The sequence below is a fragment of the Pseudomonas sp. GW823-FHT01D03 genome, assembly GCF_058798255.1.
Window position 1 is genome coordinate 4,571,551 of the sequence record NZ_JBXAKK010000001.1, and the last position, 113,895, is coordinate 4,685,445.

General features: G+C 59.8%; 102 protein-coding genes and 6 pseudogenes (2 of these 108 cut by a window edge). 52 read left to right on the forward strand and 56 right to left on the reverse strand.

From position 1 onward, the window contains the following. Positions 1-468, reverse strand: partial view of an aspartate aminotransferase family protein gene (locus tag AC1RBR_RS20165; protein ID WP_115984195.1) — the start only. 753 nt of this gene lie to the left of the window's left edge; the window shows 468 of its 1,221 coding nt (coding positions 1-468); its start codon is at positions 466-468; its stop codon lies off the left edge, out of view. Positions 469-776: 308 nt separating this feature from the next. Here AC1RBR_RS20165 and AC1RBR_RS20170 point away from each other — a divergent pair, with 308 nt between their 5' ends. Continuing rightward, on the forward strand, positions 777-5,822 hold the full coding sequence (locus AC1RBR_RS20170; protein WP_492566275.1) for a dermonecrotic toxin domain-containing protein: 5,046 nt from the start codon (positions 777-779) through the stop codon (positions 5,820-5,822). Positions 5,823-5,848: 26 nt separating this feature from the next. On the opposite strand, the gene argR is transcribed toward AC1RBR_RS20170, so the two are convergent. The 7 genes from argR to acs form a co-directional block, all read right to left on the reverse strand. After that, positions 5,849-6,841, reverse strand: a complete 993-nt coding sequence (argR, locus tag AC1RBR_RS20175) for a transcriptional regulator ArgR (protein ID WP_178083268.1) — start codon at positions 6,839-6,841, stop codon at positions 5,849-5,851. Between the two features lie 232 nt (positions 6,842-7,073). Further along, positions 7,074-7,838, reverse strand: a complete 765-nt coding sequence (locus AC1RBR_RS20180; protein WP_003227281.1) for an ABC transporter ATP-binding protein — start codon at positions 7,836-7,838, stop codon at positions 7,074-7,076. 27 nt (positions 7,839-7,865) lie between these two features. Then, positions 7,866-8,978: a M14 family metallopeptidase gene (locus AC1RBR_RS20185; protein ID WP_492566277.1), complete on the reverse strand. Its 1,113-nt coding sequence runs from the start codon at positions 8,976-8,978 to the stop codon at positions 7,866-7,868. A 1-nt stretch (position 8,979) separates the two neighbouring features. Then, a complete protein-coding gene (locus AC1RBR_RS20190) occupies positions 8,980-9,678 on the reverse strand; it encodes an ABC transporter permease (RefSeq protein ID WP_492566279.1) in 699 nt (232 codons plus the stop codon). Continuing rightward, complete coding sequence (locus AC1RBR_RS20195) at positions 9,675-10,364, reverse strand: ABC transporter permease (protein ID WP_003227287.1); 690 nt, start codon at positions 10,362-10,364, stop codon at positions 9,675-9,677. The genes AC1RBR_RS20190 and AC1RBR_RS20195 overlap by 4 nt, the downstream gene beginning before the upstream one ends. A 91-nt stretch (positions 10,365-10,455) precedes the next feature. Continuing rightward, positions 10,456-11,229, reverse strand: a complete 774-nt coding sequence (locus AC1RBR_RS20200) for an ABC transporter substrate-binding protein (protein WP_003227288.1) — start codon at positions 11,227-11,229, stop codon at positions 10,456-10,458. A gap of 1,262 nt (positions 11,230-12,491) precedes the next feature. Further along, entirely contained in the window at positions 12,492-14,447 is a 1,956-nt protein-coding gene (gene acs, locus AC1RBR_RS20205; protein ID WP_007963105.1) for an acetate--CoA ligase, read from the reverse strand. 475 nt (positions 14,448-14,922) lie between these two features. On the opposite strand from acs, the gene AC1RBR_RS20210 reads away from it, so the two are divergent. Both AC1RBR_RS20210 and AC1RBR_RS20215 read left to right on the forward strand, forming a co-directional pair. Continuing rightward, positions 14,923-15,183, forward strand: coding sequence for a DUF2790 domain-containing protein (locus AC1RBR_RS20210; protein ID WP_027612631.1), 261 nt, complete (start codon positions 14,923-14,925; stop codon positions 15,181-15,183). Positions 15,184-15,736: 553 nt separating this feature from the next. Further along, on the forward strand, positions 15,737-16,987 hold the full coding sequence (locus AC1RBR_RS20215; RefSeq protein WP_003227292.1) for a ribonucleotide-diphosphate reductase subunit beta: 1,251 nt from the start codon (positions 15,737-15,739) through the stop codon (positions 16,985-16,987). Between the two features lie 116 nt (positions 16,988-17,103). Here AC1RBR_RS20215 and AC1RBR_RS20220 read toward each other — a convergent pair whose 3' ends face one another. Further along, positions 17,104-17,550: a hypothetical protein gene (locus tag AC1RBR_RS20220; protein ID WP_492566281.1), complete on the reverse strand. Its 447-nt coding sequence runs from the start codon at positions 17,548-17,550 to the stop codon at positions 17,104-17,106. A 7-nt stretch (positions 17,551-17,557) separates the two neighbouring features. Continuing rightward, positions 17,558-18,499 (reverse strand): ParA family protein, encoded by a 942-nt coding sequence (locus tag AC1RBR_RS20225; RefSeq protein ID WP_492566283.1) that lies wholly within the window; start codon positions 18,497-18,499, stop codon positions 17,558-17,560. 444 nt (positions 18,500-18,943) lie between these two features. On the opposite strand from AC1RBR_RS20225, the pseudogene AC1RBR_RS20230 reads away from it, so the two are divergent. The 5 genes and pseudogenes from AC1RBR_RS20230 to AC1RBR_RS20250 all read left to right on the forward strand — a co-directional run bounded on the left by AC1RBR_RS20230 (position 18,944) and on the right by AC1RBR_RS20250 (position 22,923). Then, a pseudogene (locus AC1RBR_RS20230) lies at positions 18,944-19,368 on the forward strand (BRO-N domain-containing protein). A 116-nt stretch (positions 19,369-19,484) separates the two neighbouring features. Further along, complete coding sequence (locus tag AC1RBR_RS20235; protein ID WP_492566285.1) at positions 19,485-20,198, forward strand: HNH endonuclease; 714 nt, start codon at positions 19,485-19,487, stop codon at positions 20,196-20,198. Positions 20,199-20,377: 179 nt separating this feature from the next. Next, entirely contained in the window at positions 20,378-21,574 is a 1,197-nt protein-coding gene (locus AC1RBR_RS20240; protein WP_492566287.1) for a colicin E3/pyocin S6 family cytotoxin, read from the forward strand. After that, entirely contained in the window at positions 21,571-21,801 is a 231-nt protein-coding gene (locus AC1RBR_RS20245) for a DUF7683 domain-containing protein (RefSeq protein WP_492566289.1), read from the forward strand. The genes AC1RBR_RS20240 and AC1RBR_RS20245 overlap by 4 nt, the downstream gene beginning before the upstream one ends. 138 nt (positions 21,802-21,939) lie before the next feature. Further along, positions 21,940-22,923 carry a hypothetical protein gene (locus AC1RBR_RS20250; RefSeq protein WP_492566291.1) on the forward strand — a complete coding sequence of 328 codons (984 nt, stop codon included), beginning with the start codon at positions 21,940-21,942 and terminating at the stop codon, positions 22,921-22,923. Positions 22,924-22,929: 6 nt separating this feature from the next. Here the strand turns inward: AC1RBR_RS20250 and AC1RBR_RS20255 are convergent, their stop codons facing one another. Then, complete coding sequence (locus tag AC1RBR_RS20255; protein ID WP_492566293.1) at positions 22,930-23,745, reverse strand: sulfite exporter TauE/SafE family protein; 816 nt, start codon at positions 23,743-23,745, stop codon at positions 22,930-22,932. A gap of 112 nt (positions 23,746-23,857) precedes the next feature. On the opposite strand from AC1RBR_RS20255, the gene AC1RBR_RS20260 reads away from it, so the two are divergent. Next, complete coding sequence (locus tag AC1RBR_RS20260; RefSeq protein WP_492566295.1) at positions 23,858-24,625, forward strand: AraC family transcriptional regulator; 768 nt, start codon at positions 23,858-23,860, stop codon at positions 24,623-24,625. A gap of 93 nt (positions 24,626-24,718) precedes the next feature. Next, positions 24,719-25,027, forward strand: a complete 309-nt coding sequence (locus AC1RBR_RS20265) for a helix-turn-helix domain-containing protein (RefSeq protein ID WP_027612618.1) — start codon at positions 24,719-24,721, stop codon at positions 25,025-25,027. A 9-nt stretch (positions 25,028-25,036) separates the two neighbouring features. Here AC1RBR_RS20265 and AC1RBR_RS20270 read toward each other — a convergent pair whose 3' ends face one another. Next, positions 25,037-26,554, reverse strand: coding sequence for an amidase family protein (locus tag AC1RBR_RS20270; protein ID WP_492566297.1), 1,518 nt, complete (start codon positions 26,552-26,554; stop codon positions 25,037-25,039). A gap of 289 nt (positions 26,555-26,843) precedes the next feature. Beyond that, positions 26,844-27,899 carry an MBL fold metallo-hydrolase gene (locus AC1RBR_RS20275; RefSeq protein ID WP_492566299.1) on the reverse strand — a complete coding sequence of 352 codons (1,056 nt, stop codon included), beginning with the start codon at positions 27,897-27,899 and terminating at the stop codon, positions 26,844-26,846. Positions 27,900-28,115: 216 nt separating this feature from the next. Between AC1RBR_RS20275 and AC1RBR_RS20280 the strand changes: the two genes are divergently transcribed. The 5 genes and pseudogenes from AC1RBR_RS20280 to AC1RBR_RS20300 all read left to right on the forward strand — a co-directional run bounded on the left by AC1RBR_RS20280 (position 28,116) and on the right by AC1RBR_RS20300 (position 32,167). Then, a complete protein-coding gene (locus AC1RBR_RS20280; protein WP_492566301.1) occupies positions 28,116-28,724 on the forward strand; it encodes a TetR/AcrR family transcriptional regulator in 609 nt (202 codons plus the stop codon). Positions 28,725-28,880: 156 nt separating this feature from the next. Further along, a complete protein-coding gene (locus tag AC1RBR_RS20285) occupies positions 28,881-29,930 on the forward strand; it encodes a diguanylate cyclase (RefSeq protein ID WP_492566303.1) in 1,050 nt (349 codons plus the stop codon). 287 nt (positions 29,931-30,217) lie between these two features. Continuing rightward, positions 30,218-30,901: pseudogene (locus tag AC1RBR_RS20290) on the forward strand (PAS domain-containing protein); the annotation flags it as partial. Between the two features lie 108 nt (positions 30,902-31,009). Further along, positions 31,010-31,447 (forward strand): annotated as a pseudogene (locus tag AC1RBR_RS20295) (methyl-accepting chemotaxis protein); the annotation flags it as partial. 186 nt (positions 31,448-31,633) lie between these two features. After that, positions 31,634-32,167, forward strand: a complete 534-nt coding sequence (locus tag AC1RBR_RS20300) for a DUF1003 domain-containing protein (protein WP_480403783.1) — start codon at positions 31,634-31,636, stop codon at positions 32,165-32,167. Here the strand turns inward: AC1RBR_RS20300 and AC1RBR_RS20305 are convergent, their stop codons facing one another. Continuing rightward, positions 32,168-33,109, reverse strand: coding sequence for a LysR family transcriptional regulator (locus tag AC1RBR_RS20305; RefSeq protein WP_492567262.1), 942 nt, complete (start codon positions 33,107-33,109; stop codon positions 32,168-32,170). It lies immediately after the preceding gene. 52 nt (positions 33,110-33,161) lie between these two features. On the opposite strand from AC1RBR_RS20305, the gene AC1RBR_RS20310 reads away from it, so the two are divergent. Both AC1RBR_RS20310 and AC1RBR_RS20315 read left to right on the forward strand, forming a co-directional pair. Continuing rightward, a complete protein-coding gene (locus AC1RBR_RS20310; RefSeq protein ID WP_492566305.1) occupies positions 33,162-33,863 on the forward strand; it encodes a CTP synthase C-terminal region-related (seleno)protein in 702 nt (233 codons plus the stop codon). Continuing rightward, positions 33,860-34,174 carry an antibiotic biosynthesis monooxygenase family protein gene (locus tag AC1RBR_RS20315; RefSeq protein ID WP_492566307.1) on the forward strand — a complete coding sequence of 105 codons (315 nt, stop codon included), beginning with the start codon at positions 33,860-33,862 and terminating at the stop codon, positions 34,172-34,174. The genes AC1RBR_RS20310 and AC1RBR_RS20315 overlap by 4 nt, the downstream gene beginning before the upstream one ends. 196 nt (positions 34,175-34,370) lie before the next feature. Here AC1RBR_RS20315 and AC1RBR_RS20320 read toward each other — a convergent pair whose 3' ends face one another. Beyond that, a complete protein-coding gene (locus AC1RBR_RS20320) occupies positions 34,371-34,697 on the reverse strand; it encodes a DUF2025 family protein (RefSeq protein WP_095137098.1) in 327 nt (108 codons plus the stop codon). A gap of 222 nt (positions 34,698-34,919) precedes the next feature. Between AC1RBR_RS20320 and AC1RBR_RS20325 the strand changes: the two genes are divergently transcribed. The 3 genes from AC1RBR_RS20325 to AC1RBR_RS20335 all read left to right on the forward strand — a co-directional run bounded on the left by AC1RBR_RS20325 (position 34,920) and on the right by AC1RBR_RS20335 (position 37,824). After that, on the forward strand, positions 34,920-36,044 hold the full coding sequence (locus AC1RBR_RS20325; protein ID WP_492566309.1) for a glycerophosphodiester phosphodiesterase: 1,125 nt from the start codon (positions 34,920-34,922) through the stop codon (positions 36,042-36,044). A gap of 138 nt (positions 36,045-36,182) precedes the next feature. Further along, positions 36,183-36,488, forward strand: coding sequence for a PepSY domain-containing protein (locus AC1RBR_RS20330; RefSeq protein ID WP_007917758.1), 306 nt, complete (start codon positions 36,183-36,185; stop codon positions 36,486-36,488). Between the two features lie 160 nt (positions 36,489-36,648). Then, entirely contained in the window at positions 36,649-37,824 is a 1,176-nt protein-coding gene (locus AC1RBR_RS20335) for a GAF domain-containing sensor histidine kinase (protein ID WP_492566311.1), read from the forward strand. Between the two features lie 123 nt (positions 37,825-37,947). Here the strand turns inward: AC1RBR_RS20335 and AC1RBR_RS20340 are convergent, their stop codons facing one another. Further along, on the reverse strand, positions 37,948-38,394 hold the full coding sequence (locus tag AC1RBR_RS20340; protein WP_492566313.1) for a hypothetical protein: 447 nt from the start codon (positions 38,392-38,394) through the stop codon (positions 37,948-37,950). Positions 38,395-38,919: 525 nt separating this feature from the next. On the opposite strand from AC1RBR_RS20340, the gene AC1RBR_RS20345 reads away from it, so the two are divergent. From AC1RBR_RS20345 to AC1RBR_RS20360, 4 genes are all read left to right on the forward strand, one after another. Further along, positions 38,920-39,942 carry a transporter gene (locus AC1RBR_RS20345; RefSeq protein WP_492566315.1) on the forward strand — a complete coding sequence of 341 codons (1,023 nt, stop codon included), beginning with the start codon at positions 38,920-38,922 and terminating at the stop codon, positions 39,940-39,942. Positions 39,943-40,459: 517 nt separating this feature from the next. Next, a complete protein-coding gene (locus tag AC1RBR_RS20350; RefSeq protein ID WP_492566317.1) occupies positions 40,460-42,076 on the forward strand; it encodes an inorganic phosphate transporter in 1,617 nt (538 codons plus the stop codon). Positions 42,077-42,615: 539 nt separating this feature from the next. Beyond that, positions 42,616-42,918, forward strand: coding sequence for a transposase (locus tag AC1RBR_RS20355; protein ID WP_225595758.1), 303 nt, complete (start codon positions 42,616-42,618; stop codon positions 42,916-42,918). Continuing rightward, the gene (locus AC1RBR_RS20360; RefSeq protein WP_492566319.1) at positions 42,915-43,751 is read left to right on the forward strand and encodes an IS3 family transposase; all 837 of its coding nucleotides are present in this window, start codon (positions 42,915-42,917) and stop codon (positions 43,749-43,751) included. The genes AC1RBR_RS20355 and AC1RBR_RS20360 overlap by 4 nt, the downstream gene beginning before the upstream one ends. A 402-nt stretch (positions 43,752-44,153) precedes the next feature. Here the strand turns inward: AC1RBR_RS20360 and AC1RBR_RS20365 are convergent, their stop codons facing one another. Next, positions 44,154-45,050, reverse strand: coding sequence for a LysR family transcriptional regulator (locus AC1RBR_RS20365; protein WP_492566320.1), 897 nt, complete (start codon positions 45,048-45,050; stop codon positions 44,154-44,156). A gap of 120 nt (positions 45,051-45,170) precedes the next feature. Here AC1RBR_RS20365 and AC1RBR_RS20370 point away from each other — a divergent pair, with 120 nt between their 5' ends. Continuing rightward, on the forward strand, positions 45,171-45,926 hold the full coding sequence (locus tag AC1RBR_RS20370) for an SDR family NAD(P)-dependent oxidoreductase (protein ID WP_123588718.1): 756 nt from the start codon (positions 45,171-45,173) through the stop codon (positions 45,924-45,926). 159 nt (positions 45,927-46,085) lie between these two features. On the opposite strand, the gene AC1RBR_RS20375 is transcribed toward AC1RBR_RS20370, so the two are convergent. Further along, positions 46,086-46,517: a multidrug/biocide efflux PACE transporter gene (locus AC1RBR_RS20375; protein WP_492566322.1), complete on the reverse strand. Its 432-nt coding sequence runs from the start codon at positions 46,515-46,517 to the stop codon at positions 46,086-46,088. 89 nt (positions 46,518-46,606) lie between these two features. On the opposite strand from AC1RBR_RS20375, the gene AC1RBR_RS20380 reads away from it, so the two are divergent. Next, the gene (locus AC1RBR_RS20380; RefSeq protein WP_492566324.1) at positions 46,607-47,461 is read left to right on the forward strand and encodes a LysR family transcriptional regulator; all 855 of its coding nucleotides are present in this window, start codon (positions 46,607-46,609) and stop codon (positions 47,459-47,461) included. Between the two features lie 148 nt (positions 47,462-47,609). Here the strand turns inward: AC1RBR_RS20380 and AC1RBR_RS20385 are convergent, their stop codons facing one another. From AC1RBR_RS20385 to AC1RBR_RS20395, 3 genes are read right to left on the reverse strand one after another with little or no spacing between them, the layout of a single operon-like run. Continuing rightward, positions 47,610-48,839, reverse strand: coding sequence for an RNA polymerase sigma factor (locus tag AC1RBR_RS20385; RefSeq protein WP_492566326.1), 1,230 nt, complete (start codon positions 48,837-48,839; stop codon positions 47,610-47,612). Beyond that, positions 48,832-49,176 carry a YciI family protein gene (locus AC1RBR_RS20390; protein WP_204895682.1) on the reverse strand — a complete coding sequence of 115 codons (345 nt, stop codon included), beginning with the start codon at positions 49,174-49,176 and terminating at the stop codon, positions 48,832-48,834. Before AC1RBR_RS20390 ends, AC1RBR_RS20385 begins: the two co-directional genes overlap by 8 nt. A gap of 40 nt (positions 49,177-49,216) precedes the next feature. Continuing rightward, entirely contained in the window at positions 49,217-49,642 is a 426-nt protein-coding gene (locus tag AC1RBR_RS20395) for a YybH family protein (protein WP_492566328.1), read from the reverse strand. Positions 49,643-49,782: 140 nt separating this feature from the next. Between AC1RBR_RS20395 and AC1RBR_RS20400 the strand changes: the two genes are divergently transcribed. Together AC1RBR_RS20400 and AC1RBR_RS20405 are read left to right on the forward strand one after the other, a co-directional pair. Further along, entirely contained in the window at positions 49,783-50,268 is a 486-nt protein-coding gene (locus AC1RBR_RS20400; RefSeq protein WP_115989063.1) for a GNAT family N-acetyltransferase, read from the forward strand. An 18-nt stretch (positions 50,269-50,286) separates the two neighbouring features. Continuing rightward, positions 50,287-50,892, forward strand: coding sequence for a pyridoxamine 5'-phosphate oxidase family protein (locus AC1RBR_RS20405; protein WP_095137084.1), 606 nt, complete (start codon positions 50,287-50,289; stop codon positions 50,890-50,892). Between the two features lie 137 nt (positions 50,893-51,029). Here AC1RBR_RS20405 and AC1RBR_RS20410 read toward each other — a convergent pair whose 3' ends face one another. The 3 genes from AC1RBR_RS20410 to AC1RBR_RS20420 form a co-directional block, all read right to left on the reverse strand. Next, complete coding sequence (locus tag AC1RBR_RS20410) at positions 51,030-51,518, reverse strand: GNAT family N-acetyltransferase (protein WP_492566330.1); 489 nt, start codon at positions 51,516-51,518, stop codon at positions 51,030-51,032. 324 nt (positions 51,519-51,842) lie between these two features. Beyond that, positions 51,843-52,337: a GyrI-like domain-containing protein gene (locus AC1RBR_RS20415; RefSeq protein WP_027612592.1), complete on the reverse strand. Its 495-nt coding sequence runs from the start codon at positions 52,335-52,337 to the stop codon at positions 51,843-51,845. 68 nt (positions 52,338-52,405) lie between these two features. Then, positions 52,406-53,068, reverse strand: a complete 663-nt coding sequence (locus tag AC1RBR_RS20420) for a LysE family translocator (protein ID WP_095137081.1) — start codon at positions 53,066-53,068, stop codon at positions 52,406-52,408. Positions 53,069-53,207: 139 nt separating this feature from the next. Between AC1RBR_RS20420 and alaC the strand changes: the two genes are divergently transcribed. Continuing rightward, positions 53,208-54,425, forward strand: a complete 1,218-nt coding sequence (gene alaC / locus AC1RBR_RS20425; RefSeq protein WP_095137080.1) for an alanine transaminase — start codon at positions 53,208-53,210, stop codon at positions 54,423-54,425. Between the two features lie 182 nt (positions 54,426-54,607). On the opposite strand, the gene AC1RBR_RS20430 is transcribed toward alaC, so the two are convergent. After that, positions 54,608-55,963 carry a GntP family permease gene (locus tag AC1RBR_RS20430; protein WP_095137079.1) on the reverse strand — a complete coding sequence of 452 codons (1,356 nt, stop codon included), beginning with the start codon at positions 55,961-55,963 and terminating at the stop codon, positions 54,608-54,610. A gap of 82 nt (positions 55,964-56,045) precedes the next feature. Continuing rightward, entirely contained in the window at positions 56,046-56,579 is a 534-nt protein-coding gene (locus AC1RBR_RS20435) for a gluconokinase (protein WP_027612589.1), read from the reverse strand. A gap of 216 nt (positions 56,580-56,795) precedes the next feature. On the opposite strand from AC1RBR_RS20435, the gene gntR reads away from it, so the two are divergent. After that, entirely contained in the window at positions 56,796-57,827 is a 1,032-nt protein-coding gene (gene gntR, locus AC1RBR_RS20440) for an HTH-type transcriptional regulator GntR (protein WP_007917805.1), read from the forward strand. Positions 57,828-57,970: 143 nt separating this feature from the next. Here the strand turns inward: gntR and AC1RBR_RS20445 are convergent, their stop codons facing one another. Further along, on the reverse strand, positions 57,971-58,843 hold the full coding sequence (locus tag AC1RBR_RS20445; RefSeq protein WP_166496491.1) for a LysR family transcriptional regulator: 873 nt from the start codon (positions 58,841-58,843) through the stop codon (positions 57,971-57,973). Between the two features lie 121 nt (positions 58,844-58,964). Between AC1RBR_RS20445 and AC1RBR_RS20450 the strand changes: the two genes are divergently transcribed. The 3 genes from AC1RBR_RS20450 (at position 58,965) to AC1RBR_RS20460 (ending at position 61,669) form a co-directional block, all read left to right on the forward strand. Continuing rightward, positions 58,965-59,405 (forward strand): PACE efflux transporter, encoded by a 441-nt coding sequence (locus AC1RBR_RS20450; protein WP_492566332.1) that lies wholly within the window; start codon positions 58,965-58,967, stop codon positions 59,403-59,405. Between the two features lie 125 nt (positions 59,406-59,530). Continuing rightward, positions 59,531-60,955 (forward strand): MFS transporter, encoded by a 1,425-nt coding sequence (locus AC1RBR_RS20455; protein ID WP_492566334.1) that lies wholly within the window; start codon positions 59,531-59,533, stop codon positions 60,953-60,955. A gap of 156 nt (positions 60,956-61,111) precedes the next feature. Further along, positions 61,112-61,669 (forward strand): hypothetical protein, encoded by a 558-nt coding sequence (locus AC1RBR_RS20460; RefSeq protein WP_492567263.1) that lies wholly within the window; start codon positions 61,112-61,114, stop codon positions 61,667-61,669. A 126-nt stretch (positions 61,670-61,795) separates the two neighbouring features. Here the strand turns inward: AC1RBR_RS20460 and AC1RBR_RS20465 are convergent, their stop codons facing one another. From AC1RBR_RS20465 to AC1RBR_RS20475, 3 genes and pseudogenes are all read right to left on the reverse strand, one after another. Then, on the reverse strand, positions 61,796-62,335 hold the full coding sequence (locus tag AC1RBR_RS20465) for a methyl-accepting chemotaxis protein (RefSeq protein ID WP_256214240.1): 540 nt from the start codon (positions 62,333-62,335) through the stop codon (positions 61,796-61,798). Between the two features lie 3 nt (positions 62,336-62,338). Continuing rightward, positions 62,339-63,115 (reverse strand): annotated as a pseudogene (locus AC1RBR_RS20470) (PAS domain-containing protein); the annotation flags it as partial. 409 nt (positions 63,116-63,524) lie between these two features. Beyond that, positions 63,525-64,415 carry a LysR family transcriptional regulator gene (locus AC1RBR_RS20475; RefSeq protein WP_253151382.1) on the reverse strand — a complete coding sequence of 297 codons (891 nt, stop codon included), beginning with the start codon at positions 64,413-64,415 and terminating at the stop codon, positions 63,525-63,527. A gap of 99 nt (positions 64,416-64,514) precedes the next feature. On the opposite strand from AC1RBR_RS20475, the gene gstA reads away from it, so the two are divergent. Further along, the gene (gene gstA, locus AC1RBR_RS20480; RefSeq protein ID WP_492566336.1) at positions 64,515-65,108 is read left to right on the forward strand and encodes a glutathione transferase GstA; all 594 of its coding nucleotides are present in this window, start codon (positions 64,515-64,517) and stop codon (positions 65,106-65,108) included. 125 nt (positions 65,109-65,233) lie between these two features. On the opposite strand, the gene AC1RBR_RS20485 is transcribed toward gstA, so the two are convergent. The 4 genes from AC1RBR_RS20485 to AC1RBR_RS20500 all read right to left on the reverse strand — a co-directional run bounded on the left by AC1RBR_RS20485 (position 65,234) and on the right by AC1RBR_RS20500 (position 68,843). Further along, positions 65,234-66,247 (reverse strand): ABC transporter substrate-binding protein, encoded by a 1,014-nt coding sequence (locus AC1RBR_RS20485; protein ID WP_182402137.1) that lies wholly within the window; start codon positions 66,245-66,247, stop codon positions 65,234-65,236. After that, a complete protein-coding gene (locus AC1RBR_RS20490; RefSeq protein WP_492566338.1) occupies positions 66,244-66,771 on the reverse strand; it encodes a sigma-70 family RNA polymerase sigma factor in 528 nt (175 codons plus the stop codon). The genes AC1RBR_RS20485 and AC1RBR_RS20490 overlap by 4 nt, the downstream gene beginning before the upstream one ends. 195 nt (positions 66,772-66,966) lie before the next feature. Next, positions 66,967-67,758, reverse strand: a complete 792-nt coding sequence (locus AC1RBR_RS20495) for a phosphate/phosphite/phosphonate ABC transporter substrate-binding protein (protein WP_492566340.1) — start codon at positions 67,756-67,758, stop codon at positions 66,967-66,969. A gap of 143 nt (positions 67,759-67,901) precedes the next feature. Next, on the reverse strand, positions 67,902-68,843 hold the full coding sequence (locus tag AC1RBR_RS20500; protein WP_492566342.1) for a fatty acid desaturase: 942 nt from the start codon (positions 68,841-68,843) through the stop codon (positions 67,902-67,904). Positions 68,844-69,167: 324 nt separating this feature from the next. Between AC1RBR_RS20500 and AC1RBR_RS20505 the strand changes: the two genes are divergently transcribed. Further along, positions 69,168-69,587, forward strand: a complete 420-nt coding sequence (locus AC1RBR_RS20505) for a GNAT family N-acetyltransferase (RefSeq protein ID WP_492566344.1) — start codon at positions 69,168-69,170, stop codon at positions 69,585-69,587. A 128-nt stretch (positions 69,588-69,715) separates the two neighbouring features. Here AC1RBR_RS20505 and def read toward each other — a convergent pair whose 3' ends face one another. From def to AC1RBR_RS20520, 3 genes are all read right to left on the reverse strand, one after another. Then, positions 69,716-70,255: a peptide deformylase gene (gene def, locus AC1RBR_RS20510; RefSeq protein WP_003227403.1), complete on the reverse strand. Its 540-nt coding sequence runs from the start codon at positions 70,253-70,255 to the stop codon at positions 69,716-69,718. Beyond that, positions 70,252-71,208 carry a YihY/virulence factor BrkB family protein gene (locus AC1RBR_RS20515; RefSeq protein ID WP_095137067.1) on the reverse strand — a complete coding sequence of 319 codons (957 nt, stop codon included), beginning with the start codon at positions 71,206-71,208 and terminating at the stop codon, positions 70,252-70,254. Before AC1RBR_RS20515 ends, def begins: the two co-directional genes overlap by 4 nt. A gap of 163 nt (positions 71,209-71,371) precedes the next feature. Next, positions 71,372-71,563, reverse strand: coding sequence for a CsbD family protein (locus AC1RBR_RS20520; RefSeq protein WP_414868301.1), 192 nt, complete (start codon positions 71,561-71,563; stop codon positions 71,372-71,374). Positions 71,564-71,759: 196 nt separating this feature from the next. Between AC1RBR_RS20520 and AC1RBR_RS20525 the strand changes: the two genes are divergently transcribed. Continuing rightward, on the forward strand, positions 71,760-72,137 hold the full coding sequence (locus AC1RBR_RS20525) for a hypothetical protein (RefSeq protein WP_007969330.1): 378 nt from the start codon (positions 71,760-71,762) through the stop codon (positions 72,135-72,137). A gap of 164 nt (positions 72,138-72,301) precedes the next feature. Here the strand turns inward: AC1RBR_RS20525 and fadD1 are convergent, their stop codons facing one another. Both fadD1 and fadD2 read right to left on the reverse strand, forming a co-directional pair. After that, complete coding sequence (gene fadD1 / locus AC1RBR_RS20530) at positions 72,302-73,999, reverse strand: long-chain-fatty-acid--CoA ligase FadD1 (protein ID WP_166496482.1); 1,698 nt, start codon at positions 73,997-73,999, stop codon at positions 72,302-72,304. 362 nt (positions 74,000-74,361) lie between these two features. Next, complete coding sequence (gene fadD2, locus AC1RBR_RS20535) at positions 74,362-76,050, reverse strand: long-chain-fatty-acid--CoA ligase FadD2 (protein WP_492566346.1); 1,689 nt, start codon at positions 76,048-76,050, stop codon at positions 74,362-74,364. Between the two features lie 241 nt (positions 76,051-76,291). On the opposite strand from fadD2, the gene AC1RBR_RS20540 reads away from it, so the two are divergent. Both AC1RBR_RS20540 and AC1RBR_RS20545 read left to right on the forward strand, forming a co-directional pair. Beyond that, entirely contained in the window at positions 76,292-77,236 is a 945-nt protein-coding gene (locus tag AC1RBR_RS20540) for an alpha/beta hydrolase (RefSeq protein WP_492566348.1), read from the forward strand. Positions 77,237-77,279: 43 nt separating this feature from the next. After that, entirely contained in the window at positions 77,280-77,750 is a 471-nt protein-coding gene (locus AC1RBR_RS20545) for a MaoC family dehydratase (protein WP_003227420.1), read from the forward strand. A 126-nt stretch (positions 77,751-77,876) separates the two neighbouring features. Here AC1RBR_RS20545 and AC1RBR_RS20550 read toward each other — a convergent pair whose 3' ends face one another. After that, positions 77,877-78,344 (reverse strand): ferritin-like domain-containing protein, encoded by a 468-nt coding sequence (locus tag AC1RBR_RS20550; RefSeq protein WP_003227422.1) that lies wholly within the window; start codon positions 78,342-78,344, stop codon positions 77,877-77,879. Positions 78,345-78,549: 205 nt separating this feature from the next. On the opposite strand from AC1RBR_RS20550, the gene AC1RBR_RS20555 reads away from it, so the two are divergent. Continuing rightward, the gene (locus AC1RBR_RS20555) at positions 78,550-78,786 is read left to right on the forward strand and encodes a DUF3820 family protein (RefSeq protein WP_003227425.1); all 237 of its coding nucleotides are present in this window, start codon (positions 78,550-78,552) and stop codon (positions 78,784-78,786) included. Positions 78,787-78,815: 29 nt separating this feature from the next. Then, positions 78,816-79,997, forward strand: coding sequence for an aminotransferase class V-fold PLP-dependent enzyme (locus AC1RBR_RS20560; RefSeq protein WP_115984248.1), 1,182 nt, complete (start codon positions 78,816-78,818; stop codon positions 79,995-79,997). A gap of 5 nt (positions 79,998-80,002) precedes the next feature. Here AC1RBR_RS20560 and AC1RBR_RS20565 read toward each other — a convergent pair whose 3' ends face one another. The 4 genes from AC1RBR_RS20565 to zwf form a co-directional block, all read right to left on the reverse strand. Then, the gene (locus AC1RBR_RS20565) at positions 80,003-80,728 is read right to left on the reverse strand and encodes an intradiol ring-cleavage dioxygenase (protein ID WP_095137061.1); all 726 of its coding nucleotides are present in this window, start codon (positions 80,726-80,728) and stop codon (positions 80,003-80,005) included. Positions 80,729-80,902: 174 nt separating this feature from the next. Then, positions 80,903-81,568, reverse strand: coding sequence for a bifunctional 4-hydroxy-2-oxoglutarate aldolase/2-dehydro-3-deoxy-phosphogluconate aldolase (locus tag AC1RBR_RS20570; protein ID WP_007969324.1), 666 nt, complete (start codon positions 81,566-81,568; stop codon positions 80,903-80,905). 17 nt (positions 81,569-81,585) lie between these two features. Next, positions 81,586-82,299, reverse strand: coding sequence for a 6-phosphogluconolactonase (gene pgl / locus AC1RBR_RS20575; protein ID WP_492566351.1), 714 nt, complete (start codon positions 82,297-82,299; stop codon positions 81,586-81,588). Next, positions 82,286-83,752: a glucose-6-phosphate dehydrogenase gene (gene zwf, locus AC1RBR_RS20580; RefSeq protein WP_027612566.1), complete on the reverse strand. Its 1,467-nt coding sequence runs from the start codon at positions 83,750-83,752 to the stop codon at positions 82,286-82,288. Before zwf ends, pgl begins: the two co-directional genes overlap by 14 nt. 226 nt (positions 83,753-83,978) lie before the next feature. Between zwf and AC1RBR_RS20585 the strand changes: the two genes are divergently transcribed. Then, a complete protein-coding gene (locus tag AC1RBR_RS20585) occupies positions 83,979-84,839 on the forward strand; it encodes a MurR/RpiR family transcriptional regulator (protein ID WP_169842436.1) in 861 nt (286 codons plus the stop codon). A 151-nt stretch (positions 84,840-84,990) separates the two neighbouring features. On the opposite strand, the gene AC1RBR_RS20590 is transcribed toward AC1RBR_RS20585, so the two are convergent. From AC1RBR_RS20590 to edd, 11 genes are all read right to left on the reverse strand, one after another. Beyond that, positions 84,991-85,845 (reverse strand): D-hexose-6-phosphate mutarotase, encoded by an 855-nt coding sequence (locus AC1RBR_RS20590; RefSeq protein ID WP_007969321.1) that lies wholly within the window; start codon positions 85,843-85,845, stop codon positions 84,991-84,993. Positions 85,846-86,129: 284 nt separating this feature from the next. Continuing rightward, on the reverse strand, positions 86,130-87,479 hold the full coding sequence (locus AC1RBR_RS20595) for a carbohydrate porin (protein WP_095137059.1): 1,350 nt from the start codon (positions 87,477-87,479) through the stop codon (positions 86,130-86,132). Positions 87,480-87,671: 192 nt separating this feature from the next. Then, on the reverse strand, positions 87,672-88,832 hold the full coding sequence (locus AC1RBR_RS20600; protein ID WP_492566352.1) for an ABC transporter ATP-binding protein: 1,161 nt from the start codon (positions 88,830-88,832) through the stop codon (positions 87,672-87,674). Positions 88,833-88,834: 2 nt separating this feature from the next. After that, complete coding sequence (locus AC1RBR_RS20605; protein ID WP_007969317.1) at positions 88,835-89,680, reverse strand: carbohydrate ABC transporter permease; 846 nt, start codon at positions 89,678-89,680, stop codon at positions 88,835-88,837. Then, positions 89,673-90,581, reverse strand: coding sequence for a carbohydrate ABC transporter permease (locus AC1RBR_RS20610; protein ID WP_007917874.1), 909 nt, complete (start codon positions 90,579-90,581; stop codon positions 89,673-89,675). Before AC1RBR_RS20610 ends, AC1RBR_RS20605 begins: the two co-directional genes overlap by 8 nt. Positions 90,582-90,731: 150 nt before the next feature. Beyond that, positions 90,732-92,033 (reverse strand): ABC transporter substrate-binding protein, encoded by a 1,302-nt coding sequence (locus tag AC1RBR_RS20615; RefSeq protein ID WP_492566353.1) that lies wholly within the window; start codon positions 92,031-92,033, stop codon positions 90,732-90,734. 119 nt (positions 92,034-92,152) lie between these two features. Then, positions 92,153-93,412, reverse strand: coding sequence for a D-mannose isomerase (locus AC1RBR_RS20620; RefSeq protein ID WP_492566354.1), 1,260 nt, complete (start codon positions 93,410-93,412; stop codon positions 92,153-92,155). 214 nt (positions 93,413-93,626) lie between these two features. Further along, entirely contained in the window at positions 93,627-95,096 is a 1,470-nt protein-coding gene (locus AC1RBR_RS20625) for an ATP-binding protein (protein WP_492566356.1), read from the reverse strand. Further along, entirely contained in the window at positions 95,086-95,817 is a 732-nt protein-coding gene (locus AC1RBR_RS20630; RefSeq protein WP_007917879.1) for a response regulator, read from the reverse strand. The genes AC1RBR_RS20625 and AC1RBR_RS20630 overlap by 11 nt, the downstream gene beginning before the upstream one ends. A gap of 178 nt (positions 95,818-95,995) precedes the next feature. Next, positions 95,996-96,955, reverse strand: coding sequence for a glucokinase (locus AC1RBR_RS20635; protein ID WP_492566358.1), 960 nt, complete (start codon positions 96,953-96,955; stop codon positions 95,996-95,998). After that, positions 96,952-98,778 carry a phosphogluconate dehydratase gene (gene edd / locus AC1RBR_RS20640; RefSeq protein ID WP_047599558.1) on the reverse strand — a complete coding sequence of 609 codons (1,827 nt, stop codon included), beginning with the start codon at positions 98,776-98,778 and terminating at the stop codon, positions 96,952-96,954. Before edd ends, AC1RBR_RS20635 begins: the two co-directional genes overlap by 4 nt. Before the next feature lie 220 nt (positions 98,779-98,998). Between edd and gap the strand changes: the two genes are divergently transcribed. The 9 genes and pseudogenes from gap (at position 98,999) to AC1RBR_RS20685 (ending at position 109,811) form a co-directional block, all read left to right on the forward strand. Continuing rightward, positions 98,999-100,000 carry a type I glyceraldehyde-3-phosphate dehydrogenase gene (gene gap, locus AC1RBR_RS20645; RefSeq protein ID WP_166496471.1) on the forward strand — a complete coding sequence of 334 codons (1,002 nt, stop codon included), beginning with the start codon at positions 98,999-99,001 and terminating at the stop codon, positions 99,998-100,000. 191 nt (positions 100,001-100,191) lie between these two features. After that, positions 100,192-100,710, forward strand: coding sequence for an RNA polymerase sigma factor (locus AC1RBR_RS20650; RefSeq protein ID WP_047599555.1), 519 nt, complete (start codon positions 100,192-100,194; stop codon positions 100,708-100,710). A gap of 124 nt (positions 100,711-100,834) precedes the next feature. Continuing rightward, positions 100,835-101,800 (forward strand): FecR family protein, encoded by a 966-nt coding sequence (locus AC1RBR_RS20655; RefSeq protein WP_492566360.1) that lies wholly within the window; start codon positions 100,835-100,837, stop codon positions 101,798-101,800. A 122-nt stretch (positions 101,801-101,922) separates the two neighbouring features. Further along, positions 101,923-104,508, forward strand: a complete 2,586-nt coding sequence (locus AC1RBR_RS20660) for a TonB-dependent receptor (RefSeq protein WP_492566362.1) — start codon at positions 101,923-101,925, stop codon at positions 104,506-104,508. A 111-nt stretch (positions 104,509-104,619) separates the two neighbouring features. Beyond that, positions 104,620-105,216, forward strand: a complete 597-nt coding sequence (locus tag AC1RBR_RS20665) for a biliverdin-producing heme oxygenase (RefSeq protein ID WP_103367431.1) — start codon at positions 104,620-104,622, stop codon at positions 105,214-105,216. Positions 105,217-105,382: 166 nt separating this feature from the next. Further along, positions 105,383-105,775, forward strand: coding sequence for a YbaN family protein (locus AC1RBR_RS20670; RefSeq protein WP_492566364.1), 393 nt, complete (start codon positions 105,383-105,385; stop codon positions 105,773-105,775). Positions 105,776-106,398: 623 nt separating this feature from the next. Continuing rightward, positions 106,399-107,415, forward strand: a pseudogene (locus tag AC1RBR_RS20675) (methyl-accepting chemotaxis protein); the annotation flags it as partial. 333 nt (positions 107,416-107,748) lie between these two features. Continuing rightward, positions 107,749-108,273 (forward strand): annotated as a pseudogene (locus AC1RBR_RS20680) (methyl-accepting chemotaxis protein); the annotation flags it as partial. Between the two features lie 191 nt (positions 108,274-108,464). Beyond that, complete coding sequence (locus AC1RBR_RS20685; protein ID WP_492566366.1) at positions 108,465-109,811, forward strand: CoA transferase; 1,347 nt, start codon at positions 108,465-108,467, stop codon at positions 109,809-109,811. A gap of 120 nt (positions 109,812-109,931) precedes the next feature. Here the strand turns inward: AC1RBR_RS20685 and arcD (AC1RBR_RS20690) are convergent, their stop codons facing one another. Then, a complete protein-coding gene (arcD, locus tag AC1RBR_RS20690) occupies positions 109,932-111,359 on the reverse strand; it encodes an arginine-ornithine antiporter (protein WP_492566368.1) in 1,428 nt (475 codons plus the stop codon). A 590-nt stretch (positions 111,360-111,949) separates the two neighbouring features. On the opposite strand from arcD (AC1RBR_RS20690), the gene arcD (AC1RBR_RS20695) reads away from it, so the two are divergent. After that, complete coding sequence (arcD, locus tag AC1RBR_RS20695) at positions 111,950-113,377, forward strand: arginine-ornithine antiporter (protein WP_492566370.1); 1,428 nt, start codon at positions 111,950-111,952, stop codon at positions 113,375-113,377. Positions 113,378-113,408: 31 nt separating this feature from the next. Further along, positions 113,409-113,895, forward strand: the start of a protein-coding gene (arcA, locus tag AC1RBR_RS20700; RefSeq protein WP_095137045.1) for an arginine deiminase. 770 nt of this gene lie beyond the right edge of the window; 487 of the gene's 1,257 nt are visible here — the first part of the coding sequence; the start codon lies at positions 113,409-113,411; its stop codon lies beyond the right edge, outside the window.

Consider the following 113,895-nt stretch of genomic DNA (forward strand, 5'->3'; position numbering starts at 1 on the left):
CTTCGACTGGCCACCGACGTTGACGGTGAACAGGGTACGACCGTGGAAGCTGTTGAGCGCAGCGATGATCTCGTATTTTTCGCTGCCGAAACGGTCGAACGCCACGCGACGGGCCAGCTTGAACGCGGCCTCGTTGGCTTCGGCGCCTGAGTTGCAGAAGAACACGCGCTCGGCGAACGTGGCGTCGATCAGCTTGTGCGCCAGGCGCAGGGCCGGCTCGTTGGTGAACACGTTGGACACGTGCCACAGCTTGTTCGCTTGCTCGGTCAGTGCACCGACCAGCGCCGGATGCGCGTGGCCCAATACGTTTACGGCAATCCCGCCGGCGAAGTCGATCAGCTCGCGACCGCTCTGGTCCCAGACGCGGGAACCGGCGCCACGCACCGGAATAAAAGCGGCAGGCGCGTAGTTGGGAACCATTACCTGGTCGAAATCGGCGCGTTCTACCGCAGCGTGCTCAACGGACATCGGAGTCTCCTGATGAGGGCCACCCGCCTGAAACTGGCGAGCGATGGGGGGATTGTAAGGACAGTTTTCAGCCCGGCCTTGCCGCCAAGCGACAACTTCTTATAGCGCAAACCCCGGATTTTCCCGGGTTTACGGCAATGCGACATATAGCGTCGCAAAGGCGCAGTTTAAACTGCACGCCGCCATTTGCGCAGACGTACCGGGGATCTTAATCAAGAGAGTTTTGTGGCGTGCGGTATATATGTACCGCACATCGAATCAATGGCCGGTGTTTGCTACGGACCTTTCTCAGGCAAACGGCCGTCTCCATGATTGAGCAAAACACAACCTCACCCGCGACTCTGCCCGACGCATTGTTGCTCCCCCGACAGGACGCACACTATCAACCGCTGCTCCAGGCCATCCCGACATGGCTGAGCCAGGCTTCGGCCCACAAGCGCGCGGGTTTGAAACAGGCCAGTCCGCTACTGCCCGCCAACCTCAACCAAGCATCACGCAATGAGCATGCAAAGCTGCGCGCACTGAATGCCGCGCACTGGACCGCACACAACCGCGTCGAACGAAGCCTTGCCCGGTTGCAGGATGCCAAAGCGTTCGCCGAACCGCTGCTGCGCGCCGAACTGGAAAAGCGCTTTGGCTTGAATCTCGATGTCCGGCAAACCTTCCTGCGCCTGTACCTGCCCGACCATGTTCCGTGGCTACGCCTCAAATCCGGTGCCGCACGTACCTGGACCGTCTCGCTGCTGGACGCCGCGCTGCACAATTTTGAAAGCAGCGAGACCAGCGCTGACGCCTTTGAGTCCGCCTCGGGTTATGTCAGCCAGCCCTCCCCCGAAGGCCAGTTCAGCGTGCTGCCGAACATCCTCAAGGCGATGCCGATCCCTGCCTTCACCCGCCTGTGTCGCGAGCTGGATATCGGCCGCCGCTACAACACTTATCTGCAAGACAACCTGGGCGTCAGCAATCCGCTGGTCGCAGCCGTGCTGCAACCGCAGGTTTGCACGAGTGACAAAGCCGCACTGGTCGCCGCCCTGCAAATGGCCTACATGCAAAAGCTGCTGGGGGCCGATGTCCATCGCCTGATCCTCGGGCTGCTCGATGGCTTGCAGCATTTGCGCCTCAATCGTCAGGCGTGGCATTGCCATGCGCTGACGATGATGAAAGTCAGCCTCACCGGCATCGTACTGTTCGCGCCGAATCTTGAAGCTGCAAACGCAGCAGCGCGAGTCGTGGTTTACATTCCCGATGACCCACAACACCCAGTCAAGGAATACGCCAGTTCCGCCGCCTTCGCTGAGGAGCTGGCGCAACGCCTGCGCGATCCGGACTATCAGGTCTTCTTCAGCCGTTTTATCGACCACGCCGAGCGCGGCGCTTTCTTCGGTCAGTTGCGGGCCTTGCTCAGCCCCGTCACCTGGCAACCCGTACAGGCCGGCGATCCACGCCCCACCTGGCGCGAGCATCCAACCGTGCGGCCTGCTCTGCAGATCGTCGCGACCCCGATCCGGGGTGAGCTGTGGGTTTACCTCTACCAGCGCAAGCTCGACAAGATGCTCAACGATGCCCGCGTCATCGCCGTCTCGACGGCCATGGTCGATCGCAAGGCGCGCTGGGCACTCTGGGATTCCTTCACGGACATCGCACAGTCGTTGCTCAACCTCGTCGCGTTCGTCGCCTTGCCATTCGTGCCATTTCTCGGCGAGCTGATGCTTGCCTACACGGCCTACCAACTGCTCGACGAGACGTTCGAAAGCATCGTCGACTGGGCCGAAGGACAACCCCGCGAAGCGTTCGCGCATTTGATGGGCGTCGTGGAGTCCATGGTGCAGGTCGGCACTTTCGCCGCCGGCGGCGCTATCGCCGTCAGCGAGTTTCGCGCGCTGTTGCCTGCCGATGTCGTCCAGTTCATCGACCGCTTCATTCCGGTGAAAACGGCCAATGGCAAGACCCGCTACTGGAAACCCGACCTGCGCCCTTACGAGTGGTCCGGCACGCTGCCCAAAGACATCCGAACCGATGCACTGGGCTTGCAAACCCACCTGGGCAAGAGCCTGCTGGCCCTCGAAGACAAGTTGTATGCCGTCAGCCTTGATGCCGAAACGGGCGCCTATCGCATCGACCATCCGACGCGTCCCGAGGCTTACAAACCCGCACTCAGGCACAACGCGGCAGGCGCCTGGCAAACCGAAATTGACCAGCCACTGGGTTGGGATCGCGCCACCGTGCTGAGCCGCAGCAGTGCGCAGATGCAGCGCCTTCCCGCCGCTCTGCGGGAGCGCCTGCTGAACATCAGTGGCTGCGAGGAAAACACCCTGCGCCAGATGCACGTCGAGCGCGATCAATTGCCACCCTTACTCAGTGACACGCTGCAGCGCTGGCAGATCGATCAGGACATTCAATTGTTCATCGAGCAGATTGGCAGCCCGCATGCCGAGGATTACCTCAAGGCCGACCCGGCCACCCAACTGCAACTGCTTTTCGACAACGGCGACTGGCCTGTTGACCGAGGCCTGCAACTGGTCGATCGCCAGGGCAGAACCCTGTGGCGCAGCCCCGTTGCCGATGTGCCCTTCATACAAATCGAGGGCTCACGACTGGACGATGGCGACCTGCTCAAGACCTGCCTGCAACGTCTGACAGAATCGCAAAGAAGGCGGCTATTGAGCGAAGCATCACATACGCCCGCCCCCTCGGCCGAAGCCCGCGCGACCCGCCTGCGGCGCACCGTCGCCGAGCTGGCACAGCGCAAACGCCAAAGCCTGTTCGAGGATCGATATCGTCACTTCCAGCGCGGCGCCAGCCCGCTGGTACAGGTACTGATGGATGCCGAACCCGGCCTGCCGAAGGCGTTGGCGCAATCGATACTGGAAACGGCAAGTGATGCCGAATGCCTGCAATTACAGCGCGGAACACTCTCCGAAAGACTGACCGCTCTGACCCAGGAGACGAGCCTGCAAGTGCGCGCAACTCGAGCCCTCGAAGGACTGGAGTTGCAAGCGACAGTCAATAATCTGGATACCGATCGGCTGGCCCTACATTCCTTGCCTCGGCTGCCAGGCTGGTCGCCGTCGATACGACTGGAGCTCAGGCACTACAGCCATAGCGGGCAACTGATCGACAGCCTCGGCGCACAGGACGCGCTCATTCGCAAAGTGCTGGTACTGACCGAACAGGGCGACTATCAGCCGTTCGACGTTACCGGTGAGTCGCTCAGCGCGCCGGGCTCACTGTATTCAAGCCTGCTGTATGCCCTGCCCGACGCAGAACGTTCGGCGCTGAACATCCACATCACACAAGACCTGCAGCTCAAGCAGTTGATTCGTGACCACGCGCTCGACCGTCAAGCGTTGCTGGAGCTGTTGTCGCAAAACCCGCTTCGCAAACCCGCTTACGACCCCACCGTGATGCGCCTGCGTGGCGGTACCAGTGGCTATCGGCGCATGCCGACCAATACGCCGACGCTGCACGCCCATGCCCACTGGTTGCTGCCGCATTTGCTGCCTGAAGAGCTCAACGCATTTGTCGGGCGCCTGCAACGTCATCCGGACGGCCCGCGAGCGGAGCTGAGCCGCTTGATCACTGAACGCAACCGCCTCGACGCGGTGCTGAATCCGTGGACTGAGGGGATTCCCCTCGTTCATCCGGAGACCGGCGCCCGCCTCACCACCGAACAATACGCGATCCAGCGTCATCGCCGACGGCAGATGCGGGTCGACATTCTGGACTGCTGGAAGCAGCAGGTTTCCTTGCCGGAGAACACCGAGCAGACCATCGATCTGCGTCTGTCACAGTCGATCATGGGAGAGCTGCCACAGCTGGAGGTGAACTTCAGTCACGTGGACTACCTGACCATCGAGGGGGTCGGCAGCACTCAGGGTATACACGGGTTTCTGAACTGCTTCTCCGGCTTGCGTCGTCTGGCGCTGCGCAATTTTCAGCTGGGCAGCCTGCCGGAGTCGATCAGCCAGTCGCCACAACTGCGCGAGCTGATTCTCAGCGACTGCAGCATCACCCTGACAGCCGAGAGCTACACAACATTGGCGGCCTTGACTCACCTGAGAACCCTGGACCTGTTCAGGAACCCGCTCGGACTCACCCCCAACGTCGAAAAAATGCAACGACTCAATTACATCGATGTGTCAGAGACCGGCATTTCCGAACTGCCACCCGGCCTGCTCACGCGTCCGTTATTGCGCACCGCTCTGCTCAACGACAACCAGATCCGATCGCTGCCTTCCGCCCTTTTCGAGCTGCCCAACAATGTTCCGGAAGGCTTCGACCTGAGCGGCAATCCAATTGCCAGCGCAGACCGGGAGCGCATCAAACGCCACTTCAACGACACCCGCCAGGACTTCGGCGTAATGGCCGAACAGGCTGATCTGCTGCGCGTACAGGCGCTGTACACGCACATGGATCTGGAACAGGCCAGTGAATTTTTCTATCTGCTACCCGGCACCCTGGCCGAGGGTCGAATCGAACTTGCACGGCTTGAGCGTGAATACAGCGACTTGAGTAGCAACCTCGCCAGCTGGGCGAACGACCACCCGGCCCTGCACCCGATCAGTGGCGAGCCCTTCACGATTGAGCAAGTGCTGAACGAGCACGCCGCACGTCACGAATTCAAATCGCTCATTGAGCAGTGCTGGCGCCGGGAAACCGAGCAGGACGAACCGGATGAGAACCTCCAGCCACTGCATGACTTGAACCTGGCGACGATCATCCGCGGCGACTTGCCCGTACTCAATGCCGATTTCAGCCATGTCACCCATCTGTACCTCAGAAGCCTGCCGGGTCAGACGTTTGGAATCGACAGGTTTGTCGAGACGTTTGCCAGCCTCAGAGGACTGACGATTTATCAATATCGGCTTGAACACATTCCGCCGGCGGTGTTTCGCATGGCTGAGCTGACCTATTTGTCGCTTTCACACTGCGATTTGACGCTCACGCCTCAAGCCGCCCTTGAGCTTGCGCAAATGGAGCGCCTGGATCACCTGGATCTGAGTGACAACCCGCTGGGCGAGACGCCTGATGTCAGCCAGATGACCAATCTGCAAACGCTGATGCTGGACAACACCGGCATCACCAGCCTGCCGCCGGGCTTGCTGCAACTCGAACACCTGGAAATCGCCGACCTGAGCGACAACGCGATCACCCAGGTTCCCAGCGATATTCTGGAGTTGCCAGAAGAGCGTGCGGACAAATTCAGCCTGCGAAGCAATCCGCTCTCCGAGTTCAGCCTGCAACGACTGATCGCCTACTTCAGAAAGCACCGCATCGATTTTGGCGTGGAAGCCGTCATTGAGCGGGCAGAAATGGAGGTGTCCACGTCCGAAGATTCCGGGGTCGATGAGTGACGCTCAGCGGGTTCTGCCGGGGTGCGTCAACCGCGCTCCGGCGGCACTGACGACAGTTCGAACGGACTGCTGCTGCGCCGCTGGTTGCGATCTTCGCGCGGCGTGGCGCCGAAGAAGTTGCGGTAGGCGCTGGAGAAATGCGGCCCCGAGGAGAAACCGCAGGACAGGCCGATCTGGATGATCGACTTGCTGGTTTGCATCAACATCTGCCGGGCCTTGTTCAGGCGCAGTTCCAGGTAGTACTGGCTCGGCACGCGGTTGAGGTATTGCTTGAAGATTCGCTCCAGTTGCCGACGGGACACGCACACGTGCTGGGCGATTTCGTCGGTGGTCAGCGGCTCTTCGATGTTGGCTTCCATCAGCAACACCGCCTGGGTGAGCTTCGGATGGCTGGAACCGAGGCGGTTCTGCAGCGGAATGCGCTGGCGTTCACCGCCCTCGCGGATGCGCTCGACCACCAGTTCTTCGGACACCGCACCGGCCAGCTCGGCCCCATGATCACGGGCCAGCACCGCCAGCAGCAAGTCGAGCACCGACATGCCGCCACACGCGGTCAGGCGATCGCGATCCCAGTCGAACAGGTGACTGGTGGCGATGACTTTCGGGAAACGTTCAGCGAAATCGTCCTGCCAGCGCCAGTGCACGGCCGCGCGATAACCGTCGAGCAGACCGAGCTGCGCCAACGGATAGACACCGGCCGACAGACCACCGATCACGCAACCGGCACGCACCAGTTGCTTGAGCGCGCTGCTGAGGGCCGGGGCCAGGGTGGTCGGTGGCTCGTCGGCGAGCAGGAACAGTTTCTGGAAGTTTTCCAGCTTGCCGGTCCACGCCTCGCCCGGCAGTTGCCACGTCCCCTCGGCCGCAACGTCTGTCACGGTTTCGGCCTGAAGGAACGACAATTCGTAAACCACCTCCGGATGCACCCGCTGAGCAACACGCAAGGCCTCCTCCGCCAGCGCCAGCGTCAGAGCTTTAGTGCTGGGCCAAATCAGGAAACCAATTCGATGGGCAGTCATGGGCGGGCAATCCGAAACGAAGAACGGTGATGAAGGCATGGGCCAATGCTAGCCCGTAATCGAAGCTGTCGCAGGTCCATTGTGGGAGCGGGCTTGCTCGCGAAGGCGGTGGTTCAGGCAGCAATGATGTTGACTGATCGACCGCTTTCGCGAGCAAGCCCGCTCCCACAGGGGGACCGAGCCAGCCTTCAGGTCGCGAAGCATGACCTAATCTGGTGCATAACGGCAGCGATTACTTGAGGCTACCTGAGAGGAACTGTTGCAAACGCTCGGATTGCGGATTGACCAGCACTTCGCGCGGGTTGCCACTCTCTTCCACGACACCTTTGTGCAGGAACACCAACTGGTTCGACACTTCACGGGCGAAGCCCATTTCGTGCGTGACCACGACCATGGTGCGGCCTTCCTGGGCCAAAGCCTGCATCACCTTCAGCACATCGCCGACCAGTTCCGGGTCGAGAGCCGAAGTCGGTTCGTCGAACAGCATCACTTCCGGCTCCATCGCCAGCGCACGGGCAATCGCCACACGCTGCTGCTCGCCACCGGACATGTGGCCCGGGAACGCGTCTTTACGATGGGCCACGCCAACCTTGTTCAGGTAGTGCTCGGCTTTCTCGCGGGCTTCGGCCTTGGACACGCCCAGCACGTGGACCGGCGCTTCCATGATGTTTTCCAGCGCGGTCATGTGCGACCACAGGTTGAAATGCTGGAACACCATCGACAGGCGCGAGCGCATGCGTTGCAGCTGTTTCGGATCAGCGGCTTTCAGCGCGCCGTCCTTGTTGGCTACCAGTTTCAGCTCTTCGTTGTTGAGCAGGATCTTGCCCGCGTGCGGCTGCTCGAGCAGGTTGATGCAACGCAGGAAAGTACTTTTGCCGGAGCCACTGGAGCCGATGATGCTGATCACATCGCCGGCTGCCGCTTTCAGGGACACGCCCTTGAGCACTTCGTGACTGCCATAGCGTTTATGCAGGTCTTGGACTTCAAGTTTGTACATGCGGTCGGTTCTCACAAAAACAGTCAGTCAGTCGTTGAGCAAGCGCCCGTGACGCAGCGCTTCGCGCCCCGCCACCTTGGCCAGCCAGAAACCGGGTTGGGCATAGCGCAGCCGTTCAATGGCAAACAGCACCCCGGACGTACCAGCACACACCGTGCTGACCCGATCGGACACAGGGTCGATCACTTCGAAAATCTCATCCCCGGCTTCAACCCACTCGCCGGGTTTACGCAGAAAACTCACCACACCGGGGTGCGGCGCCAACAGTAATTCAGTGCCTTCGAACGGCATGCCTTCGCACGGTTCGTTGACTGGCTTCGGCCACTCGCCAGTGATCAGGCCTTGCTCGGCGAGGAACGCCAGAATGCCTTCGGCCCACGCCACCGCATCCGCGCGGTCGGTATTGGCCTGACCGCCCAGCTCGACGGTAGTCGCCAGGCAGGCCAGCGGAATTTGCGCCTCCGGGAACTGCCGCGACAGACGCAACCACGGCAACGAGCACGCTTCATCGAAGGAGCTGCCGCCGGAATCTTCCGCGAGCAAACCGACCTTCACATTCAGATGCGCGGCCAGCGAACGCCACTGCGGCCAGTGCTGTGGCAGCGCATACATGTGCAGCGCGGCTTCAGCGTCGCAATGCAGATCAAGCACCACATCGGCGGTGCAGGCGTGGCTGAGCAAAACGCGCTGCATGCCTTGCAACTGGCTGCTCGCCTCGGGCAATGCCGCCAGATGATCAGCCATGGCCTGACGGATCAGACGAATATTGGCGTGCGGATCATCACCTAGGCTGTCGGCCAAAGCCGCCGCAACCGGCGCGCTCAGCTCAACGAAATCGCGGTTGAAATTCTTGCCGCTGCCCGCCTCGAAACGCCCCTGATGATTGCCTTGCAGCAATTGGCCGAGGCCCAGCGGGTTGGCGACCGGCACCAGCTCGATCACACCGTTGAGCAGGCCTTGGGCTTCGAGTTCGCCGAGGCGCTTTTTCAGCTCCCAGGCGGTGCGCATGCCCGGCAGTTCGTCAGCGTGCAGGCTGGCCTGGATGTAGGCCTTGCGCTCGCCGCTGCCGAAGCGGAAGACCGAAATCTTGCGCTCGCTGCCCAGATGGCTCCACGGCAATACGTGGTCGATGCGTTCCATATCAGTGCTTCCGTGGGGCCAGATAGCTCAGCCAGCGACGCTCGGCCAGCTTGAACAGGCGCACCAGAATGAAGGTCAGGCACAGGTAGAACACGCCGGCGGTGATGTACGCCTCGAACGGCAGGTAGTACTGCGCGTTAACGGTACGGGCCGCGCCGGTGATGTCGATCAGGGTCACGATGGACGCCAGACTGGTGGTCTGCAGCATCATGATCACTTCGTTGCTGTACTGCGGCAGTGCCCGGCGCAAAGCCGATGGCAACAGAATGCGCTTGTACAGTTTGAAGCGCGACATGCCCATGGCCTTGGCGGCTTCGATCTCGCCGTTTGGCGTGGCCTTGAGGCTGCCGGCGATGATTTCTGCGGTGTAGGCGCTGGTATTGATCGCGAAGGCGAGGCACGCACAGAACGTCGCGCTGGACAGCCACGGCCACAAGAAGCTTTCACGTACCGCTTCGAACTGCGCCAGACCGTAGTAGATCAAAAACAGCTGCACCAGCATCGGCGTGCCGCGGATCACGTAGGTGTAGAGCCACGCGGCGCCGTTGATGATCGGGTTCTTGGAGACGCGCATCAGGCCCAGCGGCAGTGCCGCCAACAGACCGAACAACAGCGACAGCGCGAGCAGTTTGAGGGTGGTCAGCAGGCCGCCGAGGTACAGCGGCATGGCCTCCCAAATGACGTTGTAGTCGAAGATCATAGATCAGCCGCCCTTACGCCTACCGAGTAGCGCTTCTCAAGGTGACGCAGCGCCAGCAACGAGACACTGGTGATGACCAGGTACATCGCGGCCACTGCGAGGAAGAAGGTGAAAGGCTCGCGGGTGGCATCCGCCGCCTGCTTGGCCTTGAACATCATGTCTTGCAGACCGACCACCGAAATCAGCGCGGTTGCCTTGGTCAGAACCAGCCAGTTGTTGGTGAAGCCAGGAATCGCCAGGCGAATCATCTGCGGCACCATCACCCGGAAGAACACCTGAAAACTGCTCATGCCGTACGCCATGCCCGCTTCGGCCTGGCCCTTGGGGATCGCCATGAACGCGCCACGGAACGTCTCGGACAGGTACGCACCGAAGATGAAACCGAGGGTGCCGATACCGGCGGCCAGCGGGTTCAGGTCGATGTAGTCGTCATAGCCGAGCATCGGCGCGACGCGGTTGAGCAGGTCCTGACCGCCGTAGAAAATCAGCAGGATCAGCACCAGGTCGGGAATCCCGCGGATCACCGTGGAATACAGATCGCCCAGCCACGCCAGCCAGCGAATCGGCGACAGGCGCAACGCGACCCCGATCAGCCCGAGAACGATGGCCAGGGCCATGGACGACAAGGCGAGCTGAAGCGTCAGCCATGCGCCATCGAGGATGACAGCCCCGTAGCCTTTCAACATGATTCAGGTCCTCGAAAGTTGGGATGAAAAAATGGCGCAAACCGCAGAGATCCTGTTGCTTGCGCCATTTCTGACTTGTCGCAGAGACGTGTTACTTGCCGTAGATATCGAAGGCGAAGTACTTGTCCTGGATAGCTTTGTATTTACCGTTTTCACGGATGGCCGCGATCGCAGCGTTGATCTTGTCTTTCAGCGCGTCGCCCTTGCGCACCGCGATGCCTACACCGTCGCCGAAGTATTTGACGTCGGTGAACTGCGGGCCGACGAAGGCGAAGCCTTTGCCGGAATCAGTGTTCAGGAAGCCGTCCTGCAGCAGGGTGGCGTCAGCCACGGTACCGTCGAGGCGACCGGCGGCCACGTCGAGGTAGATTTCGTTCTGCGAGCCGTATGGCTTGATCTCGGCACCCAGCGGGGCCAGGACTTCGCGGGCGAAACGCTCGTGGATCGAACCACGTTGCACGCCGATGTTCTTGCCCTTGAGCTCAGACAGGTTGTCGCTGACAACGGTGCCCTGCTTCATGACCAGACGGGCCGGGGTGTTGTAGTACTTGTTGGTGAAGTCCACGGATTTCTTGCGGTCTTCGGTGATCGACATCGACGACAGGATCGCGTCGATCTTGCGCACTTTGAGTGCCGGGATCAGACCGTCGAACTCTTGCTCGACCCACACGCACTTGACCTGCATCTGCTCGCACAGGGCGTTGCCGATGTCGTAGTCGAAACCGACGATGCTGCCATCCGGCGCTTTCGAAGCGAACGGAGGGTAAGCCGCTTCGATACCGATCTTCAGAGGTTTTTCATCAGCGAAGGAATTCAGCGACAGCACGGACAGTGCCAGGGCGCCAAGCAGCACAAGTTTCTTCATCTTGGGACTCCATCGGTAAAGGGCAAAAACGGCAGAGTGAGCGACAGCCCAATATGCGAATGGGTGAATCGGGAAAGCGGTGCAGCATCGGTGGGAAATTTCCCGATGAAACCACCAAGGGTTTCAACGTCAGCCACGATGAGCGAGTGATCGGCATTCTAACGACAGGCCCGAAGCCGATATTTCTTCAATGCGACAACTAATTACAGATGCACAGAGAAAGCCGCTTGAGCGCATTGACAGCCTTGCAAATTCATGCAAGAGCGAAAGACAGTGAACCGATCTATGCTGCAAATTGCGGGCCTATTATTCGCAAACCCTTCTAATCCGGCAAGCGCAGCGTTGTGTCTTATTTTTCACCAAGGGGTTTGAGGCTCTAAAACGGGGCATTGCGTTTCCCTTCGCCCCGCAGCGGGGCGGGCGGTTACACATTTGGTTACTCGGGTAGGCATGGGTAACAGCGGGAAATGGCTTGCACAGGAAATCGATAATTATTGGTTGGGTGGGTTTGGGTTTCTGACAGGGGACTACTGCGGCGTCTGACAGATTGCCTTCGCGAGCAAGCCCGCTCCCACAGGTTGATCGCATTCTGTCTGAAAGAATGCAGGCCCACTGTGGGAGCGAGCCTGCTCGCGAAGAGGCCAGCAAAACCACCACAAACCCACCAGACAAAATAGCCCCGGCTGGACTGCATTCTTCCAGACAGACCACACATCAACCTGTGGGAGCGGGCTTGCTCGCGAAGAGGCCAGCAAAACCACTACAAACCCACCAGACAAAATAGCCCCGGCTGGACTGCGTTCTTCCAGACAGAACACACCTCAACCTGTGGGAGCGGGCTTGCTCGCGAAGAGGCCAGCAAAACCACCACAACCCCACCAGACAAAATAGCCCCGGCTGGACTGCGTTCTTCCAGACAGAACACACCTCAACCTGTGGGAGCGAGCCTGCTCGCGAAGAGGCCAGCAAAACCACCACAAACCCACCAGACAAAATAGCCCGGGCTGGACTGCATTCTTCCAGACAGACCACACATCAACCTGTGGGAGCGGGCTTGCTCGCGAAGGGGCCAGCAAAACCACCACAAACCCACCAGACAAAATAGCCCCGGCTGGACTGCGTTCTTCCAGACAGAACACACCTCAACCTGTGGGAGCGGGCTTGCTCGCGAAGGGGCCAGCCCTGCCACCCCAAAACCTCCAGACACAAAAAAGCCCCACCCGGCAAACACCGGACAGGGCTTTTCAATGCATCAGACAGGCTTAAGCCACATTCATCGTCTTGTGCGTATCAATCAAATGCTGCACCACACCCGGATCCGCCAGGGTCGAGATATCGCCCAACCCATCGTACTCAGCCGTAGCAATCTTGCGCAGAATCCGCCGCATGATCTTGCCCGAACGGGTCTTCGGCAACCCCGGCGCCCACTGGATCACATCCGGCGAAGCAATCGGGCCGATCTCTTTGCGCACCCAGTTCTTTAGCTCCAGGCGCAGTTGCTCGCTCGGCTCTTCACCATTCTTCAAGGTGACATAGACATAAATGCCCTGCCCCTTGATGTCGTGCGGCACACCGACCACCGCCGCTTCGGCGACTTTCGGGTGGGCGACCATCGCGCTTTCGATCTCTGCGGTGCCCATGCGGTGGCCGGAGACGTTGAGCACGTCGTCGACACGCCCGGTGATCCAGTAGTAACCATCGGCGTCACGCCGCGCACCGTCACCGGTGAAGTACATGCCACGGAAGGTCTTGAAGTAGGTGTCGACGAAGCGGTCATGATCGCCATACAGCGTGCGCGCCTGACCCGGCCACGAGTCGAGAATCACCAGATTGCCCTCGGCCTCGCCCTCGATGATGTTGCCGAGGTTGTCGACCAGCGCCGGCACCACACCAAAGAACGGACGTGCCGCCGAACCCGGCTTCAGTGCATGCGCACCCGGCAGCGGGCTCATCATGTTGCCGCCGGTTTCAGTCTGCCACCAGGTATCAACGATCGGGCAACGGGATTTGCCGACATTCTTGTAGTACCAGTCCCAGGCTTCCGGGTTGATCGGCTCACCCACCGAACCGAGCAGACGCAGGCTGCTGCCATCAGCGCCCTCAACGGCGGCGGTCCCCGACGCCATCATTGCGCGGATCGCGGTCGGCGCGGTGTAGAGGATGTTGACCTTGTGCTTGTCGACGATCTTCGCCACCCGGGTGATGTCCGGATAGTTCGGCACGCCTTCGAACAGCAGCGTGGTCGCGCCATTGGCCAGCGGGCCGTAGACGATGTAACTGTGGCCAGTGACCCAGCCGACGTCGGCGGTGCACCAGTAGATTTCGCCGGGACGATAGTCGAATACGCGCTCGTGGGTCATCGCCGCATACAGCAGATAACCGCCGGTGGTGTGCTGCACGCCCTTCGGCTTGCCGGTCGAGCCAGAGGTATAAAGGATGAACAGCGCTTCTTCAGCGCCCATCTCTTTCGGCGCGCAGACGGTACCCGCCACTTTCATCAGGTCTTCGTACCAGATGTCGCGATGCTGGTTCCACTTGATGTCGCCACCGGTGCGCTTGCACACGATGACTTTCTGGATGCTGCTGGTTTCCGGGTTGGTCAGCGCGTCGTCGACGTTGGCCTTCAGCGAGATTTTCTTGCCGGCACGGATGCCTTCGTCAGCAGTGATCACCACTTTCGATTTGCAGTCAATGATCCGCCCCGCCAGCGCTTCCGGCGAGAAGCCGCCAAACACCACCGAGTGAATCGCGCCGATCCGGGTGCAGGCCAGCATGGCGACCACGGCTTCGGGGATCATCGGCATATAGATAGTCACCACGTCGCCGCGGTGTACGTCCTGACCACGCAGGGCGTTGGCCAGCTTGCACACTTGCTCGTGCAATTCGCGGTAGGTGATGTTGCGGCTTTCGGAAGGATCGTCGCCTTCCCAGATGATTGCGACTTGATCGCCGCGCTCGGCCAGATGACGGTCGAGACAGTTGTAGGAAACGTTCAGGGTACCGTCAGCAAACCATTTGATGTCGACATGGTGATCGTCGAAGGAAGTCTGCTTCACCGTGGTGAAAGGCTTGATCCAGTCGAGGCGCTTGGCTTGCTCGCGCCAGAAACCGTCAGGGTTGACGACCGACTGCTGGTACATGGCTTTGTAGGTCGCCTCGTCAGTCAGCGTATTGGCCAGAACCTCGGGACGAACGGGATACAGAGAAGCCGCACTCATCTTTCTTACCTCGGTGGAATAGTTGTTTTTGTATGACCCCGTTGTAGCCGGGCCGGGCCCATAGAACCATTCGACGATGGTAGTAACAAGCCCCTACAAAACATGGCGATACCCAGACAGCAAGCCCGACGCACTACCCCCAAGCACCCCAAGCCCCTTGTAGGAGCTTGCCTGCAAGCGATCCAGACAACTCGGTTCCCCAGACAAATTGCATCGCCAGAAAACGCTCTTCCCCACCCTAACGACCGATTGTTACCAAAACCGCCAAAAGTGTTTATCAAAACCCCACCTGTTTACCCCCACCCCACCTGCCTAAAATCCACCTCGCCAACAAGGCAAACGCGATTAACAACGTTACAGCCCCCACGAAGGCCGTTAATCCAGCTCTCAAGTAATAACTGCAAATGATGAAGTTCCACACGCAACCCTAAAAAGGTTGCGTGACCCCACTCGACCTCAAAAAGGTAACTCTGAAATGAAAGCTTTATTGGTTCTGGCCCTCAGCAGTCTGTGCGCAACCGCCATGGCAGACGAGGTCCCGACTGATGTCGCACAGCAACAACCGGTGATCGAGGAATACACTTACTCCACTCACCTGGACATCGCTAAAGTTGTATCGATGAGCGAAGTGCCGAATGTCTGCGAAGTGGTACCGGCCAAAATGGAGTACGACGACTCCAAGGGTCAGCGCCACATCCTGCGTTACAGCGTCATGGGCAACGGCTGCACCAATTGATGATTGAGACTGCACCGAATCGGATCGCTCAGCGCCTCATTTGAGGGTCGATTCCAGCCCGGCTTCGGTCGGGCTCAGTTGTGTCTGGAGTCGTCAAAAATGCTTGCAAAACACTAGATGTAGTGAAAAACCGGTTTTTTTGTTCGTTTTTTGAGCAAATCCACAATCGCGAGATTTTTACGAAAAAAAATCTATCCCCGGCAAAGCCCTGTAAACCCGCACTCTCATCGAAAAACCACCCTCCTCGACCGCTCCATGCGCGGATTCGCCTCAGCACAGCCGTGTTTTTTTCCCTATAATGCCGCCCTAATCGGGTCAGCAATATTCCCTTACAGGGAGCAAAAGCCATTCTGAAGCCCCGCAGCAGCGTCAACGCTGATCTGCGCCCGTCAGAGGCTCTCGGAAACCCGTACAAAATTCTGTTTTATTGCCTGCCTTGGCTGCCGCAAAAAACGATTCCTTAAGATCCAACGCGGTCTGTACGACCGTGTGAAAAACCAACCAATCAGGTTTCACACGGGGCGACAGGCCCTCACGCAGGAGACGACACGTCATGCTGAGCTGGGACGAATTCGACAAAGAAGACAGTGAAGTAGCAACCGTGAAAGGCGCCAACGCCGGCCACGCTACTGAAGCCAACATGGACCGCCTCGACAGCGCCGGCGGTGCCGCAGCGCTGGAAGCCCGCGCCGTGACCGCCGACGACTCGGCCGCCGTGGCCCGCGCCAAGGCAGCACTGGATTCCCTCGACGTCGCCGAAGGCCTCGCCGAACTCGAAGGCGCCTCCGCCCGTGTCGCCGTTGACGAAAAGCGCATGATCAACTGCCGCGCCGACCTCAACCAACTCGTACCATTCAAGTACGACTGGGCCTGGCAGAAATACCTGGACGGTTGCGCAAACCACTGGATGCCGCAAGAAGTCAACATGACCGCCGACATCGCCCTCTGGAAAAACCCGGAAGGCCTGACCGACGACGAGCGCCGCATCGTGATGCGCAACCTCGGCTTCTTCTCCACCGCCGACTCCCTGGTTGCCAACAACCTGGTCCTGGCCGTGTACCGCCTGATCACCAACCCGGAATGCCGCCAGTACATCCTGCGCCAGGCGTTCGAAGAGGCGATCCACACCCACGCCTACCAGTACTGCATCGAATCGCTGGCCATGGATGAAGGCGAGATCTTCAACATGTACCACGAGATCCCATCGGTCGCCAAAAAGGCAGCCTGGGGCCTGAAATACACCCGTTCGATCTCCGATCCGAAGTTCGAAACCGGCACCCCGGACACCGACAAAGAACTGCTGCGCAACCTGATCGCCTACTACTGCGTACTGGAAGGCATCTTCTTCTACTGCGGCTTCACCCAGATCCTCTCCATGGGCCGCCGCAACAAAATGACCGGCGTCGCCGAGCAGTTCCAATACATCCTGCGCGACGAATCCATGCACCTGAACTTCGGCATCGACGTGATCAACCAGATCAAAATCGAAAACCCACACCTGTGGGATGCCGAGATGAAGGAAGAAGCGACCCAGATGATCCTGCAGGGTACGCAGCTGGAGATCGAATACGCCCGCGACACCATGCCTCGCGGCGTACTGGGCATGAACGCGGCGATGATGGAGGACTACCTGAAGTTCATCGCTAACCGTCGTCTGAGCCAGATTGGTTTGAAGGAAGAGTATCCAGGGACGACTAACCCGTTCCCTTGGATGAGCGAGATTATGGACTTGAAGAAAGAGAAGAATTTCTTTGAGACGAGAGTGATTGAGTATCAGACTGGTGGGGCGTTGAGCTGGGATTGATTGCTATCGGCAATATTCTAGCTACCCGACTGGCTAAATAGATGCAATAAAAAATCCCTGAATATTCAGGGATTTTTTATTGCATGAAATAAGAAAGATACAAATCCGCTTGAAACTTACTCCTGCCCGCTTACTCCTGGCGGTATTGTATTCCGCTGACTGATGGTCTGATCCATTTTGCCACGTTCTATTGCCTTAAGCAGTGAATGTATCAATGAGGATTTACTCTGCCTTGACGATGAATTAACACCCAACTTCAAAGCAACAACCCTTAAATTAGCCAATGTAGGCTCAGAGTCATGAGAGGGTAAAAATTTACGAAGTTCTTCCGGCAACTCGAAAATATCAGCACCCACGCTAACATCTTCACTAACGCCCTCATCCGGACTACTAGCCACCAACTCTAAAGAAGACTGAATATTTGTCTTCTTGCTCTTTGCACCCTTACCGGACCTAACCTTCTTCAATACATCATCAAGCATGCTATCAAGACTTGAGTTTGGATACTCAGCCAATACCGCTCCCACTTTCTCAAGAAGACCAGCTAACTGTTTTGTATTCATAGCCACCTCAAAACCTACTCAGTATCTCATTACACACTCTATCAAAGCACCCGGACTGTTTCCGAGCATTATCTTTGGCTCGCGGAAGATAATCATAGCTAAAAGCCGTTAAGTTATTCTCAGAAGCGACAGATATACCATCACCATCTGTAATATAAGCCCCCAACACCATACCTACATTATTAGCCGACACATCAGATATAGTTTGAGCATGAGTGCTTTTGGGACCGCCACCATACTCATCAACCATATTAAATACAATACCAAGCATTTCAGTATCAGCATATTCCAAATCCGACTCCGAATACTGAATCATGCTATTGAATTTCTTGTTAAGAATCGACATTTGATCTTTGATCAACGAAATACCAACAGTTGATAAAAAATCTGGAATAGCAGGAACCAAGTAGTGCTTACTTGCAAAGAATGAGTTCTGAGTAACCAAATTTATGTTCGGAGGGCAATCTAAAATAATATAGTCATACTCATCTTCAATCTGAGCGATAGCACGACTTATAATTGCCATCTTATCTAACTCGTTACGAGTTTCCTCTTCAAAAGAATTACCACTCTTCCTTTCCTTTGCAAGACGCATATCCACTAAAACCAACTCATGATGAGAGGGCAAAAGATCGACATTCTTCCAAATCTTTCCAGGAGAATGTACAATCGGTTGTTTTATAATAGCATCCTTCGTATTAAATACTTTCCCCTCAAAATAACTATCAAATACGTTTTTCAACGTTGGTTTTGCTTTAGTGTATGCGTGATCAATATAGCCATCGATACCGAGCGCCAAATATGACAAATTACTCTGGGGATCAAGATCTATAAGAAGAACCTTCGGATAATCCGCTCCATGCCTCATTAAGCCAACACCTAAATGAAGCGACATCGTAGACTTACCGACACCGCCTTTCCAGTTGATCATGCTGATAACTTCTGCCATACCGCCACTCCCTAGCTATTATTGTTAAAACATCTAGCAACTCCCGCCAAGCTACACCTAGATGGCAACGCATAGCAATAGGCCACCTGGAAATAAGTAGCTACATTTAATTTGGCACGACCACAAATATTTAATTTCAATTTAAAAATAAAATTATCCGAATTTTCCTACGCAAAATACCCTGAGGAATTATTGACGAAACCCATCATCAACCCTAGGCTCTTTAAAGGTGCCTAAGAAACGCCCAACGTAGAAGCTGACTTGTTCACACAGAACCGCGTGTTGTCTCGAAGACATATACGCAATCTTGTGTGGATAGGCTGCCGGTTGGGATTTCTTACATCCTCTACGTCGGGCTCTGGCTTTGCTCATTTACATTCGTAGAGGTAATGGATATGCCCAAACAACAACCCGTCCGCTCTCCGGCTTCTTTGGAGATCGGTCATGTCTAACCCCCTAATCCTCACCATCTTCCTCCGCCAAAACCGCGAACTTCACGCCCTTCTCCTAGAAAACCAACCATGGTTCTGCGCCCGAGACCTGGGTCGCTTGATGGGTTTTCACCTGAACGACTGGTGTATCACTACGTTCCGGGCAATCGGTTGCTGCGTGAGTGGCTGACTCATCAGGTGGTGCCGGCATTGCGCGATGCAGAACACTTGGGGCAATCAGATCGGCCAATGTTGAGTTTGTTGGATTGGCCGGAGATGTCTCTGAGTCTGTTGCATTGGCAAAACGAGGGTTGGATTCGGCTGCGGGATATGCCCTATTTGTTGAGCGATCAGACACCACGAAAAGCGATGGCGACGAAGCCTTGGTGGCGAAGGGTGGTTCAGGCGTTTCAGTCGTCGAAGCATTCGATGGGGTAAGCGATGCGCTTGTAGGATCACATGCGAGATCCGTCGCTATTTTTTGTAGGAATTTTCGTAGACAGCAGTAATGGCCACTCAGTATCGTCCGAGGGTTTTCAACCCTCGGCGACTGTATGGATACCTCGAAAGAAAAGACTGGCTGGAGCGATGAGGAGCTAGAGGCTTCGGTAGACGCTTATCTGAAGATGTTTGCTCTTGAGCAGCAAAATCAGCCATTCAAAAAGGCAGATGAAAACCGTCTTTTGCGTGAAGGCCCGCTAAACAAACGCAGTGCCTCCTCCGTCGAATACCGCATGCAGAACATCTCTGCGGTGATGGAGCAATTGGGGCAGCAGCGAATTACCGGCTACGTTTCGGCAAAGAACCTTGGTTCTGGCGTTAGTAAACGGATCAAGGAATTCCTCGCGAAGAAGGGCATTCACGCATTACGAAAAGGCGAACAGCGAGCCATTACATTTACTCCGCTTCAGTTGGTCGAGGTCAGTGCACCTCAACAAAATGAAGCGCCAGTGGGCGTTCTTAACCCTAAAGAGACGACCTCCACTGTCGTGAGACTTGCCCGCGCCCAGAGCGTGAAAAAGTGGGTACTCAAGCACTCCCAAGGCATTTGTGAAGGTTGCGGCCAAACCGCACCGTTCATTAGCGCAAACGGCCGCCCCTTTCTTGAAGTCCATCATGTTAAGCACCTTATTGATGGCGGAACCGACCGCATATGCAACACGGTCGCGCTGTGCCCGAACTGCCATCGGCGTTGCCACCATTCCAGCGATAAAAAAGAGTTCACCGCTGAGTTTTATAAGAAAGTCGAGCGGTTGAGGCCTGAATAGAGGATCAAACTTGTGCCGAGGAATCCCAACGTCCTACAGACTCTGCACTGACCTCCAAATCAAACAGCGACAATTCCTAACCTGATCCAAGACCCGTCCTACAGCCTCAATGCATCACCTTCGTTAACGTCGCCCGGCTTCTTTCCGGTGCGACCGATAAATGAACGAAAGGATGATCAGTGGCTGGCAAAAAGGATATTCCCCGGGTCAGGAACCCACCTTCAGGCGACGGGCATCACGTCTCCTACCGGTTCATGAACACGACCGAACTAGCCGAGCGCGAAGCCAGGCAGAACGCTTACGAGGCCATGCTCGCCCGGCAGGATGCGTTTGAGCGCAGCCGGCAGGTCGCTGTCAAAAAAGACGAGGCGGTTCGGGCCGGATGCGTGTTCGCGAGGTCTTGCAAGCTGCCGGATGCAATCATTGATTACTCGAATCCCTCCGGGATGGTGCCGACCGACAGCCTGAGAGATTACGGCGAATTCGCTTTGCTCGGTACTCGTGAGGCCGATGATGCCGGGCTGCTGAACCTGCAGACCATCAGCGGCAATACCGTTTCACTTGGCCTCGGGCGCCTTGCTCTGCGAAGCCCGACACTTGTCACGCCAGCAATAGGTCTTGGAGCCGTCATTGGCGCTACCGGTGCCGCACTCATGACCGGCATGGTCGCTTTGCTCTGGACGCCCAGCCTGGGCGACAGCGCTCTCTACACCGAAGAACAATTGCGCGCCCTCAAGCAGGCCCGCACCCGTGTTCGCCTGCGCATAGAGCAACAAACCGATGGCAGTCTCAAAGGTTATGCCTTCTACACCGGCAAGAATCGCGACTGGGAAATGGTCGATGTCGTGAAACTGGAAACCCGCGACAGCCAGTACGTCGCCAATCTGGGGGAAGGCGTCGAGCTGATCTGGACACCCGCCGTAGACGGCTCCGACATTCTCGGCATTCCTGCTCTGGAAGCCGCCCCGCAGGCCCCGCACATCTGGGTTTACCCGCCAACAAAAGCGGCGAACGACATCCTTGTGAATCCGGTTTACCCGCCGGAGTACAAAGATTTCATTCTGGTGTTTCCGGAGAGTTCGGGGGTAAGGCCGGTTTATATTGTGGTGAGTATTTCTGATCACAAATATCATCCGGCACCGCCTGGACTTGCAGCGTTCCCGGATGCGATCAAGGCAGATCGTAAGACTTCCGTTAAAGGAGGCGGCGGGCTTAGAAAGCGATGGAAAACCAGAAAAGGACTGATTTTTGAATGGGACTCACAACACGGTACTGTCGAGATGTATGACAAACGAGGTCGCCATCTCGGTGAGTATGACCCAGCAACTGGCACGCAAACTAAACCAGCGGACGGCACGAGGACAGTAGAACCATGATCTATCTAGTCGAGGCATTTGATAAAGAAAGCGGTTTCCTGGCTTTTGAGGAGGAACTCCCAAGTGGATCAGATCAGGCAATAAAAACCATCATGGGATGGACGGTGGAACAGCAAGGATGGGAGGGATACGATCTCTCGCACGAACAGCTTGGAGCCCTGGAAAAACTACTGGGGAAAGAAATCTATAACCCTGCTTATAAATTCCAGCTCAGTTGCAATGTGTAAACGATGGTTCTGACACCGGTGAGCATGACAAACCGATTGATCCAGAGAGATACCGCATCATCCTGAAAACAATCAGTGCAACCCGCTGCGCCTCCCGCTATTAATACCCCTCCCCCACTCAAGGATCCGAGCCCCACCATGAAATTCGATCTCGCCTACTGCCTCAGCTTCGACGACAAGTTGTCGATCTATGACGTTCGCGATCTCAATTTCGATGAGACGGTGGCGTTCGATTCTGCGAAGGAACACTTCCAGTGCCCCAACGATGCCTGTCGTTCGGCGGTTGATGCGTCGAACGAGTTGGGCACGTTCAACGCGAAGAACGTGAATTACGTGCGCACACCGCACTTCAAGAATCTGCCCACGACGCAGCATGTGGCGGGTTGTCCGTATGTGAGTTTGAAGGCGTCGGCATCCGGGGTTGAGGCAGCGGATGGCGAGGTGGATGACGGGCGGGAGGAGCATTTTCCGTCGGAGTTGTTGCTGACGCGGCGTGAGTATGTGCGCAAGCCTGTTGCGCCTGCGGGGGCGGCGGATGTGTTGCGGGATGATCCGGTGCGGGTGGCGCAGGTAAGTTCCAAGGAGTCGCCGGGGCGTGAGACGGCGCCGGACAAGACCAGTGTGTTTGCGCATCCGGTGGAGTGTTTTGTGTCGAACTTCGCCGACAAGGAGTTGCTGAAGCGCATGCCGTTGAAGATCGGCGAGCACACGGCGCCTTATGGCTCGTTCTTCAAGAAGATCGAGTATCTGACGGACAACAAGGGGCTGATTTACTGGGGCAAGATCAAGGAGATCAAGGATTACACCCAGAGTTTTCGCATCGATTTCGAGCAGAAGGTCTGGTTCAAGCAGGCGGATGAGGCGAAGAAGAAGCCGTATTCGGTGAACGTGTACTTGAGCAAGAAGTTGATCGACAACTACCGCAAGCGCAAGGCGTTTCTGGAAGAGATCAAGCACGCGATCGACAGCGACAAGGAGTTGTTCTGTTTCTTCTATGGCGTGACGCCGGAGTTGAAGCAGGTGCCGAGCAAGAAGAACCCCGAACAGACGTTCGGGGTGTTCAGTGCCAACATCGAGAACCTGGATCACTTTATTGTGCGGGAAGCGCCGGGGTTGGCGTGATGGCTATCAACTCACACACATGCTGATCATCACCATCATGAGCAAACCGATGTACACCCACGCATGCACCCGATCCGGTATCCGCCCGATCCACGGCGTAGCCATCCGAATCCCGACCAACGACCCCAGCGTCAGCACCGCAAACGCCAGCAAATCCACATACCCGACAAACCATGCGCCCAGATCCGTCTCGTTGAAACCGGCCAGTGCCATGTACGTCAACGTCCCGGCCACTGCCACCGGCACGCTCAGTGGATTGGCCATGGATGTGGCCTGGGACATGCTCAGTCCGCAGCGGCGCAGGAGCGGCACGGTCATGACGCTTCCTCCTACGCCGAGGAACGTGGCAATGGCGCCGATGCCTACACCGCCGGCGGATATTTCCTTGCGATCCAATCGGCGTGGAATGACGCCTTCGCTGTGTGTGAGAAATCCGCGTCTGAGCAGGCAGTCGATGATGGTCACGCCGAGGTAGGCGATGAAGGCGTAGCGGATGACCTCGCCGCTGACCCACACCGCGGCGATCGCGCCGATGATCGCGCCCAGGGCGATGAAGCCGCCGAGGGGCCACAGGTAATGGCGGATCAGGTTGCCGGCGCGGCGATGTTTATCGGTGGCGATCAGCGCGTTGACAATCATCACGCAGGTCGAGGTGGCGACGGCGATGTGCATGGCCGATTGGCTGATGGGGTCGTCGGCGCCGTGGCTGGCGCTGAGCATGCGGTACAGCAACGGCACGACGACGAAGCCGCCGCCGAAGCCGAAGAGTACGGCGGTGATGCCGGTCATACAGCCGAAGAGGGTCAGCAGGAGGTAGAACATGGCGCGTCTTCCGGTAGTGGGGAGCGGTCGACGATAGAGCGACGCGGCTTGGCCTGCTTCAGCAACTCAGCCAATAATGTTTGCGTTTACGCCAACTACCGGGAAACGCTCGATGCGCAATGTTTCGATCAATCTGCTGGATCACACACCACGCCCGGTGGTGGCGATCGGTACGGATTATTCCCACGGCCATCTGTTGCCATTTCATACACACCGGCGGGCGCAGTTGTTGTACGGCGCGACAGGGGTGATGCAGGTCCGCACCCATGGCGGCAACTGGGTGGTGCCGCCGCAACGGGCGGTGTGGATTCCGCCGGGGGTGGCGCATGAGGTGCTGATGCTCGGCGTGAGTACGCGCAGTTTGTACATCGAGCCGGGCGCGGTGGATTTGGGCGAGCGCTGCCAAGTGATCAGTGTGTCGCCGTTGATGCGGCACTTGTTGATGGAAGCCGTGGAAGTGCCGCTGACTTATGACCTCGAAGGACGCGACGGCGTATTGATCGACCTGCTGCTGCATGAACTGGCGCGCAGTGCGCCCCTGCCCTTGCACATTCCGCTGCCGACTGACGGAAAGCTCCTGGCTTTGTGTCAGACCTTTCTGCTTCAGCCGAACGCCCATCAGTCGCCGCAACACTGGGCCGAGCAGTTGCACATAAGCTTGCGCACCTTCAACAGACTGTTTCGGCAGCAGACCGGGTTGAGCTTCAGCCAATGGCGGCAACAGGCCTGCGTGGTGCTGGCGCTGGCGCGGCTGGCGGCCGGTGAAGCGGTGACGCGGATCGCCCTGGACTTCGGTTATGAGAGCCCGGCGGCGTTCTCGACGATGTTCCGCCGCATCCTCGGACAGGCACCGTCCGTCTGGTTGGAGGCGGCGAACTAGGGCAAATCAAAAAATGCGTTTGATCCCGGCCGAAAACAACTGTACAAAAACACAGTACATTTTCAATCAGCACTCTTGAGCCCGGAGCACACCATGGCCTCTCTTGCGATGAACCACATCCTCGAACGCATTGCCCTTTTCCAGTTCACCCCGACGCACTGCGTCCAGGCCCGAGCGATGCTGGGCTGGAGCGTGGAACAACTGTCGCGCGAGGCGGAGGTTGCGGTGGATGATATCCAGCGGTTTGAAGCGCAGCAGGACGTGGCGGATGCGACGCGGCTGGCGTTGGCTTATCGGTTTGAGGCACAGGGGTTGGTGTTCTTTCCCGGGTTTGCGCCGGGTCGCAAATTGAATCCCCAGGCCATGCAGCAGAACGTTGCAGAGCGTGGGGATTTTGCTTAGGTGGAATGATTACTTGAACGCAGGGTGCCGCAGCTCGGCCGAGGCTTGTTCATAGCTGTAGGCCATGGCGAACAATTGCGGCTCGCTCCATGGTTTGCCGAAAAAGAACACGGAGGTCGGTAGCCCGTCATCGTCCATGCCCGACGGCAAGGTAATCGCAGGGTAGCCGGCGACGGCGGCGGCGAACTGCGAGTAACCATCGGCGTCAGCAACCATTGCGTCGAGGTTGTGCTCCTGCAGTTTCTCGTCAATGGCGTCTTGGAATTTTTCGCTGATGGCTGCGAGCGAAGCACTTGCCTGATCATGCGTCATGTCCAGATCGTTGATCGCTTCGAGCATGGCCTGTCCGTGATCCTCTTTGCCGGGATCGGTTTTGTTGAAGTCGATCAACGCTTGCAGTGACTGGATTGGCAGGTCGGGACGGCTGGCAAAGTATTCGGGCAATTCGTGTTTCATCCCACCCATCAACCCTGGGATGTAGCCATCGATGTCCGGCAAGCGAACAGTCACTGGCACGATCGTGGCGCCTTGTTTCTGCAGTGTGTCCATGGCCGCCAGAAACTCAACGCCGGGTGTCAGAGGCATACCGTTGGTGCCGACGTAGGCAACGGGATAACCGATGCGTTTGTCTTGCAGGGCATCGTTGGACAGCAACGCCGTGTAATCGATACCTGTGGGTGCGCCCGAAGTGGCGGAGTCTGCAGCATCGACACCTTGCATGACATTGAACGTCAGCGCCGCATCGCGAACGGTGCGGCTGAGGGTACCCGGAGTGTCTTGCAGACGAGTGATCGGCACGATCCCGGATCGGCTTAACAAACCCAGTGTTGGTTTCACGCCAACCACACCGTTGGCCGATGCCGGGCAAGTGATCGAACCATTGGTTTCGGTGCCCAGGGACAGCGGCGCAAAACCTGCTGCCACAGCAGAGGCGGAACCGGAGCTGGAGCCGCAGGTGCTTTGACTCGACAGGTGTGGGTTTTTCCCTTGGCCACCGCGGCCACTCCAACCATGCGGCAGATCCATGTCTCGCACGTAAGCCCACTCACTCATGTTGGTTTTGCCCAACACAATCGCGCCGGCATCCCTCAATTGTTTAACCACAAAAGCATCATTGGCAGGCGGCTGACCGACCATCGCTAAAGAACCCGCACTGGTTTGCAGGCCGTCGGCGGTATCGAAGTTGTCTTTGAGCAGCACGGGAATCCCATGCAGTGCCCCCCGCGTCCGACCTTCTGCACGTTCTTCGTCCAGCGCCCTGGCAATGTCGAGGGCTTGCGGGTTGAGCTCGATGACGGCGTGAAGGGCCGGGCCTTGTTTATCCAGGTCAGCAATTCGCTGGGTGAGATGCTCAACCAGCGCGACAGAGGTCAGCTCATTGTTCGCCATCAGGCCGCCGAGTTCAGTGACGCTGGCGTATTCGAGCGCGGCATTTGCCGTAGTGGCGTTGGCGATAGTTGTTGCTGTCAGCGAAATCAGGATGGCTTGCGCCAGCGTGTTCATACGGCGTTTGAAGGGGTGTTTCATCGGGATCGTCCTTGTATGAAAAAAGCGAGTGAGTCATTCACTCGCGACACAGCCTACCGACACCGTCAGAAAGAGCTGTCAGCACAAGGACAATCATCAGTAGGAAAAGTCAGCCTGATTTGTAGTCGCCACACGGGGCGGAGGCTTTTTCTTACACATCTTCTTCCAGATTCAACCACCACTGAACTTACTCTTAGCCCGCCAGCGAGATGTGGTGAAGCCAGCCCCTCGATCACGGAAAGAAGGGCGTATTGAGTGGTGTTTTCCTGACTCGGCAGGCGCCAAGTCGTCAGGCGCCCTGCACCACCGCTTCAGTCTCGCCTTCAACCGCCAACCACCATGCACTTCCGCGCTGCGGCTGCGCCAGGTTGAACGCCTCGCCCATTCGCGGCGTGGTAATCGCAACACTACGCTCCCACGCCAGCGCCAGAATCCGGTCAAACGGTTCATGCCAGGCGTGCATCGCCAGGTCGAAGGTGCCGTTGTGGATCGGAAACAGCCAGCGGCCCTTGAGGTCGAGGTGCGCCTGCAGGGTTTCTTCGGGTTGCATGTGCACGTGTGGCCATTCGACGTTGTAGGCGCCGGTTTCCATCAGGGTCAGGTCGAATGGGCCGTACTGTTCGCCGATGCGTTTGAAGCCGTCGAAGTAGCCGCTGTCGCCGCTGAAGAAGATTCGCGTGTCGCCGTCGATCATCACCCACGAGGCCCACAGGGTGCTGTTGCTGTCGAACAGGCTGCGGCCGGAGAAGTGCTGCGAGGGAGTGGCAACGAAGCGGATGCCGGCGATTTCGGTGCCCTGCCACCAGTCGTACTGGCGAACTTTACTGGCGTCGATGCCCCATTTGATCAGGGTGTCGCCGACGCCCAGCGGGGTCAGGAAGTAGGTGGTCTTGGCCGCCAATTTCAGTACCGCCTGGTAATCGAGGTGGTCGTAGTGGTTGTGCGACAGGATCACCGCTTCGATCGGCGGCAACTGGTCGATGCTGATCGGCGGCTGGTGAAAGCGTTTCGGGCCGGCCCATTGCACCGGCGACGCACGCTCGGCGAAGACCGGATCGGTGATCCAGAATTTGTCGCGCAACTTCAGCAGCAGGGTCGAGTGACCGAGGCGGTAAACACTGTGATTCGGTGCTGCCAGCAGGTCTTCACGGGTCAGCGGTTGCACCGGGATTGCAGCGGCGGGACGGGTATTGCGCGGTTTGTTGAAGATCATGTTCCACATGATCCGCAGCATCTTGCGCCCACCTTCGCGTTGTACCGGCGCATGGTTACGGAACAACCCTTGATCCTGACGCGAGGCTTCAGGCGTGGAAGTTTGATCCGCAGACAAATCTGGATTGGCCATGACTGAGAGACTCCAGAAAAACCGCGCGATTCGCAGTTTTTCACGGTGGGACGATAAATGGCCAAGGCACGCACGCATCAGCCGAACTTTCTGGTTTTTAGGTTGCGCGGATTAACGCAACATTACACTGGACGGTGTAGTTTCTAGGTTGCATGAAACGCGATGACAAGTAAACTGCCAAGTGTAATTCCACCTCTCCTCTGCCGAAGCGTACTTATGACAGCTCCACAGCGCCTCACCGATCGCAAACGCGAAGCCATTATTCAGGCGGCGATTGCCGAATTCCGTGCCAACGGGTTCGAGGTCACCAGCATGGACAAGATCGCGGCCACCGCCGGGGTGTCGAAGCGCACGGTGTACAACCATTTTCCCAGCAAGGAAGAGCTGTTCGCTGAAATTCTCAACCAACTCTGGGCACGGATTACCGACGAGCAAACCGTTTCCTATCGCGCGGATCAGCCGCTGCGCGAGCAACTGCTGCCCATGTTGCTGGCTAAACTGCAGATGATGGCCGATGACAACTTCCTCGGACTGGCGCGGGTGGCGATTGCCGCCACCATCCATTCTCCGGAGCGCGCGCAGGACATGGTGGCGCGCATGGGCGAGCGCGAAGAAGGCCTGACGGTGTGGATTCGCGCTGCGCTGGCGGATGGTCGGCTGAAAACCGTGAACGCAGAATTCGCTGCACAGCAGGTGCAAGGTCTGTTGAAATCGTTCGGTTTCTGGCCGCAGATTTCCATGGGCCTGCCGCCGCTGGACGCAGACACGCAGAAAGCCGTGGCCGAGTCGGCAATGGAGATGTTTCTGGCCAGATACCAGCTCTAAACCGGCCCTCTCCAGCGCCCCGCCACGATTAAATGGCTCGGAAGGACACTGATTATTCCTGCTGGAATAAATGACAATGTCCGACAATTGACCGACGAACGGTCAACCTGAAAAAACACTTCAAAGTATTTCAGGATGAATCTGGCGCGGGACATCATGGAAAATCAACGCGGCAAAGGCTTGTCATTCGCCAGACGCATTTATCTGCCCAGGATCATCGGTCTGGGCGTCGGCTTTTTCAGCGTCGCGGCCGCGCTGTATCCGTTGCACATGCCGAACTGGCTCTGGGCGCTGCTGGTGTTCAACGGTTTTATCTGGCCGCACCTGGCCTACCAGATTTCGACCCACTCGACCTTCCCCTACCACGCCGAACGCCGCAACCTGTTGTACGACTCGTTGTGCGGGGGCTTCTGGACCGCGTGCTTTCAGTTCAATCCGCTGACCACCGTGACCATTCTGTCGATGATGACCATGAACAATGTCGCCGCCGGTGGACGACGTCTGTTCCTGCTCGGTGCCCTGGCCCAAGTCGCCGGCGTGCTGCTGGGCTGGTTACTGTTCGGCTTCAAGTTCAGTCCGACGATGACGCAGATCCAGGTCTGGGCCTGTCTGCCGATGCTCACCTTGTATCCACTGGCCCTGGGCATGGTCAGTTACCAACTGGCGATCAAACTTGCACAACACAAACGTGCACTCAGAGACCTGAGCCGCACCGACAGCCTCACCGGGCTGCTCAATCACGGCGCCTGGAAGGATCTGCTGCACACGCATTTCATGCTGTGCCAGCAAAACCACACCCAGGACATTCTGGCGCTGATCGACATCGATCATTTCAAGACCATCAACGACAACTATGGGCACATCGTTGGCGACGCCGTGCTGCGTGAGCTGAGCCAGGCACTGAAGGGACTGCTGGCCGAGGGTGAACGGGCCGGCCGTTATGGCGGCGACGAGTTTTGCCTGATCCTGCCCGACCAGCCACTCAATAAAGCCGAGGCGCAAATGGAACGATTGCGTCAGGCGCTGGACCAATATCGGCACCCGGATGTGCCAGAGCTGCGCGTCAGCCTGAGTATTGGCCTGGCCCGGTTTCAGCAGACGTACAGCGACGCGGTTGCCTGGCTGGATGACGCCGACAAAGCGCTGTACACCGCCAAACACACGGGGCGCAACACCATCAGCGTGGCGCTGAGCAGTCCGGGCTAAGAAGACGCCAAACTTTCAGCATTGAAAAAACTGATTCGCAATTTCTTGTACAACTCAAAGCAGTTTGTATAAGATCGCCTCGTCAGCCTGGATGCTGGCACTTTGCAGTCAATTGCAATGCTCATCCAGCATTTGCTCTGCCAGCGCGGAAACAGGGACACAAACCTCGTCTTTCCCTACTTCCAGGTACTGCCCCTATGTTTTTCAAACGCCACCAGTCCGAACTCAACGACCTTCAACACACCATCACCGAACAGAATGGCCTGCTTGAAGCGATCAATCGCTCCATGGCGGTGATCGAGTTCGATCTTGAAGGCGTGGTGTTAAAAGCCAATGACAATTTCCTGAAAACCATGGGTTACCGCGCCGACCAGGTGATCGGCCAGCCTCATCGCTTGTTCTGTACCCCGGAATTTGGTCGCAGCGCGCAATACACCGAGCTTTGGTCACGCCTGAAAAACGGTCAATTCCAGTCCGGCACCTTCGAGCGGATCAACAGCCAGGGCCAGCCGGTCTGGCTGGAAGCCAATTACAACCCGATCAAGGATGCGTCGGGGCGCGTGGTCAAAGTGGTCAAATTCGCCATGGACGTGACGACCAAGGTCCAGCAGGAAAGCGAGGCCAACGCCAAGCTGCAGGCGATCGACCGGGCGATGGCGGTGATCGAATTCGACCTCAACGGCGGCATTCTCACGGCCAACCAGAATTTTCTGACACGCATGGGTTACACGCTCGCTGAACTGAAGGGTAAACATCACCGCTTGTTCTGCCGGGCGGAGCTGGTCAACAGCAGCGCTTACGAGGATTTCTGGCGGCGGCTGAATCAGGGTGAGCTGTTTCAGGGTCAGTTCGAACGCGTCGACAAACGCGGCCAGAGTGTGTGGCTGGAGGCCAACTACAACCCGGTGTACGACGCTGCCGGGCGGTTGTGCAAAGTGGTGAAATTCGCCACGGACGTCACCGCCCGGGTCGAGCAGCACGAGCACGATGCGCGCAGCGCCAGCGCCGCTTATCACATCTCCGTGGAAACCCGGAAAGTCGCCGAGCAAGGCACTCAGGTGATCCAGCAGGCGGCCAGTGAGATGCGCGAAATCGCTGACGACATCGCACAATCTTCTACGTTGATCGCGCAACTTGGCGAGCGTTCGGAGCAGATCACCGCGATCGTCAACACTATCCGCGCGATTGCCGACCAGACCAATCTGCTGGCCCTCAACGCAGCGATTGAAGCGGCGCGTGCCGGGGATCAGGGGCGCGGGTTTGCCGTGGTGGCGGACGAGGTGCGGCAACTGGCGGCGCGCACCAGCGGCTCGACGGCGGAGATATCCAACATGATCGGCCTGATCCAGAGCGAAACCCGTCAGGCGATCAAGAGCATGGAAGGCACACGCGGGCGGGCGGCACAAGGCGTTGAACTGGCGGATCAGGCCGGCAGCGTGATTCTGCAGATCCGCGATGGCGCCAGTGAAGCGGTGCAGGCGGTGAGCATGTTTGCCAATGAGCGGGCGCCGGGCTGATCGATATGTCGGGCCGTTGGACCGCGTCGCGGCTTTCGCGAGCAAGCCCGCTCCCACAGGGATTGAGTCGATCTCTTAACTTGTGATCAACCATTAACCTGTGGGAGCGGGCTTGCCCGCGAAAGGGCCATAAGCCTCGATGCAGGACTATAGTGACCCTCAGTCCCAAGTCCTGCCGAGCCCATCATGACCACAGAAAAACCCGACGTCCCCGCCACCGCCCCCGTCGACCACCTGCGCTTCCACCGCCCCCACGCCCACCTCAACACCACCTTCGGCAACGACGCGTTCGCCCTGCGCGCCGAGGCCTTCGCGCGGTTCTTCGGCACGCCGACCTTTCTTGGCGCACAAACTCTGATCGTGCTGTTGTGGGTGTGCCTCAATGCGACGGGGATCACCACTTTCGACGTGTATCCGTTCATTCTGCTGAACCTCGCGTTCAGCCTGCAATCGGCCTACGCCGCACCGTTGATCCTGCTGGCACAAACCCGGCAAGCCGCGCGGGACAAGGCGCAATCGGACGCCGACGCACAGCACCGTGAAGCGCTGGCGGTGGCCAACAGTGAGCGCCAGGCCCAAGCGGCGCAGACCACCGCGCAACTGCTCGAACTGCTGGAACAGAACACCCGCCTCACCGAAATGACCAAGAGCCTGACCGAACGCATCGAAGGCCTGACCCGCGAGCTGCATGCGCACATCTGCCAGAACCCGCAACGCTGATCACGGCAACCGCAGTGCCCGCCCCAGTTCATCGAACAGCGTGACCACCGAGCGCAACGCCCGACAATCAGGGCGGGTCAGCAGCCACAGCGCGGTGTCGTAGCCGTGCAGCGGTTCGCTGAGGGCCTGCAAATCTTCGCAGATCAGAAAGTCCGGCAACGCCGCCACCCCGAGTCCGCCACGCACCAGCTCCGTCACCGAGAGCATGCTGTTGCAGCGATAAGCCGGGATCACACCGGGCAACTGCTGGCGACGCCAGGCAACGGTCGGGTGATCCGGCAGAAACTCGTCCGGGGCGATCCAAGTCAGCGCCGCCAGATCCGTCGCATCGACGGTTTGCAGATAACGCGCACTGGCGCAGACCCGGTAGGAAATCTTCGCCAGTTGCCGTCCGACCAGATGCTCCGGCGGTGTACGCGTCAGGCGCAGGGCGATGTCAGCATCGCGGCGGCTGAGGTTGGCGAAATCGTTGGAGGTGCTCAGTTCGAGAGTCAACGCCGGGTAGTTCGGCATGAACTGCGCCAGCGCCGGCAACAACAGCCCTTGCAGCACCGAATCGGTACACGTCAGGCGCACCGTGCCGCTGACCACTTCACCGCCCTGCTCGACACCGATCCGCGCCGCTTCCAGTGCCTGTTCGGCGCGTTCGGCCTGCTCGGCGAGGGTCTGCGCGAGGGTGGTGGGCAGGTAACCGGCGCGACTCTTTTCGAACAATTGCTGACCAAGCGCCGACTCCAGCCGCCGCACCGCGCGAAACACCGTCGACACGTCTACCCTGAGCAGCTGCGCCGCCCGGGCCAGAGAGCCGCCGCGCACCAGAGCAAGGATCAATGCCAGATCCGGGTAGTCGAGCCGATAGTGCGTCGCTGCATTGATCACTTGGGGAAACGCCAATATTGAGTGCGTGAACGCCAATCTATAGTGAGCCCCGGTGATCGACAACTGCAGCCCCCTCCCCCAGAGGTTCATCACTCACTCAAATCAAGGAAATCCCATGGACGCCATTTCCATCGCCCTGATCGGCGATCACGACCCGCAAGTCACCGCCCACCAGGCGATCCCCGTTGCCCTCGGCATGATCGCCGAGCAGTCCGGCCACAATGTGCAATTCGAATGGCTACCCACCGAGCAGATTCATGCCGACGCTGCGCTGGATCCCTTCGACGGTTTCTGGTGCGTTCCGGGCAGCCCCTACAGAAACGAGGCTGGTGCACTCAGGGCCATTCGTTTTGCCCGCGAACAGCAGCGCCCTTTCCTCGGCACCTGCGGTGGTTTTCAGCATGCACTGCTGGAATTTTCCCGCAACGTGCTGGGCTGGGCCGATGCCGAACACGGCGAAACGTCACCGGATTCGCCGCGAGCCGTGCTCACGCCGCTGACCTGTGCGTTGGTGGAGGCGGTGGACAGCATTCATCTGGTCGCTGGCTCGTTGATCGCCAAGGCGTACGAAACCTCGCAGATTCACGAAGGCTATCGCTGCCGGTTCGGAGTGAATCCGCAGTTGCAACAAGAATTGCTGACCCATCAGCTACGCGCCGTGGGGCATGATTCGGCAGGCGACTTGCGCGCGATCGAATTGACTGACCATGTGTTTTTTGTCGCCACGCTGTTTCAACCGGAACGTGCCGCGCTCAAGGGCAACATTCCGCCGCTGGTGCGGGCGTTTGTCGAAGCGAGTGCGGTGCGACGCCCATGAAGCCGAACGAGCCTTGCTTTGCGGTGATTTTCACTTCGACCCGCACCGAGGGTGACAACGGATATGCGGCGGCGTCGGAACGGATGATGGAGCTGGTCAGCCAGCAACCGGGGTTTCTCGGCATTGATTCGATTCGCGGGGAAGACGGGGTCGGGATCACCATTTCGTACTGGCAGAGCGAGGCGGCGATTCTGGCCTGGCGCGAGCATCCCGAGCACCGGGTGATTCAGGCGCGCGGGCGGGCGCAGTGGTATTCGAAGTTTCAGACGCAGGTGTGTCGGGTGGAGCGCGAGTATCGGTTTGGGCAGTGACAATGGCGGCGTGCTGACTGGCCTCTTCGCGAGCAAGCCCGCTCCCACAGGTACCGCGTTTGGGTTTTGAATTTGGTTGTGTGCTTACTGGCCTCATCGCTGGCAAGCCAGCTGCCACAGGAATTCGTGAACGCCACAGATCCAATGTGGGAGCGGGCTTGCCCGCGAAGAGGCCAGTACCGTCAATACAAAAACTTCAGCCCTTCACCAGACTGCGCACCGCCACAATCTCCGGCACCTCAACCTTGCTCATGTACACCCGCAACGGCTCGCTGATGTTGATCCGGTCATCAATGTTCTGATCCAGCAACAACTGAATCAGCTCGCGCTTCAAGGTCATGGTCGTCTCAGAGGCCGGCGCCCAGACGAATTCATTCACAGGAATAATGCCGTCATCCGCCACGTCCATGCCGAACGAATCTTCGCTGAAACGCACGATGTACTGGCCGGTCTTGCGGTTTAGGCCGACAAAACCCTTGAGGTCATCGGCGGCCTGACAGATGAGTTGGGAAGTGATGCGCATGGTAAACCTCACGAAAAATCATCGATGGTTTACACGCAGGGCAACAGAATCGGCGCGCCCTCTGCCGGAGCGTCTGCCGAGGGCAAGCGTACTGCAAACCGCGCCACAAAAGTGCAGGAAAAATCGCTTTTAATACGTTTATGTCGGTCTGGCGATAGCACCCAATCGATTCAGTTGTTAAAAGGTACGTCTTTGAAAATGCCCTGCGAAAGGAACTCGAACATGCCCGCCACTTTCACCAAAAGCGCCCTCATGCTGAGCCTGCTGCTCGGTCTCGGCCAGGCCCACGCCGCCCAGACTGACGTCAACGCACTGGCCGCCGCCCATGGCATCCCGCATCCAGCCGTGATCGCGCACCGTGGCGCGTCCTTCGATGCTCCGGAATCCACCGCTGCCTCCTACAAACTGGCCCGCGACCTCGGCGCCGACTATCTGGAAATGGATTTGCAGCGCAGCAAGGACGGCGTGCTGTTCGCCCTGCACGACAACAACCTGCAACGCACCACTGACGTCGCGACCAAGTTCCCGGAGCGCAAGGACAGCCCGGCCACCGCCTTCACCATGGCCGAACTGAAAACCCTCGACGCCGGCAGCTGGTACAACAAGGCCTACCCGGATCGCGCGCGTCCGACCTATGCCGGGCTGAAAATCCTCACCCTCGATGAAATCATCGACATCGCCCAGGCCAACCCGAAACACAAGCCGGGTCTTTACATCGAAACCAAGGAGCCGCAGCTGTTTCCGGGGATCGAGCATGACCTCAAAGAGAAGCTGCAAGATCGCGGCTGGCTGAGCCCGGCCGGTTCGAAACTGGCGAAAAGCGAGTTGGCCGTCGGCCAGGGCAAAGGCAAGGTGATCCTGCAGACTTTCGAGAAGAACAGCCTCGAACTGCTGCAAAAGGAAATGCCGCAAGTGCCGAAAATCCTGCTGCTGTGGGTCGGCGAAGGCAGCATCGAGCCGAAATCCAAAGTGACCTTTGCCGAGTCCGGCGAGAAGGACAAGAACCTGTTCTACGGCAAGCAGGAGCCGAAATCCGAAGCCGAATTCAAGCAATGGGTGGATTTCGCCAAGGCTCACGGCGCCATCGGCACCGGTCCGTCGGCCAAGCTGACCAAGGGCGGCGACCAGAGCTATTCGGACTTGGTGCAACCGTGGATGAACCAGTACACCCACGATCAGGGCATGCTGGTGCACGTCTACACCGTCGATGAGCCGGTGGACTTCGAGAAAGTCATGGCGGCCGGCGTTGATGGCATCTTCACCAACCGTGCCAGTGAGCTGTTGAAGTTCTACAAGCGTCCGGCGCCAGCCAGTGTGGATCAGGTGTTGAAAAACAACGGGTTCTGATCGGCAGACCGGGTTGTCCGCATCGCGAGCAGGCTCACTCCTACAAGAGTCTTGCCCGCGATCTGGGGTTTTAAGGGTGAGTTAAGTTGTGGTGGTTAACCTGAGCCCACTTCAACGAACAACCCAAGGAATGAGCCGATGAAAACTTTGACTGCCCTGTTTACCGCCGCTGCCCTGACCCTGACTGCTGGCCTGGCCCAGGCTGATGTCCGCGTCGACCAGATCCCTGAGCTGGTCAAATCCGGCAAGATCAAGTCGCTGGAGTCGATGAACGCCGAAGCGCTGAAACTGCACCCGGGTGCAACCATCACCGACACCGATCTGGATAACCACTTCAACGGTTACGAGTACGAAGTCGAGCTGAAAACCGCCGATGGCAAAGAGTTCGACGTCGACTTCGACGCCACCACCGGCAAAGTCCTGAGCAACAAGCAAGACACCTGATACACCGCCAAAGCAAAGCCGCACGATCAGCGATCGTGCGGCTTTTTTGCGTCCGTAGCCCGGCGAATCACGCGGATGCAGCCTGAAGGGATGCCAAAACCGCCATCAGACCGCTAGTATGGCGACCATCAGATAACGATTGCAGCCGAGAACGATGGGCATGGGGCAGACAGCGGCAGCAGACATCGCGACAATCGGACGGATCAGCGCGGTTCCGGCGATCCTTCAGGTGATCCGCGAACTGACCGGCCTGCGCTTTGCCGCCGTGGCGCGGGTTACCGAGGATTCGTGGACAGCCTGCGCCGTCCTCGATCAACTGGATTTCGGCCTGCAGGTCGGTGGCGAGCTGGATCTGGTCACCACGCTGTGCCACGAAATCCGTGCTGCGCACACCTCGGTGGTAATCGACAAGGCCAGCGAAGACCCGCTCTACTGCGATCATCACACCCCGCGCCTGTACAAATTCGAGAGCTATATCTCGGTGCCGGTGTTCCGCACCGACGGACGGTTTTTCGGCACGATCTGCGCGCTCGATCCGAACCCGGCAGAGCTCAAGTCCAGCAGCATCCAGAGCACCATGGAGTCGTTCGCGCGGATGCTCGCGTTGCAGATCGAAGCCGAGGAAAACGCGCAGCGCACCGAAACGGCGTTGTTGCAGGAGCGCGAAACCGCCGAGTTGCGCGAGCAGTTCATCGCCGTGCTCGGCCACGACTTGCGCAACCCGTTGTTCGCCATCAGTGCCGGTGCCGAAATGCTTCTGCGCAAGCATCCGGATCCGGCCATCGAAGTGCGGGTACGCAACATCCTTGGCAGTGCGCAACGGGCGACGCGGTTGGTGGATGATGTGCTCGACTTCGCTCGCGGACGCTTGGGCAAGGGCATTCCAGTGGATATCCAGCCCTGCGCGGATTTGACCGAAGCCGTGCAGCAAGTGGTGACGGAGATTCGCAACGTGCATCCGCAGCGCACGATTCATGCGTCCATCGGCGACTTGCGGGGCGTGCCCTGCGACCGGGCGCGGATCGCTCAACTGCTGTCGAACCTGTTGGCCAATGCCGTGGCCCATGGCGACCCGGATGGGGATATCGAAGTGATCGCCCAGGTTGAGCACGGTGCGTTGATGCTGGCAGTGAAAAACCTGGGGCATATTCCCGAGGCGATCCTGCCGCATCTGTTCCAGCCTTACTCGCGCCCGACCGGCAGCGCGCCCCAGGCCGGGCTCGGTCTGGGGCTGTATATCGCCAGCCAGATCGCCCAGTCCCATGGCGGGCATTTGCATGTGGCGTCCACCGCACAGAGCGGCACGCTGTTCACCTTCAGCCTGCCAACCCTCTGAAACACACCACAGTTCCCTGTAGGAGTGAGCCTGCTCGCGATAGCGGTATGTCAGTCACCATGAATATGGCAGATATACCGCTATCGCGAGCAGGCTCACTCCTACAGGGTAATCGCGTGATGCTTAAGCCGAGGTGCTGACCAGCGAGCCCGAAGTGCTGCCGCCCGACTCCTGCAATGCCTGCAACAGCGCCGCCGTCGCGGTCTGCAACGAAGCCGAGGTGCTGGAGATTTGCGACTCGGCAGAGGCCACGTCAGCCGCTTTGGCATCAGCGTCTTCCTGCTTGGCCTGAGCCGCTTGCAGTGCCTGCTGCTGTTCCTGCAGTTGCTTTTGCAGCTCAGCGATCTGCTTGCGCAGTGCTTTCACCGAATCCGATTCAGCGCTGCTGTCGGAACTGCTGTCGCCCGCCGGAGCCGCGCCACCGCCGGCCGCCACTTTGCTGGTATCGGCGCTGACGCCAGTGCTGCTGGTTGCAGTGGTCAAGGTGTCGTCACTGGCGTCGCTGATCCTGGTCTTGCTGGTGGCGGTGCTGACGGTCTGATTGATCGAAACGGAGGTGATGCTGACCATGGGCTGGCTCCAATGCCGGTTATAGATAACCGGCCATCGGCGGCATTCGCACGGATTTGAGATCGACTGTGTACCGACTCGGTAACCGAACCGGTACACGTCGGCGGACGTCAGGCGCTCAGGCGCTCAGGCGCTCAGGCGACGGATCACCGTGGCGGCAATGGCAATCTCACCACGCATCTGGGTGATGCTGTGAATGCGCTCTGCATGACTAACGTAACCAGGCGTGATCGGCGTACCAGAGCGCTTCTTGAAGAAAATCCGACCATTGGCAGGTGAATTAGGAGGCTGTGATCGACTCTGGCCCAGGGTGGGAGCGGGCTTGCTCGCGAAAGCGGCGTGTCATCCACATCATCACTCAATGATCATCCGCATTCGGGAGCAAGCCCCCTCCCACAGGGTTACCAGTGGGCGATCCGGATCGCTGTCATTTTGCAGTCACGCCAACGTCATGTGCGGTTGCGATGATCCGGTTCAGGTGAATCTGAAACCCTGCGCCAGACGCCCTCCTCGCAGCGAGCCTCCATGAACCACAGCCTCGACCTCAGTCATCGCGATCCTGATTTGTTCGGTTTGCTTTACGGCTTTCGTTTTCGTCCCGGTGAACGTGGCCGCGAAGTCGATTCGGCGACCGCCCTGCGTTGTCTGCAAGACGTCAGCGACAGTGATGAATTCCTCTGGCTGCACCTGAACCTGGCCCACGCCGCATGCGAGCGCTGGATGAAAAGTCATCTGCAATTGCCCGAAGAGTTTTTCGAGGCGCTGCACGAAGGTTCGCGTTCGACGCGCATCGAGCACGTTGACTCGGCCTTGCTGGCGGTGGTCAACGACGTGGTGTTCAACCTCAGCAGCATGGTCTCCTCGGACGTGTCGACGCTGTGGGTCTGCGTGCGCAGCAAACTGATCGTCAGCGCACGCCTGCAACCGCTGCACTCGGTGGACAAATTGCGTTCGTCGGTGAAGGCCGGCGAATGCTTTCGCTCGCCGTCGGAACTGCTGGTGCATTTGTTGCGTGATCAGGGTGAAGTGCTGACGCAGATCGTGCGAAAGACCAGCATGAGCGTCGATCTGGTCGAGGACGAATTGCTCTCCTCACGGCTGTCGACCAACCGCGCCGAACTCGGCGCCAATCGCCGGGTACTGGTGCGCCTGCAACGGCTGTTGGCGCTGGAGCCGGGTTCGCTGCTGCGCCTGCTCAACCGTCCGCCGCCGTGGCTGCAGAAGGAGGACGTCAAGGAGCTGCGCAAATCCACCGAGGAGTTCGCGCTGATCATCAACGACCTCACCGCCCTCGGCGAGCGGATCAAACTGCTCCAGGAAGAAATCGCCGCCAACCTCAACGAACAGAGCAACCGTACACTGTTCACCCTGACCGTGGTCACGGTGCTGGCGCTGCCGATCAACATCATCGCCGGTTTCTTCGGCATGAACGTGGGGGGAGTGCCGCTGGCGACGGATCCCGAGGGGTTCTGGATATTGGTGGCGCTGGTCGCGACGTTTACCGTGATTGCCGGGCGCTGGGCGTTTCGCAAGCGTGGGGATTATTGACCCCTGATTTATGTGTTCACCACAGAGCTCTGTGGGAGGGGGCGCGCTCCCGAAGGCGCCAGGTCAGCCAACATCATCGCTGAATGACAGATCGCATTCGCGAGCAAGCCCGCTCCCACCCCGGATCGCGACCAGCCAAAATACTTCATTCACGGCCCATCTCCTGTGGGAGGGGGCTTGCTCCCGAAAGCGTCAGGTCAGCCAACATCATCGCTGAATGACAGACCGCATTCGCGAGCAAGCCCGCTCTCACCCCGGATCGCGACCAGCCAAAATACTTCATTCACGGCCCATCTCCTGTGGGAGGGGGCTTGCTCCCGAAGGCATCAGGTCAGCCAACATCATCGCTGAATGACACACCGCATTCGCGAGCAAGCCCGCTCCCACATTTGGATCCACATCTCATTCGGATCAGCGGAGGGACTAAAACCGCAAACACTGACCTGTCGCAGTCTCTCTGTAACATTCTGCAATGATCATGACCGACACTCCTTCCCTCGCTCAGGATTGTCCGCTCATGGCTACTCCCTCCCTGACCGCCGCCCGCCCCACGTCCGCCCACAGCGGCCGGCCGGCACTCGATAAAAAACCCGGACCGTTCACTTACGTGGTGTTCTTCGCGGTGCTCGCGATGGGGATGCTGTTCACCGCTTACAGCCTGATGCACGACATGCATGAGCTGGGCACCACCGTCACCACCTGGACCCCGTTCCTGCTGCTCGGCGTGGCGCTGCTGATTGCGCTGGGCTTCGAGTTCGTCAACGGGTTCCACGACACCGCCAACGCGGTCGCGACGGTGATCTACACCCACTCGCTGCCGCCGAATGTGGCGGTGGTCTGGTCGGGGTTCTTCAATTTCCTCGGGGTGCTGCTGTCCAGCGGCGCGGTGGCGTTCGGCATCATCGCCCTGCTGCCGGTGGAGCTGATTCTGCAGGTCGGTTCGTCCGCCGGGTTCGCGATGATCTTCGCCCTGTTGATCGCGGCGATTCTGTGGAACCTCGGTACCTGGTGGTTGGGCCTGCCGGCCTCCTCATCCCACACCCTGATCGGTTCGATCATCGGCGTCGGCGTCGCCAATGCCTTGATGCACGGGCGCGACGGCACCAGCGGCGTGGACTGGGCGCAGGCGACCAAGATCGGTTATGCCCTGCTGCTGTCGCCACTGGTGGGCTTCGGCTGCGCGGCGCTGTTGCTGCTGTCCATGCGCGCCTTCATCAAGAATCGCGCGCTGTACAAGGCGCCGGAAGGCAACAACCCGCCACCGTGGTGGATTCGCGGTTTGCTGATCGCCACCTGCACCGGTGTGTCTTTCGCCCACGGCTCCAACGACGGGCAGAAAGGCATGGGCCTGATCATGCTGATTCTGGTTGGCACCTTGCCGATGGCTTACGCGTTGAACCGCACCATGCCCGCCGATCAGGCGTTGCAGTTCGCTGCCGTCGCCGAAGTCACCCAGCAAGCGCTGGTGAAAAACACCCCGCTGCCGGCCCCGGCCGATCCGCGTCCGGTGCTGTCGGATTACGTGCGCAGCAAGCAAGCCACGCCGCAACTGATCCCCGCCCTCGCTGCCCTCACCGGACACATTGGCGCGGAGGTGAAAGGCTATGGTTCACTGTCGAAAGTCCCGGCCGAAGCCATGGGCAACGTGCGTAACGACATGTACCTGGCCAGCGAAAGCATTCGCCTGATGGACAAGAACAAGGTCGGCAATTTCGACGCTGACACCACTGACAAACTGCAACTGTTCAAGCAGCAGATCGACAACGCCACGCGCTTCATTCCGCTGTGGGTGAAGATCGCCGTGGCCATCGCCCTGGGCCTCGGCACCATGGTTGGCTGGAAACGAATTGTGGTGACGGTCGGCGAGAAGATCGGCAAAACCCACCTGACCTACGCCCAAGGCGCCTCGGCGGAAACCGTGGCGATGCTGACCATCGGCGCGGCGGACATGTTCGGTTTGCCGGTCTCGACCACTCACGTGTTGTCATCGGGCGTGGCCGGGACCTTGGTTGCCAATGGCGGCGGGCTGCAGATGAAGACCATCCGCAACCTGCTGATGGCATGGGTGCTGACCTTGCCGGCGGCGATTCTGCTGTCGGGCAGCCTCTATTGGCTGTTCACCCAGATTTTCTGATCGACTTAGATCCCTGTGGGAGCGGGCTTGCTCGCGAAGGCGTCAGGTCAGTCAACATCGATGCTGAATGGGCCGGCCTCTTCGTGAGCAAGCCCACTCCCACCCTGGATAGCGACCAGCCCCGAACACTTCACCCACCGCCCCCCCTGTGGGAGCGGGCTTGCTCGCGAAGACGTCAGATCAGTCAACAATGATGCTGAATGGGCCGGCCTCTTCGTGAGCAAGCCCACTCCCACCCTGGATAGCGACCAGCCCCGAACACTTCACCCTCCGCCCCCCCTGTGGGAGCGGGCTTGCTCGCGAAGACGTCAGATCAGTCAACAATGATGCTGAATGATGCGGGCTTGCTCGCGAAGACGTCAGATCAATCGGGAATGGGCCGGCCTCTTCGTGAGCAAGCCCACTCCCACCCTGGATAGCGACCAGCCCCGAACACTTCACCCTCCGCCCCCCCTGTGGGAGCGGGCTTGAACTGGCCTAATGATTTTGGACACCTCAATCGGGCGCTATGATGGCGCCCAAATCTGAGGTGTTTGGATATGCGTAAATCTTATTCAAGTGAGTTCAAACTCAAGGCTGCCAGCATGGTGCTGGACGAGGGGCAGTCGGTTCCCGAGGTCTGTGCCAGTTTGGATATTGGCCCTACGGCCTTACGCCGCTGGGTCGATCAGGTTCGCAAGGAACGCTTGGGCTCGACTCCGGTGGGAGCCAAGGCGATCACCGCGGATCAGCGAGAGATTCAGGAACTTAAAGCCTTGCTCAGGCAAAAAGATCGGGATATCGAAATCCTAAAAAAGGCCAGTGCTCTCCTGCTTTTGGACGCCAAAGATCACTCTCGTTGATCTGTGAGCTGGGCGAGCAGTACGGCGTTAACGATTGCTGTCATGTGTTCGGGATAAACCGCAGTAGCTTTTACGCATGGCGTCAGCGCCAAGGCAAAGTGAGCCCTAAGCGAGAGCAGCTCAAGGCCATGCTGGTCAAGCACCACAAGGCGTCGAGAGAGTCTGCGGGCGCTCGTACCTTGGCTAAACAGCTGCAAGCCGGCGGGCATGATGTCGGGCGGTTCATGGCTCGCAGCTTGATGCGAGAAGCAGGCATTGTCAGCCGTCAACGCCGGCGCCATAAGTACAAGTCACCCGGCGTGGAAGCGTTGGTGGCACCGCATGTGCTCAAACGCAAGTTTGATGTTACGGCGGTCAATCAGGTGTGGTGTGGGGACGTGACGTACATCAAAGTCGGCAAGCGCTGGCTGTATTTCGCGGCGGTTCTGGACTTGTTCGCTCGCCGGATCGTGGGCTGGTCGTTTTCGATGATCTCCGATGCCACGCTGACCTGCGAAGCCCTGCGGATGGCGATTGAACTACGCGGTCGCCCAAAAGACGTACTGTTTCACTCCGACCAAGGTTGCCAGTACACCAGCCATAAATTCAGAAATGAACTGCTGGAACATGGGCTCCGGCAGAGCATGAGCCGTAAAGGCGAATGCTGGGACAACGCTGCGATGGAGCGTTTCTTTGGAAGTTTGAAATCAGAGTGGGTGCCAGAAGCAGGCTACGGATCGGAACACGAGGCCCGAGCGGATGTGCAGCGCTATATATCGCGCTACAACATCACCAGGCCACATAGCTACAACGACTATCGGTCACCAGTCGCCAAGGAGAAGTTGGCGGCGTGAAACCTTAATCAGTGTCCAAGATTACTTGACCAGTTCAGCTTGCTCGCGAAGACGTCAGATCAGTCAACAATGATGCTGAATGGGTCGGCCTCTTCGTGAGCAAGCCCACTCCCACCCTGGATAGCGGCGAGCCCCGAATACTTCACCCACCGCCCCCCCCTGTGGGAGCGGGCTTGCTCGCGAAGGCGTCAGATCAGTCAACAATGATGCTGAATGGGCCGGCCTCTTCGTGAGCAAGCCCACTCCCACCCTGGATAGCGGCGAGCCCCGAATACTTCACCCTCCGCCCCCCCTGTGGGAGCGGGCTTGCTCGCGAAGGCGTCAGGTCAGTCAACATCGATGCTGAATGGGCCGGCCTCTTCGTGAGCAAGCCCACTCCCACAGTTTGATTTGTGTCAGGTATTAGAGAGTGGAACGGATGACATCGCCCAACCACTCCATGAACACCCGCACCCGCAGCGGCAAGTGTCGTTGCCGCGCATACAGGATTGAAATGCCCATCGCCGGCGCCGTGAACTGCGGCAGCACGGTCACCAACTCGCCAGTTTCGAGGTGCGGTTGCATGCCGGTGCGCGGTACCTGGATGAGGCCGAAGCCGCCCAGGCACGCCGACTCATAGGCATCAGTGCTGTTGACCGTGACGCTGCCAGCCATCGGCAGGCGCCGCACCTGTCCATCCTGTTCATACACAAACCCTTCCGAGCGCGAACCGAGCACACCGACGTAATGCACCAGCCGATGCTGCGCCAGATCTTCCAGGCTCTGCGGCACACCATAGCGTTCGAGGTACGCGGGGCTGGCGCAGTTGATCATCGGGAAGTCGCCCAAGTGCCGCGCCACCACCGACTGATCCGGCTGCGCGCCAATGCGCACCACACAATCAAAGCCCTCGCTGAGCAGATCGACGCGGCGGTCGGTGCTGCTGATTTCCAGCTGCAGATTCGGGTGGCGCGCCATGAACTCCGGCAGCAGCGGCATGATCAGGCGCCGCGCGAGGATGTTCGGCATGTCGACGCGAATCCGCCCGCTCAGCGACGCCGGATCCTGCCGAAACAGACCCTCGATCTCGTCCATGTGCGACAGCAGATCCTTGCTGCGTTCGTACAGCACCAGGCCGTCCTGCGTCGCCTGCACCTTACGTGTGGTGCGTTGCAGCAGACGCGTGCCGAGCAGGGTTTCCAGGGCCTGGACATGTTCGGAAACCGTCGAGCGCGGCAACCCGAGACTCTCGCCAGCAAGGGTGAAACTCGACAGTTCGCTGACCCGGACGAAGGTGCGCAGCAGTTCCAGTTTGTTCATGAGGGCACCCGTTGATTGTTCGGCTGAGTCGATCAGTGATTCCGGTTTCAGTCTGTTTATCACCCCATGGCGGATAAATAAACTTTGCTCATCACCACTCACCGCAATCGAGGATTTCACATGAGCCGCAAAATCGCATTGATCACCGGTGCCAGCCGTGGCCTGGGCAAGAACGCCGCCCTGCACCTCGCCGCCGAAGGCGTGGACATCATCGGCACCTACAACAGCCGCGCCGATGAAGCCCAGGCGCTGGTGGCTGAACTGGAACAACGCGGCGCCAAAGCCGTGATGCTGCAACTGGATGTCGGCCGCAGCGAAACCTTTGCCGATTTCGCCAAACGAGTTGAACAAGCGTTGCAGCAACTGGACCGTCCGCGCTTCGACTTCCTGATCAACAACGCCGGGATCGGAGTGCACGCGGCGTTCGCCGAGACCACCCCGGAACAGTTCGACCTGCTGATGAATATCCAGCTCAAAGGGCCGTTCTTCCTGACTCAGCAACTGCTGCCGCTGATCAATGACGGCGGGCGCATCATCAACATCTCCAGCGGCCTGACCCGCTTCAGCCTGCCGGGTTATGCCGCCTACGCCGCGATGAAAGGCGCGATGGAAGTGCTGACCCGCTATCAGGCCAAGGAGCTGGGCGCGCGGCAGATCGGCGTGAACATACTGGCGCCGGGCGCCATCGAGACCGACTTTGGTGGCGGTGCGGTGCGCGACAACGCGGCGTTGAACGCGATGGTCGCGAGCAATACCGCACTGGGCCGCGCCGGGCAGCCGGATGATATTGGAGGTGCGCTGTCGATGCTGCTGGCGCCGGGTGCGCAGTGGATCAACGGGCAGCGTGTTGAAGCATCGGGCGGGATGTTCCTCTAAACCCAAACAGTGTGGCGAGGGAGCTTGCTCCCGCTGGGGTGCGAAGCGCCCCCCAAAACCGGCCAATGCGGTCTGACAGACAGACCGCGTTTATCGGGTTTACGACTGCTACGCAGCCGAGCGGGAGCAAGCTCCCTCGCCACAGTTTGTCTTCCAGACTCAAGCAGCACGGGCCGTCAATAACCGCTCGCGAACCACGTCATAGCCCCAGTGATACACATAGGTATACGGCAGGAAGAACAGCAGCACACCGATGTCGAGCAAGAACGCCTGCCACAGGCTGACCGACAGCCACCAGGCAATCAGCGGCACGCCCATCACGATCAACCCGCCCTCAAACAGCAGCGCATGGACCACCCGGGTCCAGCCGTTGTGCGCGACATTCAGGCGCTTGAGCATGCGGTCGAAAAAGCCGTTGAACAGCACGTTCCACGCCAGCGCCAACATCGCGATCAGCAAGGTCACCGCGCCCATGTCCAGCAGCGGTTTGTCCATGATCCACGCCAGCAACGGCGTACAGATCAGAATCGCCAGACACTCGAAACCGATGGCCTGGAAGATACGTTCAGTGATGGATTTGTTAGCAGTCATGGCCTGACTCCTTGAGTGAAGATGGTTGCCATGATCCGGCCTCGCACCGATACTTCATAACCAATAACCATCGATCAAGGCGATAGTTCATGGCTTCGCAGGAAGTGCTGCTGGCGTTTGTTCAAGCGGCCACTCAGGGTTCGTTTTCGGCAGCGGCGCGCAAACTGGGGCGCAGTCAATCGACCATCAGTGCCGCAGTGGCCAGCCTGGAGATCGACCTGGATCTGATTCTCTTCGACCGCAGCAGCCGCAAACCGATCCTGACTCCGGCCGGGCATGTGATGCTGCAACGGGCCGAGGCGATTCTGGCGGCCACCAATCGCATGGAAATGAGCGCCCGGCAACTGGCCCAAGGCGTTGAGCCGAAGCTGACCGTGGCGATTTCCGACACCTACCAGTCAGCGCGATTTGAAGCGGCACTGGTCGGCTTCGAGCAGCGTTATCCGGACCTGGAACTGGAATGCCTGATCGCCGAGTGTGACGACCTGATCGAGTTGGTCCAGCGTGGCCGCGCGCACCTGGCGTTTGCCGAAATGCAGGACACCTATCCACCGGATCTGGTGACCTCGACCGTCGCCGAGCGCACTGACCTGGCACTGTTCGTCAAAGGTGATCATGTGCTGACCCGTGTCGAACGGGTCGACCAGCAGGTGCTGGAGCAGCATCGCGAGTTGCGCCTGGCGACCATCGTCAATCCCTGCGACAGCCGGGCGAAAGGCCGGGTGTGGTCGGCGCCGAGCTACCTGATGCTGATGGAAATGGCCGAAATGGGCTTTGGCTGGGCGGCGCTGCCGCGCTGGCTGGTGGCGCGTTTCGGGAATGGCTCGCTGGTGGAACTGACGGTGCGCGGCTGGCCGCGGCCGGTGTATGTCGATGCGTTGTGGTCGCGGATTTATCCGCCGGGGCCGGCGGGGAGCTGGCTGTTGAGCAAGATGCTGGAATAAAAGCTCCCAATCGCGAGCAAACCCGAAGTTTTCATGCTGACTTTACTGGCCCCTTCGCGAGCAAGCCCGCTCCCACAGTTGGAATGCGCTCACCTGTGGGAGCGGGCTTGCTCGCGAAGGGGCCGGCACTGCCAATGAATACCTCGGATCAATCCAGTTCGCTCAGCCGCCCCTCGATAAACCGCCGCTCCGGCTCTTGCCGGGTCAGTTCCAGTGCTCGCCGGTACGCCGCCCGCGCCTGCTCCACCCGACCCAACTGCCGACAAAACTCCGCCCGCGCCGAATGCGCCAGGTGGTAATCCTGCAACTCACCGCGATCCAGGATCCCCTCGATCAGCGTCAGCCCGGCCAACGCGCCATCGCGTTTGGCCACTGCCACCGCGCGGTTCAACTCGATTACCGGCGACGGCATCGTCCGCAACAGCACGTCATACAGCCCGACGATCTGCTGCCAATCGGTTTCTGCCGCTGAAGACGCTTCGGCATGCACCGCGGCAATCGCCGCTTGCAGGCAATACGGCCCAAATCGCCGCGTGGTCAGCGCCCGCTCCACCAGCGCACAACCTTCGGCGATCAACCCGGCATCCCAGCGCGAGCGGTCCTGATCGTCCAGCAGGATCAATTCTCCACTGGGTGACGTGCGCGCCGGCCGCCGCGACTCATGCAACAGCATCAACGCCAGCAACCCCATGACCTCCGGCTCCGGCAGCAATTCCATCAGCAACCGCCCGAGCCGAATCGCCTCGCGGGTCAGATCCTCACGGGTCAACTCTGCGCCCATCGACGCCGAATAGCCTTCGTTGAACACCAGATAAATCACCCGCAACACGCTGTCGAGGCGCTCGGGCAGTTCGCTCAGGCTCGGTACTTGATAAGGGATTTTTGCATCGCGAATCTTCGCCTTGGCGCGCACGATGCGCTGGGCAATCGCCGCCGGTGCCGAGAGAAACGCGCGGGCGATTTCCTCGGTGGTCAGGTCGCAGACCTCACGCAGGGTCAGCGGCACTTGCGCATCCGCCGCCAGCGCCGGGTGACAACAAGTGAAGATCAGCCGCAGGCGGTCGTCTTCCACGTCTTCGCCACTCCAGTCAGCCTGTTCCAGCTCTTCGAGCTGCGCCAGCAACAGCGGCTGCGAGGCCTTGAAGCGGGCGCGGCGGCGCAACACATCGATGGCCTTGAAGCGCCCGGTGGACACCAGCCAGGTGCGCGGATTGTCCGGCACACCGTCGCGCTGCCAGCGCTCGACCGCGACGAAGAACGCCTCGTGCAAGGCTTCTTCGGCGAGGTCGAAATCCCCGAGCAGGCGAATCAGCGTGGCCAGAATCCGCCGCGAGTCTTCGCGATAGACCTGCTCGACCCGCGCCCGGACTTCAGACATTCAACTGTCGCACCGGACGCACTTCTACGCTGCCGACCCGAGCCGCCGGAATGTTGCCGGCGACCTGAATCGCTTCGTTGAGATCCTTGGCATCGATCAGGTAAAACCCGGCCAGTTGCTCCTTGGTTTCAGCGAACGGGCCATCGGTGATCGACAGCTTGCCGTTGCGCATACGCACGGTGGTCGCGGTCTGCACCGACTCCAGCGCTTCGGCCGCGACCATCCGCCCGCTGCCCTGAATCGACTCGGCGTAGGCCCAGCACTCGGCGTCTTCCGGGCTGTCGGGCAGCGAATGCAGCAGCTGTTCATCGCTGTAGACCAGGCATAGATACTTCATGGCGTTCTCCTGAATCGAACGGATCAACTATGGCTGAAGATCAGGGTTGCACATCGAACAGCGTGCTGCCGCTCATCGGATCGAACGGCGCCGACCAGTGCTCGTGGACAATCTTCCACGTCCCGCCCACCTGGCGATAGCACGCAGTAGCGCGCATCCAGCAGCTCTGGGTTTCGCCCTTGTCGTTGGTGCCGCCGCAGTTGGCGACCCAGTGCGCGAAAGCGAGGTTGTCGGCGGTTTCGATGGCGATCTCGTGGAACTCGAAAACGTGCGGGCCGGGGCACATCTCCATGCAGGCTTGCCAGTGCGCGCGGTAAGCGGGTTTGCCCTTGAATTGCAGGGCCTTGATCGCGTCGAAGGAAAGAATGTCATCGGCATACAACGCCATGACTTTGTCGACATCCTTGGTCATCACCGCTTCGCGGTAAGTGTTGATCAGGGCCTGAATTTCAGTCTGTGCGCTCATGGTGTTCTCCGTGTTTTTGTTGTGAAGACACCGTTAGTCGTTCGGCAAACCGGCAGATCGACAGCCGAAACAAAAAAATTCCGCCGAACACAAAATCGCTAGAATCCGAGGCTCATCTTTGTAGGAAAAAGGAAATTCCCGTGTCAGCCCAACTCGTGCCGTACGACAGCCTGAACGCCTTGCAGCGTCAGCAGGTCGAGGCGATTGAAATCCATCCCGAGCAGATCAAGTTCTCCGGCGACATCCATGGCGCGTTGCACACGCTGCTGTCCAAACCGGGTCCCGGCGTCAAAGGCTTTGCCCTGCTGGCCGATCAGGTGCCGGTGGCGTTCCTGCTGCTCAAGCGCCCACCGGTGCTGCCAGCCTGGGCCGATGAACACAGCGCCACCCTGCACGCCTTGCAGGTGGATCACCGCGCGCAGGGCAAGGGGTACGGCAAGGCCTGCCTGCAGGCGCTGCCCGAGGTGGCGCGTGAAGCGTGGCCGGAAATCAAGGGCCTGGAGCTGTCGGTGGATGCCGATAACGACGCGGCGATCGCGCTGTACGCCAAACACGGTTTCGTCGACAGCGGCGAGGCGTACAAGGGCCGGATCGGTTACGAGCGGCGTATGGGACTGTTTTTCTAAATCATCGAGGGATGCACGATGATCGATTCGATCGAAGCACTGGAAGCTATTTACGGCCTGCCCCACGACCGCGCTGTGCGCAAGCAGATCGGTTTTCTCAACGAGGATTATCAGGCGATGGTGCGCCTGTCGCCGCTGGTGATCGTCAGCTCGGTGGGCGCCGACGGCCTCGACAATTCGCCGCGCGGTGACAAAGCCGGGTTCGTGCGGATCATTGATCAGAACACCTTGGCCCTCCCCGACCGCCCGGGCAACAACCGCATCGATACCCTGCGCAATGTGCTGCACGATCCACGGGTGTCGCTGCTGTTCATCATTCCGGGGATCGGCGAGACGTTGCGGGTCAATGGCACCGCGACCATCAGCGCCGATCCTGAGCTGCTGGAAAGCTTTGCGGTGAACGGCAAACCGGCGAAAACCGTGTTGCTGGTGACCGTGGAGGCGGCGTTTTTCCACTGCTCGAAAGCCTTTGTGCGCTCTGACGCCTGGAACCCGGAAACCCACCTGCCGCGCTCGGCCCTGCCCTCTGCTGGCGCCTTCCACAAGCGCCTGAATGACGGGCAGTTTGATGCCGAGACCTACGACCGCGAAGCACCGAAAAGAGTAAGCGACACTCTCTACTGACACCTATCAGCGAGTCACCACTGTTCCCCTGTGGGAGCGGGCTTGCTCGCGAAGGCGTCGTGTCAGATAAATCATTGGCAACTGACACACCGCCTTCGCGAGCAAGCCCGCTCCCACATTTGGGCTTGCAGCGATTTTCAGAGGGTCAGAATCATCTCGTGCCACGCCATCCCGCCGTGATCCGACTCCGACGGTTTGATGTAGGCAAAGCCAAACCCGGCATACAGCGCAATGTGCTTTTCCTTGCACATCAGATGAATCGTCGCTTTATCCAGCCCGCGCATGCGTTCGATGAACTCGGCCATCAAGCGCTTGGCCAGACCCTGCCCCTGATAGTCCGGGTGCACCACCACCGACATGATCACCACGTTCGGCCCTTGCGGGTCGTGGCCGATCAGCTCCTTGAACGCCTCGTCGGACATCTGCACGTCAAATGCCGCACCGGAGTTCACGAAACCAGCGACTACGCCGTCCACTTCGGCGACGATAAAGCCCTCGGGCCAGGTGGCGATGCGCGTGGCGATCTTCTCGCGAGTGGCGGCTTCATCGCCTTCGTAGGCAACGGTTTCGATGGCGTAGCAGCGATCCAGGTCGGCGGCGGTGACGTTGCGGATGACGGTGTTCATGGCAGCTCGAAAATCAAAGGAGAAAAGTGCGCAAAGCATAAAGGAATAAGGTGTTCATATCGATCCGCGCGGGGGGCGTAAAGCCTGCGTATAAGCGCTTTTCTTCGTGCCGGCGACGGGCTATTCCTGCGGTGTGTCTCTGATCACCCTTGGGGGTAACCGCTTATGAGCAGCGTTGAAATCGGCCTGTTGATGGTGTTGGGCATCAGTACGTTCGGCTTTATCACCCTGGGCATCGACCTGTTGCGGGCGCGACGGCTGGGCAAGGGCAAGCGCGGTTGAACAACATGAGGCGGATCAGCGATCCGCCTCATCGTTATGGGCTCAGGCTTTGCTGTCGACCGGTACGCAGATTTCCAGTTTGCCGGTGTGCAGTCGCGGATTGAAATCGGCGCTGTAGCGCTCCAGCTCCGGGGCATTCAGTTCCACGTAGTGAGAGGTCGGCAGCCAGGTCTTGTAGATGTATTGCAGGGTTTGCGGCAACTGGTCGAGCGGGCCCTTGTGCTCGAACACCGCGTACTGCCGGGGCAGCACTTCGACCCACTGGTAGACCTTCTGGTCGAGGTCATCGAGCTTGCTGATTTCCACCCCGGCGATGTAATCGAAGCCACCCTTGCCGTCGAAATTGCTGCAGACGCCGTAGGTCACTTCGTTTTTTTGTCCCTGTATCTTTCCCAGGTGCGGCAAGAACTTTTCCCACAGCGCGGGAATGTCCTTGGCAGTGTCCTGAGTGAATCGACCACGAAATCCCGCGATCAGCAGGAAGTGTCCATGTTCGAAGCGAGGTTCCGCCACTTCGACGCGTTTTTGCTCATCCATGACTCGACTCCTGGAACAAAAGTAGGGGTTCGGCTGCTGAGTATAGAAGCCAAACCCGATTCGCAATGTCACAAGGCGTGCAACTGGTCGGCAGCCCCGGAGCCGACGAACTCGTTATAACCGGATACGATCACGTAGACCGCGAAATAGCAGAAGATCGCCGCCGATGCCATGTAGGAGTAGCGCAACAGCTTGTCGCCCAGCAATTTGCCGCCGTGGCTCGCAGCAAAGCACAGACCGGCCGACCACAGCAGACCGGCGCAGAGGAAACCACCGAGGAACAGCGCCGAACTCACCGGGCCACCGCCACCGGAACGGGCGATCAGGGTGCCGCCAACTGCAGCGAACCACAGGATCGCGCTAGGCGAGGACATAGCGAGGAAGATCCCTCGGAAGAATTCCTTGCGATGGGAGTTCTGCCCCACCTCCGCCGTCGCCGCCAACTGCGCCTCATGGTGAATCGCCGAATAGATCATCTTCGCCGCAAAGTAGATCAGCAGCGCAGACCCGCCGATCCACAGCACCCAGCGCACGCTTTCGTACTGCAGCAGCACGGTCATCCCGGCCAGCGCCAGCACCGCATAGATCAGGTCGCCGACGCAGGTGCCGAGGCCCAGCGCGAAGCCCTGAAAGTAACCGCGCTGCATCGCCAGGGTGATCATTGCGATGTTGGCTACGCCGATGTCCAGGCACAGCGAGAGGCTCAGCAAGAAGCCGCTGGTGAATTCCATCTACCGATTTCCTTGGGAAAAATTTGTTTACATGCAGGCTGGACAGCCTGCCATCACAGCCCTTATCTTCCGCCACAGGTCACCGCAGTGACCAGCGTCGCTCGGACGGTTCCGGGCGCTTACGTTATCCGAGGCAACAATGGCTGAACAAGGTTCGCCGCGCCGCTTTGCGCGCATTGATCGACTCCCCCCTTACGTTTTCAACATCACCGCCGAGCTGAAGATGGCCGCGCGGCGTCGTGGTGAAGACATCATCGACTTGAGCATGGGCAACCCCGACGGGGCCACGCCGCCGCACATCGTCGAAAAACTGGTGCAGGTTGCACAGCGCGAAGACACCCACGGTTACTCCACGTCCAAGGGCATTCCGCGCCTGCGCCGGGCGATTTCCAACTGGTACAAGCAACGCTACGCGGTCGATATCGACCCGGAAAGCGAAGCCATTGTCACCATCGGTTCCAAGGAAGGCCTGGCGCATTTGATGCTGGCGACCCTGGATCAGGGCGACACGGTACTGGTGCCGAACCCGAGCTACCCGATTCACATCTACGGCGCGGTGATTGCCGGCGCCCAGGTGCGTTCGGTGCCGCTGGTGCCCGGCGTGGACTTCTTCGATGAGCTGGAGCGGGCGATTCGCGGTTCGATCCCGAAACCGAAAATGATGATCCTCGGCTTCCCGTCCAACCCCACCGCGCAGTGCGTCGAGCTGGATTTCTTCGAACGGGTGATCGCCCTCGCCAAGCAGTACGACGTGCTGGTGATTCACGACCTGGCTTACGCCGACATTGTCTACGACGGCTGGAAAGCCCCGTCGATCATGCAGGTGCCGGGCGCCAAGGACATCGCGGTGGAGTTTTTCACCCTGTCCAAGAGCTACAACATGGCCGGCTGGCGCATCGGTTTCATGGTTGGCAACCCGGAGCTGGTCAACGCTCTGGCGCGGATCAAGAGCTACCACGACTACGGCACATTCACCCCGCTGCAAGTGGCGGCGATTGCCGCGCTGGAAGGCGATCAGCAATGCGTGCGCGACATCGCCGAGCAGTATCGCCAGCGCCGCAACGTGCTGGTCAAAGGCCTGCATGAGCTGGGCTGGATGGTCGAGAATCCGAAGGCTTCGATGTACGTCTGGGCGAAGATTCCCGAGGCTTACGCGCATCTGGGTTCGCTGGAGTTCGCCAAAAAGCTGCTGGCCGAGGCCAAGGTCTGCGTCTCGCCGGGGGTGGGTTTTGGTGAGTATGGCGATGATCACGTGCGCTTTGCGCTGATCGAGAACCAGGACCGGATTCGTCAGGCGGTGCGCGGGATTCGCGGGATGTTCCGGGCGGATGGCCTGGCCCCGAAAACCACTGCCTGACACCTACCCCCCTGTGGGAGCGGGCTTGCTCGCGAAGGCGTCGTGTCAGTCAACATTTTCAGCGACTGATACACCGCTTTCGCGAGCAAGCCCGCTCCCACAGGGGTAATGCATTCAGCCTGATATCGTCGGGCACAAAAAAACCGCATCGCTGCGGTTTTTTTGTGCCTGCAAGAAGCTGTTTAAACGAACAGCGACAACAGCAGGATAAAGCCCAGGCCCACCACCGACAGGATGGTTTCCATCGCGGTCCAGGTCTTGAAGGTTTCGGCCACGGTCATGTTGAAGTACTGCTTCACCAGCCAGAAACCGGCGTCGTTCACGTGGGACAGGATCAACGAACCGGCACCGGTGGCCAGCACCAGCAGCTCACGGTTGACGCCCGGGATCATCCCCACCACCGGCACCACGATGCCGGCGCCCGTGATGGTCGCCACGGTGGCCGAACCGGTGGCGATACGAATCACCGCCGCCACCAGCCACGCCAGCAGGATCGGCGAGATCTGCGCGCTGACCGCCATGTGGCCGATCACGTCGCCCACACCACTGGTCACCAGCATCTGCTTGAAGCCACCACCGGCACCGATGATCAGGATGATCGCGGCGGTTGGCGCCAGGCTCGCGTCCAGCCACTTGAGCATCTGCTGCGAACCGATGCCCTGCTTGTGACCGAAGGTGTACAGCGACAGCAGCAAGGCCAGCAGCAGTGCCGAGATCGGGTGACCGATCATGTCCATCCAGGTGCGGAAGAAGTGACCGTCCGGCAGCGCCACGTCGGCGAAGGTTTTCAGGAGCATCAGGAAAACCGGCAACAGCACGGTAATCAGGGTGATGCTGAAGCTCGGCAACTTGGTTGAGTCGTCGCTTTCACGGGCCAGTTGATCAACCAGTTCCTGATTCGGATGACCGGGAATGTGCTTGGCAATGAACGTACCGAAGATCGGGCCGGCAATGATGGCGGTCGGCAGTGCAACGATCAGACCGTAAAGAATGGTCTTGCCGATGTCGGCGCCGAACACCCCGATGGCCAGCAGCGGGCCCGGGTGCGGTGGCACCAGACCGTGTACGGCGGACAGGCCGGCGAGCAGCGGGATACCGATCTTGATGATCGACACACCGGTGCGGCGGGCAACGATGAACACCAGCGGAATCAGCAGCACGAAGCCGATTTCAAAGAACAGCGGAATACCGACCAGGAACGCGGCGAACATCATCGCCCATTGCACTTTGTCCTTGCCGAACGCGCGGATCAGGGTCTGGGCGATCTGATCCGCCCCGCCGGATTCGGCCATCATTTTGCCGAGCATGGTGCCCAGCGCGAGGATGATGCCGACGAAACCGAGCACGCCACCGAAGCCGTCCTGGAACGCCTTGATGATCGTGCCGATCGGCATGCCGGACGTCAGGCCGAGGAACGCGGCTGCAATAGTCAGGGAGATAAAGGGGTGAATCTTGAATTTGGTAATCAGGACGATCAGTCCGATTACCGTGACCACTGCATCAAGCAGCAGAAACGTGTCGTGGGACATGCCAAACATTGGGGGTGTCTCCTGGCTTGTTGTTGTTATTAAAGCGGGTTAAACAGAATTCGTGAGGACAGCGCTAGCTCTTTCAACACACTCATACCGCCTGTTTCAGACCGTGGGCCTGCCACCAGACGTGCGCCTGGGCCGCCAGTTCTTCAACGCTGTGGATCGAAGCATTCAGTGCCAGGGTCAACGGCTCGCCGACCGGCGATTCGAGGGTGGCGAACTGGCTTTCGATCAACGTCGCCGGCATGAAGTGGCCCGGGCGATGGGACACGCGGTCGGCGGCAACTTCAGGGGTCAGCTCAAGAAACACGAAGCCCAGGCCCGGCAAGGCACTGCGCAACACTTCGCGGTAACTGTGTTTAAGGGCCGAGCAGGTCAGCACCGGGCGTTTACCCGATGCATCGACGCGACGCAGTTCATCGCACAGGCTGTCGAGCCAGCCGGCACGGTCGTCGTCGTTCAGGGGGATCCCCGCGCTCATCTTTTCGATGTTCGCGGCCGGATGGAAAGTATCGCCTTCAATGGCAGTGGCGCCGCTCAATTGGCACAGGGCCTCGCTGACGCACGTCTTGCCGCAACCGGCAACGCCCATGATGACCAGGGCGGTGATGGGATGACTCATATAACACCTCAGCGCGCAGACAGCGCTACCTTTGCTAGCTATGACTCTAGTGCACAGGCAGAAGTTGCCGACGCCTTCTTGTCGTTTTTTTGGGTTGCAGCAGGTTTGTTCCCAACGCCAAAAAGCGAAGATCAGGCAGGACCTCGCTTACGCATTTGCAGCTGCATCAGGACAGCGCTACCTTAGTGCCTTGATTTTTGTTTGGCAAGCCGCCCGATGACCACCCCTAAAAACGATAAAAACACTCGCACCACCGGCCGTCCCACCCTTAATGAAGTTGCCCGCCTCGCCGGCGTGAGCCCGATTACCGCCTCCCGCGCACTGCGCGGTGTCAGCACGGTCGCCACGGAACTGGTGGAAAAAGTGCAGAAAGCCGCGCTTGAACTCAACTACGTGGTCAACCCGGCAGCCCGCGCTCTGGCCTCGGCGCAGAGCCATTCGGTGGTGGTGCTGGTGCCGTCGCTGTCCAACCTGTTGTTCATCGATACGCTGGAAGCCATTCATCGGGTGCTCACGCCCAAGGGCTTCGAAGTGCTGATCGGCAACTTCCACTACTCGCGCGATGAAGAAGAAAACCTGCTGCGCAATTACATGGCTTATCAGCCGCGCGGTTTTCTGTTGACCGGGTTTGATCGCACGGAAAGTTCGCGACGGATGATCGAGGCCAGCAACATTCCCTGCGTGTACATGATGGAACTCGACAGCGCCGCCGGAGTGAACTGTGTGGGGTTCTCCCAGCTCAGTGCTGGCGAAACCGCTGCCGAACATTTGCTCTCTCGTGGGCGCAAGCGTCTGGCCTACATCGGTGCGCAACTCGATCAGCGCACCTTGTTGCGCGGTGAGGGTTTCCGCAAAGCCCTGCAGAAGGCCGGGCGTTATGACCCGGATCTGGAAGTGCTGACGCCGCGCTCCTCGTCCGTGGGCCTGGGCGGTGAGCTGTTCCTGCAACTGCTGGCGGCGCATCCGGATGTCGATGCAATCTTCTTCGGTAACGACGACCTGGCGCAGGGCGCGCTGCTCGAAGCGCTGCGCAACGGGATCAAGATCCCCGAGCAGGTGGCGATCCTCGGCTTCAACGACTTGCCGATGTCCGAACACATGGTGCCGCGCCTGAGCAGCATCAACACCCCGCGCGAGGCGATTGGCCGGCGCGCGGCGGAGCAGATGTTGACGTTGATGGCGGGGAATAGTGTGGCGCGGCCGGTGGAGGATATGGGTTTTGAATTGAAGATTCGCGAAAGTACCTGAAACCTCCTACAAGGATCGCCTGCACACTGCAAAATCCTGTGGGAGCGGGCTTGCTCGCGAAAGCGGTGGATCAGTCAGCACATACTTTTCTGACACACCGCCTTCGCGAGCAAGCCCGCTCCCACAGGAGATCTGTGTCGGGTTCAGTGGCTGAGCAGGTCGACGAGAGCCGACGCGCCCTTTTGCAGCGGCTGGCTCTTGAGCCACACCGCATGCACCGGCAGTACCAGGCCGTTTTCGATGTTGCGGAAATTCAGTCGCTTCAGTCGTCCGCTGTCCAGCCACGGCTGCACCACCGATAGCGGGAAATTGCCCCAGCCCAAACCTGCCTCGACCATCTCCAGCGCCGCTTCCAGGGTGTCGGTGCGCCAGTGCGACTCGGCCACCAGCGGCCGGGTTTCGCTGATTTCCAGGTCGCGACTGGCGACGACGATCTGCCGCACATGCACCAGGTCTTCGAGAAACAGATCCTGCCCCTGCAACAACGGACTGTCCGCCGCCAGCGTGGCGATCATCCGTTCGCTGCCGACAAACTGAAAACGCTCCAGCACGTTCATGCTCAACCCGGCGAACGCCAGGCACACGCTGACGCGGCCACTGTGCAGCATCGCCAGCACATCGTCCTGCGGCGCGGTCAGCACTTCGATGTCGAGCAGCGGATGACGCTCGGCAATCACCTTGATCGCGGCGAGCAAGCGGCGGCGGTCGATGTCGGCGACCACGCCAATCGACAACTTGCTCTCCAGCCCCAGCGACAACTCCACCGCGTGCACCTGCAGTTGCTTGAGCTGCTCGGCAATCAGCCGCGCGTGGGGCACCAGTGACAGTGCCATCGCCGTCGGCTGCGGTTCGCGGTGGCTGCGGTCGAACAAGGCATAGCCAAGCTCCGCCTCCAGATTGCCGATAGCCATGCTCACCGCCGACGGCACCCGTCCCAAAGCGCGGGCAGCAGCGGAAAACGAGCCACGTTCGATCACCGCGAGAAACAGTTCGATGCTGTCGCTGTTGAAATTCAAAACACCACCTATCACCAAAACTGAAAGCTACTGACTTTTTCTGTCACGCCTATTGAAGCTATCTTTTGCCGCCTTCGCCAGTCCCGCTGGCCAACCCGTTGCAAGAAAGAGGCAAATCTCCATGCAAGGCGTCAAACGCAAACTGGTCTACGTGTCGCTCTACGAAGTGATCGGCATGACCTTCTCCGCCCTCGGCCTGGCGCTGTTGTCCGGCACCTCGCCCGGCAGCACCGGCCCGCTGGCAGTGATCATCACCACCATCGCCGTGACCTGGAATTTCATCTACACCTCGCTGTTCGAGCAATGGGAAAGTCGCCAGAAATCGCGCACCCGCACGGTCAAACGGCGCATCGCTCATGCAGTCGGTTTTCAGCTGACACTGATCGTGTTCCTGATCCCGCTGATCGCCTGGTGGATGAACATCAGTCTGGTGCAGGCATTCCTGCTGGATCTGGCGCTGATCATCTTCATCCCGTGCTACACGTTCGCCTTCAACTGGCTGTTTGATCGCATTTTCGGCTTGCCGGCGTCGGCGCTGCCCGATTCGACCGCAGCGGCATAAATCGTTAATTGGTAAGCAGTTATTGCAAAAAATCGGCGGTTCCCCGGGGCTAACCGCCGAAATTCACAATCCGTGAACTCCGATAGCAGGCTAAGCTTTTCCATCAATAAAAAATGGATCCGCCGATGACTGCTCACGCCCCCGCCGCCGCGCAAAGCGACGGCATCGACCCGATACGCGCTGCCCAGATTTCTGCCCGCATCGACCGCCTGCCCGCCGTCGCCACCATCTGGCGGCTGGTGGCGCTGCTGTCGATTGGCGGTTTCTTCGAACTCTACGATTTGTTCCAGACCGCCTACATCAGTCCGGGGCTGATCCGTGACGGGATCTTCGCCACCGGCAATCAGGGCGTGTTCGGTTTCTCCGATCAGGCGGCGTTCGCGTCGGCGACCTTCCTTGGCCTGTTCCTCGGCGCCAGCCTGCTCAGTCCGTTGGCCGATCGTTTCGGCCGGCGCGCGATCTTCACCTTTGCGCTGGTCTGGTACACCGTGGCCACGGTGCTGATGGGCATCCAAAGCTCGGCGCTGGGCATCATCTGCATGCGCTTTCTGGTGGGTATCGGCCTCGGTATCGAGCTGGTGACCATCGACGCCTACCTCTCGGAACTCGTGCCCAAACGCATGCGCAGTTCGGCGTTTGCCTTCGCCTTTTTCGTGCAGTTTCTCTCGGTGCCGGCGGTGGCGTTGATGTCGTGGTGGCTGGTACCGCAGGCGCCGTTCGGTGTGTCGGGCTGGCGTTGGGTGGTGCTGGCGAGCGCGGTGTTTGCACTGTTCATCTGGTGGCTGCGCAAGCGACTGCCGGAGTCGCCCCGCTGGCTGGCGCAGCACGGGCGGTTCGATGAAGCGAACAGGATTCTCGACGACATCGAGGCGCGCTGCGAGAAGGATCATCGCCAACCGCTGGACGCTCCGGAAGCGGTGGCCGTCGATGTCGAGGGCAAGGGCCGCTTCGCCGATATCTGGCAGCCGCCGTACCGGCGTCGCGCGTTGATGCTGATCGTGTTTCACGTGTTCCAGGCGATCGGTTTCTTCGGTTTCGGCAACTGGCTGCCGGCGTTGCTGTCCGGCCAGGGTGTGAGCGTCACCCACAGCCTGATGTACGCGTTCATCATCACCCTCGCCTACCCGCTCGGGCCGTTGTTGTTCGTGAAGTTCGCCAACCGTTTCGAGAACAAATGGCAGATCGTCGGCTCGGCCCTCGGCGCCATGACCTTCGGCACTTTGTTCGCCTTACAGACCAGCGCCTTCGGCCTGATCTTCTGCGGGGTGATGATCACCTTCTGCAATGCCTGGCTGAGCTTCAGTTATCACTCGTACCAGAGCGAACTGTTCCCGACCAACATCCGTGCGCGGGCGGTGGGTTTCTGCTATTCGTTCAGCCGCTTGTCGACGGTATTCAGCAGCCTGCTGATCGGGCTGTTTCTCGACAACTTCGGCACGCCCGGAGTGCTGGCGTTCATCGTCAGCAGCATGCTGATCGTGATGCTGACCATCGGCTGGTTCGGCCCGCGTACGCGCAACCTGGCGCTGGAAAACATTGCCCATCGCTGAGGGCCATACGGTCATCCTCTGCCGCCTGACGGCAAGGGATGACCGCTTTTTTGTACATGCCATAGCAGTAACGCATTGAAATAAAATAACTTTCTTCAAAGGCACGCTAATTGCTCGGATACGCCCGTCAGCAATTATCCAAAGGTCTCCATCATGATGTTGGTCAGTGCCAAACAGCAGCAGCTCATCCACCTGCCCAAGCGGCTGGCGGATGACGCAACCACGACCGCCGCTGCCGGTCTGCAAAGCGGCCTGCACGGCGCCATGCTGCAATCGCTGCAGAACCAGGCTCAGTCGCAAGCCACCGATGCGACCTCCAGGGTCGAAGATTCGGCCACGCAGATCGCCACCCAGCAAGTGGCCGCCGCCACGCGCATCAGCGATAACGTCGACGAAGCCTTCGCCAAGACTCGCGTCGGCCTGCAAACCACTGATGCCTCCAGTTCCAAGCCCGCTGGCACGTCGGCCACCGACGAGTTCAAGGACTACATGAGCAAGTCGCCGGAACAGCGTCTGCGTGACAGCATCCTCAAAAGCATGGGTATTACCGAGGAAGACATCCAGAACATGCCGCCAGAGAAACAACTGGCCATCGGCAAAGAGATCGCCGAGCGTCTGCAGGACAAGATGAAGCTGGCGCAAGCGGAAAAAGACAACGCCAATGACGTCAAGGACAGCGACAAACTGGCGGACAAGTTTCTCGCGGCGCTTTGATCTGAAAGTTGCTTGGAAACCAATGTAGGAGTGAGCCTGCTCGCGATAGCGATACATCAGTTGCTTATCCAGTGACTGACGCACCGCAATCGCGAGCAGGCTCACTCCTACAGTTGTTGATGGGTGTCAGTTTAGTTGCAACGTCGCATTGAACTGCCCGATCGCATCCACCACATGCCGTGATCCTTGCTGAATCTCCAGGATCACCTCCCCCGCCTCGTTCGCCAGTTCCACACCCAGCCCGGTGCGGCTCAGGCTCGACTGCATGCTCGACACCGCACTCAGCGACAGGTCATGGTTTTTGCGCACCACTTCGACAATCTCCAGGGTCGCCTGACTGGTACGCGCCGCAAGACTGCGCACCTCGTCCGCCACCACCGCAAAACCGCGTCCGTGTTCACCGGCCCGGGCCGCTTCGATGGCGGCGTTGAGCGCCAGCAGGTTGGTCTGATCGGCGATGCCGCGAATGGTCTGGACGATGGTGCCGATGATGTCCGACTGTTTGCTCACCGCATCGATGCTCAGCGCCGCTTCGTTGAGGTCGCGGGAAATGTCCTGAATGATCTGTACGGTTTGTTGCACGACTTGTGAGCCTTTCTGCGCGCAGGCGTCGTTCTGTACCGAGGTGCTGTGGGCCGATTCCGCGGCGTTCTGCAGCGTGGTCATCTGGTTGGTGATGTCACTGGCGAACTTCACCACCTTGTACAAACGACCCTTGGTGTCGAACAGCGGGTTGTACGAAGCTTCGAGGTAAACCATCTGCCCGGACTTGTTCTTGCGCTCGAAACGGTGCGAGTGATATTCGCCGCGATTGAGCGACGCCCAGAACGCCTTGTACTGCGCCGATTCGGATTCGGAACGATGACAGAACATGCTGTGGTGATGGCCAACGATTTCGTTGAGCGAGTACTGCATGGTTTTCAGAAAGTTGTCGTTGGCGGTAATCACGTTGCCGTCCGGGGTGAACTCGATCACCGCCATCGAACGGCTGATCGCCGCGAGCATGCTCTCTTCTTCGTGCTCTTTGTTGACCCGGGCGGTAATGTCCGACGCGACTTTGATGACACTTTTGACTTGTTTGTCCGCGCCGTACACCGGCATGTAACTGGCTTCCAGCCAGATCTCCTTGCCGGACTTGTTCAGGCGCAAAAAGGTGCCGCTGATCGGCTCACCCCGGGCCAGGTCGCGCCACAATCTGGCGTACTCCTCGCTGCGGTAAAACGCTTCTTCGCAAAACACCCGGTGATGTTTGCCACGCACTTCCTCGGCGCTGTAACCCATGGTCTTGCAGAAGTTTTCGTTGGCATCCAGAACAATGCCTTCGGGGGTAAATTCGATCATCGCCATCGAACGGCTGATCGCTTCGAGCTTGGCGTTGGCTTCGGTCAAGGCGCAGCTGAAACGCTCGATTTCCCGCAGGTCAGCCTTGTGATGTAGGTTGAACATGGTTGTATCACCTTCCGCGCGTTCTTTTGATTAGATGAAAGTTCAGGTCTTTCAGCATCCACCACTACGTTCCACAGAACAGGCACACGCATTCCTCCACAGGAGGAAGTTGTCAGGTGATAAATGATGTTTAATCCGAGGGTCCATGCAGCGACGCTCTCATCAAGACATCCTTCTCTTGATAGCCCGGCGACGGGCCAGCCCTAACGTGCAGAAGAACTTCCATGTAAAACCCCGCTCCTTGTTGGTTCAGTGTCCGGTGCCTTGGGTTGCGCACTCTGGCAGCGTTGAAATCACGGCTAACAGATGACGGTCGACATAGTTAGTTACAGCACAGCATAGCCAGCGCCCTGCCGTGCGCAAGGCCACTAGTCGGCCAGTATCTGGCACTTTTTGCACAAGAAACGGTTCAGCGAGCCGTCGCGACTGCCGTCTCCGCCACCAGATCCAGCAACGCCTGCACCGCCGCTGACGGCGTCTGCCCCGCAGGCAGCACCAGCGAAAACACTCGTTCGATACGTGGCTGCAAGGCAATCACGCGCAAGCCCTGACGCTCGGCCGGCAAGGTCATTTCCGGCACCAGGGTCACGCCGAGGTTTTCCCGCACCAGAGTGAAGGCGCTGCTCCATTCGCGCACCTCGACCCGCACATCCTGCAACTGCAACCCGGCCTCGGCGGCGAGGCTGCGGGCGTTGGTCGAGCATCCGCCGGTGGCCAACACAAAAGGCAGCGCCGTCAGTTCCTGCAGGCTTACGCCTTGCTCGATTCCACGCAGCGCCAGCGGATGCCCTGCGGGAACGACCGCCACCCATGCGTCGCGACCCAATGGCCCGGCGTTGCGTTCGGGTGCCGGGTTGAGCACCACGCCGACATCCACCAGCCCGGCCGCGAGCAGGGTTTCCACCTCGTCATCGCTGACCTCCAGCGCCACCACTTCGATCCCCGGGTACAAGCGATTGAACTGGCGCAGCAGCGGTGGCAGAAAACTCGCCAGCACCATGGGAAAACTCGCCAGGCGGATCGTCCCGCGCAGCATCGGGCGCACGCTGTCGACGGTCTGGCGAATGGTTTGCAGCGCGCCGAGCATCAGCCGCGCCTGTTCGATCACCGGCAGGCCGATAGCGGTGGGCAAGGTCTGTCGGCTTTCGCGGCTGAATAGCTGCACGCCAAGGGTTTCTTCCATCAGCGCCAGGGCCTGGCTCGCGCCGGACTGGGTCATGCCGACCCTTTCGGCCGCGCGGGTTATGTTGCCGTGATCGGCCACGGCGACCACCAGCCGCCAATGCATCAGGTTCATCATGGCAGTAGCTGTCCTTATGGCTGCTATCTGAAAGATTAATTTTACCGAGGGTGCGGCGCACTATGACACTGGCGCCAAATCCTCACCAGAGAGCTGCCGATGAAGCTGTATTACGCCCCGCAAGCCTGTTCACTGGCGCCGCACATTGTGTTGCGCGAACTGAAGCTGCCCTTCGTGCTGATCCGCGTCGACAACCGCAGCAAGCGCACGGCCAGCGGCGAAGACTTTCTCGCAATCAATCCCAAGGGCTACGTCGCGGCCCTGCAACTGGACGACGGCGCGGTGCTGACCGAGGGCCCGGTGATCCTGCAATATCTGGCGGATCTGCAACCACAATCGGGACTGGCGCCAGCGCCCGGCAGCTTTGAACGGCTGCGTTTGCAGGAGTGGTTGAATTTCATTTCGAGCGAGATCCACGGCGGGCTTGGTGCGCTGTTCGATGAGCGTCTGCCGGCCGAGGTGATCAAGGAGAAGTTGTTCAAGCGTTTTGCGGTATTGGTCGCGGTGCTGGAGCAGCAGGATTATCTGTTGCCGAACGGCTTCAGCGTGGCGGATGCGTTGTTGTTTGTGGTGTTGCGCTGGGCCCGATTGTTCGGGATCGAGCTGGCGCAGTGGCCGGCGCTGGCGCGGTTTCAGGCGCGGGTCGAGCAGCGGCCGACCGTGATGGCGGCGTTGGCCGCGGAAGCGGCGTAAGTCTTTAGATCATTCGCGAGCAAGCCCGCTCCCACACTGGATTTGTGGCGTGCACGATCCCCCTGTGGGAGCGGGCTTGCTCGCGAAGGCGTCCGTTCAAACAATGCAGATCAACCGGCAGAAACTCAAAGCCCCGCCGTCACCTTGCTCGCCACCTCCCCCGGCACCCACGCCTGCCACACCTGCGGCTGATCACGCAAAAACGCTTCGGCGACCTGTCGCGGTGGCTGGCGCTTTTCGCTCATTCCGGCCAGCGTCTGGTTCAGCAGATCAATCGGCAAATCGACTTTCTCGAAGAACGATACCAGCTCGGGGTATTGCGCCTTGAACGGCGCCGACACGCCTATCGCCAGGCTGGCCGGCATCGAGCGGGTGCCCTTGGGATTCGGGTTATTGGCATCGGCCAGAGTCTTCCAGGCTTCGGCATCGAACGGTGGCTCTTCGAGCTTCACCAGTTTGAAGCGCCCGAGCAGCGGCGTCGGCGACCAGTAGTAGAACAGCACCGGTTTGCCGCGTTTGATCGACGACGCCACCTCGGCATCCAGCGCCGCGCCGGAGCCGGTGCGGAAGTTGACGTAGCTGTCGGTCAGCGCATAGGCCTTGAGCTTCTGGCTGTTGACGATCTCCGAGGTCCAGCCGGTCGGGCTGTTTAGGAAGCGTCCACGGCGCGGGTCTTCCGGGTCGCGGAATACGTCCTTGTAGCGCGGCAGGTCGGCCACCGATTTCAGCTCCGGTGCCAATGGTTTGATCCCGCGCTCGGGGTCGCCCTTGATCACGTATTCCGGCACCCACCAACCCTCGGTCGCGCCCTTGACCGTGTCGCCCAAGCCGAAGACCTTACCTTCATTGGCAGCCTTGACCCACGCCGGACTGCGCCCTGCCCATTCCTCGCCGATCACCTGAATATCGTTTTTCGCCAGCGCCGCTTCGAGGCTGACGGTGCTGCCCGGCAGCGTGTCGGTCGGGTAGCCGTAACCTTTCTCGACGATCAGGCGCAGCACTTCGGTGATGAAACTGCCGCTTTCCCAGGTGATGTCACCGAAGTGGATCGGCGCGGTTTTCTCCGCCGCCGAAACAGCGCCGACGCTCAGGCTCAGCGCCAGCAACGAACGGCCGAGCAGGGTTTTGATCGATCTCATGCGGACCTCTTGTCTGTCAGGATTTGGTTGGCGCTGTGGCGGTCGCACAGGGCCTGGGAACGACTCATGTAGACGCTGACCGAACGCTGGGAGATGCCCAGTTCGGCGGCGATTTGCGGGTAGGTCAGGCCATCGATCCGCGCCAGCAGGAAGGTCGAGCGGACTTTGCCGGGCAAACGTTGCAGGCTGTGATCGAGGCGTTTGAGGGTCTGGCTCTGTTGTGCGAGGTCTTCAGGCGAAGTGACAGCATCGACGTCGACCTGCTGCGCATGCCGGCGCTCCAGATCCGCCCGGCGCCAAAGCTGATAAAGCAGGCGTTGGGCAATCGTGGTGAGCATGGCGCGCGGTTCGCGTATCGCCGTGACACTGGGTGCCTGCAGCAATCGCGCGAAGGTTTCGGCAGCGATGTCTTCCGCGCCTGCGGCGTCGTACAGATGTCGACGCAGGTAAGTGCACAGCCAGCGGTAGTGAGCGCGGAACAGCACGTCGAGATGATTGTGGTAAACGGTATCGGCGCCGGACATAAGGGCTCCTGAATAAGGGTCGCTGAATGTCCGGTGATCCGGTGGCGCGATCGTAGCAAGGCGCCTTATGCATTAATAATATCTATATTTCATTTTTATATTTCTTTTGGATATATAAGCAAAAGATCGCAGCCTTCGGCAGCTCCTACTTTGAAATGCGTTCAACCTGTAGGAGCTGCCGAAGGCTGCGATCTTTTAGCGCAAGCGGCCGTAGCCTAACTCTTCAGCCTCACGCTGATATTCGAGCACGATCTGATAATCGCTTTCGCTGGCGGGCAAAACTTCAGGCAAGCCGAGGATCTGCGCCACATCAGGCAGCTCACGCAACGCCCGATTCATCACCCGGCGCAACTGTTCTATCTGCTCGTCCGTGGCAGTAGCGACGGTGATAAAAGGCAAGGTCGGGCTGAACGCACTGCGCGCCACCACCCGCAATCCACTGACTTCCTCAGGCGCATGCTGAGCGAGGTAGGCATAGGTCACGCTGTCAATGGCCGCCAGATCGGCGCGCTCTTCACGCAGCCAGCGCAGGCTTTCGCGGTGCGCCCCACTGATGCCGAGCGTGGCGAAGAACTGCCCGTCGCGATGCAACGGCGCCAGGCGCTGGCGCAACAGGTTCATGCCGCTGTTGGAATCTTCGCTATTGATCACCCCGCGACTGCCGCGAAAGTCCGCCAGGGTTTTGCGCGCATCGTCGGCGCGGCTGAGGATCAGGCTGCAGTGATTGCCGGCGCTGGCGTCGGGCAATTCGTAGCGCGGGCAACCGACGATGCGTACTTGACCGCGCAGCAGGGTCATCAGCGGATACCCGCAGGTCTGGGTCAGCAGCAGATCCGGCGACAACCAAAGCTCGGGGAGCGACAGGCTTGCGGCGTTGAGGCGGGAATGGCCGAGGTGTTCGAGAATGCGGGCGATCCAGCGTTCGTTGGCCGCGCGAATGGGCTCGGGGGCGGTGTACATCAGCAGTTCGAGATGGTGTTGGGTCATACACGTTATTCCCGGACAACAGATTTCCACTGTAGGCCTTCGCCTGCTCGCGATAGCGGTGTGTCAGTAACCTTTTTCGTTGATTGACACACCGCTATCGCGAGCAGGCTCACTCCTACAAGGGTTTTGTGGTGTTTTTGAGGTTAGTGGTAAGGATGTTGCGGACTGTCGATCGGCTTCAAACCGTGCTGCCGCCACAACTGCCCATAACCCTGCACCAAAAATCCGCCACTGCGCTCTACCCATTGCTCGCGGCGCATCCGGTAGGCCGCTGGCAAGTCGTACCACGCCAGCCCCGGCAGGTCGTGATGCACCAGATGAAAATTCAGATTCAGAAACAGCCAGCGCCACGGCCAACCGGCCTCGTTGAGCACGGTGCGCTGCTCCGGTTGAGCGTGCGGGCGGTGTTCATAGTAGGAGCGGATCATCGCGATCGACAGTGCCGGCACACTGATCAGCAGCAGGTAATGCCAGACCGGCAGCACGCTGAAGCGCGCGATAAACCACAGCATCAACACGCTGAACGCACCGTGGGTCAGCCACATCAGCCAGGCCTGACGCTCGCGGTTTTTCAGGCGTTGCAGTTCTTCCGCGGCCAACGACAGTAGTCCCAGCGGCGCACCAATCGCAAAACGCCCGACCACGGTTTTGTTCAGCCAGTGCAGGCTGCGTTCGAACAAAGAACTGCCCTGCCAACGCACCGCCGTCAGATAACGGCTTTCCGGATCGATGCCGGGCACGGTCAGGTGTTCATCGCGGTGATGCAACAGATGGCTGTCTCGGTAGAGCGTGTACGGGTACCACACCGCAAAGGGTGCATAACCGAGGATTTTGTTGAAAAGCACCGAGCGGGTCGGATGCCCATGCAGCAATTCATGCTGCACCGACAGCCACAGCACCAGCAGCGGAATCAGCAGCAATGTGCTCAAGCCGCGACCGAGCCACTGACTGTTGATGATGATCGCGAACCAGCCGCCATACACGCCGATCAGTAGCAGCCATGTCGGCCATTCGGTGCGGGCGGTGAAGCGCTGGCGCAGGGTTTCGATCTGCTGGCGATGGTCGGCGTCGAAGTAATTCGGCATGGCGTGGCTCGGAACGGGAATCTTCCCCTTCTGTGCAACGAAGCCGAGCAATCTTGCAGTTTATTTTTGCGCTGAAACGGGAGCCCGGGGGACGGGCTCCCGAAGGACGTGATCAATGACCGAAGATATCGACTTTCTTGGCCTTCTTCTCTGCACGTTTTTCAATCGCGGTCTTGGCCGGTTTCTTCTTCGCGGCTTTCTTTGAATCCATACCTTTGGACATGATGCGTACTCCACTCACAGGGATGTAGGCTCAGGTATACACCTATCCAGCATCGCCCGTTCTTTTATAATCGGCGCTTTGCCCGCCGCCAGTCCGATCCCATGCCCGATACCCAGTACAGCCTGCTCGACGAGCCTTTGTGGCCGTTGATGAACAAGTTTTACCGCCGCCACCAATCGTCAATGAAGGCGGTGCGCGATGCGCAGTTGTGGGTGGCCCGTCGCGAGGACATCATCGCCGCCCTGTGCCTGCGGCCGGTGGCGGGCGGGTATTGGTTGACCGGGTTGTTTGTCGATCCGGGTTGCCGTGAGCAAGGGATCGCCGCGCAGTTGATCGCGACGGCAGTGAAGGATCTGCAGGAGCCGGTGTGGCTGTTCTGCCATCCGGATTTGCGCGGTTTTTATGAGCGGCGTGGCTTCAGTTTCGACCCTGCCCTGCCCTATGCGCTGGCCGAACGGTTGAGCCGGTATGCGCGGAGCAAGCCGATGATTGCGATGGGGCTGACACCGCATTCAATCTAAGATCACAGATACCCTTGTGGGAGCGGGCTTGCTCGCGAAGGCGTCTTGTCAGTCGCTGCATCAATTGACTGATACGACGCCTTCGCGAGCAAGCCCGCTCCCACATTGGGATAGAGGTGTTCTCAGGATCAGTCGTCAGCTGTGGGATCGAGATCCGGGAACATCACTTCGGTAAAGCCGAATTTGCTGAAGTCGGTAATCCGCGACGGATACAAGCGGCCGATCAGATGATCGCACTCATGCTGCACCACCCGCGCATGAAAGCCTGACGCCACGCGCACGATCGGCTCGCCCTTGGGATCAAAGCCTTCGTAGCGAATCTGCTGATAACGATCCACCGCACCGCGCAGGCCGGGCACCGACAGGCAGCCTTCGAATCCCTCTTCGGTCAGCGGACTCAGCGGCGTGATCAGCGGATTAATCAGGATCGTCTGCGGCACCGCTTCGGCGTCCGGGTAGCGTTCGCTGTGCTCGAAACCGAAGATCACCAGTTGCAGGTCGACGCCGATCTGCGGCGCGGCCAAGCCGACGCCACCGACACTTTCCATGGTCTGGAACATGTCATCGATCAGTTGCCACAGCTCGGGGCTGTCGAACATTTCCGGCGGCACCGGTGGGGCGATGCGCAGCAGGCGTTCGTCGCCCATTTTGAGGATTTCACGAATCATGGTCGGGCTTCGTCAGTGTCCGGCTTGAGCGAGTGGTCGCGCCCCAGGCCCGAGACATGTTGTTTGGGATGTTCATCGAGTTCGCCGGGGACTTTCTCGCCCTCGTCCTTGCCCTCGCTGGACATGTGTTCGATCACCGCATTCATCTCCGCGCCAAGCAGCAGTACCGCCGAGGAAATGTAGAAATACAGCAACAGCACGATGATCGCCCCGATGCTGCCATACATCGCGTTGTAGTTGGCGAAGGTTTTGACGTAGAACGCAAAGCCCAGCGAGGCGATGATCCACACCACCACGGCCAGCACCGAGCCGGGGGTGATGAAACGGAATTCCTGTTTGACGTCGGGCATCACGTAGTAGATCAGTGCCACCGCGACCATCATCAGGATCACGATCACCGGCCAGCGCGCAATCGTCCACACGGTGACGATGAAGTCTTCCAGGCCCACTTGCGCGGCAATCCAGCCCATCACCTGCGGCCCGAGCACCATCAGTGCGGCCGCCACCAGCAACATGCCGGCGATGCCGATGGTGTAGAACACCGACAGCGGGAAGCGCTTCCAGATCGGCCGACCCTCGACTACGTCGTAAGCGGCGTTCATCGCGCTCATCATCAGCCGCACGCCGGCAGACGCGGTGTACAGGGCGATGACGATACCGACCGAAAGCAAACCGCCCTTGGACTGTTGCAACTGGTCGATCACCGGGTTGACCTGTTCCAGCGCCTGCGGTGGCAGCACCAGTTCCGACTGCAGGCGCAGCCAGCTGAAGAAGTCCGGCAGGTGCAGGAAACCGATCAGGGCGATCAAAAACAGAATGAACGGGAACAGCGAGAACAGCATCTGGTAGGCCAGCGCCGAGGCATAGGTCGACATCTCGTCGTCGACGAATTCAGTGACCGTGCGCACCATCACCCGGTGCAGTGGCAGACCTTTCATGTCTGGAAAAATCATTCGCGTCTCCTTTCGCCGCATTACAGGTTGAAGTCGTGGCGACTCAGGGGCCGTTTTCTACATCACGGTAGCCTACTTGGCGACCTTCGTGGATGGCTGTCGGGTTTTGACACAAAAACGGCCATCCTTGGATGGCCGCTCGTGTATTTCGTTCAAGGCCCGATTACGCCTTGTCGACACCTTTCTTGACGGCGTCTTTGGCTTTGCCCACTGCTTGTTGAGCTTCGCCTTTTTTCTCTTGAACCTTGCCTTCGGCCTGCAGCTTGCTGTTGTCGGTTGCTTTACCGACGCCTTGCTTGACGTTGCCGACCGCTTCGTTGGCCATGCCTTTTACTTTATCGCCAGTGCTACTCATGGTGTTTCTCCTTGGTGCATTGAAGGGGAAAAGTCAGTACGTATTGATTGACTGGCCGGGTTTGCCACGAGTTTCATTTATTTTTGCCGTTCATTTCGTCGTGCAATGCAGGTTGGGCTTTATGTTTGCCCCGCAAGCCCCGAGAATGCGCAGCTATGGGCGCGGTGCGCCAACGATCAGATCCCGCAGGAATGTTATGAAACTCGATAAAAAGCAGGCCATTGCCCGTCGCAACCAGGAACTGGGCGGCGCTGTGCTCGGCACCAACAACTGCCACTTCGCCGAACTGAACCGCAACCGCAACATCTGGTGGTTCGACCTGCCGGTGACGCGCCTGGCCGTCGGGCAATACGAGTGGATTCACCTGCTGATGCACACCCCGGCCACCGACGAACTGTTGCACCTGAAAGTGCCGACGGTGTTCCTGCGGGAAAAGCTCGAAGGGCTGGTGATTCGCAACGAAGGCAAGCGCAAGGCGGCGTTGAGCCTGGAATTGAGTGCGGACAAGGATTCGTACCTGCAGGACATGCGCCCGGCGGGGACCAACGTGAATTTCGCGCCGTTCCGCCAGTAACCGAAAAGCTTCGCGAGCAAGCCCGCTCCCACATTTGACTGTATTCCAACTGGAGGAACGCGGTTGAATGTGGGAGCGGGCTTGCTCGCGAAGGCGGCATAACAGTCACTACAGATCCACCACCTACTCCAACAAAAAGCCCCGCATCTGCGGGGCTTTTTGCTTCAGGCGGCGGACTTGGCCTTGATCTTCTTCAGCTCTTCATCACGCAACTCACGGCGCAGGATCTTGCCGACGTTGGTGGTCGGCAGCGCATCGCGGAACTCCACCGAACGCGGCACCTTGTAACCGGTGACGTTGGCGCGCATGTGGTCCATCACGGTTTCCTTGGTCAGGGTCACGCCCGGTTTGACGACGATAAAAATCTTGATCGCCTCGCCCGACTTCTCGTCCGGCACGCCGATGGCCGCGCACTGCAACACGCCCGGCAGGGTCGCCAGCACGTCTTCCAGTTCGTTCGGGTAAACGTTGAAACCGGAGACCAGGATCATGTCTTTCTTGCGATCGACGATGCGCATGTAGCCATCGGGCTGGATCAGTGCGATGTCACCGGTCTTCAGCCAGCCTTCGCTGTCGAGGATCTCGTCGGTGGCGTCCTGACGCTGCCAGTAGCCCTTCATCACTTGCGGGCCCTTGACGCACAGCTCGCCGATTTCGCCCATAGGCTGCTCGACACCGGCATCGTCGATGACTTTGCACAGGGTCGACGGCACCGGAATACCGATGGTGCCGATCTGGATGTTCTGGATCGGGTTGACCGTGGCCACCGGGCTCGTTTCGGTCATGCCGTAACCTTCGCAGATCGAGCAACCGGTCACCGCTTTCCAGCGCTCGGCCGCGGCCAGTTGCAGGGCCATGCCGCCGGACAGAGTGACTTTCAGGTTGGAGAAGTCCAGCTTGCGGAAACCTTCGTTGTTGCACAGCGCGACGAACAGCGTGTTGAGGCCGACGAAACCGCTGAACTTCCACTTCGACAGTTCCTTGACCATCGCCGGCAGGTCGCGCGGGTTGCTGATCAGGATGTTGTGGTTGCCGATCAACATCATCGCCATGCAATGAAAGGTGAACGCATAAATGTGGTACAGCGGCAGCGGCGTGATCAGGATCTCGCAACCTTCATTGAGGTTGGAGCCCATCAGCGCCTTGCACTGCAGCATGTTGGCGACGAGGTTGCGATGGGTGAGCATCGCGCCTTTGGCCACGCCGGTGGTGCCGCCGGTGTACTGCAACACCGCGACATCGCTGCTGTGCGGATTGGCTTCGGCCACAGGCTGGCCCTGGCCCTTGCTCAGCACGTCGTTGAACTTGACGGCTTTAGGCAGGTGATAGGCCGGCACCATCTTCTTCACGTACTTGATCACGCTGTTGATCAGCAGGCGTTTGACCGGTGGTAGGAGGTCGGCGACTTCGGTGACGATGACGTGTTTGACCCCGGTTTTCGGCACCACGGCTTCAGCCAGGTGCGCCATGTTGGCCAGGCAGACAAGCGCTTTGGCGCCGGAGTCGTTGAATTGGTGTTCCATTTCCCGCGCGGTGTACAGCGGGTTGGTGTTGACCACGATCAGCCCGGCGCGAATCGCACCGAAGACGGCGACCGGGTACTGCAGAACGTTGGGCAGTTGCACGGCGATTCGATCACCGGGCTGCAAGTCGGTATGCTGTTGCAGATACGCGGCAAACGCACCGGACAATTCGTACAGTTCACCGTAGGTGATTGTCTTGCCCAGGTTGCTGAAAGCCGGCTTGTTGGCGAAGCGTTGGCAGGATTGCTTCAACACTGCCTGAATATTCGGGTACTCGTCTGGATTGATGTCGGCAGCAATTCCAGCCGGGTATTTATCCTTCCAAAAGTCTTCGATCATGGAAGCCCACTCCTCAGCAACGCGAATTCTTCACCGCATTTGATGCGATTATTATTGGTGTGTGTTTTGTATTGGTGAATCTGGCTTTTCTACAGGCCGAGAAGTCACAAAGCGCGCCGAGAGTAGCAGCTTTGCCGAGGGCCGACTAGAGCCAAAAGCGGCCTCCATGGTCACTTTAATGACTCAAGACTTTCTAACAGTCATTTTAGAGCAAAAATCCTATACATCCCTGAAAGCCCCGGTTTTGCGGGCCTTCACCCCCCCAAAAGCATCGCGGGCAAGCCCGCTCCCACAAGGTTGATGGACATCCCTGTGGGAGCGTGGCTTGCCCGCGATCCGCGCAACGCGCGGCCATTCAACGATCAGGCGATATCGCGCAACTCCCGCCGCAGAATCTTCCCGACCGGCGTCATCGGCAACGACTCACGCAGCACAATGTGTTTCGGCACCTTGTAAGCGGTGAAATTCTCTTTGCAGTACGCCTTGAGCTCTTCGAGGCTGACCCCGGTTTCCCGCGCCACCACAAACAGCTTCACCGCCTCGCCCGAACGTTCGTCCGGCACACCGATCACCGCGCAGTTGGCGACTTTCGGGTGAGCCATCACCACGTCCTCGATCTCGTTGGGGTACACGTTGAAGCCGGAGACGATGATCATGTCCTTCTTGCGATCGACGATGCGCACGAAACCGTCCGGGTCGATCACCGCGATATCACCGGACTTGAACCAGCCCTCGGCATCCAGCACTTCGGCGGTGGCTTCGGGTTTGTGCCAGTAGCCTTTCATGATCTGTGGGCCCTTGATGCACAACTCGCCGCGCTCGCCCATCGGCTGCTCGACACCCTCATCATCAATGACTTTCAGCAGCGTACCCGGCACCGGCAGACCGACCGTGCCCAGACGCGACTTGTCGCCATACGGGTTGGTGCAGGCCACCGGTGAAGTTTCGGTGAGACCGTAACCTTCGGTGATGCGGCAACCGGTGATCTGCTCCCAGCGCTCGGCGGTAGCCTTGACCAGTGCAGTACCGCCGGAGTTGGTCAGCTTGAGGCTGGAGAAATCCAGGGTCTTGAAGTCCGGGTGATCCATCAGCGCGACGAACAACGTATTCAGGCCGAGCAACGCCGAGAAGCGCCAGTTCTTCAGCTCTTTGATGAAGCCTGCGATGTCCCGCGGATTGGTGATCAGCACGTTGTGGTTGCCGGAAACCATCATGCACATGCAGTTCGCGGTGAAGGCATAGATGTGGTACAGCGGCAGCGGCGCCACCATCACCTCCTGCCCCTCGCGCAGCAGTGGCTGACCGTCCGGCCCCAACTGCGCAAGACACGCACGCACCTGCTGCATGTTCGCCACGAGGTTGCCGTGGGTCAGCATCGCGCCCTTGGCCAGGCCGGTGGTGCCGCCGGTGTATTGCAACACGGCGATGTCGTCGAGACCGACTTTCAGCGGCTTGATCCCCAGACCACGACCCAGGCGCAGCGCACTCTTGAACGAGATCGCCTGCGGCAGCGAATACGCCGGGACCATTTTCTTCACTTTGCTGACCACGGTGTTGACCAGCCAGCCCTTGGCGGTGGGCAGCATGTCGCCCATCTTCGCTTCGATCAGGTATTGGATGTCAGTGTCCGGCAGCACTTCCTGAACCTTCTGCCCGAACATGTTCAGGTACACCAGCGCGCGGGCGCCGGAGTCCTTGAACTGGTGGCGCATCTCGCGCGCGGTGTACAGCGGGTTGGTGTTGACCACGATCAGCCCGGCGCGCAAGGCGCCGAACACGGCAATCGGATATTGCAGCACGTTGGGCATCTGCACCGCGATGCGATCCCCCGGCACCAGATCGGTGTGGGCTTGCAGGTAACCGGCGAACGCCGCGCTGTAGCGCTCGAGTTCCGCGTAGGTCAGGGTCACGCCCATATTGCTGAAGGCCGGCCGGTCGGCGAATTTCTTGCAGGAACGCTCAAACACCTCGATCACCGACTTGAACTCGCCCATGTCGATGTCCAGTGGTACGCCGGCGGGGCGTTTGTCATTCCAGAAATCAGGTTGCATTGTTCTTGTCCTCTTTACCTGAATCGATCCGGGAGCCGCTTTTCTGTGGTTTCGCGCTGATCCCTGAGGGCACAAAGCAAAAAGCGGAGCTTCACGGACACTAGCAGTTATGGCCATTGAGGCAAATATGGACGATGCCGTCATTGATCGTATGAATCTTCCTGCCGTGGCGTGGGCTGATCGGACGCGCTATACAATGCAACGACTGCGGGGCGTTACCGCTCGATAAAAAGGAATTGCCATGATCCACCGTGCCTTCTGGCTGGACGCGAGTGACCGCAGCCGCCTGTTCGTCAACCAGTGGCTGCCCGCCGCGCCCTTGAAAGCGCTGATCCTGCTGGCCCACGGCATGGCCGAACACAGCGCGCGCTACGAGCGGCTGGCGAATGCGTTCTGTGAACAAGGCTACGGTGTGTACGCCCCTGATCTGCGCGGCCATGGCAAGACCGCCGAACACGGGACGCTCGGGCATTTCGCCGATGACGACGGCTGGTGCAAGGTGATCGGCGATCTGGCCAGCCTCAATCAGCACATCGGCCAGCAGCATCCCGCCGTGCCGATCATCCTGCTCGGGCACAGCATGGGCAGCTACCTCGCCCAGGGTTACCTGCTGCATCACAGCGCCAGCCTGCACGGGGCGATTCTCAGCGGTTCGAACTTCCAGCCAGTGGCGCTTTACGGCGCGGCGCGACAGATCGCCCGATTGGAAAAACTGCGCCAGGGTGGCAAGGGCCGCAGTGCGCTGATCGAGTGGTTGTCATTCGGCTCGTTCAACAACAAATTCAAACCGGCGCGCACGCCGTTCGACTGGCTGAGCCGCGACCCGGTCGAGGTCGATCTGTATGCCCACGACCCGTTGTGCGGCTTTCGCTGCACCAATCAATTGTGGATCGACTTGCTCGGCGGCTTGCAGCAGATCAGCAAAGCGTCCAATCTCGCCCAGATCGACCCGGGCCTGCCGCTGCTGGTAATCGGCGGTGAATGTGATCCGGTGAGCGAAGGCAAGCGTCTGACAGATCTGGCCGATGCGTTGCGCACGGCCGGCAGCCAGAACCTGCAACTGAAGATCTACCCGCAGGCGCGGCACGAATTGTTCAATGAAACCAATCGCGACGAAGTGATTGCCGATGTGCTGACCTGGATCGACCAGGCGCTGAGCCATCGCCGCCCTCATCGCAGCGAATAATTTTTTGTGGATTCACTTTAATCCGTCACAGGAATCAAGACCGATGACCCAGGTTACCAACATCCCTTACGAAGCCCTCGAAGTCGGCCAGACCGCCAGCTACAGCAAGACTGTCGAAGAGCGCGACATTCAGCTGTTCGCCGCGATGTCGGGCGACCACAACCCGGTGCACCTGGACGCCGAGTTCGCCGCTGCCAGCATGTTCAAGGAACGCATCGCCCACGGCATGTTCAGCGGTGCACTGATCAGCGCGGCCGTAGCGTGCGAGCTGCCTGGGCCGGGCACCATCTACATCGGTCAGCAGATGAGCTTTCAGAAACCGGTGAAGATTGGCGACACCCTGACCGTGCGCCTGGAAATTCTCGAGAAGCTGCCGAAGTTTCGCGTGCGCATCGCCACTCGCGTGTTCAACCAGCGTGATGAACTGGTGGTGGATGGCGAGGCCGAGATTCTCGCGCCGCGCAAGCAGCAGACCGTGACCTTGCCGACGCTGCCGGCGATCAGCATCGGCTGATCATCAGGTACACAAAACAAACGTGGGAGCGGGCTTGCTCGCGAAGGGGTCATGTCCGCAACATTATCGTTGCATGACACAGCGCTTTCGCGAGCAAGCCCGCTCCCACAGTTTTTTCAGCGTGGCTTACGAACGAGCGCGAGCCTGGTTACGCAGGGCTTTCACCTGGTCGTGGTTGCGTTGTACGCCGTGGTACTGACGCTCAACCAGGTCACGGATGCCGACCAGGCCGTGCTTGTTGATTTTCTCGATGGCTTCACGATAAGCCTTCAGGGCGTGGTCTTCACCGCGCTCGGCTTCGTTCAGCACAGCCTCTTCGTCTTTGCCGGTGAACATGGCTTTGACGTCGACCCAGCGACGGTGCAGGTCACCGCTGACGCTGGTAGAGGTTTCCGGATCACCGCCCAGTTTACGCACTTCAGCCTGCAGTTCAGCGGCGGCAGTCGCGCAATCGGCAGAACGGGTCACGAACAGGGTTTTGAGTTCTGGATGCTTGATGTCTTCAGCGCAAGTCTTGAACCCTTCCTGGCCGTCCTTGCAGGTTTCGATCAGGTCGTTGAGTACAGAGATCGCTTCTTTATTCATGTCAGTCATTTTTCAATTCCTTGCGGTTGGTTGAAGATGCAAGGGATATTGCAGTGTGCGTGCCAGCTTTTCATTCAAAAATTAATCGTTATTTTTCAATAAGTTAAAGATATTTGAACTATCTGTATCACGGTTATTTGCATGATCTGTCATTTGGCCTGCATGCAGAATGCCTGTATTTTCCTGCCTGATTGAATCCAGATGATCGCCACTGATGAATCCTGAAAAACTTGAACTGCTGATCACCCGTGAAATGCCCTTCGGCAAGTACAAGGGCCGGATCATTGCCGACCTGCCGGGGCCTTATCTGAACTGGTTTGCCCGCGAAGGTTTTCCTCACGGCGAACTCGGCGGACTGTTGGCACTGATGCAGGAAATCGACCATAACGGTCTGTCGGATCTGCTCGAACCGCTACGCGCCAAACACGGTAAACCCGCCCCGCGCCACTGAAGCGCCCCTCCCCTTGAGCCGAGTCGACCATGCCTGACAACACCCGCCGCGCCCGTGACGAAGCGTTCTGGCAAACCTTCGCCGATCGTTACGAAGCGCAAACCGGCCCGCTGAACCTGGAGAACGGTTACTTCGGGCGCATGTCGCGCACAGTGATCGAGGACTACCAGCGCAACATCGAGCTGATCAACACCAGCAACTCGGTGTATGTGCGCCAGCGTTTCGAACAGCACGACAGCCTGGAGATCCGTGCGCAACTGGCCGAGACGATCGGCGTGCGCGCGCAGAGCGTGGCCTTCACCCGCAACGCCAGCGATGCGCTGCAGTCGCTGATCCGCAATTACAATCGCCTGCTACCGGGCGATCAGGTGCTGATCAGCGACCTGGAATACGACACGGTCAAAGGCGCCATGCGCTGGCTGTCTCGCCATCGCGGCGTCGACGTGATCGAGATCAACCACACTCACCCGGCCAGTTTCGACAGCCTGCTGGACAGTTACCGCGAAGCCTTCATCCGCTATCCGAAACTCAAACTGATGGCCCTGACCCATGTTACCCACCGCACCGGTCTGGTGATGCCGGTGCAGGCCATCGCCGAACTGGCGAAACAGCACGGCGTGGACATCATCCTCGACGGCGCTCACGCCCTTGGCCAGATCGAGTTCAATCTGGAAGCGATGGGCATCGCCTTCGCCGGTTTTAACCTGCACAAGTGGATTGGCGCGCCATTGACCCTGGGCTTTCTGTACATCGCCCCGCAGCGCCTGGCCGACATCGATCCGGACATGGGCGAAATGCACTTTCCGGCCAGCGATATCCGCGCGCGCACGCCGTACAGCACGCCGAACATTCCGGCGCTGATGTCACTGCCGTTGGCACTCGAAGAGCACCGCTCGCTCGGTGGCGCTGCGGCCAAAAGCGCCCGGCTCAATTACCTGCGCAACCTGTGGGTGAGTGCCGTGCGGCACCTGCCGGGGATCGAGGTGATGACCCCGGACGATCCGCGCCTGTATTGCGGGATCACTTCGATGCGTTTCACTCGCCACGCCGATCAACAGGCGATGGTCGAGCGCCTGCTCAACGAGTACAACCTGTTCACCGTGGTGCGCAACGGCGCAGCGAGCGGGCCGAGCATTCGCATCACGCCGGGGTTGACCACCACGGCGGCTGACATGCAGTTGCTGACCCGTGCGCTCAACGAGCTGCGCTGATCGGTTCACACGGTGTACTTGTCGAAGTCCTCGGGTTTGATCTGCGACGAGGCGGCGAAGGTGTCGATGCCGATGGTCAGGTGGCCGAAGAAACCGTCCTCGTGAGAGTCTCGGCCGATCGGCCACACGGTCAGGGTCGAACCCTCGCCGCCCATATTGGCGTAGTAGCTGTCGTCGGCATTGTTCAAGGGGGTTGAGGCTCGCCCGCGGTAGTCCCTGGCATTGAGCACCGCACGTGAGACCACTTCGGGGAAATACAGCTGACCGACCCAGGCCACGTTGCGCTCCTCCAGGTATTCAGTGCCGCTGACCATGCGCACCGCCACATGAATGTGCAGCGCCCGACCGGCATAGAACCCCGGATAGATGGTGGTGAAGCGCACCCGCCCCTGCTGATCGCAGAACTGGCTGCCGCGCAGGTAGGTGTCATCGTCGGTGCGCGGCACCGAGCCGATGGCATCGGAGTCGACCTCCAGATCCGGGTTGATCCGGCTCCATCCCGAATAGGCGCCCCGTGCATTGCAGTGCCAGATGTCCACCAATGCCCCGCTCACAGGCTGGCCGGTCATCGCGTCGACGATGCTCAGGCGCAGCAGCAAGGGCAGCCCTTCGGCGCCTTCGCTGATATTGCGCCGCAGCAATTTGGGATTGCGAAAGTACGGCCCGGCGATCTGCTCGGGGGCCAACTGGTAGATTGATGGTGACGATGCGGTTGAAGTGTCTCGTTCCATGACGCGTTCTCTTTTCCATAAGATGAACGCAGATTAACGGCGCACGAGCCCCGTGGTGCGGTAACTATGTGTCGCGCCGTTTCCATGAATATTTTTGCCGGGCAAAAAAAACGGTGCACCGACCAAGCGCACCGTAAAGCCGTAGAACACACAACGAAGTGTCAGGTAAAACGTTTAGTCCAGCAGCGCCAGGGCCTCGGCGGTGCATTCCTGAATGCGCGCCCAGTCGCCGTTCTTGATCCACTCGGGATCGAGCATCCAGCTGCCACCCACGCACATGACGTTTTTCAGCGCCATGTAGCTCTTGATGTTGGCCGGGCCAACGCCACCGGTCGGGCAGAATTTCACTTCGCCGAACGGGCCGCCGAGTGCCTTGATCGCGGCCACGCCACCACTGACCTCCGCCGGGAACAGCTTGAAGCGGCGATAGCCCAGACCATAGCCTTCCATGATGCCGGAAGCGTTGCTGATGCCGGGCAACAGCGGAATCGGGCTGTCGACGCTGGCTTCGAGCAGGTCACGGGTGATGCCTGGGGTAACGATGAATTGCGAACCCGCCGCTTCCGCTGCTGCAAGCATGTTGCGATCAAGCACGGTGCCGGCACCGGTCACCAGCTCCGGACGCTGCTCACGCAGGATCTGGATCGCCTTGAGACCGAATTGCGAACGCAGGGTCACTTCCAGCGCGGTCAGGCCACCGGCGGCCAGGGCGTCGGCCAGCGGCAGCACGTCCTGTTCACGGGCGATGGTGATCACTGGCAGGATCCGCGCCTTGGCGCAGAGGCTGTCGATCAGGGCAACTTTGTCCGCCATGGAAACGGTCGGGGATGGGGTTGTCATAGCGGCTGTTCCTTGGCTCATGGGCACCAGTAAATCTCTAACGTAGGTTGCAGAAACGCGCGCACCGGCATGGCCGCGACGTCATCGGATGCCAGTGCGGCATTCAGGGTGGTCAGCTTCGATTGACCGGAAATCGACAGAATCTTGTGCTTTGCCGACGCCAGCAGCGCACGGCTCATGGTCAGGCGTTGACGCGGCACGCTCGGCGCCAGCATCGGCCAGCAGCGACGGCTGCCGTCAGCCTGCAAGGCTTCAGTCAGGTTCGGGCTGTCAGGGAACAGCGACGCGGTGTGACCGTCATCGCCCATGCCCAGCACCAGCACGTCAATCGGCGGCAATTCCGCGAGCAGACGGTCGGCCTGTTCCGCAGCCTGCTCGACGTTGGCCGCCGCGCTGTAGAGGCTGAGGAACTGTGCCTTGGCGGCCGGCCCTTTGAGCAGGTATTGCTTGAGCAGGCCGGCATTGCTGTCGGCGTGTTCGACCGGCACCCAGCGCTCATCGGCAAGGGTCACGACGACCTTCGACCAATCCAGCTCCTGCTTGGCCAGGTGCTGGAAAAACGCCACCGGGCTGCGTCCGCCAGAGACCACCAGCACCGCGTTGCCGCGTGCGGCGATGGCCTCGCTCAGTTGCTTGGCGACGTTAAGCGCCAGACCTTCGGCCAACAGCACCGGGCTCTTGAATTCGTGGGCATTCACGCCCGCGGGCAGTTGCACATCAGATATCGCCATACCACGACCTCCCGTCCCGCGTGATCAGTGCAATCGAGCTCATCGGCCCCCACGACCCGGCCGCATACGGCTTGGGCGCGTCACCGGACTTCTTCCAGCCGGCGATCAACTGGTCACACCACTTCCACGCGGCTTCGATTTCATCTTTACGGACAAACAGGTTCTGATTGCCGTTCATCACTTCCAGCAACAACCGCTCGTAGGCATCGGGGATCCGTGCGCTGCGCCAGGTGTCGGAGAAATTCAGTTGCAGCGGGCCGCTGCGCAGTTGCATGCCCTTATCCAGGCCCTGCTCCTTGGTCATCACACGCAAGGAAATGCCCTCGTCCGGTTGCAGACGGATGATCAGTTTGTTGCTGATCTGCAGGCGCTGTTCCGGCGCAAAAATGTAGTGCGACGGTTCCTTGAAGTGGATAACGATCTGCGACAGCTTTTGCGGCATGCGCTTGCCGGTACGCAGGTAGAACGGCACGCCGGCCCAGCGCCAGTTGCGAATGTCGGCACGCAGGGCGACGAAGGTTTCGGTGTCGCTCTGGGTGTTGGAATTCGGTTCTTCGAGGTAGCCCGGGACGGACTTGCCCTCGCTGTGGCCGGCGATGTACTGACCACGCACCACTTGCGTGGTCAGGCCTTCCGGACTGATCGGCGCCAGGGCCTTAAGCACTTTTACCTTTTCATCACGGATGCTGTCGGCGGACAGGTCGGCCGGCGGGTCCATGGCGATCAGGCACAGCAGCTGCAACAGGTGATTCTGGATCATGTCGCGCAGTTGGCCGGCCTTGTCGAAGTAGCCCCAACGGCCCTCGATGCCGACCTTCTCGGCCACGGTGATTTCCACGTGGGAGATATAATTCTGGTTCCACTGAGTTTCGAACAGACTGTTGGCGAAACGCAGGGCGATCAGGTTCTGGACGGTCTCTTTGCCCAGGTAGTGGTCGATGCGGTAGGTGCGGTTCTCCGGGAAGAATTGCGCCACCGCGTCATTCACTTTGCGCGAAGATTCCAGATCGGAGCCGATCGGCTTTTCCAGCACCACGCGGGTGTTTTCTGCCAGACCGACTTTCGCCAGGTTCTCGCAGATCGCGCCGTACACCGCTGCCGGTGTGGCGAAGTAGGCAATCATGCGTTGCGCGCTGCCGGCCGCTTCGGCCAGCGCCACATAATCTTCAGCCTTGAGGAAGTCGACGTGCAGGTAGCTCAGGCGCGCCAGAAAGCGCTCGGCCACGGCCTCATCCAGCTCTTTGCCGACGTAACGGCGCAGTTCGGCGGCGATGAATGCCAGGTGCTGCTGCTCGGAGCCGGGTTCACGGGCCAGCGCGATGATGCGCGTGTCCTCGTGCAACAGGTCGGCGCCATCGAGGTGATAAAGGGCAGGAAACAGCTTGCGCAGGGCCAGATCGCCCAGAGCGCCGAACAAGGCAAAGGTGCACGGTTCAACCGTAATCGAAGGCATGATGTTTGTTCTTTTATCAAGTTAAGCTACAAATACCTTTTTTCAAGGCATCACTCAAGGGGAAATGTAGTAATAACCACAACATTTTCGCAAAATACAGATTCCGAGTGGTGGTCGGTCGGAGCCACCAGTAGGATAGGCCACCGTTACGGGCCACATCAAAGGCCCAATTTGCATAGCCCGGCGCACCTTTGCGCAGGTGAATTAGGAATTCCATATGGACCGCGTGCGAAATTTACTGGAACAGATCCAGAGTCGCCTTGAAGAGCTGAACAAGGCCGAACGCAAAGTCGCCGAGGTGATCCTGCTCAACCCGCAGCAGGCTACTCGCTTCAGCATCGCCGCCCTCGCCCAGGCCGCATCGGTGAGCGAGCCGACGGTCAACCGTTTCTGCCGTTCGTTCGGTGTCAGCGGCTATCCCGAACTCAAGTTGCAACTGGCCCAGAGCCTGGCCAGTGGCGCGGCGTATGTCAGCCGCGCGGTGGAGGCCGATGACAATCCCGAGGCGTACACGCAGAAGATTTTCGGCAGCGCCATCGCCTCGCTGGACAGTGCTTGTCAGGCGCTCGATCCGAACCTGATCAGCCGCGCCGTCGACCTGTTGATTCAGGCCCGGCAGATCCACTTCTTCGGCCTCGGTGCTTCAGCGCCTGTGGCTTTGGATGCGCAGCACAAATTCTTCCGTTTCAACCTCGCCGTCACCGCCCATGCCGATGTGCTGATGCAGCGAATGATTGCTTCGGTGGCGCATACCGGTGAGCTGTTCGTGATCATTTCCTACACCGGCCGCACCCGCGAACTGGTGGAAGTGGCGCGCATCGCCCGGGAGAACGGCGCTTCGGTGCTGGGCCTGACCGCCGAGAATTCGCCGCTGGCCAAGGCCAGCACCCTGAGCCTGAACATTCCGCTGCCGGAAGACACCGACATCTATATGCCGATGACTTCGCGGATCATTCAGTTGACGGTACTGGATGTGCTGGCGACCGGCATGACGCTGCGTCGCGGGGTGGATTTCCAGCCGCATCTGCGCAAGATCAAAGAGAGCTTGAATGCCAGCCGGTATCCGGTTGGTGATGAGTTCAACTGAGGCCAGATGGTTCTTTATTGAATGATCCGGCCTCTTCGCGAGCAAGCCCGCTCCCACAGGGGATCTGTTTTGAACACGGACTCTATGTCCACTGAAGATCCAATGTGGGAGCGGGCTTGCTCGCGAAGGCGCCAGTCGACTCACCGCAAATCTAGGCCGCAGCCCACGCCTGCAAGCTCAAATGCGCCTTCTCCCCCGGCGCCAGATGCAAGCTGTCAGTGCCCCCCGCCGCCGCTTCGACACAGACAAACTCCGTCACTTCATCCCAGCTCACGCCCAATAGGGGTCGCGAGCCTGGATGCCAGACCACCGTGTCGCCACTGTCACCGGTATCGATGCACAACTCGCGCTGCCAGGCGTGATCCTTGAGCTGCAATTCGCCGTCGTGCTGGAACACCCGCTGACAGCCGCCATCCACGCGCAACTCGCCTTCCTGCTGGCACGACTGGCGGCTCAACTGGTCGTAACCCTGCGCACCTTCGAGGCCAGACAGCGCTATCTCACCGACATCGCCAATACGCCAGTAAGCGTGCAAAGCCTGGCTCAACTGGCACGGCATGTCGTCCTGATGCTCGGTGCTCAGGCGTAATTCCATGCGTTCACCGAGGTGCGCGTGCAGGTCGACCTGCCAGTCGCACAACTGCAATTGCCAATGCAGGCGTACGCCATCCTCGGCGCTGCTGCTGTCGAGCAGCTTCCAGTCGAGCAGCCGCGCCCAGCCATGGGACGGCCAGGCGTTTTCGCTCGGATGGCGGCCATACCACGGCCAGCACACCGGCACGCCGCCACGAATGGCGCCAACGTGCGGCCACTTTGCCGCACACCACAACCACGGTTTCTGCCCGCGTGGCTGAAAGTGCAGCAACTGCGCGCCCTGCCGACTGAACACCGCCTGACACAGCGGATGGTCGATCACCAGCACATCGCGCATCTGATAGCGCTCCCAGGCGAACACCGGCCGTTCGCGCAAGGATTTGAAGAAGCGTTGCAGCGGATGCTCATGCATTGGCCACGGTCCTGAAAATCATGGGGTACTCAACAATCCACATTGCTCTTGTGGCGAGGGAGCTTGCTCCCGCTGGGCTGCGAAGCGGCCCTGAAACCATTCACTGCGGTGTGTCATTTAAACCTCATCATCAGGATTTACGACTGCTGCGCAGCCGAGCGGGAGCAAGCTCCCTCGCCACAAATGGGCACGACACAAACCTTGTATACGAGTCGCAAAAAAAAGCGGACAGCCTTGGCTGTCCGCAAATATGCGCACATAGAGAGGAGCTTATCGCAACAACGTCAGAACGTAGACTGAATTTTCAGACCAGCGACCAAAGCGTTGTCCACTTCATCCACACCACCCGGGTGAGTGATGTACTGCAGGTTAGGACGTACGGTCAGCCAGTTGGTGACGTGGAAGCCGTAGTTGATCTCGTAGTTGTATTCGGTTTCACGAATCGGCGAGAACACCGGATTGTCGTAGTCCGAAACACCGTTGGAAGCATTCAGGAACTCGGCGTTTTTCTTCACGTCATCGTTGACATGAATACGCGCCGCACCGATGCCCACGTCATCTTTAGGACGCGCGTCGAACGGGCCCTTGTAGACAAACATCACCGACTGGTAGTTGTCGATGAAGTTGGTGTCCTTGTCGTGGAACGTGGCGTTGGCCGCGATGTTCAGACCGCGAGTTGCATCACCGTTGTGGCTGGTGAGTTGCTGCTGCGCGACGAACCAGTAACCGTGTTTGCTGCTGTGAGTCTTGTACGCGTCGCCGGTAGTCGCCGCGTCGAAACCGTTGACGTCTTCGCGGACGTCGTCGGCATCCGCCGTGCTCTTGTAGTAACCGACGCGGTATTCGCCCGGCAGGCTGTTGACCTTCGGCGACCAGACCAATTCAACCGGCAACACAGTACCTTTGGTGCCGCTGCCGCTGAGCTTGAAGCCGTTGCCGTGTTCCAGCTGCGACGGGTTCTGGTTGTACGCACCGATCTGCGCATAGAGCTCGTCGTTGATGTTGTATTTCACACGGATCGCGGCCTGGCTGACGGGCCAGTTGTACCAGATGTTGGTCGCCCAGTTACCCACTTGCGAGCCGCAGAACGCCAGGTTCTGGAAGTCGCACGGGAAGGTGTTGAAGTCTTCGCCTTCACCGAAGTAACCGGCCTTGACGTCGAGCTTGTTGTCGAAGAACTGATGCTGAATCCACAACTGGGTCAGACGCACCATGTGGCCACGACCGTAAACTTCCTGCGACGACGACAGGGTGCCGGCACGCGGATCACCCACGCGGTCGTTGGAGATGTTGTAGCCGTTACGGTTGGTCAACTGGATCTTGGCCTGAGTGTTGTCCCAGCCCCAGAGTTTTTGCAGATCCAGCGCCACGCCCAGACCAAACTGATCGCTATAGCGACCGGTCTTGTCGTCGTTGTAGCCGCCATGCAGGTTGGCGCCCATTTCCCCAACGTAGTCAGCCTTGATGTCGATACCCTGCTCGATCAGCTTGGTCCGCTCACCGCCCCAGTCACCGGTCATCCATTTCGAATCGGAGCTGAATGCATCGGCAGCCATTGCATTGCCGGCCAGCACCAAGGCCGCCGCAGCTGACACTTGGCAGATCAACCGGGCATTGACGTGTTTCTTTTTCATCCCTACATCCTCGTCTTTATTGTTATTAACTGTTTTTTTCCAACGCGGTTTACATAAATTGCGATGCTCGACAGGCCGGGCAGCGCTTGCTCCTTGTAGGAGTGAGCCTGCTCGCGATAGCGGTTTTACATTCAACATCTCTGTCGACTGATACACCGCCATCGCGAGCAGGCTCACTCCTACAATTGATCTTCAGCGGCCTTTGAACTGCGCGACATTTGCCGACCGCGCTTCGGTCTGCGCCTGGCCCGCAACGCCCAGGCGCTCGCCAGTCTTGGCATCGAACAACAACACTTTCGATGGATCGAATTGCAGGGTCAGGGTTTCGCCCACCTGCGGTGCCACGTCCGGTGCCAGGCGGCAGCAGACCTTGGTGTCATTCAGGTTGACGAACACCAGGGTGTCCGGACCGGTCGGTTCGGTGACTTGCACTTCGGCCTTGATGCTCGGCAGGCCATTGCCCTCGCCGTTCGCCAGAACAATCTGTTCCGGGCGCAGGCCGAGGATCACTTCGCGATCTTCCAGCCCTGCGTCCTGCATGCTCATCGGCAACTCGCAACGCGCCTGGCCGCTGTCGAGCAGCGCCAGCAGACGACCGTCCTTGCGTTGCAGACGCAGCGGAATGAAGTTCATCGGCGGCGAACCGATGAAGCTCGCCACGAACAGGTTGGCCGGATCGTTGTAGATCTCTTTCGGCGTGCCGAACTGCTGGATGATGCCGTCCTTCATCACCGCCACTTTGTCGCCCAGGGTCATCGCTTCGATCTGGTCGTGGGTCACGTAGACCGTGGTGGTTTTCAGGCGCTGGTGCATCAGTTTCATTTCGGTGCGCATCTCGACGCGCAGCTTGGCGTCGAGGTTCGACAGCGGTTCGTCGAACAGATAGATCTTCGGCCGACGCGCCAACGCACGGCCCATCGCCACGCGCTGCTGCTGACCACCGGAGAGCTGACCCGGCTTGCGGTTGAGCAGGTGTTCGATCTGCAGCAGCTTGGCCACGCGCGCGACTTCTTCGTCGATCGCCGACTGGCTCATCTTGCGGATCTTCAGACCGAACTCGATGTTCTCGCGCACGCTCATGGTCGGGTACAGCGCGTAGGACTGGAACACCATGGCGATGTCGCGATCCTTCGGGCTCATGCCGCTGACGTCCTGGTCGCCGATCATGATCGCGCCACCGGTGATGGTCTCGAGGCCGGCAATGCAGTTCATCAGGGTCGATTTGCCGCAGCCCGACGGGCCGACAAGGATCAGGAACTCACCGTCCTTGATCGACAGTTCGATGTTCTTCAGGGTGTCCGGCAGGCCGGCACCATAAGTCTTGTTGACGTTGCGAAGTTCGAGCGTTGCCATGATTACCCCTTGACTGCGCCGGCCGTCAGCCCGCGCACGAAATACTTGCCTGCGACCACATAGACCAGCAGGGTCGGCAGGCCGGCGATCATCGCCGCTGCCATATCCACGTTGTATTCCTTGGCGCCGGTGCTGGTGTTGACCAGGTTGTTCAGCGCCACCGTGATCGGTTGCGAATCACCGCTGGAGAACACCACACCGAACAGGAAGTCGTTCCAGATCTGGGTGAACTGCCAGATCAGGCAAACCATGATGATCGGGGTCGACATCGGCAGAATGATCTGCCGGAAGATCGTGAAGAAACCCGCGCCATCCAGCCGTGCAGCCTTGATCAGCGCATCGGGAATGCTCACGTAGTAGTTACGGAAAAACAGCGTGGTAAACGCCAGACCATAGACTACGTGCACGAACACCAGACCCGTGGTGGTGCTCGCCAGGCCCATCTTGCCGAGGGTGAACGAGGCCGGCAGCAGTACGGTCTGGAACGGCAGGAAGCAGCCGAACAGCAGCAGACCGAAGAACAGCTGCGAACCGCGGAAGCGCCAGAACGACAGCACGTAGCCGTTCAACGCGCCGATGGCAGTGGAGATGACCACGGCCGGCACGGTGATCTTGATCGAGTTCCAGAAGTAACCGTCAACCGTGGCCCAGGCCTTGACCCAGCCGATGCCGCTGACCACGGTCGGCCAACTGAGCAGGTTGCCGGTGCTGATGTCTTCCGGGGTCTTGAAGCTGGTCAGCAGCATCACCACCAGCGGAATCAGGTACAGCAGGACCGCGAGGATCAGCACCGCGTAGATCGCGACGCGACTCAGGCTGAAAGCGGGTTTGGCAGCGAGACTAGTCATTACGCTTGGTCCTCAGCTCGGAGTACAGGTAAGGCACGATGATCGCGAGAATCGCACCGAGCATCAGAATCGCACTGGCCGAGCCCATGCCCATCTGGCCGCGACTGAAGGTGAAGGAGTACATGAACATCGCCGGCAGGTCGGAGGAATAACCCGGGCCACCGGCGGTCATCGCCGCGACCAGGTCGAAGCTCTTGATCGCGATGTGCGCCAGAATCATTACCGCACTGAAGAACACTGGACGCAGGCTTGGCAGTACGACTTTCCAGTAGATGGTCGGCATGCTCGCGCCATCAATCTGCGCGGCACGGATGATCGACTGATCAACCCCGCGCAGGCCGGCGAGGAACATTGCCATGATGAAGCCCGAGGCTTGCCACACGGCGGCGATCACCAGGCAGTAGACCACGCGATCCGGGTCGATCAGCCAGTCCAGACGGAAGCCTTCCCAGCCCCAGTCACGCAACAATTTGTCCAGGCCCATGCCCGGGTTGAGCAGCCATTTCCACGCGGTACCGGTGACGATCATCGAGAGCGCCATCGGGTACAGGTAAATGGTGCGGATAAAGCCTTCGCGACGGATACGCTGGTCGAGGAACACCGCCAGCAGCACGCCGATCACCAGAGTGATGCCGATGAACATGCCACCGAACACCGCGAGGTTCTTGCTCGCCACCCACCAGCGATCGTTGTCGAACAGCCGGGCGTATTGCGCCAGGCCGGCCCACTTGTAGTTGGGCAGAAAGGTCGAGGTGGTGAACGACAGCACGAACGTCCACAGGATGTAGCCATAGAAGCCCACCAGCACGATGAACATGCTCGGCGCCAGCACCAGTTTCGGTAGCCAGCGCTGCAGTGCATCGAACGGCGAGGCCTTGCTGAACACAGCAACAGAACTCATGGGGAAATCCAGTACGAGAGAAAAGGACTACTTGGGCAACTCGTCCCCTTGTAGGAGTGAGCCTGCTCGCGATTGCGGTGTGTCAGTTGATGAATCTGTTACCTGACAAACTGCTATCGCGAGCAGGCTCACTCCTACAGGGGCCAAGGATTACTTGGCCGACTGAACCGCCGCGCCGAGTTTCTTGGCCGCATCGGCCGGGTCGGCTTTCGGGTCGTTGATGTAGTTGGTCACGACATCAAAGAACGCGCCCTGCACCGCCAGCGTGGTCGCCATGTTGTGCGCCATGCTCGGCTGCAGGCCACCGGACTTGGCATCCGCCAGGAAGTCCTTGGCAGCGGTCTGCGCGCAGGAGTCGAAACCGAGTTTCTCCATGTTGTTCAACATGTCGTTACGCACCGGGATCGAGCCTTTGTTGATGCTGAAGACTTTCTGGAAGTTCTCACCCAGCACGACTTTGGCAATGTCCTGCTGACCGGCCGCAGTGCCTGCGTCCTTCTGCTTGAACACCGCCAGGGAGTCGATGTTGTAGGTGAACGCCTTGTCGGTGCCCGGGAAGGCTACGCACTCGTAATCCTTGCCGGCGACTTTCTTGGCCGCGGTCCATTCGGACTTGGCCCAGTCACCCATGATCTGCATGCCGGCCTTGCCGTTGATGACCTTGGCCGCTTCCAGGTTCCAGTCCTGGCCCTTGCCGTCGGCGTCCATGTAGGTCGCGACTTTCTTCAGCTCGGTCAGCGCCTTGACCATTTCCGGGCCGGTCAGCGCTTTGTTGTCCAGATCGACCAGGGCTTTCTTGTAGCCATCAACGCCCATGACCGAGAGCACCACGGCTTCGAACACGGTGCTGTCCTGCCAAGGCTGACCGCCGTGAGCCAGCGGGATGAAGCCCGCAGCCTTGAGCTTGTCGCCAGCGGCGTAGAATTCTTCGAGGGTGGTCGGGTTCTTGGTGATGCCGGCTTTCTTGAAGACTTCCGGGTTGATCCACAGCCAGTTAACCCGGTGAATGTTCACCGGCACGGCCACGTAATCACCGTCGTACTTCACGGTATCGGAGACTTTCTTGTCGAGCAGGCTGTCCCACTTCTCTTCTTTGGCCACGTCCTTCAGGACGTCGGTGTCGAGCAGACCGGTGGAAGCCCATTCCTGGATGTCCGGACCTTTGATCTGGGCCACGCCCGGCGGGTTGCCGGCCACGGCGCGGCTTTTCAACACGGTCATGGCTGTGGCACCGCCACCGCCGGCGACAGCGCCGTCTTTCCAGGTGAAACCGTCTTTTTCAACTTGCGCCTTGAGCACATCGACAGCGGCTTTTTCGCCACCGGACGTCCACCAGTGCACGACTTCGACCGAACCTTTGGATTCGGCAGCGGAAACACTGAGAGGCAGAATTGCGAGCGGGAACAGGGAGGCGACAGAAATGACAGTAGCGAGGCGAGAAATCGCATTCATCTGAGATGTACCTTTCTTGTTGTTATGCATTGCAAGTCTGGTGCTTGCGCTGCACAGGAGTTTAAACAGGGCGATTCCCTTCGCAGGTAACGAAGGGATGCGCAAATGTCACCACATGGTTACACAGGAATGCTCCGCGACCATTGCGCCAGAGCTGTTGCCATACTGGGTGACAAGGGTAGACGAGGAATCAGCACCGCCTGCCACGCGTGGTAGAGATCCGGTTTGCCCGGCCAGATGTCGGCGCTCGGGCGGTTTTGCGGATCGAGTTCGTGATGCCAACTGCCATCACAGCGATCGATGAAATGGTTTTCGCAGAACTCCCAGAACAGCCGATACCAGGTTTCGTATTGCGCATCGCCGGTACGTTTGAGCAGAGCGCTGGCCGCCGCGCTGGCCTCGGCATGGGTCCAGTGCAGACGGTGACGCACCACGGCTTTATTGTCCCAATCGAGGGTGTAGACGATCCCCGGGGCGCCATCGACGTCCCAGCCGTGTCGGCAGTTCTGCTCGAAGAGTTTTTGCGCATCGGTCGCCAGCCAGCCCGGCGTGAGCATCCCGGCCTGAACCCGCGCGGCTTCGAGGTGCAGCAACAGCCGCGCCCACTCGAAGCCGTGGCCCGGGGTGGTGCCGTAAGGGCGGAAACCATCGGCGGGATTGTCGTGGTTGTATTCGCGCAGCGGCTGCCAGTCGCGGTCGAAGTGTTCGATGACCATGTAGCTATTGGCGGCGGCGTGACCGTGAATCACCCGCTCGACGATGCGCTGCGCACGCACCAGCCAGCGCGGATCTTCAGTGACATCGGCCAGCGCGAGGAATGCTTCGGTGGCGTGCATGTTGCTGTTGGCGCCGCGATAGGCCTCTTCTTCGCGCCAGTCGCGGTTGAAGAATTCGCGCATGGCGCCCTCTTCTTCGCTCCAGAAATACGTGTCGATGATGTCGATCGCATCATCCAGCAACGCCTGGGCGCCGGGACGCTGCGCGACCACCGCCGAGCTGGCCGCAAGCGCGACGAAGGCATGCAGATAGGCGTTCTTGCCGGTGTTGCCATCGCGATGTTCGGCGACCGCAAACCAGCCGCCATGCAGCGCATCACGCAATGGCCCGCGCAGGGCCGCGATGCCATGATCGACCAGTTCGGCAAACCCCGGCAGGCCCTGAATATGGGCCATGGCGAAACTGTGGGTCATGCGCGCGGTGTTCATGGTTTGGGCTTGCGCGTGCGCCGGTAAACGGCCGCGCTCGTCGAGGTTGCCGAAACCCTCGGGCAGTCTTGAAGCCTTGGCGAATGCCAGCAGACGCAGACCTTCGTCGGCAAGCCATTGCTGGTGGGCAGGGGCATTCAGCCAACTGCTGAAGCCTGGGTGAAAGGTGTCCATGAGTGGCCCTTTTTTGTTGTTATGACTGCGGGCAGTCTAAACAACGGGCCGGGGTGGGCTTGTAACGAAGGGGGCGGGGTTTGTCACCGGCTCGTGACATTCACATATTACTTGTGGCGAGGGAGCTTGCTCCCGCTGTGACGCGAAGCGGCACCCAAAAGACGGCCTGCTGCGCAGTCCAGCGGGAGCAAGCTCCCTCGCCACAGGGGCGGTATCAGTCAACACTGCGCGGCAACTGCAGGGTCACCCGCAACCCGCCCTCACGCAAATTCTGCAGCGTCACTTCGCCGCCATGACTGTGGGCAATGTTGCGCGCAATGCCCAAGCCGAGACCATAACCCTGCTGCTGCCCGGCCAAGCGAAAGTGCGGCTCGAACACCTGCTCCAACCGCTGCTCCGGAACCCCCGGGCCTTCGTCGTCGACATGCAGGACAAACGCGCGCTCATCGTCATCGATGTGCAGGTGCGCGTTCTGCCCGTACTTCAACGCGTTGTCGATCAGGTTGCCGATGCAGCGCTTCAACGCCAGAGGCTTGCCCGGATACGCCGCCAGCGCCTTGCCCTGCTGGGTCACGCGGCCATTGCCGTTGGGCGCCAGGTACGGCTCCACCAGACAATCGAGCACATGATTGAGATCCACCGGCTCGATGTTCTCGTGGATGTCGGTGTCTTTCACGCATTGCAGCGCGCCTTTGACCAGCAGCTCCAGCTCATCGAGATCACGACCGAACTTGGCTTGCAGCTTCTCGTCTTCCAGCAGTTCGACGCGCAAGCGCAGACGGGTGATCGGCGTGCGCAGGTCATGGGAAATCGCGCTGAACAACTGGCTGCGTTCAGTCAGATAGCGGCTGATGCGTTCGCGCATGGTGTTGAACGCACGGCCCACTTCCACCACTTCGCTGCCGCCGCCCTCGGCTACCGGCTCGACGTCGGCGCCCAGCGACAGATCCCGCGCCGCCCGCGCCAGACGCTTGAGCGGCCGGCTCTGCCAGTGCACCAGCAGGCCGATGAACAACAGCAAGAAGCCGCTGGTGAGGACGATGAACCACACCTGCTGTGCCGGCAGGCCTTGCTCTTCAAGACTGGTGTAGGGCTCGGGCAATAACGAGGCGATGTACAGCCATTCGCCCGGCGCCATCTGAATCTGCGTGACCAGCACCGGCGGATTCACCGGTTCCAGGGTCAGCGCGTAATGCGCCCACGAGCGCGGCAGCTCATCGAGCTTCAGCCCGGCATTGAAGATCCGCAGATCCTCGGGGCTGACGAAGGTCACCGAAATATCAGTGTCATGGCCCAGCGACTGGCGCAGCACTTCATCCACCGCTTGAATTACCGCAGCCTTGCGCGGGGTGATCGGCAGCACGTCCATACCCAGCGGCTTGTCGTTGAGCGTCACCACAAATCGGGTGCCGCCCATGCTGCGCAACTGGTCGAGCACCAACGGCCGGTAAGCCACCGGCAGCGAACGGAAATAGCTGACGCTGGCGGTCATCGAATGAGCGAGGCTGCGGGCGCTGGTGACCAGGCCTTCAAGCTGGGTGGCGCGTAGTTGCGAAACCCAGATCACGCTCGACAAAGTTTGTGCGAACAGCACCGCCAAAAGAGTCAGCAGCAGCATCCGCCCGAGCAGCGAACGCGGCACCGGCACTTTGCCGGCAAGCCGGCGCAGCGACTCAGTGAGCATTGCCGGCAACCACATTGGCTGCCAGTTGGTAGCCGCTGCCGCGTACGGTGCGGATCAGTCGGGGCGGTTTTTCCGTGTCACGCAGACGCTGGCGCAAGCGGCTGACGGCCATGTCGACGATGCGGTCGAGCGGCATCAGGTCACGGCCACGGGTGGCGTTGCCGATGGTGTCGCGGTCGAGGATTTCCTGCGGATGATCGAGAAACAACTTCAGCAGCGCGAAGTCGGCACCGGAAAGGATCACTTCTTCGCCGTCGGTGTGAAACAGTCGATGGCTGACCATGTCCAGCCGCCACTCGTCGAAGGCCAGCACGTCGCTGCCGCTGCGTTCCTGACCGAACTGCGCCCGCCGCAGCAGCGCCTTGATTCGGGCTTGCAGTTCACGAGGGCTGAAGGGTTTGCCGAGGTAGTCGTCAGCGCCGAGCTCCAGCCCGATTACCCGGTCGGCTTCGTCGGAACTGGCGGTGAGCATGATGATCGGCACCTGCGCCTGACGCGGATGCTGGCGCACCCAGCGGCACAGGCTGAAACCGTCCTCGTCGGGCAGCATCACATCGAGGATCACCAGATCGCTCGGCGCTTCATTGAGCGCCTGGCGGAAACTGGCGCCATCGGCGGTGGCCCGCACCTGAAACCCGGCGCGGGTCAGGTAGGTTTCCAGCAACTCGCGTATTTCCTGGTCGTCATCGACCAACAATATCGACTTGTTGACTGAGCTCACTTCGAAGGCATCCTTGTTGTTGGAATTGGGGCGGATTATGCCTTAAGCATCGAACTTGCAAACACCACAGAAACCCCTGTGGGAGCGGGCTTGCTCGCGAAAGCGGTGTATCAGAGACATTTACGGTGACTGACACCCCGCTTTCGCGAGCAAGCCCGCTCCCACAATTGGATCGTGTTCAGGCAGGGATTGCTTGCTCCAGTGCCACACCGGCACCCACCAGCCCGGAATACGGCGCCGTCACCAGCCACACCGGAATGCCCTTGAAGTAATCGCTCATGCAGCCCTTGTCGGCGAAGCTGCGGGCGAAACCGCTTTCGACGAAGAAGTCGGCAAAGCGCGGAATCACCCCGCCGACGATGTACACCCCGCCGCGACCACCGGTGGTCAGCACGTTATTGCCGGCCACGCGGCCGAGCCAGCAGCAGAACTGCTCCAGCACTTCCAAGGCGATCGGATCGCCAGCCAGACCGGCTGCGGTAATCGCTTCCGGCGTATCAAGCTTTGGTTCATGTCCGTCCACCGCGCAGATCGCACGATACACCCGCGGCAAACCGCCACCGCTCAACGCCGTTTCCGCACTGACGTGGCCGATTTCGTTGTGGATGTGCTGCCACAGCTGGGTTTCACGCGGACTGCTCAGCGGCAGATCGACGTGGCCACCCTCGCCCGGCAGCGCGGCAAATCGCCCTTCGCCGAGATCGAGCAAGGTGCCGACGCCCAGGCCGGTGCCCGGGCCGATCACCACCGCCGGGCGCAGCGGCTCCGGCGTGCCTTCGCAGACCACACGGAATTCGCCGGGCTGCAAACGGGTCATGCCCAACGCCATCGCCGAGAAGTCGTTGATCAGCAGCAGTTGCTCGACCTGCAAGGCCTTGCAGAACGCCGTGCGGCTCAGGCGCCAGTGGTTGTTGGTGAATTTGAATTCATCACCACTCACCGGCCCAGCCACCGACAGGCATACCGAACCGATCGAACCCGGCGCCAGACCGAGGCCGCTCAGGTACAGGCTGATCGCCTGTTCCGGGCTGGCGTGGTCGGCTGTCGCCAGCACTTGAACCGATTCCAGTTGCTGGTTTTTCCACAACGCGAACCGCGCGTTGGTGCCTCCGATATCACCGACCAAAGCCAGTTTCAATTAAGCGTCTCCAGGGCAGAAGTGAAGGCGCTGGCGCCCTGCTCCGCCGAGCTGAAGGCCAAACGCATGAAGCCAAACAGTTCGCGACCGCTGCCGATGTTGTTGCCCAACAGGCCTTTGGCAGGTTCGCGCGCTGCAAATTCGGCGGCGTCGACCTTGAGTTCCAAAGTGCCTTTGACGCCATCGACGCGGATGATATCGCCCTCTTGCACCCGCGCCAAAGCACCACCGACATAAGCCTCGGGACTTACGTGAATCGCCGCCGGGATTTTCCCCGACGCGCCGGACATGCGCCCGTCGGTGACCAGCGCGACTTTGAAGCCGCGATCCTGCAGCACGCCGAGGAACGGCGTCATCTTGTGCAGTTCCGGCATGCCATTGGAGCGCGGGCCCTGGAAGCGCATCACCGCGACAAAATCCTTCTCCAGCAAACCGGCCTTGAACGCATCGGCCAAGTCTTGTTGATCCTGGAACACCATGGCCGGTGCTTCGACGATCTGGTTTTCCAGCGCCACAGCGGAAACCTTCATCACCCCGCGACCGAGGTTGCCCTCCATCACTCGCAAGCCACCTTCGGCGGAGAATGCACGGGCGACCGGGCGCAGGATGTTTTCGTCGAGGCTTTCGATCGGGCCTTCGCGCCACACCAGCTCACCGTTATCGAGGAACGGCTCTTTGGTGTAGCGGCTCAAACCATGGCCGAGCACGGTGTTGACGTCTTCGTGGAGCAGGCCGGCTTCGAGCAGTTCGCGGATCAGGAATGACATACCGCCGGCGGCCTGGAAGTGGTTGATGTCGGCTTTACCGTTCGGGTAGACGTGGCTCAGGGTCGGCACGACTTCGGAGAGGTCGGCCATGTCCTGCCAGGTCAATTGAATGCCAGCGGCCATGGCGATCGCCGGCATGTGCAGGGTGTGGTTGGTCGAGCCGCCGGTGGCGTGCAGCGCGACGATGGAGTTGACCAGCGCCTTCTCGTCGACGATTTCGCCGATCGGCATGAAGTTGCCGTTCTGCTTGGTCAGACGCGTGACCTGATGCGCCGCTTCACGGGTCAGGGCATCACGCAGCGGGGTGTTCGGGTTGACGAAAGACGCGCCCGGCAAGTGCAGGCCCATGACTTCCATCAGCAACTGGTTGGTGTTGGCGGTGCCGTAGAAGGTGCAAGTGCCCGGGCTGTGGTAGGACTTCATCTCCGATTCCAGCAGCTCTTCGCGGGTCGCCTTGCCTTCGGCGTACTTCTGCCGCACGTCGGCTTTTTCCTTGTTGGAAATCCCCGAAACCATCGGCCCGCCCGGGACGAAGATCGTCGGCAAATGGCCGAAGCGCAGCGAACCCATCATCAGGCCCGGCACAATCTTGTCGCAGATGCCGAGCATCAGCGCGCCGTCGAACATGTTGTGCGAAAGCGCCACCGCCGTGGACATGGCGATCACCTCACGGCTCGGCAGGCTCAGTTCCATGCCCGGCTCGCCCTGGGTCACGCCATCGCACATCGCCGGCGTACCGCCGGCGAACTGGCCGACCGAGCCGATTTCGCGCAAGGCGTTTTTAATCTGCTGGGGAAAGACTTCGTACGGCTGGTGCGCCGAGAGCATGTCGTTATACGAAGAAACAATGGCGATGTTCGCCGAGTTCATCATCCGCAAGCTGTGCTTGTCTTCGCTGCCGCAACCGGCCACGCCGTGGGCGAAGTTGGCGCATTGCAGCTTGCCGCGCATCGGCCCGTCGGTGGCGGCGCCGCGAATCAGTGCAAGGTAAGCCTGACGCGTGGCGCGGCTGCGGGCGATAAGCCGTTCGGTGACCTCAAGAACGCGGGGATGCATGTGTAGAACTCCAGGCTAACGGATGTGGCGACCTGATTGTCTATGCTGATCAAACGCCGTTGTTGTTGGAATGACAGACGGCTTTTTTGACCATTCGGACCAGTTGATTCAGGTCACTCGTTGTAGATAAAACAAAATATTGCCACTAAAAAGGCTTGTTTTCTATTTTTATGCGAATAATCTTGTAATTCCAACAACAAAACGACGGCGGCGCTGTTCAATGACTCTTCGAATCGCAATCAATGGTTTTGGCCGCATCGGCCGTAATGTCCTGCGCGCACTGTATACCCAAGGCTATCGACAGGATTTGCAGATCGTCGCCATCAACGATCTGGGCGACAGCGCAATCAATGCCCATCTGCTCAAATACGACACCGTTCACGGCACATTCGACGCCGAAGTGGCCCATGACAATGAGAGCCTGACGGTCAACGGCGACCGCATTGCGGTCAGCGCGATTCGCAACCCGGCCGACCTGCCATGGGCCGCGGAAAAAATCGACGTGGTGTTTGAATGCACCGGTCTGTTCACCGACCGTGCTAAAGCCGCCGCGCATCTTACTGCCGGCGCGCGCAAAGTCATCATCTCGGCCCCGGCCAAAGGCGCCGACGCCACGGTGGTTTACGGCGTGAACCACGACATTCTGCGCCAGTCGCATCAGATCATCTCCAATGCTTCGTGCACCACCAACTGCCTGGCGCCGGTGGCACAAGTGCTGCACCGCGAGCTGGGGATTGAAAGCGGTCTGATGACCACGATTCATGCCTACACCAACGACCAGAACCTCACCGACGTCTACCACACCGACCCGTACCGCGCGCGCTCGGCCACGCAGAACATGATCCCGAGCAAGACCGGCGCCGCCGAAGCGGTAGGCCTGGTGCTGCCGGAACTGGCGGGCAAACTGACCGGCATGGCCGTGCGGGTGCCGGTGATCAATGTGTCGCTGGTGGATCTGACTGTGCAGTTGAAGAAGGAAGCCACGGCCGATGAGGTCAACGCGCTGATGAAAGCCGCCAGCCAGCATTCGAAAATTTTGGGTTACAACACGTTGCCGCTGGTTTCCAGCGACTTCAATCACAACCCGCTGTCGTCGATCTTCGACGCCAACCACACCAAAGCCAGCGGCAAACTGCTGAAAGTGCTGGCGTGGTACGACAACGAATGGGGCTTCTCGAATCGCATGCTGGATAACTGCCTGGCGCTCTGCAACGCGGAGTAATTCCCTCCTCCCATGTGGGAGCGGGCTTGCTCGCGAAGGCGTCGTGTCAGGCAATTAATGTATCGACTGACTCACCGCATTCGCGAGCAAGCCCGTTCCCACAGGTTTTTGATTTCAATCTGAAATCAACACTTGACCACTCGACTAGATGATAAGCATTATCATTCGCTCGAAATGGATCAGGTTCCCCCGTGAGTCAATCGCGCTTCAATCATGTCTTCCTCTCTCAGCGCACGTCCCTGCTGCGCACGATCGAGCGGATGGTCAACAATCACAGCACCGCCGAAGACCTGCTGCAGGAGACCTACCTGCGCGTCACGCGGGCGCTGAGCGAGCGCGCCATCGATCACCTTGAACCCTTCGTGTTCCAGACCGCGCGCAATCTGGCGCTGGATCACCTGCGTGCGCGCAAGATCCATTCGCGGACCATGGTCGATGACGTGCCGCAGGATGTGGTGCACAGCGTCGCCGCCCCCGCCAGCAGCGCCGAAGACGCCGCCCACGCCGAACAATTGCTGGAGCGCCTGAACGTGAGCCTCAGTCAACTCAGCCCGCGTCAGCAGCAGATCTTCATTCTCAGCCGCCTGCACGGGCACAGCTATCAGGAAATCGCCGACGAACTGAATGTTTCCCTCAGTACCGTGCAGAAAGAACTCAAGCTGATCATGACCATTTGTATTGGCGTCGCCGAACGTCTGAATGGCGACTGAAGTCGTAGGGCTTTTCTGTAAGTGTCAGGATCGCCTGCACTGATCATTGGGCTTTGCTACCCTTGGCCGACTTTTATGCTTCACTTAAAAAACAGCCGTGCACAGACACTGCCGAGGAAACACCGTGACGGACACCCACCGCTCGCCTTCGCCGGATTCGGCGCAGGACGCTGCCAACGCAATGGATCAGGCACTCGACTGGCTCATTGTGCTCGGCAGCCCGGACGAGGAACAGACCCGGCAGTTCCATGCCTGGCTGGCGGCCGATCCGTTGAATGCCGAGGCGTTCGCCAAGGCGCAAGCGATCTGGGACGGGCCGCAAGTCGCCCAGTGCGCGCAAAACCTCGCGGCCAAACCGGCGAAAGTCACCGTCCTCCAGCGGTTGCGTCCGCACTGGAAAACGTTGGCCACCGCTGCGGTGCTGATTCTGGGCCTGTTCAGTTTCAGCAATCTGCCGATGCGCATTCAGGCCGATCACCTGACCGTGGTCGGCGAGCGTCAGCGCCTGCAACTGGAGGACGGTTCCAGGGTGTTGCTCAATACCAACTCGGCATTCTCCAGCACCATCAATGACCGGCAGCGCGTGGCGCGGCTGTATCAGGGCGAAGCGTTTTTCGAAGTGGCTGCCAACCGTGGCCAGCCGCTGCAAATCGATGCCGGCCCGGTGCAGGCCAGCGTGCGCGACACCGCGTTCGCCGTGCGCTATCTGGACGGCGTCGCGCAGGTCAATGTGCAACGCGGTGATGTCGATCTGCGCGCCACGCACAACGACGCACGAGTGCGTTTGAGCGCCGGCGAAAGCATTCGCATCGGCCCCAACGGTTTCGATCGTCCGGCCAAGCTCGATGCCGCCACCGACCTGGCCTGGGTTCAGGGCCGGTTGATCTTCGAGAACTGTCCGCTCGACAAGGTGCTGGCCGAACTGCGCCGCTACTACCCAGGCTGGATCATCAACACTAACGAGCAGTTGGCCGACGTCAACGTCACCGGCAACTACCGCCTCGACCAGCCGCTGGACGTGGTGCGTTCCCTAGCCCACATCACCTCGGCGCGCCTGCAGGAATTCCCGGCGCTGGTGATCCTGAACTAAATGAGAATTATTTTTACTCGATAGCCAAACCCCGTTCGTCTCGTTATAGCCAATGCAATTGATTCGCATCTTCGGAGGCGGATCAGCACCTATAAAGATTCGTGCGACACGGAGCGCTATCGATGTCCTCTCGCCTTACCCGCCAGACTGCTTCCCCTTCCCGCGTATTGTCGCTGCTGACGGCCGCCATCCTCATGGCCGGCACTGCACCGCTGATGGCTGCCACCGAACAACCGGCGCGCAACATGGGTGATTATTCGTTCTCGATCGGCCAGCAACCGCTGGTGTCGGCGCTCAATGCCTTCACCAGTGTCACCGGCTGGCAGGTCGGTTTACCGGCAGAACTGGGTCAGGGCGTGTCGTCGCCGGGCGTGCGCGGGTCGCTGCCGCCGGAAAAAGCCCTGGAGCGCCTGTTGGTGGGGACCAACCTGAGCTTCCGCAAGTTGAGCAATAACAATGTGGTGCTGGAGAAGCGCGCCACCAGCGGCGCACTCAATCTGGATCAGGTGACCATCAGCGCCACCCGCCAGGAACAGTCGGTCAATAGCGTGCCGGCCACCGTCACTGTGCAGACCCGCGAGGATCTGGATCGCAACAACGTCAACACCATCAAGGATCTGGTGCGTTACGAGCCGGGCGTATCCGTCGGCGGCGCCGGCCAGCGTGGCGGGATCAGCGGCTACAACATCCGTGGCATCGACGGCGACCGCATCCTGACTCAGGTTGACGGCGTCGAAGTGCCGGACGGTTTCTTCAACGGCCCGTACGCCAAGACCCAGCGCAATTACGTCGACCCGGAAATCGTCAAACGCGTGGAAATCCTCCGTGGCCCGGCCTCGGTGTTGTACGGCAGCAACGCCATCGGCGGCGCCGTCAGCTACTACACCCTCGACCCGGACGACATCATCAAGCCCGGCAAAGACGTCGGTGCTCGCCTCAAAACCGGTTACAGCTCCGCCGATGAGAGCTGGCTGAAATCCGCCACCGTCGCCGGGCGTGCCGAGCAGTTCGACGGCTTGCTGCACTTCAGCCAGCGCGACGGTCACGAAACCGACTCCTACGGCAGCAACAACGGCACTGGCCTGGCGCGCACCGCTGCCAACCCGGAAGACGTCAAGGCCACCAACGTCCTGGCGAAGATCGGCTGGAACTACAACGAAGATTCCCGTCTGGGTCTGACCTACGAGAAGTACAAGGACGATCGCGACACCGATCAGAAAAGTGCCTACGGCGGCCCGTACTTCAACGGCGCCCCGACCATCCCCAACAGCATGCTGCCCGGCGGCATGTACCAGTGGCGTACCGGCAACGACACCATCACCCGCGAGCGTTTCGGCGTCGAGCACAGCTTCGCCCTCGACAGCCTGCTGGCCGACAACGTGAAGTGGAGCCTCAACCACCAGATCGCCAAGACCGACCAGAGCACCGAGGAGTTCTACTACCCGATGACCCGTAAAGTGCTGCGCACCCGCGACACGGTCTACGAGGAAAAACAGTGGGTATTCGATGCGCAACTGGACAAGGCCTTCGCCATCGGTGACACCGATCACGTGCTGACCTACGGCACCACGATCAAGCAGCAGAAGGTCACCGGCTCGCGCAGCGGCGACGGCAAGTGCCTGGCAGTCGGCCGTGGCTGCACCGCCATCGGCGCCACCAGCGCGGCGGATGTGCTGAAAAAATCCAGCGACTTCCCCGACCCGACCATCAACACCTACAGCCTGTTCGCCCAGGATCAGATCAGCTGGAACAAGTGGACATTCCTGCCGGGCCTGCGCTACGACCACACCCAGCTCAAGCCGCACATCACTCAGGAATTCCTCAACACCGTGGCCGCCGATGGCAACGGCACGGTCAGCGACGCGAACAAGAGCTGGCACAAAGTCTCGCCCAAGTTCGGCCTGACCTATGCCCTGACCGATAACTACACCTGGTACGGCCAATACGCCGAAGGTTTCCGCACACCGACCGCGAAAGCGTTGTACGGGCGCTTCGAAAACAGCACCACCGGCTACAACGTGGCGCCCAACCCGAACCTGGAACCGGAAAAAAGCAAAAGCTATGAAACCGGTCTGCGCGGCAACTTCGAGCAAGGCTCGTTCGACGTGGCGGTGTTCTATAACAAGTACCGCGATTTCATCAACGAAGACGCGGTCACTCCCGGCTACGACGAGCTGACCTTCCAGTCGAGCAACATCAAGCACGCGACCATCAAGGGTGCCGAAGTCAAAGGTCGCCTGAACCTCGATGCGTTCGGCGCGCCGCAAGGCCTCTACACCCAAGGTTCGATCGCCTACGCCTACGGTCGCAACAACGACAACGGCGAGCCGCTCAACAGCGTCAATCCGCTGACCGGCGTATTCGGTCTGGGTTACGACCAGGACAACTACGGCGGCCTGCTGAGCTGGACCGTGGTGAAGAAAAAGGATCGCGTCGACGACAGCAACTTCAAGTCGCCGGATGGCGTCAGCAGCCAGTTCAAGACCCCGGGCTTCGGCATTCTCGATCTGGCCGGCTATTACAAAGTCACCGACGACGTCACCGTCAGCGGCGGCATTTACAACCTGACCGACAAGAAGTACTGGCTGTGGGATGACGTGCGCGGTTACGACAGCGTCGGCGAAGCCTCGGTGACGCAACCGGCCAACCTCGATCGCCTGACCCAGCCGGGCCGCAACTTCGCGATCAATCTGGTCTGGGACATCTGATCCGCACGGCCCTGCGACGCGCATTGATCAGCGCGTCGCGGGGCTTTTTTTACGGTTTGCCAGCTTCCCGTTCGTCTCGTTATCAAGCGCCTCTTTTATCAAGGACACCCCATGACCACTTCGGAAAAAGCCCTGCGTTCGCAACGCCTGAACCAGATCACCCATGAGCCGCACAGCAAGCTCGACGCCCTGGTCAAGGCCCACGCGCCGTTCGAAACCCGCGCCAACTTCGCGCGTTTCGTGGTCGCGCAGTACCTGTTCCAGTCGGAACTGGTCGATCTCTATAACAATGCCGAACTGACTGCCATCGTCCCGGATCTGCCGGCCCGTTGCCGCGCCGAAGCCGCGAAGGCAGATTTGGCGGATCTGGAAACTGAAGTGCCGGCGCCTGTGGCTGGCGCGGTGAAAAACCCAAGCAAGGCCCGTGCACTGGGCTGGATCTTTGTCTCCGAAGGTTCGAAGCTCGGCGCTGCGTTCCTGATCAAACGTGCGGTGGCGCTGGAGCTGAGCGAAACCTTCGGCGCCCGTCACTTGGGTGAACCGGAAGGCGGACGTGCCGAAGGCTGGAAAAGCTTCGTGCGCACTCTCGATTCCCTGCCGTTCACCGCCGAAGAGGAAGCCGAAGTCGAGCAAGGCGCAATCGACGCGTTCAACCGCTTCACCGTGCTGCTGGAACAGGCTTACGCGACCGAAGCCGAACCGGCCTGACACACAGCAAATTCCCCTTGTAGGAGTGAGCCTGCTCGCGATGGCGGTGTATCAGTCGACATTAATGTTGAATGACCGGATGCCATCGCGAGCAGGCTCACTCCTACAGGGGAACGGTGTAAGCCTGTAAGATTCCCGTCCCGCTTCAGAAGCAACCGCTGAGCCCATGCCGCAACCCGCCACCTCAAAACTCGCCCGTCTGCTGTTCGGCCTGTTGGCCTACGTCAGCCTCGGCATTGGCCTGATCGCCATCGTCGTGCCCGGCCTGCCGACCACCGAGTTCATCCTGCTCGCCGCCTGGGCCGCGACCCGCAGCTCGCCACGCCTGAGCGCCTGGCTGGAAAACCATCGGCTGTTCGGGCCGATCCTGAGCAACTGGCGCAACGGCAAAATCATCGCGCGCAAGGCCAAGGTCAGCGCCACGATCAGCATGCTGCTATGCGCGACACTGATGCTGGTAATGCTCGATCACGGCTGGCCGGTGTATCTGGCAATTGCCGGGATGAGCCTTGGCAACCTGTGGATCTGGTCACGCCCGGAAACCCTCGCCTCTTCCTGACTCACAGATCCCCTGTGGCGAGGGAGCTTGCTCCCGCTCGGCGGCGAAGCCGTCGCAAAACCTCCGCATGCGGTGAATCGGCAAGAATACAGGGGGGCGCTGCGCACTCCAGCGGGAGCAAGCTCCCTCGCCACAACAGCCTCATAACCTCTCCGTCATTCACCAGGCTGAAACTTCCCTGTAATTAATCACCTTTTCAGCACAATCCCCTGCGCAAACGTTTAGCGCTGACCGTTCGTCGGCAAGCGCCTCATGCAGCTTCGCCGCGCGCCGATGAGCAATGCATGGCGCTGAATGGATTTGGCAAACCGGGTAGTTCATCCCGTGGCCACCTGCTCATTCATTCACGAGATCGCCCCATGTTCGACTCTCTCTCCATTCGCCTGAAAATCGTCCTGCTCTCCGGCCTGTGCCTGCTGGGTGTGGTTGCGCTGATCGTCGGCATGAACATCTACCAGACCAACCAGAACGACGAACTGGTCAGCAACTCCAGCAACCAGTTGCTCACTGCCAGTGTGCAGAACCTGTTGCAGGCCAAGGCCGCCGAACAAGCAGTGCGGGTGCAGAAGACCTTTGGCGAAAGCCTGACGGTGATCACCGCGCTGGCCGATCAGATCAAGGACATGCGCCTGCTGGCCGCCAAGCGTTCGCTGGACGCCGGTGCCTTGCGTGAAGAGTTGAACCTGAGCCTGAAAACCGCGTTCGAGCGCAACGACAAGGTGCTCGGCATCTGGCTTGCCTTCGAACCCAACGGCCTCGACGGCAAGGACAGCGAGTTCGTCAACGACGCCGCGCGCCAGTCCAACGAAGCCGGGCGTTTTGCGAGCTACTGGAGCCGCGCTGCCGGCTCGGCGCTGAACACGATCATGATCGAAGAAGACATGACCAAGACCACCCTCAGCGTCAGCGGCACGCCGTACAACAGCTGGTACACCTGCCCTCGCGACAACAAGCGTACTTGCCTGCTCGATCCGTATGCCGACACCGTGGGCGGCAAGGAAATGTTGATGACCACCATTTCCGTGCCGTTGATCGTCGACGGCAAGGCGATCGGCGTGGTCGGTGTCGACATCGCCCTCGATGCCCTGCAAGCAGCGGCGGTGGATTCCCAGCGCAACCTGTTCAACAACGCCGGGCACATGCTGATCGTCTCCGGCAGCGGCGTATTGGCTGCCGACAGCTCGGACGCGGCCAAAGTCGGCAAAAAGATCAGCGACACCCTCGGCGCCGACGGCAAGGACGTGCTGCAACTGGTCAGCAGCGGCACGCCGAAGATTCTTGAACAGGGCGAGTTGATTCGTGCGGTGTACCCGGTGGATCCGATTGGCAACTCGCGGGCCTGGGGTGTGGTCATCGACCTGCCGAAACAGGTGCTGCTGGCCGACTCGGTGAAGCTGCAAGCGGTCCTCGACGACGCGCAGGAAACCGGTGTGCTCACCGCATTGGCGGTGGCTGTCGTCGCCGGGCTGATTGGCTTGTTGCTGATCTGGCTGACGGCTTCCGGCGTCACACGCCCGATCAACAGCGTCGCCGAGATGCTGAAGAACATCGCCAGCGGTGAAGGCGATCTGACCCAGCGCCTGAACTACAGCAAGAAGGATGAACTGGGCGAACTGGTGAACTGGTTCAACCGCTTCCTCGACAAGCTGCAACCGACCATCGCCCAGATCAAACAGAGCATCACCGAAGCGCGTGGCACTGCTGATCAGTCATCGGAAATCGCCCGCCAGACCAGCGAAGGCATGCAGGTGCAGTTCCGCGAAATCGATCAGGTCGCCACCGCCTCCAATGAAATGAGCGCCACCGCCCACGACGTCGCCAACAGCGCGTCGAACGCGGCCAACGCCGCCAAGGGCGCCGATCAGTCGGCCAGGGACGGCCTGTCGATCATCGAGCGCAGCACCCGCGACATCAATCAACTGGCCGATGAAGTCAGCAAAGCGGTGACCGAAGTCGAAGCACTGGCGGTCAACAGCGAGCAGATCGGTTCGGTGCTGGAAGTGATCCGCAGCATCGCCGAACAGACCAACCTGCTGGCGCTCAACGCCGCGATCGAAGCAGCCCGCGCCGGAGAAAGCGGCCGTGGTTTCGCGGTGGTGGCCGACGAGGTGCGCAACCTCGCCAAGCGCACTCAGGATTCGGTGGAAGAAATCCGCATCGTCATCGAACGTATCCAGACCGGCACCCGTGGCGTGGTCGCGACCATGCATTCGAGCCAGACCCAGGCGCACAACAACGCCGGGCAGATCCGTCAGGCGGTGGATGCGCTGGGCAAGATCAGCGATGCGGTGACCGTGATCAGCGACATGAACCTGCAGATCGCCAGCGCCGCCGAACAGCAGAGCGCTGTGGCCGAAGAGGTCAACCGCAACGTCTCGGCGATTCGCACCGTGACTGAAACCCTGACTGAACAGGCGACCGAGTCGGCGGCGATCAGCAGCCAGCTCAATGCCCTGGCGAGCCAGCAGATGAAGCTGATGGATCAGTTCCGCGTTTGAAAATCACCGCAGTCCCCTTGTGGGAGCGGGCTTGCTCGCGAAGGCGGTATGTCAGCAACATTTGAAGTGACTGACACTCCGTATTCGCGAGCAAGCCCGCTCCCACTGGGTCAAGTGTTCGGCGTTCGGTTTTTTCATCTGACCCGAGATTTTTTTGCACTATCATCGCCCTCTCTCCCGGAGGGCCTTCGATGACTGATTTACTCACGTCCATTCAAGCCGCGCTCGGCTTGCCCCACACGCCGATTCCGTTCACCGCCAGCGGCGCCCTGCCCTCGGCGTTCGCCGTGACCGATCTGGCCTGCGCCAGCATCGGCGCTGCCGGTCAGGCCGTCAGCGAGCTGCTCCGGCAACAGACCGGGCACTTGCCCGCGGTGGAAGTCGATCGACGTCTGGCCTCGTTCTGGTTCGCCACTTCGTTACGACCGATAGGCTGGGAAGTCCCGCCGCTGTGGGATCCGGTCGCCGGCGATTATGCAACCAAGGACGGCTGGATCCGCTTGCACACCAACGCCCCGCATCACCGCGCTGCGGCTGAAAGCGTGCTCGGTGCCTGTGCCGACCGCGCCGCGATGGCGGCGAAAGTCGCGCAATGGAACAGTGCCGATCTGGAACAAGCGGTGGTCGAGGCCAAGGGCTGCGCCGCTGAAATGCGCAGCTGGGCGCAATGGCAACAGCATCCGCAGGGCCAGGCGGTGAACGCCGAACCGCTGGTGCATTTCATCGATTCGCAGGATGAAAAGGCCAACGCGTGGCAAGGCTCGGCGGCGCAACCGCTGGCCGGGATCAAAGTGCTAGACCTGACCCGCGTGCTCGCCGGTCCCACCGCCAGCCGTTTTCTCGCGGGCCTCGGCGCCAATGTGCTGCGCATCGATCCGCCGAGCTGGATCGAGCCGGGTGTCATTCCCGACATGACTCTTGGCAAACGCTGTGCGCGGCTGGACCTGCAGCAACCGGACGATCGCGCGGTGTTCGAAAACCTGTTGGAGGACGCCGATATCCTCATACATGGCTACCGTGCCGATGCCCTGGAACAACTCGGTTTCGGCGCCGAACGCCGCCGACAACTGGCGCCGGGGCTGATCGACGTCTGCCTCAACGCCTACGGCTGGAGCGGCCCATGGCGCAACCGCCGTGGCTTCGACAGCCTGGTGCAGATGAGCAGCGGCATCGCCGAGGCCGGACAGCGCTGGAAACAGGCTGACAAACCGACGCCGCTGCCGGTGCAGGCGCTGGATCACGCGACCGGGTATCTGATGGCGGCGAGTGCGATCACCTTGCTCACTGAACGTTTGCGCAGCGGTCGCGGCGGTTCTGCACGCTTGTCACTGGCGCGCACCGCCAAGCTATTGATCGAACATGGGCCTGGGACGAGTGAAGCGTTGCGCTCCGAAGAGGCGCAGGATCAAAGTTCGCAGGTGGAGCAGACACCGTGGGGGCCGGCGCATCGCTTGCTGGCGCCGGTGAAGATCAGCGGGACGCCGCTGCAGTGGGCGTTGCCGGCTACTGAATTGGGTTCGCATCGCGCGCAGTGGTGATGACCATTCGGGCCTCTTCGCGAGCAAGCCCGCTCCCACAGGGGAATGCATTTCAAATGTGGGAGCGGGCTTGCTCGCGAAGAGGACCGCACTGACACCACCGATGCACAATCAATCCACCTACAACGACAACACCCCGCTGTACAAACCATACGCCGCCAGCCCCGCGCCGATCAGCACGCAGGCGAAAATGCCTTTCTCGACCGGGGTGAACAGCGGCTCACCCTGCTCATGCTTGGCCTTGGCAAACAGCACCACCCCCGGCGCATACAGCAACGCCGACAGCAGCAGGTATTTCACCCCGCCGGCATACAACAACCACACCGCATAACACAGGGCGATCCCGCCAATCAGCAGATCCTTGGTACGTTCGGCCGAGGCATGTTCGTAGGTTTCGCCACGTCCGCTGAGCAACACCGCGTACGCCGCCGACCACAGGTACGGCACCAGAATCATCGACGACGCCAGATAAATCAGACTGGTGTACGTGCCCGCCGAGAACAGGGTGATCAGCAGAAAAATCTGGATCATCACGTTGGTCAGCCACAGCGCATTGACCGGCACATGGTTGGCATTTTCCTTTTTCAGGAACGCCGGCATGGTCTTGTCCCGGGCCGTGGCGAAGAGGATTTCCGCGCACAGCAGCGCCCACGACAGCAGCGCGCCGAGCAGCGACACCGCCAGACCGAGGCTGATCAACAAAGCGCCCCACGGCCCGACGATGTGTTCCAGCACCGCCGCCAGCGACGGGTTCTGCAGGGTTGCCAGTTCGGGCTGGCTCATGATCCCCAGCGACAGCACGTTGACCAGCACCAGCAGCGCCAGCACGCCGAGGAAGCCGATCACCGTGGCGCGGCCGACATCGCTGCGCTTCTGCGCCCGCGCCGAATACACGCTGGCGCCCTCGATGCCGATGAACACGAACACCGTGACCAGCATCATGTTGCGCACCTGATCCATCACCCCGCCGAAGCTCGGGTTGCTGCGGCCCCAGATGTCGCGGGTGAAAATGTCGGCCTTGAACGCCACGGCGGCAATCACGATGAACATGATCAGCGGCACGATCTTGGCGACCGTGGTCACCTGATTGATGAACGCCGCCTCCTTGATCCCGCGCATCACCAGAAAATGCACGGCCCACAGCAGCACCGACGCGCAGCCGATGGCGATCGGCGTGTTGCCCTGGCCGAACACCGGGAAGAAGTACCCGAGGGTGCTGAACAGCAGGACGAAATAACCGACGTTGCCCAGCCACGCGCTGATCCAGTAACCCCAGGCCGAGGAAAACCCCATGTAGTCGCCAAACCCGGCCTTGGCGTAGGCGTAGACGCCCGAGTCCAGCTCGGGCTTGCGGTTGGCCAGGGTCTGGAACACGAACGCCAGGGTCAACATGCCGATGGCGGTGATCCCCCAGCCGATCAGGATCGCCCCGGCATCGGCGCGGGCGGCCATGTTCTGTGGCAGCGAGAAAATCCCCCCGCCAATCATCGACCCCACCACCAGGGCGATCAACGCACCCAGTCGCAGCTTTTGCGTCGGTTGCGACATTCCAGTCTCCCTTTTCCTGACAACGGTTCTCGAAACCTGTTTATACCTGTGGCGAGGGGATTTATCCCCGATGGGTGGCATAGCCGCCCCAAAACCTGAGAACTCGTTCTGCCTGATACACCGCGCTGAATGGATCTGGGGCGGCTACGCCACCCATCGGGGATAAATCCCCTCGCCAAAAGGTGTGTCTATTTCTGGGTACTAACTAAACGGATAAAGCGTAAGTACGTTTTTTGAATAACGCCAACCCCCCTCTTATATATAGCCAACAACGCTAACGCATAGCACGACTAATCGCTTTTGTGCGCGAATCCTGATTATTCGATTCTGTACTGAAAACAGATGTGAAAAATTTGCCAAAAGCTGAAAACCAACTAGCGTGATAATTCCAAAGTAATAGGAGAAATTCCCAACCACATCTGCCAAAAGCCTCTGGAATGGGCTTTTTCGGGCAGCAGCTTTATGCCATCAGCTCTTTCATAAGTCATTCATTAACAATGGAATGTGACCATGAACTGATCCAAGTCAGCTGTTTGAACAGACAACAGCATTACGCTGTGAACTCTTCTCTCCTGCAATGGAGTCATGCAATGTCTGAAGCTCCCGGAAAACTACGATTAGGTGCACTGGTTGCCTTGGTCGTCGGCTCAATGATCGGTGGCGGGATATTCTCTTTGCCACAAAACATGGCCGCCAGCGCCGACGTCGGCGCGGTACTGATTGGCTGGGCCATCACCGCTGTCGGCATGCTCACCCTCGCTTTTGTCTTTCAGACCCTCGCCAATCGCAAGCCTGACCTGGACGGCGGTGTCTACGCCTACGCCAAGGCCGGATTCGGCGATTACATGGGTTTCTCGTCCGCCTGGGGTTACTGGATCAGTGCCTGGCTGGGCAACGTCGGCTATTTTGTTCTGTTGTTCAGCACCCTCGGGTATTTCTTTCCGATTTTTGGCGAAGGCAACACGGTAGCGGCGGTGATCGGTGCCTCGGTGCTGCTGTGGGCCGTGCACTTTCTGGTGCTGCGCGGGATCAAGGAAGCGGCGTTCATCAACCTGGTGACCACCGTCGCCAAAGTCGTGCCGCTGCTGCTGTTCGTCCTGATCGCGATCTTCGCTTTCAAACTGGACATCTTCACCGCCGACATCTGGGGTATGAAAAACCCGGATCTGGGCAGCGTGATGAACCAGGTGCGCAACATGATGCTGGTCACCGTGTGGGTGTTCATCGGCATCGAGGGCGCGAGCATCTTCTCGGCCCGGGCGGAAAAACGCTCCGATGTCGGCAAGGCCACCGTCATCGGTTTCATCACCGTCCTGCTGTTCCTGGTGCTGGTCAATGTGCTGTCGCTGGGCATCATGACTCAGCCGGAACTGGCCAAACTGCAGAACCCGTCGATGGCCGCCGTGCTCGAACACGTGGTCGGTCACTGGGGCGCGGTACTGATCAGCGTCGGTCTGATCATCTCGCTACTGGGGGCGCTGCTGTCGTGGGTGCTGCTGTGTGCGGAGATCATGTTCGCCGCCGCCAAAGACCACACCATGCCGGAGTTCCTGCGCAAGGAAAACGCCAATCACGTACCGGTCAACGCCCTGTGGCTGACCAACGCGATGGTCCAGCTGTTCCTGATCATCACGCTGTTTTCGGCCAGCACTTACCTGTCGCTGATCTACCTCGCCACTTCGATGATTCTGGTGCCGTACCTGTGGTCGGCGGCCTATGCCCTACTGCTGGCGGTACGCGGCGAAAGCTACGAAGGCTTCGCGGCCGAACGACGCAAGGATCTGATTATCGGCGGCATCGCGCTGATCTACGCGGTGTGGCTGCTGTATGCCGGCGGGGTCAAGTATCTGCTGCTCTCGGCCCTGCTTTACGCACCCGGCGCGATCCTGTTCGCCAAGGCCAAGCTGGAACTCAAACAACCGATTTTCACTAACGTCGAGAAGCTGATTTTCGCCGCAGTCGTCGTGGGTGCCCTGGTGGCAGCCTACGGCCTCTACGACGGCTTCCTGACCTTGTAACCCTTGATTTGTAATCTGGAGGATCACTGCAATGACCACGGAAAAAGTTAAGTACGGCGTCCACTCCGAAGCCGGCAAACTGCGCAAAGTCATGGTTTGCTCCCCAGGTCTGGCCCACCAGCGGCTGACCCCGAACAACTGCGATGAACTGCTGTTCGACGATGTACTGTGGGTCGCCCAGGCCAAACGCGACCACTTCGACTTCGTGACCAAAATGCGTGAACGCGGGATCGACGTGCTGGAAATGCACAACCTGCTGACCGACATCGTCGCCATCCCGGAAGCGCTGGACTGGATCCTCGATCGCAAGGTCACCGCCGACTCGGTGGGCCTGGGCCTGATCAGCGAAGTCAAATCCTGGCTGAAAAGCCTTGAGCCGCGACACATCGCCGAATACCTGATTGGCGGCGTATCCGCCGATGATCTGCCGGACAGCTTCGGTGGCAAGACCATCCAGATGTTCCGCGACTTCCTCGGCCACTCCAGCTTCATCCTGCCGCCGCTGCCGAACACCCAGT

Bases quoted from the DNA above. Each gene is read 5' to 3' on its own strand.
- AC1RBR_RS20170 (WP_492566275.1), top strand. From the start codon at position 777: ATGATTGAGCAAAACACAACCTCACCCGCGACTCTGCCCGACGCATTG.
- argR (WP_178083268.1), bottom strand. From the start codon at position 6,841: ATGACTGCCCATCGAATTGGTTTCCTGATTTGGCCCAGCACTAAAGCT.
- AC1RBR_RS20180 (WP_003227281.1), bottom strand. From the start codon at position 7,838: ATGTACAAACTTGAAGTCCAAGACCTGCATAAACGCTATGGCAGTCAC.
- AC1RBR_RS20185 (WP_492566277.1), bottom strand. From the start codon at position 8,978: ATGGAACGCATCGACCACGTATTGCCGTGGAGCCATCTGGGCAGCGAG.
- AC1RBR_RS20190 (WP_492566279.1), bottom strand. From the start codon at position 9,678: ATGATCTTCGACTACAACGTCATTTGGGAGGCCATGCCGCTGTACCTC.
- AC1RBR_RS20195 (WP_003227287.1), bottom strand. From the start codon at position 10,364: ATGTTGAAAGGCTACGGGGCTGTCATCCTCGATGGCGCATGGCTGACG.
- AC1RBR_RS20200 (WP_003227288.1), bottom strand. From the start codon at position 11,229: ATGAAGAAACTTGTGCTGCTTGGCGCCCTGGCACTGTCCGTGCTGTCG.
- acs (WP_007963105.1), bottom strand. From the start codon at position 14,447: ATGAGTGCGGCTTCTCTGTATCCCGTTCGTCCCGAGGTTCTGGCCAAT.
- AC1RBR_RS20210 (WP_027612631.1), top strand. From the start codon at position 14,923: ATGAAAGCTTTATTGGTTCTGGCCCTCAGCAGTCTGTGCGCAACCGCC.
- AC1RBR_RS20215 (WP_003227292.1), top strand. From the start codon at position 15,737: ATGCTGAGCTGGGACGAATTCGACAAAGAAGACAGTGAAGTAGCAACC.
- AC1RBR_RS20220 (WP_492566281.1), bottom strand. From the start codon at position 17,550: ATGAATACAAAACAGTTAGCTGGTCTTCTTGAGAAAGTGGGAGCGGTA.
- AC1RBR_RS20225 (WP_492566283.1), bottom strand. From the start codon at position 18,499: ATGGCAGAAGTTATCAGCATGATCAACTGGAAAGGCGGTGTCGGTAAG.
- AC1RBR_RS20235 (WP_492566285.1), top strand. From the start codon at position 19,485: ATGGATACCTCGAAAGAAAAGACTGGCTGGAGCGATGAGGAGCTAGAG.
- AC1RBR_RS20245 (WP_492566289.1), top strand. From the start codon at position 21,571: ATGATCTATCTAGTCGAGGCATTTGATAAAGAAAGCGGTTTCCTGGCT.
- AC1RBR_RS20250 (WP_492566291.1), top strand. From the start codon at position 21,940: ATGAAATTCGATCTCGCCTACTGCCTCAGCTTCGACGACAAGTTGTCG.
- AC1RBR_RS20255 (WP_492566293.1), bottom strand. From the start codon at position 23,745: ATGTTCTACCTCCTGCTGACCCTCTTCGGCTGTATGACCGGCATCACC.
- AC1RBR_RS20260 (WP_492566295.1), top strand. From the start codon at position 23,858: ATGCGCAATGTTTCGATCAATCTGCTGGATCACACACCACGCCCGGTG.
- AC1RBR_RS20265 (WP_027612618.1), top strand. From the start codon at position 24,719: ATGGCCTCTCTTGCGATGAACCACATCCTCGAACGCATTGCCCTTTTC.
- AC1RBR_RS20270 (WP_492566297.1), bottom strand. From the start codon at position 26,554: ATGAAACACCCCTTCAAACGCCGTATGAACACGCTGGCGCAAGCCATC.
- AC1RBR_RS20275 (WP_492566299.1), bottom strand. From the start codon at position 27,899: ATGGCCAATCCAGATTTGTCTGCGGATCAAACTTCCACGCCTGAAGCC.
- AC1RBR_RS20280 (WP_492566301.1), top strand. From the start codon at position 28,116: ATGACAGCTCCACAGCGCCTCACCGATCGCAAACGCGAAGCCATTATT.
- AC1RBR_RS20285 (WP_492566303.1), top strand. From the start codon at position 28,881: ATGGAAAATCAACGCGGCAAAGGCTTGTCATTCGCCAGACGCATTTAT.
- AC1RBR_RS20300 (WP_480403783.1), top strand. From the start codon at position 31,634: ATGACCACAGAAAAACCCGACGTCCCCGCCACCGCCCCCGTCGACCAC.
- AC1RBR_RS20310 (WP_492566305.1), top strand. From the start codon at position 33,162: ATGGACGCCATTTCCATCGCCCTGATCGGCGATCACGACCCGCAAGTC.
- AC1RBR_RS20315 (WP_492566307.1), top strand. From the start codon at position 33,860: ATGAAGCCGAACGAGCCTTGCTTTGCGGTGATTTTCACTTCGACCCGC.
- AC1RBR_RS20320 (WP_095137098.1), bottom strand. From the start codon at position 34,697: ATGCGCATCACTTCCCAACTCATCTGTCAGGCCGCCGATGACCTCAAG.
- AC1RBR_RS20325 (WP_492566309.1), top strand. From the start codon at position 34,920: ATGCCCGCCACTTTCACCAAAAGCGCCCTCATGCTGAGCCTGCTGCTC.
- AC1RBR_RS20330 (WP_007917758.1), top strand. From the start codon at position 36,183: ATGAAAACTTTGACTGCCCTGTTTACCGCCGCTGCCCTGACCCTGACT.
- AC1RBR_RS20335 (WP_492566311.1), top strand. From the start codon at position 36,649: ATGGGGCAGACAGCGGCAGCAGACATCGCGACAATCGGACGGATCAGC.
- AC1RBR_RS20340 (WP_492566313.1), bottom strand. From the start codon at position 38,394: ATGGTCAGCATCACCTCCGTTTCGATCAATCAGACCGTCAGCACCGCC.
- AC1RBR_RS20345 (WP_492566315.1), top strand. From the start codon at position 38,920: ATGAACCACAGCCTCGACCTCAGTCATCGCGATCCTGATTTGTTCGGT.
- AC1RBR_RS20350 (WP_492566317.1), top strand. From the start codon at position 40,460: ATGGCTACTCCCTCCCTGACCGCCGCCCGCCCCACGTCCGCCCACAGC.
- AC1RBR_RS20355 (WP_225595758.1), top strand. From the start codon at position 42,616: ATGCGTAAATCTTATTCAAGTGAGTTCAAACTCAAGGCTGCCAGCATG.
- AC1RBR_RS20365 (WP_492566320.1), bottom strand. From the start codon at position 45,050: ATGAACAAACTGGAACTGCTGCGCACCTTCGTCCGGGTCAGCGAACTG.
- AC1RBR_RS20370 (WP_123588718.1), top strand. From the start codon at position 45,171: ATGAGCCGCAAAATCGCATTGATCACCGGTGCCAGCCGTGGCCTGGGC.
- AC1RBR_RS20375 (WP_492566322.1), bottom strand. From the start codon at position 46,517: ATGACTGCTAACAAATCCATCACTGAACGTATCTTCCAGGCCATCGGT.
- AC1RBR_RS20380 (WP_492566324.1), top strand. From the start codon at position 46,607: ATGGCTTCGCAGGAAGTGCTGCTGGCGTTTGTTCAAGCGGCCACTCAG.
- AC1RBR_RS20385 (WP_492566326.1), bottom strand. From the start codon at position 48,839: ATGTCTGAAGTCCGGGCGCGGGTCGAGCAGGTCTATCGCGAAGACTCG.
- AC1RBR_RS20390 (WP_204895682.1), bottom strand. From the start codon at position 49,176: ATGAAGTATCTATGCCTGGTCTACAGCGATGAACAGCTGCTGCATTCG.
- AC1RBR_RS20395 (WP_492566328.1), bottom strand. From the start codon at position 49,642: ATGAGCGCACAGACTGAAATTCAGGCCCTGATCAACACTTACCGCGAA.
- AC1RBR_RS20405 (WP_095137084.1), top strand. From the start codon at position 50,287: ATGATCGATTCGATCGAAGCACTGGAAGCTATTTACGGCCTGCCCCAC.
- AC1RBR_RS20410 (WP_492566330.1), bottom strand. From the start codon at position 51,518: ATGAACACCGTCATCCGCAACGTCACCGCCGCCGACCTGGATCGCTGC.
- AC1RBR_RS20415 (WP_027612592.1), bottom strand. From the start codon at position 52,337: ATGGATGAGCAAAAACGCGTCGAAGTGGCGGAACCTCGCTTCGAACAT.
- AC1RBR_RS20420 (WP_095137081.1), bottom strand. From the start codon at position 53,068: ATGGAATTCACCAGCGGCTTCTTGCTGAGCCTCTCGCTGTGCCTGGAC.
- alaC (WP_095137080.1), top strand. From the start codon at position 53,208: ATGGCTGAACAAGGTTCGCCGCGCCGCTTTGCGCGCATTGATCGACTC.
- AC1RBR_RS20430 (WP_095137079.1), bottom strand. From the start codon at position 55,963: ATGTTTGGCATGTCCCACGACACGTTTCTGCTGCTTGATGCAGTGGTC.
- AC1RBR_RS20435 (WP_027612589.1), bottom strand. From the start codon at position 56,579: ATGAGTCATCCCATCACCGCCCTGGTCATCATGGGCGTTGCCGGTTGC.
- gntR (WP_007917805.1), top strand. From the start codon at position 56,796: ATGACCACCCCTAAAAACGATAAAAACACTCGCACCACCGGCCGTCCC.
- AC1RBR_RS20450 (WP_492566332.1), top strand. From the start codon at position 58,965: ATGCAAGGCGTCAAACGCAAACTGGTCTACGTGTCGCTCTACGAAGTG.
- AC1RBR_RS20455 (WP_492566334.1), top strand. From the start codon at position 59,531: ATGACTGCTCACGCCCCCGCCGCCGCGCAAAGCGACGGCATCGACCCG.
- AC1RBR_RS20460 (WP_492567263.1), top strand. From the start codon at position 61,112: ATGTTGGTCAGTGCCAAACAGCAGCAGCTCATCCACCTGCCCAAGCGG.
- AC1RBR_RS20465 (WP_256214240.1), bottom strand. From the start codon at position 62,335: ATGACCACGCTGCAGAACGCCGCGGAATCGGCCCACAGCACCTCGGTA.
- AC1RBR_RS20475 (WP_253151382.1), bottom strand. From the start codon at position 64,415: ATGATGAACCTGATGCATTGGCGGCTGGTGGTCGCCGTGGCCGATCAC.
- gstA (WP_492566336.1), top strand. From the start codon at position 64,515: ATGAAGCTGTATTACGCCCCGCAAGCCTGTTCACTGGCGCCGCACATT.
- AC1RBR_RS20485 (WP_182402137.1), bottom strand. From the start codon at position 66,247: ATGAGATCGATCAAAACCCTGCTCGGCCGTTCGTTGCTGGCGCTGAGC.
- AC1RBR_RS20490 (WP_492566338.1), bottom strand. From the start codon at position 66,771: ATGTCCGGCGCCGATACCGTTTACCACAATCATCTCGACGTGCTGTTC.
- AC1RBR_RS20495 (WP_492566340.1), bottom strand. From the start codon at position 67,758: ATGACCCAACACCATCTCGAACTGCTGATGTACACCGCCCCCGAGCCC.
- AC1RBR_RS20500 (WP_492566342.1), bottom strand. From the start codon at position 68,843: ATGCCGAATTACTTCGACGCCGACCATCGCCAGCAGATCGAAACCCTG.
- AC1RBR_RS20505 (WP_492566344.1), top strand. From the start codon at position 69,168: ATGCCCGATACCCAGTACAGCCTGCTCGACGAGCCTTTGTGGCCGTTG.
- def (WP_003227403.1), bottom strand. From the start codon at position 70,255: ATGATTCGTGAAATCCTCAAAATGGGCGACGAACGCCTGCTGCGCATC.
- AC1RBR_RS20515 (WP_095137067.1), bottom strand. From the start codon at position 71,208: ATGATTTTTCCAGACATGAAAGGTCTGCCACTGCACCGGGTGATGGTG.
- AC1RBR_RS20520 (WP_414868301.1), bottom strand. From the start codon at position 71,563: ATGAGTAGCACTGGCGATAAAGTAAAAGGCATGGCCAACGAAGCGGTC.
- AC1RBR_RS20525 (WP_007969330.1), top strand. From the start codon at position 71,760: ATGAAACTCGATAAAAAGCAGGCCATTGCCCGTCGCAACCAGGAACTG.
- fadD1 (WP_166496482.1), bottom strand. From the start codon at position 73,999: ATGATCGAAGACTTTTGGAAGGATAAATACCCGGCTGGAATTGCTGCC.
- fadD2 (WP_492566346.1), bottom strand. From the start codon at position 76,050: ATGCAACCTGATTTCTGGAATGACAAACGCCCCGCCGGCGTACCACTG.
- AC1RBR_RS20540 (WP_492566348.1), top strand. From the start codon at position 76,292: ATGATCCACCGTGCCTTCTGGCTGGACGCGAGTGACCGCAGCCGCCTG.
- AC1RBR_RS20545 (WP_003227420.1), top strand. From the start codon at position 77,280: ATGACCCAGGTTACCAACATCCCTTACGAAGCCCTCGAAGTCGGCCAG.
- AC1RBR_RS20550 (WP_003227422.1), bottom strand. From the start codon at position 78,344: ATGACTGACATGAATAAAGAAGCGATCTCTGTACTCAACGACCTGATC.
- AC1RBR_RS20555 (WP_003227425.1), top strand. From the start codon at position 78,550: ATGAATCCTGAAAAACTTGAACTGCTGATCACCCGTGAAATGCCCTTC.
- AC1RBR_RS20560 (WP_115984248.1), top strand. From the start codon at position 78,816: ATGCCTGACAACACCCGCCGCGCCCGTGACGAAGCGTTCTGGCAAACC.
- AC1RBR_RS20565 (WP_095137061.1), bottom strand. From the start codon at position 80,728: ATGGAACGAGACACTTCAACCGCATCGTCACCATCAATCTACCAGTTG.
- AC1RBR_RS20570 (WP_007969324.1), bottom strand. From the start codon at position 81,568: ATGACAACCCCATCCCCGACCGTTTCCATGGCGGACAAAGTTGCCCTG.
- pgl (WP_492566351.1), bottom strand. From the start codon at position 82,299: ATGGCGATATCTGATGTGCAACTGCCCGCGGGCGTGAATGCCCACGAA.
- zwf (WP_027612566.1), bottom strand. From the start codon at position 83,752: ATGCCTTCGATTACGGTTGAACCGTGCACCTTTGCCTTGTTCGGCGCT.
- AC1RBR_RS20590 (WP_007969321.1), bottom strand. From the start codon at position 85,845: ATGCATGAGCATCCGCTGCAACGCTTCTTCAAATCCTTGCGCGAACGG.
- AC1RBR_RS20595 (WP_095137059.1), bottom strand. From the start codon at position 87,479: ATGAAAAAGAAACACGTCAATGCCCGGTTGATCTGCCAAGTGTCAGCT.
- AC1RBR_RS20600 (WP_492566352.1), bottom strand. From the start codon at position 88,832: ATGGCAACGCTCGAACTTCGCAACGTCAACAAGACTTATGGTGCCGGC.
- AC1RBR_RS20605 (WP_007969317.1), bottom strand. From the start codon at position 89,680: ATGACTAGTCTCGCTGCCAAACCCGCTTTCAGCCTGAGTCGCGTCGCG.
- AC1RBR_RS20610 (WP_007917874.1), bottom strand. From the start codon at position 90,581: ATGAGTTCTGTTGCTGTGTTCAGCAAGGCCTCGCCGTTCGATGCACTG.
- AC1RBR_RS20615 (WP_492566353.1), bottom strand. From the start codon at position 92,033: ATGAATGCGATTTCTCGCCTCGCTACTGTCATTTCTGTCGCCTCCCTG.
- AC1RBR_RS20620 (WP_492566354.1), bottom strand. From the start codon at position 93,412: ATGGACACCTTTCACCCAGGCTTCAGCAGTTGGCTGAATGCCCCTGCC.
- AC1RBR_RS20625 (WP_492566356.1), bottom strand. From the start codon at position 95,096: ATGCTCACTGAGTCGCTGCGCCGGCTTGCCGGCAAAGTGCCGGTGCCG.
- edd (WP_047599558.1), bottom strand. From the start codon at position 98,778: ATGCATCCCCGCGTTCTTGAGGTCACCGAACGGCTTATCGCCCGCAGC.
- gap (WP_166496471.1), top strand. From the start codon at position 98,999: ATGACTCTTCGAATCGCAATCAATGGTTTTGGCCGCATCGGCCGTAAT.
- AC1RBR_RS20660 (WP_492566362.1), top strand. From the start codon at position 101,923: ATGTCCTCTCGCCTTACCCGCCAGACTGCTTCCCCTTCCCGCGTATTG.
- AC1RBR_RS20665 (WP_103367431.1), top strand. From the start codon at position 104,620: ATGACCACTTCGGAAAAAGCCCTGCGTTCGCAACGCCTGAACCAGATC.
- AC1RBR_RS20670 (WP_492566364.1), top strand. From the start codon at position 105,383: ATGCCGCAACCCGCCACCTCAAAACTCGCCCGTCTGCTGTTCGGCCTG.
- AC1RBR_RS20685 (WP_492566366.1), top strand. From the start codon at position 108,465: ATGACTGATTTACTCACGTCCATTCAAGCCGCGCTCGGCTTGCCCCAC.
- arcD (WP_492566368.1), bottom strand. From the start codon at position 111,359: ATGTCGCAACCGACGCAAAAGCTGCGACTGGGTGCGTTGATCGCCCTG.
- arcD (WP_492566370.1), top strand. From the start codon at position 111,950: ATGTCTGAAGCTCCCGGAAAACTACGATTAGGTGCACTGGTTGCCTTG.